Here is a 91,508-nt window from a genome sequence, read left to right as displayed (position 1 = left end):
AGAATATATGGCCGGAAATCCGTGAAAGGATAAAGGCGGATGGTATTACGGGCATGGATATCTATCTTACCGGCAACAGGCTGTTCATGATCATGGAGGTAAATGATGATTTCTCTTTTGAAAAAAAGAGTGTCTCAGATGCCGGTAATCCAAAAGTGCAGGAATGGGAAAATTTTATGTGGACCTTTCAGCAATCACTGCCCTGGGCCAAACCCGGCGAAAAATGGGTGATGATGGAAAAGATATTCGAACTACAATAACATCCATTTATAAGCAACTATATGAAACGTTTCATTGCATACTTCGCGTTTATTGCCGCTATTGTTTTTTTATCTGCTTTTACTGTTATGCAAAAAAAGAAAATCATTTTTTTTGGTGATTCCATTACCCAGGCGGGCGTTGCACCCAACGGGTATATTACCCTGCTGCAGCAGATGCTGGTGAAAAGCGGAAAGGATAAGGCTTTTGATCTTATTGGCGCGGGTATTGGCGGTAATAAAGTATATGATCTTTATTTGAGACTGGAAGAGGATGTGCTGTCTAAAAAGCCCGGCCTTGTGTTTATATATGTAGGTATCAATGACGTATGGCATAAAAGAAGTTTTGGAACCGGCACAGACCCCGATAAGTTTGAACGGTTTTATAATAAAATCATTGATAAAATTCAGGCCACCGGTGCTAAAGTGGTGATTTGTACGCCTACTGTTGTAGGAGAAAAGAAAGGGTATGTTAATGAACTGGATGGCGACCTGAATAAATATTCGGAGATTGTACGCCAGATCGCTAAAAACAAAAAGGTGGAACTGATTGACCTGCATAAAACGATCATTGATTACATCAATACGCATAACCCCGAAAATAAAAACGCAGGCATCCTTACAACGGATGGCGTACACATGAATGATGAGGGCAACAGGTTTTTGGCAGAACAGTTTTGGGGGTATATTAAATAGTGGTAAGTGGTAAGTTAGTAAGTGGAGGTGTACGTGGTGATGGCAGAACATATTTTTAACAGTGTAATGTTAACCTAAAAAATACCTGTTATGAAAGTTGTTAAATTTGAAGATCTGATAGTCTGGCAGAAGGCCCGGGATCTGGCAGTAGAAGTTTATAAAACATTTGAACAGACAAGAGATTTGGCTTTTGGAAGCCAGATTCGTTTAGCAGCGGTGTCAGTATCAAATAGCATAGCAGAAGGTTTTGATTCAAGAAGTAAAAGAGAATTTGGAAGGTTTTTGGGAATAGCCAGAAATTCCTGCAACGAAGTAAAATCTATGTGTTATTTGGCAGAGCGGCTAAAACATATTGAATTGTCCAAAAAGAATGATTTGCTGTTCATTTGTGAAGAAGTAACGAGAATTATTGTAGGCTTATCCAAATCAATACTGCAAAAAATGGAAGTAAAATAAATTTAATCAAACTTGTTTGGTAACTACTTATTACTTACCACTAACTACTTACCACTTTATGGCTTGCATAGACACACACGTACATTTTTGGAAATACGACAGGAAGCGGGATGCCTGGATGGATGATATGAAAGTACTGCAGGAGGATTATATTCCCCAAACAATCGAATCTACTTTAAGACGAAATGATGTAGACGGATGTGTTGCTGTGCAGGCCGACCAGTCGGAAGTAGAAACCCGGTTTTTATGCGAGCTGGCCAAAACGCATCCCTTCATAAAAGGCGTGGTGGGATGGGTAGATTTATGCGCGGATAATGTGGAAGAAAGGTTACAGCACTTTTCGGCATACAGCGCCATAAAGGGTTACCGGCATATTGTGCAGGGTGAGCCCAATGATTTTTTATTGCGGAAGGATTTTCAACGGGGCGTAAAAGCACTGAAGGCTTTTAATTATACCTACGATATACTGATCTATCACTACCAGCTAAAGCCTGCATTGGAATTTGTTTCACTGTTCCCCGATCAGAAAATGGTTATTGATCATTGCGCCAAACCGGATATCAAACATAAAGAAATTGATGAATGGGCCAGGCTGATGAGGGAAATTGCCCGCTATCCCAATGTATATTGCAAGCTCTCCGGCCTATTTACTGAAGCCAACTGGAAAGCATGGAGCGCTGGTGATTTTTACCCTTACCTTGATGTGGTATTTGAAGCTTTTGGTACTAACAGGCTGATGTTTGGTAGCGATTGGCCGGTAATTTTGGTTTCGGGTATGTATGTGCAATGGAAAAGTTTGCTGGAAAAGTATATGGAAAACGATGAGGAAGAAGATAGAGCGAAAGTTTTTGGGGGGAATGCCATACAGTTTTATCATCTGTGATTATCTTCACCCGCCGGCAAGGGAGTATCAGTACTGTATGCGGTACGCTTACCGGGGCAATCATGCATTATTATTCTAAACCATAAACAATGGATCTGAACCTTGCTAATAAAGTATATATCGTTACCGGCGGAGCCAAAGGCATTGGCGCCGCCATTAGTAAAACCATCGCCACGGAAGGAGGTATAGTAGTAATTGCCGGGAGAAATAAAACCGATAACCAGGCTATTGTTGACGAAATAGTAAAATCCGGTGGTAAAGCCAGTTATGTAACAGCGGAACTGGGTACCCCGGAGGCCTGTAGCAACGTGATTAATTTTACCGTTGAAAAATACGGGCAGATAGACGGGTTAATTAATAACGCGGGTATAAATGATGGGGTAGGACTTGAAAAAGGGTCACCTGAAAAATTCTTTCAGTCCCTTCAAAAAAACCTCAGTCATTATTATAACCTGGCGCATTTTGCATTGCCTTTCCTCAAAAAAACGAAAGGCAATATCGTTAATATTGGTTCTAAAGTAGCTTTTACCGGGCAGGGCAATACTTCGGGTTATGCCGCTTCCAAAGGAGCCGTTAACGCGCTTACGAGGGAGTGGGCGGTAGAACTGCTGCCTTATTCCATACGGGTAAATACCGTGCTGCCGGCAGAAGTTTGGACACCGTTATATGAAAACTGGATAAAAACGCTTCCTAACCCTGAAGAAAAATTAGCGCAAATTGTGGCTAAAATTCCGTTGGAAAAACGAATGACCACATCGGAAGAAATTGCAGACATGACCGTATTTCTGCTAAGCAGCAGGTCAAGCCATACCACCGGGCAAATTATTTTTGTTGACGGAGGTTATACGCACTTAGACCGGTCGTTATAATATGATCTGATGTTGGATGTTCGGGAATGGCTCAATAACACCCCAAACGCACGGTAATATATTTAGTAAGATAACCCAAACTACAAGTTGCATGGCATTAACATCAACCACTATTTCGGCCGCTGAACCCTCTACCAATGGAAAGGGATACCTGTTCCCGCTTATACTGGTAACCAGCTTATTTTTTTTATGGGGATTAGCCTATGGCCTGCTCGATGTGCTGAATAAGCATTTCCAGGACGCGTTGAATGTAACAAAGGCCAGGTCTACCCTGTTACAGGCGGCCTACTTTGGGGCTTATTTTTTGATTGCCCTGCCTGCCGGTATTTTTATGAGTAAATACGGGTATAAGAAAGGCATTATCCTTGGCTTATTATTATATGCAACCGGTGCTTTTCTTTTCTTCCCATCGGCGCAAATGGGCAGTTTCGATTTTTTTTTATTAGCGCTCTTTATTCTTGCTTCGGGCTTAACCTGCCTTGAAACCGCTGCCAATCCCTATGTAACAGTGCTGGGTAAACCCGAAACATCGGCGTTCAGGCTTAATTTATCGCAATGCTTTAACGGTGTAGGATCTTTTATAGGACCCATTATTGCGGCAAATGTTTTTTTTAATGAATCTTCCGGGCAGGATAGCGGCAACCTTGATTCCGTAAAGGTGGTTTACATTATTATAGCCATAGTGGTGTTATTTATAGCGGTATTATTCTGGAGAACCTATTTGCCGGAAATCAAGGAAAGTGAAATGGTTTCCGATAAAGTTCAGGATACCAAACCTTTGTTTCAGCACAGCCATTTTGTATACGGTGTTATCGCACAGTTTTTTTATGTGGCAGCGCAGGTAGGTATAGCGGCGCTGTTTATTAATTATTGTACAGAGGCAAAAAAGGAAATTGACAACTCAAAGGCAGCGTACCTGCTTTCTATCAGCTTATTGCTTTTTACAGTAGGCCGGTTTGCAGGAACAGCGCTTATGCGTAAAGTTGCCCCCAATAAATTGCTTACCTTTTTCGCGCTTGTCAATATTGCGCTTTGTGTAATTGTAATTTGGGGCAAAGACTGGATTTCGGTGTATTCGCTGATGGGCGTGTTCTTCTTTGAGTCTATTATGTTCCCTACTATTTTTGCTTTGGGCGTTAAAGACCTGGGGCATCATACTAAAAAGGGGTCGTCATTTCAGATCATGTCTATTGTAGGCGGTGCATTAATGCCCTATTTTATGGGTGTACTGGCCGAAAACGGAACGGCAAAAGCCTATATTATACCCCTGTTTTGTTTTGTGGTAGTAGCGTGGTATGGCGCAAAAGGATATAAGATCAGGAAATAGGTATCAGGTATCAGGGGAGTTGCGGCTAATGATAAACTGGATACTCCTTCTTTTTGTACTGCTTATGCATCTGATTGTTAAAAGCCTCCTTCAGATTCCAGGCTTCGGATTTTACATTTGCCCTTTGAATTTTATTTGGTTCTTGTCTTTTGGTTACAGGTACTGGTACCGGTATGGTTGATCAGGCGTTAGTTAATAGCCTACCGCTAACCGCAATCTGTTGTTAGATTTGTATTGATGCTCAGCTCAACCCGTTTAACTGGGCTTCCCCTTGTCTTTATCCTTTCTGATGGTTGGCCTGGGCTGGTTTTGTTGCGGAGAACGAGGCGCCTGCGCCTGCCTTGCATTGCTGCGGTTTCTATCCTGTTGCTCTCTTTGTTTGAACTTCCTTTTTTTGTCGTTTTTTTCTAAGCTGCGTAAACTAATTTGCCCTACCACGTCTACAAAATCCGGTTCTACTTCTTTGGGTTTACTGCTTACCAGTTCTTCTGTTTCCAATGCTTCCGGTTTTACGCCCTTTACGTTCATCTCTTTTATTTTGCGTACAGTGGCAATGGAAAGCGGATAGTGTTTGTTGCTGTCGGGCAGTATGTACCACATCAGGTTGCGGAAAATATCTTTCTTGATCAGCAAGGCGTTTCCTTTCATTGTTTCCAGCATATCCGCATTATCGGGAAAGCCCTGGAGTGCGTCTAAATAAGTATCCAGTTCATAGTTGAGACAACATTTAAGCCGTCCGCATTGCCCGCTTAATTTGGTTTGATTAATACTCAGGTTCTGGTACCGGGCTGCAATAGTAGTTACACTTTTAAAGCTGGTAAGCCAGGTGCTGCAGCAAAGCTCGCGGCCGCAACTGCCTATGCCCCCTACTTTTGCCGCTTCCTGCCTTGCACCAATTTGCTTCATTTCAACTTTTACCTTAAACTCGGAAGCATATATTTTTATCAGTTCTCTAAAATCAATCCGCCCATCGGCAGTATAAAAAAAAGTAGCTTTTCTTCCATCTGCCTGAAATTCCACCTCCGATAGTTTCATTTCTAATTTCAATTGCCTGGCAATGGAACGGGCACGCGTTAGCGCCTGTGGCTCGCGGGCCTTGTTTTGTTTCCATAACTCCAGGTCGCGGTCGCCGGCCCGGCGTAAAATTCTTTTTATTTCAGGGTTGTTCTCTTCAACGCCTTTCTTCTTTAATTGAAGGCGTACCAATTCACCCGACAGGCACACTTCTCCCGTATCAAAACCACTCACACCTTCTACCGTTACCATTTCTCCCTTTTCATACAGGTGTACCGTACTGTTGCGGTAAAAATCTTTTCTGCTGCCATTATTAAAGGAAACTTCAACAATGCGACACATGCTATCTTCATCCGACAGGGGAAGGTTAGTTAACCAGTCGTGCACATTCATACGGTTACAACCGCCCGTGCTGCATCCTCCGTTGCTTTTACATCCATTGGGTTTACCCCCGGTATTGGTACCACAGCTAGTACAGCTCATATTTCGGCATATATTAAATAGTTAATAATAATGCCTGGCTAAAGGGAATGATGTTACAGTAAATAAAATGCACACTATTATCCTGTTGAGGAAAAGCCCGGTTTTGAGCCCCTGTATAAAACGCGTTATTATACAAATAAAAGGGTATAATAACCTAAATCAGAATAACTATATTGAAATAAAATAAACGTTTTCAATACTCTCAATCCAACTCACTAATTCTGTAACATTAATATATATAGAATCCCTTTACAGGACATTTGTATCCAAAAGTAGCAAAATGTTGCCATACTTGAACGATAAAAAAATAAGGAACGCTGCGCAAACCCAATTTAAAGCAGACAGGCTGATACCCGGATCAATTTCAAACCGGTTTGCAGTGGCCGGTATCTGATAATTGTACATAGCAAATATCCCTGTGTTATGCCAGTACTTCCTGCAAAACGGGGAGCGATTTCAACACTCCGAAATCCTGTATATGCAGGGCATAAAATTGCAATATATGCTCAAGCAGTTCCCGTCTTACAGTTAGGGGTAAGTCAATATTATGCAACTCGTAAGGATGCATCACTTTTAGCAGTTGCGACACCATAGCGCTGTTCCGCTCTTCTATATAATAAGGATGCATGGGGAGCTCTTTCACAAATTCTCCTTCACGGAGGTCAAGTATTTTTTTTTGTGAAGTATATGTATCTCTTATATTGAAACCCAAAAATGAAGTGAGGTGCAGGGCAAAAAATAAAGGGTATCCCGCGGTAACTTTTGTATCCGCCTTGTCTAACTGCATATAAGCATCTTCAATAAAACTATACAGATGGGGGTTATGCTCAGGCTGCCTGATCACTTTTTGCAATAGCTCCGTCATGAAAAGCGCCACGGCACTTTTGGGTATATTAAAAAAAATATGCTGGTAAAGAAAATGCCATTTTGCACCCTTAATCCGTTGCAGGCTTTTTAGTTCATTATGGTATACTTCCATTTCGAGGATAGCGGAAGCCTGAAACAGGTTGTTTTTTACAGACGATTTTTTAGCGGTGCGCAGACCATTGACGATATAAGACTGTAACCCGAACAATTCGGTATACAACAGCGCTATCACCGAGGTTTCGCCATAAGAAACAGTACGCAGCACGATGCCCTTTGTGGTATGAACCATACAATTGAAGGATAAAGCTAAGATATAAAGTGGTAAGTTGGTCAGGTGTTAGCCTTCTGCAGCCGTCAGGAGTAAATGGTGAGAAGGGAAGTAGTGAGAAGTGAAAGAAGGAGTTATCGGCTCATTGTTAGTAAGCTTTAGCTGATAGCCCGGGAGAATTTAATAGCTGACCACTCCTTACAACCTTATACCTAACTGACCTCCTACCTTACACCTCATCGCCTCAAATCCCCGCATACGGGTTATGCTTTTTTTCAAACCCAATGGTCGTATGTTCTCCATGACCGGGGTATACAAGGGTTTCATCGGGCAAAACAAAAAGTTTTGTGTGTATACTGTTAAGCAGGGTGTTCTGGTTTCCGCCCGGTAAATCTGTTCGGCCAATACTCATCTTAAACAATACATCGCCACTAATAACAAACTGTTGCTTTTTACAATAAAAAACAATGCTGCCCGGTGAATGCCCGGGCGTGAAAAAAACCTCAAGCATATCGTCATCCAACGATACCGTATCATTTTCCCGTAAGTATATTACGTTGCCTTTGTAATTATCAAAAGGCAGGTTCCACATAAGTCCGGAAGTAGGTGCATAATCTAATACCGGCTTTTCCTTTTCATGCAGGTGAAGCTTTAATCCGTACTTTTCCGCAACCCATTTATTGCCGAAAACATGATCAAGATGACAATGCGTGTTTAACAGCAGCTTTGGCGTTAAAGCTTCATTTTTTATGAATGAGGCCAGTTCTTCCCGTTCTTCGTGATAATAACATCCGGGGTCAATAATTATACAATCTTTCTGTTCATTGTAAAGCAGGTAAGTATTCTCCTGCACCGGGCTAAATATGAAAACTTTAACAACGAGCATAATGTTTTTTTGTACCTTAAAAACGCTAATTTTATTCATTAGAATGTACGAAATTATGGGAATCTTACAGAACAGGCTACGATACTATCTTGGAAGTTTGGCATTGGTTGCACTTTCATTCTTTTTGCATCAGGAGGCCTTCACCCAGGTAAATTCGGTAGAATTTGGAAAGAACAGGGTTCAATACGAAAAATTTAAATGGCGCTACTATCAGACAAAAAATTTTAATGTATATTTTAGTCAGAATGGTTTGGCACTTGGGAAATATGCGGCGCAATTAGCAGAAAAGGAATTACCCGGACTGGAAGATTTTGTGGAATATGGTTCTCAGCGCCGCATTAATATTGTTGTATATAATAGTTTTAACGACTTACAGCAATCTAATATTGGGCTGGGTGTTGACTGGCAGAATACAGGCGGCGTTACCAAGTTTGTAAACAATAAAATGATCGTTTATTTTAACGGCGATCATGAAAGTTTAAAAAAACAGATCCGGCAGGGCGTAGCTAAAGTGCTGCTTGAAAATTTATTATTTGGCGATGATCTTGGTGAATTCGCCAGCAACCAGGCTTTATTGGACTTACCTAAATGGTTAACCGAAGGATATATCATGTACGCCGCAGAAAACTGGAGTCCTGCTTTGGATGATCAGTTAAAATCTGCCCTGCTTTCGGGTAATTACAGAACCTTTTACCAGCTTGCATTTGATAAGCCTGAACTTGCCGGGCATGCTTTCTGGCACTTTATAGCCGATAACTACCGGAAAGATAATGTTACCTATTTTCTTTACCTGGCAAGAATATACAAGAGCCTCAACTCGGCCAGTTTAAAAGTAACCAAAAAAAAGTTCAAAGAAGTATTGAACGAATTCATGGAAAAAGAGGCCGACAAGTACTATAAGGATCTGAGAGGAAGACGGAACGCTCCTAAAGGAAGCGTGGTAGCTTTGGAGGAAGTGAATAAAAACTTGGATTATTACCGTTTCCAGGCTAATCCCAACCCACGCAACAGCACGTATGCCGTGGTGCGGTTTAAAAAAGGAATTTATCGCATTGAGCTGGAAGATTTTGGCTTTAAAAGAAAGGTTTTGCTGAAATCGGGCGTGCTGGATAATCAAAATGAGATCAATCCTAACTATCCCCAACTGGCCTGGGATCCCAAGGGTTCAAAGCTGGTAGTGGTTTACAGTGAAAAGAATAAGCTTAGAATGTTTGTTTTTGACCTCACAACCCGGCTCAAAACATTTAAGCAGGAACTACCCGAAGAATTTAGCCAGGTAACCGATGTAAAGTATATGCTGGATCAGAATACCCTTTTATTCAGCGCCGTAAAAAACGGGTACTCCGATATTTTTGTTTATAAAATGAAGGAACAGACACTGGAACAAATTACGAATGACGTGTATGACGACCTTGATCCTTCTTTTGTAGCTTTTCCCAACAGAACAGGTATCATTTTTTCATCGAACCGGCCATCCGGCAATGCGGTTAACAGCGATACCGCTTTGCCATCCAACAACCCTTATAATATTTTTTTAGCTGATAACTGGAACAAAAGTGAATTCAGGCAGATTTCACAGCTCACGCATGTAAAATATGGAAATGCACGTTACCCCATGCAGTACAATACCAATCACTTTACGTTTGTGAATGATGAAATGGGCATTGCCAACCGGTATGCCGGATTTTTTACTACCCGCAAAGCGGGAGTAGACACTATATACAGGATTGGGGATGAATTATTACGCAACCCCGATAATGCTGAATTAGACTCTACGCTGCAGGTATGGAATAAAAATGAACCCGATTCAATAGGCTATATGGCGGTTACCACCGATTCGGCATACGCGTTTCCTATAACCAATTACCAGAGCAGCCTGCAGGAAACAAGAATTGCGGGCGATGGCGGGCAGGTATCTGAAGTGCGGCAGGAAGGCGATCTGAAATTATTGTATAAGCTCAAAGTAAATGACGATGCGCTGAAAAGAAGAAACATCAATGTGCGGCCTACTGAATACATGAAAAAAGTAATGGAAGAGGATAAGATAGTGAAAGGCGCGGCTACTATTTATCAACCGGCAGCAATTGATACCACCCCGAACCGGGGAGATGTTTTTCAAAGTGAATTTGAAAATGATAAGCCGGACAGTACAATAGAAGGAAGAGTGTTTGACGCCAATGACCAGCCGGTCGAAGAAACAGCGCTTTCGGAGGCCAAACTATATGATTACAGGTTGAAGTTTGCAACGGAATACGCTGTTTCGGGTTTCAATAATTCCGTATTAATGACCCGCTGGCAGCCTTATGGCGGTGGTGGCGGTCCTATTTATCTTACCAACGGGAATTCTAATTTGAATGGCATTGTACGAATCGGGGTTTCCGATCTGTTTGAAGATATTAAATTCATTGGCGGTTTTCGTTTGGGACTGAACCTGGATGATAAAGATGTATTGTTCAGCTTTTATAATATGCGCAAGCGGTTAGACTGGGGGCTTACGTACTATCGTTCTACTGTAACGAATTACCCGTTTTATAAACAAGATGATATTAGAGGCATATTGCCTAATAAACTGTATTCTAATATTTACCAGGTTAATGTTTCCTATCCATGGAATAAGGTTAGAAGTTTGCGGGCGAATGTTGCGTTGCGTACCGACAGGGTAGCTATCAAAACGCTTTTTGATTTTCCTCCGGCCCTGGCCATCGGCGATACTGTAAAAAACTCACTGCTCACCCATTTTGAATATGTGCATGATAACAGCATCAACCCTACGTTGAATATATGGAACGGGTTGCGATATAAGATATATACCGATATTAATACAGACCTCACCAAAAACAAGCAGGGCAAGTTTACTTTTAATGTGGGTACCGATATCCGGTATTACTATCCTATTTACCGCAATTTTATATGGGCGGCAAGAGGAGCAGTGGATATTTCATGGGGCAGCCAAAAAATATTATATTACCTGGGTGGCACCGACAGTTGGATATCTCCTAAGTTTAGCAATGCTGCTCAGCCGGCGCCAGATCAAACATATGCTTACCAGTCGTTAGCGGTTAACCTCAGGGGTTATCGCCAGAATGTAGCTAATGGCAATAACGCGGTTGTTATTAACAGCGAATTCAGGTTACCGGTATTTACCACTTTGCTGAGCCGGCCTATAAACAATGCTTTTTTACGAAACTTCCAGTTGGTGCAGTTTGTTGACCTGGGTACCGCCTGGAACGGGGCTTATAACAAACTAACCCGCCCCTACATTTCCTATGTGGATCAGTCGGTACAGGTAATTTTAAAAGGCAGCGGCGTTGGGCCTTTTGCCGGTGGCTATGGCTTTGGCTTACGAAGTACCTTATTGGGCTATTTCCTTCGGGTAGATGCCGGCTGGCCCATGAGCGGATTCTTTAATGGCAAACCGGTGTGGTATTTTTCCCTGGGACTGGATTTTTAAAAACCTGTAAGATATTCAGGACCTTACAGGTTTTTAAAGTGCTATTATTTTTGGCAAGAAAACAATAGCACCGGTAATTACACTGCCAATAGCAGCTAATAACACCGCCCCGGCAGCTATATCTTTTATAATTTTAATTTGGGGGTGATAGCCCGGATGAACTATGTTACACAATTTTTCTATAGCAGTGTTTATCATTTCAAGTGTTAGCACCACCGTTATGCAAAGCACAACAACCAGCCATTCCATAGCATCAATTTGAAACACCCATCCCAGGATTACCGCTATTATTGCCGCGCACAGTTGGATCTGCCCGTTTGTTTCGTTCCTGAAAAAAGTAGCGATGCCCGTTAATGCATATTGCAGAGATTGAATGAATTTCATGAGCTGTATTTACTTTAAATGTACCAGTTTATTTTTCGCGAATAGTACATCACTACGGCCAATACTATAAATAAGCCTATGCTTCCAAAAAGCAAAGCACCATCCTGGAGTTGCAGCAATATAAAAATGAATGTATACAATGTGGTAAGCATAACGCCAAACAGCATTGCAATCTTCCACTTATGAAATATGCTTTTTGTATAAAGGGTAATGAGTGCAACTGTTGCTGCAGCCGCTATGCTGTATGCTATATTAAACCGGATGTATTCAGAAATGGATAGTAATAAAGTGTAGAAAATGCTTAATGCCAGTCCCACCAGTACATATTGAATGGGATGAACCGTTCTTTTTTGCAATATTTCAAGAAAAAAATACAGTCCAAACGTAAGTGCGATGAAAAGGATGGCATATTTAACGGAGCGCATTGTCTTTGAATAAGAATCAACCGGCTGCAAAAGCGTAATGCCGAACCGTGAATCCGCTATATTATAGTTGCCGTCTTTCCAGCATTGGGGATAGTTGCGGTTTAAATGCTGCACCTTCCATTCAGCACTGAAACCCTTTTCAGTTATTTGCGGTGTAGTTACAGGCAAAAAACTGCCATCAAAAGAAGGGTTAGTCCATGCTGAAGTAAAATGTACATCAGTGGTTTTACCCACAGGGGTGAAAGACAAATTTTCGGAGCCCCGTAAATGCAACTGCAGTTTAAAGGTATTTGATTTTGCAAGATCATTATAATCTAATGCAACAGGAGTGTGTAATCCGTTTTTAATGATGTGATCATCCGGCATACCTGCATTAAAAATATGGCTGCTATCATTCCATGAAAGGCTTAACTGGTCTTCAATGCCCCTGAAATCATTCAATCCAATGCAAACAAATGCTTCCTGCATTTGTAAATCCTCCTTTGCAATTTGTAGTCCTTCAGTTTGTATGGGGCTAAAATAACCCTCTATCTGCATGTTTGCCCGGTATACAACGATGTTGTATATACTTCTGTGCCTTATCTCAGGTTCCAATACCCCATTTATCTTTAACTGGTCGGGTAAAAAGTAAGCATACTTTTTATACACTGTTGTTTTTCCAACTTCCGATTGAATGCTTTCTCTGTAAGGTATTACCAGTATGGGTCCGGTAAATGTTTGTTCCGTTGCCCACCTGGCACTTACTTCCCTGGCAACAGCTTCCTGGCGGTTTGCTCTTTCATTTACCAGGCTCATGATAAATAAAGTGGGTATCAGCATAATAAGTATCAGGCAGGCTACTATAATACCTTTAATGGTAAGCCTGTTGGCTGATAGAAACTGGGATGCGTTTGTAATATCCATAGTTCTATTTTTTAAAAGTACTTTGAATTTCAAAGTGTATTAGGAAAAAAATTACGCTATTCTATTAACCTGATCATTTGTTCCAATCCCTCTAAATGTTGTTTAAATGCTTTTTCACCGGTTTGGGTAACTGCATATGTGGTATTGGTTTTTCGGCCTATAAATCCTTTTTGCACTTTAATGTATTCATTTTCTTCCAGTGTTTTTAAATGAGATGCCAGGTTACCATCGGTAACGCCTATGATTTCTTTTAGCTGGTTAAAATTAAGGTCTTCATTCACCATAAGTGAACTCATAATGCCTAACCGTATACGGCTGTCAAATATTTTATTTAAATTTTCTATCGGATTTTTCATGCCATTTTTTTAAAAACAGGAGCAGAACAAAAATGCCCTGTATCTTTTACCTTTTCTTATCATATTTCCACCACATCACTGAACCATATACTATATGCAATATACCAAAGCCAATGGTCCAAAAAGCTAAGCCAAGGGCAGGAAACCAGCAGCTAACCAATCCTATTACAATTTGCGCATATCCTAAATACCGCACTTCGCCCAGGGTATATTTACCGGCATTTACCAGGGCCAAACCATAAAACAAAAGGCATCCCGGGGCTATCATTTCAAAATACCCCAGTTCTGTGAGGCGCAGTAAAAATACACCTCCCGCAAATAAAGGGATGCCAAAATTCAGCATCAGCCTTTTGGAAGTGGTACCCCAGAGCGGTGTATTGTTGTTTTTACTTTTTATATATGTAAACAAAAAGGCTGTTATTATGGCTGAGCATAATGTAAGCACGGCAATGGTAAAGAGCTTATATCTGAAGAGATTGCCGGATGCCAGGCTTTCGTATATATAACTTTCTTTAAATGCAGGATCATTACCCGAAATAACCTGGTGAGCAAACCAGGCGCCGGTTAAAGCGCAAATACCTGCAGCCACACCACTTAACCCGCTCAGGCTGATAAAACGGCTGCTGCGTTCCATCATTTGTTTTATATCTTTTAATGTGTTCTGCGCAGAATGTTCTTGCTCCATAAAAGTACTTTGAAATCCAAAGTAAATATTAAAAGCTGATATTTGCAAACTTTTTTTTATACTTATTCGCTATTGGGAATAGCATATTATGGTGTCACGCAACGTTCACAACGAAAAAACGATCAGGTTTGAGGTTTGATACAGCAGAAGGATATTCTTATCACAATCCCAATATTGTAAAACTATTGTACATAATACATTACAGTGTGTTTACTTTTGTGCATATGGGCTGGAAATGGCTGGTTATTAATAGCATAGTATTTTTGTCCGTTTTTACATTCAGTGCTTCGGCGCAGGTTAAAAAGCTATCCGGGCATATCCAGGATTCGCACAGTGAAGAGCGGATACCTTTTGCATCGCTTGAGTTTAAAAACACTACCATTGGCGCCCTGAGCGACTCCGCTGGCAATTTTTCTTTTACGCTCTCCCGCTGGCCTTCTGATACCCTTATGGTTACTTTTGTTGGTTTTGAAGATTATGCCTTTCCTATAGATACTACCCTGGAGGAAATACAGGTTATCATAGAGTTGGAAAGAGGGAAGAGTAATGCGGAAGTGATCATAAAAAGCAAGATCGGCAAAGGAATGATCATGTGGCGCAAAATAGTACAGCACAAGCCATTGAATGACCGGGCGCGGTTCGATAATTTTTCCTACGAATTATATAATAAGCTGGAGGCCGACCTCAATGACGCCGCCAATAACAAGCTGATCAAATTTCCTTTATTGAAACCTTTTAAATCTGTTATTTATAAAAATATTGACTCAACAAGCGAAGCCAAACCTATTTTGCCGCTTTATTTAACCGAATCGCTTTCGGATTATTACTATCAAAGAAAACCCCAAAAAACGCGGGAAGTATTTAAAGCGGTTAAAACAATGGGATTTAATAATCCAAGCATCAGCAAAATGCTGGGTGGCATGTACCAGAATATAAATGTGTATAAAAACTTTATACCGGTTTTTGATAAGGATTTTGTGAGTCCTATCAGCGATTATGGCCCCGCTTACTACTATTACAGGGTTCCGGATACACAGTATATAGGAGGAAGACGTTTTTTTCATTTTTTGTTTACACCCAAACACAAAGGCGAAAATACTTTTATTGGCGATGCATGGATAGCCGACTCATCGTATGCTGTAATGAAAATGAATCTCCGGGTTTCGGAACTGGCTAATCTGAATTTTGTTGAAAAACTCGATCTTGTCCAGGAATACCAGTTGCTGAATGATTCCGTTTGGTTTCTGGCAAAAGATAAGTTTGTGGCGGATTTCATTTTCTTAGATAAGAACCGCCTGAATTTTATTGGCCGAAAAACCACTACGTACCGTAATATTATTATCAATGATACTTCAGTTGCCGGGGCGCTGGAAAAAAACAAGCTGCGGGAGGAAGTAGTGATATCCGATTCGGCATCCAAACATTCTGATACATACTGGCTTCACGCCCGGCATGAGGAGCTAACAAGAACAGAAAAAGGTATTTACAAGATGATTGATACCCTCATGGAGATGCCCAGTTTTCAGCGTTTTACCGACCTGGTATATTTTATTGGCACGGGGTATAAAAATGTTGGTAATTACGAAATTGGTCCCTGGTATAACTGGATAACGGCAAATGCGTACGAAGGACTGAGGCTGCGTTTTGATTTGGGAACCAATACCGGGTTTAATAAAAAGATATACCTCACCGGCTACCTGGCTTATGGCTTTGCCGATCGTAAATGGAAAGGAAGATTTCAGAGCTTATACCTGTTCAATAAATCGCCCCGCTCTACATTAACGGCCGCATTCATTAATGATATTGATAACGGACAGGTATATTATGATGAGGTGGGAAGCGATAACTTATTTGCGATTGCCTTAAGAAAACCCAGTGTGCCACTCAGGTACATGAAAATAGAGCAGGAAAAGCTGGAATATTTTAAAGAGTGGAACAGCGGGTTTTCGGTTACGCTGAATGGATTGCGCAGGCGGTCTACTCCCTTATCTAATCTTCCGTTAAAGGATAGTTTTCCTGCAACTAATGGCGGCGAGTCTCTGAATAGCTTTGAAACGGGAATTAAACTGAGATTCGCTTACTTAGAGAAATTTTTAGACGGCAATTTTTACCGGATCAGTATCGGCAGTGATTACCCTATTATAGAGGCGCATTATTCAAAGGGTATATCAGGCGTATTCGGGAGCAGCTATAATTATCATAAAATTGGCGGTAGCGTATCGGATTACAAAAAAATAGCGCCCTATGGCAGCATTTATTACAATGCTTATGCCGGCAAAGTATTTGGTACGCTGCCTTACACCCTGCTTGAAATTCCACCGGGTAATAATTTGTGGTATTATAACAAGTATGCTTTTAACATGATGAGCCGTTATGAATACCTGACAGACTGGTATGCGGGCATTAATGTGGAGCACAATATTGGAAATGGGTTGTTTCGGTTTATCCCTTTAACCCGGATGCTGAAATTCAGGCAGTTTTGGGGCGCCAAAGTGTTTTGGGGCGACTTAAGCCAGGCCAATAAAGATTATAATTTTGGCGGCAATGGTAACGGGTTTAAAAGTCTTAACGGGAAGCCCTATATGGAAATAGGCACAGGGGTGGATAATATTTTTAAGATATTCCGTCTTGATTTTATCTGGAAAATATTACCCCGGCCTTTACCCGAAAAAACCTTTGAGCGTTTTGGCATATTTGGGAGTTTCCGGGTGGTTTTTTAGAAAGTTTATGGTTTATAATATCAGTTACAGCCTTGTTCAATACTTGAAATGGAAGGACCTATGCCTGCCCGCCCGGAGGACACGGTTGGACGGGGTGTTATTATTAAGCACCGTCCCTCGCCGCTCGGGGAGAGGGAAAGAGGGTGAGGTATATCTTTGATCTTTAATAAATCCTTTATGGAAATAACATTACAGCAGGCCCAGCAACAGGTTAACGACTGGATAAAAACAACCGGCGTACGCTATTTCAGCGAACTCACCAACCTGGGTATCTTAATGGAAGAAGTAGGAGAACTATCCCGGTTGATGGTGCGCTTATATGGAGAACAGTCGTTTAAAGAAAGCGATAAGGGTAAGGATTTGGGTGATGAGATGGCCGATGTATTGTGGGTGTTGCTCTGCCTGGCCAACCAAACAGGAGTAGATTTAACCGCTGCCCTGAAAAAAAATTTCGAAAAGAAAACGATCCGCGATGCGCAAAGACATCAACAAAACGACAAGCTGAAAGACATGTAATTTCCTTTTTCGACAGGATATTGTTTGTTTTTTTAACCAGCACACCAAACGTACCTTAGTTACCCGTCTGATAGCCGGACAACAATAAACCACAAATCATAAACGATAAACTCAAAATTGAAACGGATACATTCCCCTGCAACTTGTAACCTGTAACATCTCACAAACCTATTCCTGTTCTGCCTTATCCAATACCGCTGCCAGCTTTTCTCCCAGCGCATCTCCCCTTAAATTCATGGCAATGATTTTTCCTCCGGGATCTAACAGTACATTATACGGAATACCTTCAATAGCATACAAGGGTACTACCATACTTTCCCATTCCTTTAAATCGCTTACCTGCTGCCAGGTTAATCCGTCTTTATGAATAGCGTTTAACCACGCTGCCTTGTCCTTGTCTAAAGACACGCCAAGGATAGTAAAGTTTTTATCTTTATACGCATTAAATGCAGCCACAACAGATGGATTTTCCTTCCGGCATGGCCCGCACCAGCTTGCCCAAAAATCAACGAGGGTATATTTGCCCCTGAAAGATTCGAGCGTAACCATTTGACCTGCGGTATCCGGCAGACTAAATACAGGCGCCATTTTGCCAATACCTGGCATGGCCATTTGCTTGCTGAGCAACGCGCTATAGGCATCACCGATCTTTTTCACTTCATCATTGTCTTCAAAACGATTTGCCAGCCGGCTGATGAGTGGTGTCATAACCGCCGGGTCTGTATTTTTTTGCTGTAAAATACCCAGGGCATACAGGGCAACTGCCGGGCTTTTTGCCGTATCTGTATACTGTACCAAATAAGCCTTTGCTTCTTCTGTTTTTTGCTGTGCAGCGCTGCTCCATATGTTTTTTAAACTATCTGTTTCACTTTGTACACTGTTACTTTTGAGCGTATCAATAGCGGTTAAATAATTATTAAAAGTAACGAGCAGGCCTTTGAGCGAAGCGGAGGCAGGGGAAGAAGTGGAATAGGCTGAAAAATCATTCCAGTTTGCAGTAATATGGATAACGGGTATATCGTTGCTGAATAAAATATACCTGCTATCCTTTTCAAACCGCACACTGTAAATACTTTGCGCATCCATAAGTGTTTCAAAGCGGCAACTGCTGTTTCCTGCAGTAATAGTGGCTGTATCCAGCACCACGGCCGATGTGCCGTAAGCTTTACCGATCAGGGATACCACCTGTGTTTCGGGGTTGTTTTGCAGGCTGATATTTACCTGCGTAAGCTTCCTTTTTTCTTTGCAGGCTGTAAAAAAAAGAGCAGTGATTATTAATAAAGGGAATACGGAGGCTATATGTTTCATATACCATATTATTTGAGCCCGCAAAGGTATTCAACAATAACCAGTATAAAAAAGGCGGCTGCCTGTGTGCAACCGCCCGGGCAGGAATAACTGTTCATTGCTGCTACAGATCCGTGGCCTTTAATTTTTTTGGAATTTTTATATCAAGCTGCACGGTTTGATTATTGCGTAACACCGTAATGGGATAAGTTGATTTGTTTTTTAGCTCAGCTATTTTCTTTTTGGCGTCATCCGTATTTTTAATTTCCATGCCATCAATCGAGGTAATGATATCATCTTTCTTTATACCCGATTTTTCCGCAGGGGAAGCCTCGCTTACGTCTAATACCTGTACACCGGTACTTTCTTCCGTATCCTGTATACGAATGCCCAACTGCGGCTTGCTGTTAAACATATTCCAATCGCCCTGCCAGTGTTGAGGACCCTGAAGCTTAAATGATTTCACCATGTCTTCATTAAAGGAAGGCGTGTTAAAATTAAATGTGCGGGCTAATGCTTCGCGTTCTCCCAGCGTAATCTTCACCTTCTTCTTTTTGTTATCGCGGAGGTATTGTACCTGTATCTCATCGCCAGGCTTCAGGTTGCTGATGGCATCATACAGGGAAGAAGGATCTGTAATATTGTTGTCGCCGGCTTTTGTAATAATATCTCCTTTCATCAATCCTGCTTTTTGGGCAGGGCTATCATCGGCAACCTGGTTAATCTTTGCTCCTTTCTCATCTTTTTCCGTATATACGCCAAGCATGGCTTTGGGCGCTGTGGTAGTTAAAGCATCATCTCCCGGAAATGCCCAGGCCTGTGGCGGAACAGGGGGTATTGGCGGAAACGGAGGACGCGGTGCCCGAAGCGATTTGCTTCTGTCTGCCCAATCATCATCCCGGCCCAAAATTTTTCTTTTCCGGATAATAATATCATCATCATTAAACGCAGCTAAAGGCTCGCCATTAACCGTAATCTTATCGCCATCTACTACAATGGTTATTTTCTTATCCTTGCCGCTCATTTTTTTAATAATGATTTCTTCCTGCTTTTGTTTTTTATTTTCCGGGTTCTGCGCACTAACGGAAACGCTGGTTAGCATACAGGCAAATGCCAGTATAGTTAGCGCAGTACCTTTACAGCATGCTGTTTTCATATCATTTGATTTTTAATTACGAAAGTGTTAGTAGATCAAATGTAAAGCATTTCTTTGAAATACGAAACATTTCGGAAATGTTAAAAAAGCAATACACCTTACCGGTTATGTGGTAAGCAGCATAAAAATAAACGCATATAAAGTTATTTTTTATACGATTTAAAACAGGGCTTGCCGGCGCCCGGATTGTAACTGCCCGTGTGGGAAATGCAGGGAAATTCCTGCAGTTGGTCAGGATAATATATTTTCTTTCAGTGCACGAACTACCTGTGAAATGGTATCATCCAGATTAACAATCAGGGTTTTTAGTGCAGCGCCATTTTGTTTTTGTTCTGCAAACACTTCAATTTGCCTGATATCATCTTTCAGCGATACGATGTTCAGGTTGTCAATATCGGGTTTTATGCGGTGTGCAATTGAATATATTTCGCTGAAGTTGTGGTTGTTATACGCTGCTTTCAACTGGTTCACGGCTGCTGGCGCCTGCTCCACAAAAACAAGGATCATTTGCTGCAGCATTTTCCGGTTTCCCTTGCTTATATCTTCAAGAAAGGAAAGACTATAAAGCGCGGATGACACAGCAGCGGTTTCTGTTACCATCCTTTCGGCCATGCCATTTTTAAAAGGAATACAGGTAGCAATTTTATCCAGGAGTACTTTCTCAGTATAAGGCTTTGAAATAAATCCGTTCATCCCGGCTTCAATGCATTTATTCTCTTCTCCGTTAACCACATTAGCGGTTATGGCAATAATAGGAATAGCTATAGAAAGATTGTTTCTGATGTATCGGGTGGTTTCAAAGCCGTCCATTACAGGCAGGTGCAGATCCATTAATACCAGGTCAAAAGAACGGCTTCGTAAAAGCTGAATAGCATCCATGCCATTGTCTGCCTCCGTAACATTGGCGCCCGTTCCCTGTATAATGGCTGAAGCCAAAAGCGTATTCATTTCATTATCTTCTACCAGCAGGATAGCAATATTCGTAAGTGGCCTCAGGCTCATAAGTTGGTTATTTATAACATGGGGTTACATATTCATAATGCACGCCAGGCTTAACAATATTGATTTTTGTGCTAATGTAATATTTTGTTCAAAGCAAAACGGAATCAGGAACAAGCCTGTTATAAAATCCTGTAAGATGTAAACGAAAGATAAAAGGATTTAGTGTTGCCTGCAACAAGCAACCTTGTACCAAAATGGGCTCCGGGCAAAAAGAAATGTTAACATCCCAATAAAAAAACCTGCTTTGCCGGATGTTAATAGGTTTTGTACTTAAATTTACGGCCTGATTTTTGTGGAGGCGCCGCCTTTTTAATTTTCATTTACTGGTTTTTCAATTATTATATCTCTATTATGGCCCTGAGTCAGAGTTTACAGCAGAAACTGTTACAAAAGCTTTCCCCCCAGCAAATTCAGCTTATGAAATTGCTGCAGGTTCCTACGGCCAACTTAGAAGAAAGGATTAAAGAGGAAATGGAGGAGAACCCTGCGCTTGAAGCAACGGAAGATGACCAGGACGCTACCGATGGAGAACTTGTTGATGAATTTGAGGGTGACGCTGAGGATGATTTTGAAGCGGAAGGTAGTGAAGATGAATATGATAATATTGATATTAGTGAATATGTGGGTGAGGATGATGATGTGGCCGATTACAGGTTAAAGGATGAGAACTACCCGGAAATTGATGAGAAGCAAACGCTTCCTTTTAAAATTGAAAGTACTTTTCATGAATCTTTGCTGGAGCAGTTGCGCATGCTGCATTTGGATGAGAAGGAACGGAAAATTGCGGAACAGCTTGTAGGGAGCATAGATGATGATGGATACCTGCGGAGAGATTTTGGCGCAATTGCCGATGACCTGGCCTTCCGGCAAAATATTTCGGCTACGGAGGGTGAAATAGCCGCGCTGGTGAAACAGATACAAAAGTTTGATCCCGCGGGGATATGCGCCCAGGATTTAAGACAGTGCCTGCTTTTGCAGTTGGAACGTAAAAAAGAAGAAGGCCGTGAAGTGGATATTACCATCAGTATCCTGACTGACTACTTTGATGAGTTTACAAAAAAGCATTATGAAAAAATACAAAAAGGGTTAGGTCTTTCTGACGAAGATTTAAAAGCTGCTATTAACCAGATCATTCGCCTTAACCCCAAGCCCGGCGGGAATGTGGGGGAAACCAATATAGGTGAAAGTTATGTTATTCCGGACTTCTTCATTCATAACAACAGTAATAAGCTTGAGCTTACCCTTAACTCCAAAAACGCACCCGACCTTCGTATCAGCGAAGGATACAGGGATATGCTTAAAGAATACGACCGGGGAAGCAAAAAAGACAGGCGCCAGAAAGAAGCGGTTATTTTCATTAAACAAAAGATTGATGCGGCCAAGTGGTTTATTGATGCCATTAAGCAAAGGCAAAATACCCTGTATACTACCATGCACGCTATTATGGATTACCAGTATGAATTTTTCCTGACTGGAGACGAAACAACGCTGAAGCCCATGATACTGAAAGATATTGCGGAGCGCACGGCGTTAGACATTTCTACGGTAAGCCGCGTAGCCAACAGTAAATTTGTACAAACAGAATTTGGAACCTACCGCCTTAAATTCTTTTTTAGCGAATCATTGAGTACGGATAGCGGTGAAGAAGTATCTACCCGTGAAGTAAAAAAAATACTGAGTAATATGGTAGAAGGGGAAAGCAAGAAAAAGCCACTCAGCGATGAAAGGCTGACGGAGTTGCTGCAGCAAAAAGGATATAATATTGCCCGGAGAACGGTGGCTAAATACCGGGAACAACTGAATATTCCGGTAGCACGCTTAAGAAAACAATTATGAATAGTTACCCCGCGCCAGGCGCTGCTCCCGTATTGCCTGTGGTAAGAATAGCAGCCCAGTTTTTTTCATGGCTTTTTCATCCCCTGCTTGTTGGGTTATATATGGCCCTGTACCTTATTTACCTTAACCCGGAATATTTTATGGGGGTGAATGCATCGGGAAAAACACAAACTCTTTTTATTTACATTATTAATGGTATTTTTTTTCCTTTAATGGCGGTACTTTTATGCAAGGGGCTGGGTTTCGTTCAATCGGTATATCTTAAAACCCAAAAGGAAAGAATCATACTGTATGCCATCAGCATGATATTTTTCTTCTGGACTTTTTATGTTTTTAAAAACAAACCGGGTATTCCTGTAATTATGGCCCAAATGAGCCTTGGCATTTTCCTTGCCGTGATTATTGATTTTATTGCCAACATCTTTTTTAAAATAAGTATGCATGCAACGGGAGCAGGCGGGTTGGTAGGCTTGTTTACGGTACTGCTGTTTACTTCTTCCGGCTTTGTGAATATTCCCCTGGCGATCGCCATTTTTGTGGCAGGGCTGATCTGCACCTCACGCCTTCTTGTTTCGGCTCACCGGGTGCCGGATATTGTTTTGGGATTGATGGCGGGCTTTACAAGTCAGTGGATAGCGGCCTGGTATTTTGGATAAAAAAATAGCGCTCCAAACAAATTGAAGCGCCGCAGCTTTATATGGGTTGGATTGATTGCGTTTGCTGCTGTTTGCGAATAAATTTTATTGTCCACATTATTGTAAAACTGGGAATGAAATCAAGTCCGGGCAAAAGCTCTTCCATAAAATTAAAAATGCCGCCCATCGCTCCTTTCCATCCGCCAAATAATATATAAAAAATTAATCCTGATACAGGAGCCCAAACCACATCGCCAAACTCACCTAAAAAGGGCAGGGCATAACTGGCATAGCCGAATAAGTCCATTACAAGGCAAATTAATAAAGATGGTTGCTTTTGTGTGGTATGCATTGCTGTACTAAAAACGGAACATATTATTGACGATTATTACAATAAAAGGTTGCAAGTAAAAAAATTAAGCTGCCGGGGGGAGTTTTAATTTTCCCAGTATCTCTTCTAAGCGGAAAGGCTTTGAAATATAATCATCCATGCCTGCCGCCCTGCATTTTTTATAATCGGCCCTCCCTGCATCCGCTACCAGCCCAATAATAAGCGTAGCATTATGGGGGGCGGCCATTTGCCGGATGCGCCGGGTGGCGGTATAGCCGTCCATAACCGGCATTTGCACATCCATGAAAATTATTTCAGGACTATTTTTATGCAGCAAAGCCAGTGCTTTTTCGCCATTAGAGGCTTCTACTACTTTATATCCCAGGTTTCTCAGTAATACGGAAATCAACAGCATGGTATCAGGGTCATTCTCTACTACCATCACCAGCGGTGCGGCCATTTCCGGCTCGCTGTTTCTTTCCTCTCTTTTGTCCTTAAGATGTAATAACACGTTATTATCCATATTTTTTATTAATCGGGTATCGGCTAACCTGGGTGCAAAGGCTTAAGGATGCTCTTCTTTCGCAAATGTCATACCATTTACACTAACGCAGCAGGGTAGCGTTTTATTTAATTAATGAAGTATAATGCCCGAAACTTAAATGGTGAGGCTGCGGATGCAGGCCTGGCAGTAAACGTATAGTAGCTATTTATTAAATAGGGGGTTAAAATAAGAGATTTTTTCCCGAAAAAACTTTTCCCAGGTGTTCATAAGCCTTTGGCGTGGCCTCCCTGCCTCTTGAAGTGCGCATGATAAACCCCTGCTGAATTAAAAAAGGTTCATATACTTCTTCTAATGTTCCCTGCTCTTCGCCAACAGCGGTAGCGATGGTGGTAATGCCCACAGGGCCGCCTTTAAATTTTTCAATAATGGTGGAAAGTATCCGGTTGTCCATTTCATCAAGCCCGTAAGCATCAACGTTTAAGGCTTTTAGCGCATGCAGCGTTATGCCTTCGTCTATAATGCCATCATTCAGCACCTGTGCAAAATCTCTTGCCCGCCGCAATAAGCCATTGGCAATACGCGGTGTTCCCCTGCTTCGCCCGGCAATTTCTTTTGCCGCTCCGTCAGATATAGACACCTGCAATATGCCGGCTGATCTGCAGATTATTTTTTTTAATATGGCAGCATCATAATACTCAAGCCTTGATTTAATAGCGAAGCGGGAAAGCAATGGCGCGGTGAGTAAGCCGCTCCGGGTGGTGGCGCCAATTAGTGTAAAAGGATTAAGGTTGATTTGTATACTGCGGGCATTGGGGCCGGTATCTATCAGGATGTCAATGCGGTAATCTTCCATGGCAGAATACAGGTATTCTTCCACCACATTGCTCAGGCGGTGTATTTCATCTATGAATAATACGTCATTGGGCTGAAGATTGGTAAGCAAACCGGCAAGATCTGCCGGCTTTTCAATTACCGGGCCGGAAGTTTCTTTGATATGCACGCCCAACTCGTTAGCTACTATCCGGCTTAAGGTTGTTTTGCCCAGCCCCGGAGGGCCATGAAAAAGAATATGATCTAAAGCTTCTCCTCTTATTTTGGCCGCTTTAATAAAGATTTTAATATTGTCAATTACCTTATCCTGTCCGCTAAAGTCTGCAATTTCATTAGGACGAATATTATTCTCAAACTCTTTTTCAACTGTACTTAATACCGCTTTATCTGTATTTAAATTAGGATTTTGCATATTTCCGTTTCAGGTTAATCAACTGCAGGCTTTGCATAAGCCACTTACAACAACTTCTGTTTGACGCGTTTTATACCCATTGGGTAATTTTATATCCGGTACCTGCACATCTTCAAGGCAGGTAGTGGTGCCGCAGCTCATGCACATAAAATGTACATGATCATCATGGTGATGTCCTTCCTCACAGTTATCTTTACACAAAGCGTATTTAATAGAATTATCAGGCGTAGGAATGGTGTGAATGATTCCCTTTTCCATAAATGTTTGCAGGGTGCGGTATACCGTTACCCTGTCGTACCGTTCTTCTGTTTTCGATTCTATATCATGATGCGCCAGTGCACTGTCGCTTTGCAAAAAAAGTTCCAGTATTTTTCTCCTGCTGTCTGTTATACTCAACTGGTTCTTCTTTAATAAATCTACAATTTGCGGTTCCATAGCTGTTCTGCTTTATAAGAAGATCATAAAATAATGTGCAGCCGGCTTTGGCTTTAGGTGTATCTATGCGGGTTGCAGCGTCTTTTCTTTTAATAAATCTTTTATATCGGTGATCAGTTTTTCTACTTCCGCCTTTTTTAATCCATCGTAAATACCTCTTACCTGCCCGTTCTTATCAATTAATGCAAAGAATTGGGTATGTATAAACTGCTCCTCAATATTAGTGGCATTGTTCTTAGGATCATCCAAAATATAGCTTTCCCTTGCTGTTTTATATAAATTGTCTTTACTTCCTGTTAAAAACCACCAGCGCTTTGTATCCGCTCCCAACGAGTCGGCATAGGTTTTTAGCCTGGCTATATTATCGGTTTCGGGGTCAACGGTATGCGAAAGGATCAGGAAATCATTTTCGTTTTTGAACTCATCGAATACTATTTTCATATTCCTGTTCATTTTAGGACAAATGCCCTCGCAGGTTGTAAAAAAAAACGCTGCGGCATACACTTTACCGGCCACATCTTTTTCGCTGATCCATTGTCCGTCCTGTTTTTCAAACGAAAAGGGTTTTACGATATTTAAAACAGGCAAGCGCGATTTGGACGAATCTATAGTAGCATATAGAAAAGCATAGAACGCACCAAAAAGCAAAACAAAAAAAACAAGATACAGCCACGTTTTCCGCTTCATACCGTAATCATTTAATACCTGCGAAGGTACAACTGTAAGCGGTATGTTCCCGCCTCAAAATAAAGGATTCAAGCACGGGTTAACCTCCCATTTTTCAGGTTCATTATTTAAATGCAACAAAGTTGCATAATATTTATATATTTGCCGCCAATTTAATTATCTATATGTTCCGGATCAATTATGATGCCCTTGGTATTACCACTTCTTTAGCCTGCGCCATCCATTGTGCTGTCTTGCCTTTGCTGCTCACCAGTTTACCGGTTTTCGGCATTAATATCATCCACAATTACTTTTTTGAATATGGTATGATAGGGCTGGCCTTTGTGGTTGGTATGTATGCTTTATATCACGGCTATAAAAAGCATCATCATAAAACTTTACCGGTATTTTTTTTCAGTGCGGGAATATCTTTTCTCCTGCTGAAAGAACTGTTTCATGATTATCATGTCCTGTTGCTGATTCCGGCTGTTATATTGATCATTACCGCTCATTACATGAACTATACCTTATGCCGAAAAGCGAATCATTGCCATGCCGGCGATTGTAATCATGGCTGATTTTAATACCCTGGAACGATGGCTGTACGGGTTGATAGCAAATATTGTTTATTCCCTCAATCTATTTCCGACACCTGCCTAAATCAGTTAATGGTTTTATCATATTTTAACAGACTTTTGATGCTGCCATTGTTTCTTTAAACTTGTTAATTTGAATAGGAATGGTAACGCTTTGTTTTGATTTTGGCAACACCCGGCTTAAATATGCTGTATTTAACGGACGCGAACTGCAATCTGTAGAAGTATTGGATGATGCGGAGCCGGGTACAATTGATCGCCTGGTGCAGCAAATTCAACCGCAGAAAAGTATTTTATCTTCCGTAATTAACCATAATAAGGAAATGGAACGCGTTTTGGCGGAACATTCAAAGTTTCATTTACTCACCAATCTTACCAAACTGCCTTTTACCGCTCCTGTTACAAAACCGGAAACAATTGGCGCCGACAGGCTGGCCCTATCGGCAGGAGCTACTGCTTTTTTCCCGGGTAAGCATAACCTGGTAATTGGCTTAGGTACCTGCATCACCTATAATTTTATCAGTAAATACAACCAGTTTTTGGGAGGGGGCATCTCTCCGGGAATGGAAATGCGGCTTAAATCGTTAAGGGATTATACCGCCAAATTACCTTTGGTAAAGGCAGACTGGAACTTCCCATTAATGGGATATGACACAAAAACCAACATAACCAGCGGGGTAATACTGGGTATGGCAAAAGAAATTGACGGCATAATTGACGCATATTCAGAGCGATATAACAACTTTAACGTGCTTTTAACCGGGGGCGATTCACCCTATTTTGCTCAAGTGCTGAAAAATAAGATATTTGCAGACCCTCATCTAATTTATAAAGGCTTGTATGCGATCAGTGAGTATAATAACTAACTGCAGAATATTTTTTTTGTTCAGTGTGGTTTTGTTGATAAAAAATAGTGCTTCGGCGCAGGAAAATTCTCCCTATTCCCGGTATGGTTTAGGCGATATTGTGCCCGGCCAGAATATTGTAAACCGCGCTATGGGTGGGGTTTCGGCCGCATACTATGACCCGGTAACCGTAAATTTTGTTAACCCCGCATCGTACGCCCGTTTAAAATATACCACGTTTGATGTGGGGCTCGACTACACGGGCCGTACCCTGAAAGCTACCAACCCGGTCCGTACGCTGAATTCGGGCTATCTTATACCATCTTATGTACAGGTGGGCTTCCCTTTGTTAAAAAAGAATAACTGGGGCATGAACATTGGGTTGCGCCCGTTAACCCGTATCAATTACGAATTGCAGCAGGCTGCCCGTTTACCCGGCGTAGACAGCGTACTTACTTCTTTTAGCGGACAGGGAGGCTCCTACCAGGCATATATGGGAACCGGCATAGGCAGTAAACATTTTACCGTTGGCGTTAATGCAGGCTATTCATTTGGCAGTAAAAATTATGTTACCGAACGTCTTTTTATAAATGACAGTGTTTTATATGAAAAGGGCAAATGGGCCGACAGTACTTTCTTCGGTGGTTTTTTTGTACACGCGGGAGCGCAGTATTCAACCCGCATCAGCAAAAACCTTACGCTTAAGCTGGGCGCATATACCCAGTTTAAAAATGCATTGAACGCCTCCAGGAATATTACGCGGGAAACCTTTGCATATAACGCCTCTCTGGGAGAAATACAAAAAGACAGCGTATATATTTCAAAAGACAATAAAGGTAAAATTATAGTACCTGCTACCTATGGGGCGGGTATTACTATTGAAAAAGACTTTACCTGGTCTGTAAGCGCTGAATACAGTTTGTCGCAATGGGCGGATTACCGCTATTACGATCAGAAAGATGAAGTAAAAAATAGCTGGTTGTTCAGGGTGGGTGGATCGGTGATACCTAATTATAAAAGCACAAGCTACTGGGCACAGGTGCAATACCGCGCCGGGTTTTATATAGGCCCCGACTATATTACTGTTAATAAGAGCCTGCCGGCATATGCCGTTACCTTTGGCGCTTCTTTTCCGGTTCGCAAGTATGGATACAGTTTATATTCCGGTCAGTATACCAGCATTAATACCGCTTTTGAAATTGGCGCCCGCGGTAATAAAAGCAATTCACTCCGCGAAACCTTTTACAGGATTTCCGTAGGCTTATCTTTGAGCGATATATGGTTTATCAAACGCACATACCAATAATGCGTACCGGCGGGAGGAAACAATTTTTTACCTGTGCATCCTTATATGTTATCCTTTTTTGCCTGGCTGGTTGTGAAAACAGTGAGCAGGAAATAAGGGAACTTACAGAAAAAAAAATAGGGGTTGACGAGGCCCGGACAATTGAAACCTATTTTAGCCAGGCCGGTAAAATGCAGGCCAAACTTACCGCCCCGTTAATGTACCGCTACCAGGATACATTGCCAAGAGTGGAATTCCCGAATGCGCTGCACGTTGACTTTTACGATGACTCCCTGCAGGTAGAAAGCGTACTGGATGCCTTATACGGCAGGTATATTGAAGGGCAAAAAAAAATGTACCTGAGAGACAGCGTGGTGGTTATTCAGAAATTTAACCAGGATACCCTGCGCTGCCAGGAATTATGGTGGGATCAGAACAAAGAGATATTTTACACCGACAAGCCTATACGGGTTACCAAAAAGGATGGTACCGTTTTGCCCGGTCAGGGATTGGAAGCTTCGCAGGATTTCAGGAATATTAAGATCATTAACCCTTCACAGGGCATATTACCTGTTCCTGAAGGGGAATTTTCCGGCGCTCCTGTACAGGACAGCTCAGCTACTCGCGATAGTGGTTTTTCAAGGAACAGACCATTCCCTCCTATTGATTCTTCCGCAAGCATAAAGCCTGATTAAACATACCCGTTATCCATTGCCTGAAAACGCTTTGCCCATCTTATCAAAAAAAGTTTGCAGCTCCCGGAAAGTATTTTTAAATGCGGGTATAATGGTCCCTAATCCTTCTATTACGGCAGGCGCTAAACCTGCGGTAAGCGAATAAGCGCGGCTGGACGATAAGGTTTCCGGGCTGATCAACTGCATCTTTTCGGCATAGAACAATAATATGCTGCCCACCAGCACATACATCCCGGCATAAAGTAATGCGCCGCCCAAGCGGTTGACCCAGCCTAACAAAGTAAAATTGAATATATTTTCTATTGCTTTACCGGCCCACTGTACCAGCAATACTACTATAGCAAATACAAGTATAAAAGCGATCAGGGGCAGCCATTTGGCGTTAATACTGGCATGGTACTGCAGGTATACCGCTACTACTGCCGATAATTTTAACGCTGCCGCCAGGCCTATGAACCACCCGGCAAATGAAAACAATGCCATTACAATACCCTTCATGGCGCCTTTAACCAGACTTATTATCAGTATAATAAGAAATACAATATCAATCCACATGGTTATAGCATTGTAAAGGACAATATTATTTTGTCAGCAAAGCCTTCACTGCAGCACCAATGGTTTTGCCATCAGCCTGTCCTGCCAGTTGCTTGGTGGCAGCAGCCATTACTTTGCCCATATCCGCGGGCGAAGCAGCGCCTGTTTCAGCAATAATTTTAATCAGTGCTTCCTTTAATGCTTCTTCACTTAATTGTTTTGGAAGGAAGGCTTCTATCACATCAATTTCTTCCTGTTCTGTTTGGGCAAGGTCTGCACGATTTTGCTGCCGGTAGATCTCCAATGAATCTTTGCGTTGCTTTACCAGCTTTTGTAATAATTTGGTTTCATCGGCTTCCGCTAACTGCCCTCCGGCGCCTTCGGATGTTTTAGCAATAATAATAGCGGCTTTAATAGCCCTCAGTCCGCGCAGCTTATTCGCATCTTTAGCCAGCATAGCGGCTTTGATCTGATCATTTACTATTTGCTCCAATGCCATAGTGTATGTTTTATATGTTAAACAAGTGCTGTATCAAAGGTGAAACGTGAGAAGTGAAACGTGAGGGGAGTGAGGTAGTGAATGGTAAATAGTGAGGGGTTAAAATTCACTATTGCCCATTGCCTATTCGCTACTATCCGCTCACTTTTCAAGATAATATAAATACATCATTTGATTGACCTGACACTAAATAACACGCCCTTCGGGCAACCACCTAACTTTTTTCTAAAAGTTCCTGCGATTTTTTATGAAAATCGCCGGCAAATAACTTTATAGCTTCCACCAGTTCAGTTTGGCCCGTAGCCCTGCGGTAGGTATCCGCCATGGTCATCAGCGTCTGGTAAAAAAAATCACCCATCTCGTCTACCATCATTTCTTTAGTCCATAGGTCAATACGCAATGCCGATTTTTCCTGCCCGTCCCAAAAAGCCAGCATCATTGCCTTTGAATGCTGCGGCTCTTCGGCACTACTGCTACTGGCCTTCCACGAAATCTGGTGAGGAATCTTATCCTGGTCGAGTGTAACGTCAATAGTAATTGTTGATTTTTGCATGACTACTTTGTATGAAAATGATGCAAAGGTAAGCGGATTTATGCGGTAACCACCTGCTGAATATAATTCCAGAGCCTGTGCATCACGGTTGCTTCGTTGTGTAGCGAAACCTGTTCTACTCCTTTGCCGGTAAGGGTATGTCTGAACTTCTCATCCTTGTACAATTTAACCATTTCACCGGCAAGCTTTTTTATATCTGCGGGGTCGCAATACAATACAGCATCGCCGCCTGCTGCTGTAAGGGTAGCAGTGGCGGTGGTAATAACAGGCGTACCGCATTGTAACGCCTCCGCCAGCACTATGCCCGTTCCCTCATTACCGGGCAAATAAATCATGGCCATGCAGGATGCCAGTATAGCCGCATATGCTTTTTCATTCAGCTTCTCTTCCATAAGCAGTACATCGCTCCGGTACCTGTATGTTTGCAAAAGTTCCCGCGTTTTTTTATTATTGGTAAGACTTCCTGCTAAAACAAGCCGCATATTGCTTTGCTGCCATTTTTTGAATTGAGAAAAAGCTTTTAAGGTATTGATCATATGATGATGGGGTACGGCCGGCAGCGGCATCAGAAGGTATTCCCTCCCTTCTGTATGTGTATTTTTGATGGCTTCTCTTTTTTCCCAGTTGAAGGGCTGGTATATTAAACCGGGCGACTGGGGCAGTACAAAAACAGCAGCTTCGGCTATACCTTCACTAACCAGCTTTTGCTTCATCAAAAATGATGGAGTAATAATACTGCACCGCTTACCACTATCTACATACTTCACGGCAGCTTTTATTTTTTTACGATCTGTAATATCCGCTATAACCAGCATTTGATGGATAGGTGCTGATATGGGCTGCCCGTTGAGTGTGATCAATATACCGGCTCCGGTTTTTTTTATTACAGATGCTACTTTCCGGTTATACCACAGTTTACTTACCGGTTTGGCAAGAAAAGGTACCGGCAAAGCAACGGGCAAACCATTGCCGGGCAGAGAGCTGCTGTTATCACAGGATAAAAAAATAAAAGTAGCAGTGGTATGCACCTGGCAAAGCCTGCAAAAGATATGGTGAATGAAGCCCTCAAAGTTTTTCTCCTTTGGTAAAAACCGTTTACCCCCGTTTATGATCACTTTCATGATTTACAATTGTTTAAAAGAAATACAATTTTAAATGTCTTTTCCGCCGCCGGTATGCAGTACTTATTTACGGTAGCAGGCGTTATTATTGTTGTATTGTTGTAAAGGTAATCCGCTTGTTTATTTCCGGTAAAATATCATTGATGGAGATATGATACCGGCAGTACTCCAAAACGGTTTCCTTTTGTATCCAAACCTATTGTAAACTAAAATCCATACCTATGAGGCTTAGAATTCTACGCATTTGCTTCGTTATAGTATATGCTTTGCTGAACTGGAATAAGGTATCACTCGCACAATGCCCCGGTGGGGGACCCTATCAAACTATAACTTACAGCTATACTACCAACCTGGGCAGCTTAACAGATTCACTTTATTACCCGTATAAATTTAATCCGGCATTGGGCACACTTATGGGTGTTGATCTTAGCATATCCACCTTAGGTTATGCCTTACTGGAAGTGATCAATGATGTGGGAGAGCCAATATTGTATGACATCACGTACAGAAGAAAGGATTTTATCAGGGGCCCGGGATTGGGTGCAGGGATTTTACTTGATACCAGCATAACATATCCTACCGCGCTTATTGGGGCCAGCAATAACCCTGCAGTAGAAACCAGCACCCCGCCATGGACCAGTAACGGGCCTAATGCTGATTATTCCAACGGATGGGGGGAAATACAGGCTGCACCGGCATATGTAGACGGAGATGGTAATATCAGCCCCCGTAGCTTCAGCCGTGTAATTGATCCTTCAGCATTTGGTGAATTTACAGGAACCGGACCAGTAAAATTCAGATATGATGTACTGGCATCTCTGCTTGCCGAAGGATTTGGCGGAAGATATTCGCAAAGAATCGTTACGCTCAATACACAGGTTACGATCAGCACCACCTACACCTATTGTCCCATGAGCATATTGCCCGAGGGGAAGTTAACGTTTTCGGCACGCAAAACGGATAACAGTAATATCGCGTTAAGCTGGATAAAAGAAAAAGAGCAAACAGGTATTAGCTATACGCCCGAGGTAAGCACCGATGGCTACAGCTTCAGCAGTATCGGCGCTATGGAAAGTCAGCAACCCGCATCCTCCGGAACCGTAGTAAAATATGAATTTGATTATGCTGTTCCCAAGTCTGTTAGCGGCAAATTGTATTTCCGTTTAAAGCAAACAGATGCCAGGGGTAAAGTGCAGTATTCGGCTATTACTTCGGTTACTGTAGAAAACCTGCAGGCATTGGCGCTTACCGTGTTTCCCAACCCGGCAGACAAGGAAATCTACCTGCAATTCAATAGCATACAAAAACACGATCTGCAGGCAGACCTTATCAACAGTATAGGGCAAATTGTAGAAAGAAATCATATTGTTCCAAACGGCTCACAGCAGTATGCACTTGCCTTTACGAAGAAACACCAGCCCGGCATATACTTTATACGTGTAACCAATACCGCTAACAGAACACAGTATACAAGCCGGTTAATGATCAGGTGACCTGTGATACGGTGGGTACCCAACGAAGGAGGGTCAGACCGCATCACAGGGTTTCGGGCCTGATCAAACCCCAGGATCAGAGGCTGATAGCCTGGAGGCCGGTATTCAATAAACCTATATTCCTCACAAAAGAGCTGGTATACCCCAAAAGTTGCCAACTCTTTTGTACTTTTACCAACATTTGAACTTACACATGGAATATAATACCACGAGAAATCATCTCATTATGCGTGAGTATGGCCGTCATATTCAAAAGATGATTGATTACGTAATAACGATTGAGGACAGGGAGAAGCGGCAAAAAAACGCCCATGCGTTGATTGAACTGATGGGTTTTCTAAACCCGCACCTGAAGAATGTAGAAGATTTCAGGCATAAGTTATGGGATCACCTTTTTTTAGTGTCCGACTTTAGGCTGGATGTTGACAGTCCCTATCCTATTCCAACGCGGGAAACGTTAAAACCCAAGCCCAAAGTGCTGCCTTATCCCAAAAGGTACCCCAGGTATTCGCATCTTGGTAAAAATCTTGAAATAGTTATTAATAAGGCCCTGAAGGAAGAAAATCCGGATAAACGTTCGGGTTTTGCTAACTCCATCGCCTATTATATGAAACTTGCCTACAATACATGGCATAAAGAGCTGGTGCATGACGATGCCATCCGCAGTGAATTAAATGCCATTACCGATGGTCAGCTTGAATTTACCAATACGCCATTTGTGAAGGCTTACCGCGAAAGAGACACCAGGGAAGGAAACCGTTTCCAGCGTGGGGGCGGCAAAGGCGGCGGTTATCAGCAGCGGAACAATGGAGGCAACAGCGGACGTAACGACCGCAACGACCGCAATGGCAAGAGTGGTGGAAAACATTTTAAGAAAAGATTTAAGTAAACACGTAATCCAGAAAATAAAAGAACCCCGGCAGTATGATCACCATGCCGGGGTTTTATATTTGCACTCATTATATTGAATATGCATTCATTTGAAGTAACAGGCGGAAAAAAGCTTAAGGGCGAAATAACACCCCAGGGTGCTAAGAACGAGGCGCTGCAAATTATTAGCGCTGTATTGCTCACCCCGGAAAAAGTAACCATATATAACATACCCGATATAGTGGATGTGAACCTGCTGATAGAGCTCCTTGGGGAAATGAATGTAAAAATTGAGCGGCACAACCGCCATTCCTGTTCTTTTACAGCGGATGATGTAAATATTGATTACCTCCACAGTGAAACCTACCATAAAAAAAGCGGAAGGCTGCGTGGTTCCGTTATGCTGGCAGGGCCTTTACTTGCACGATTTAAGAAAGCTTTTATTCCTAAACCGGGGGGAGATAAAATTGGAAGAAGGCGGCTGGATACCCATATTATTGGCTTTGAAAAATTAGGTGTACAGTTCGATTATCACCAGGAAGACGGGTTCTTTCATCTTAAAGCGCCTTTTTTGAAAGGCACAGACATGCTGCTGGATGAGCCTTCCGTAACCGGAACGGCCAACATTGTGATGGCAGCCGTTTTGGCAAAAGGCACTACCACCATTTACAATGCCGCCTGCGAACCTTATGTGCAGCAGTTATGCAAAATGCTGAACCGGATGGGGGCACGTATAAGCGGCATAAGCTCTAATTTGCTCACAATTGAAGGGGTAGGGTATTTGGGTGGAACAACACATACCATGTTGCCGGATATGATTGAAGTAGGTTCATTTATAGGACTGGCGGCCATGACCCAAAGCGACATTACTATAAAGAACGCCGGCATAGCACATTTAGGACAAATACCTGATAAGTTCAGGCAGTTAGGCATTCAATTGGAATATAAAGGCGATGATATTCATATTCCTGAACAGGAGTTTTACGAGATACAAACATTTTTGGATGGTTCTGTAATGACTATTTACGATCATCCCTGGCCGGGCTTTACACCCGATTTGCTGAGTATTGTGCTGGTGGTGGCCACACAGGCCAAGGGGTCGGTGCTGGTACACCAGAAAATGTTTGAGAGCCGCCTTTTTTTTGTTGATAAGATCATTGATATGGGTGCGCAAATTATCCTTTGCGATCCGCACCGTGCCGCGGTAATAGGCCTGGGGCGGCAGCACCATCTGCGGGGCATTACCATGAGCAGCCCCGATATACGCGCCGGTGTTGCCCTGCTTATTGCAGCCCTCAGCGCCGAAGGCAAAAGCATTATACAGAATATTGAACAGATAGACAGGGGATATCAATATATTGATAAACGGTTGCAGCAGTTGGGAGCGCAAATACAGCGCATCTGAATGTGTTGTAGTTTTTGGAATACCGGCGTTTTCCTGCGTTAAAACCATTTTTAATAAAGCATGCGTCAAAATAAGATTATTATTATTACAGCTCCTTCGGGTGCAGGCAAAACAACTATTGTGCAATACCTGTTGCAGCAATACCCTGAACAGCTTGCATTTTCCGTATCTGCTACTACCCGCCAGCCCAGGGCAAATGAAACAGAGGGTAAGGATTATTATTTTTTGACTAAGGAAATATTCCAGCAAAAAATACAGGACGATGCATTTGTAGAATGGGAAATGGTGTATGAAGGCAAATATTACGGCACTTTACAATCGGAGCTGGAACGTATCTGGAAAACAGGAAAAACCCCGGTACTGGATATTGATGTTAAGGGCGCATTACATATACAGCGTCGTTTCCCGGAATCTTCTTTTTCTCTTTTCATTCAACCCCCTTCGGTTAAAGAATTACAAAAGAGATTGGAAAGCCGGGGAACAGAAACGAGGGAATCGCTGGAAGCAAGGGTAAATAAAGCCGCTTACGAGTTATCATTTAAAGACCAGTTTAACTATACTATTGTAAATAATCATCTGGAAGAGGCATGCCGCGATGCCGAAAGGATAATTACCGCTATTATTGCATAGGTTAAGGGTAGCCTGCCGGGCCGGTAGTTGCATACAAACGGCTGAATGACTTATTTCAACTTATCATTTTTGTATGCAACACGGCATGCGCTTATTCCGTTCTTCCTATATGCCAAAAAACATATTAAAATAACCGTAATGAATAAAGCGGTAATATTTCTATTTAGTCTTATTAAACATTATTAATCAATTTATTATATTTGAAGATATATGACTGATGTAGATGTATTAAAATTAGTCGGTATCATTTTAACCTTACTGCTGGTTGGTTTTTTTGCCGGCATTGAAGTAGCTTTTGTATCTGCCAACAAGTTTTCTTTCGAGCTCAAAAGAAAGCAGGGCTTACGCAGCGGCAGAATACTATCGCAATTGCTTGAGCAACCGGTAAAGTTTATAGGAACTACTTTGGTTGGACTTAGCCTGGCAGTGGTAATATACGGGCTGCTTGTTGGAGAATTTCTGTCGCCGTTGTGGGATTGGATTGAATTGCATCTTGCCGCATCATTTTCTGCCTACGTAAAATACCTGCGGCTTATTTTTGAAACCCTGCTTTCCACCTTAATTTTGCTCATTGTGCAGTTTTCTTTTAAAGCTGTATTCAGGGCAAAGAATGATTCTGTGTTATCTATTTTTGCCCAGTTAGGCATACTGGATTTCTTTCATAGTATTCTTTATCCTATCGCGTCTTTTTTTATCAGCATCTCCGAATGGATACTTACCTATTTGTTTAATATACGGATATCGGATCAAAAAAAAGTGGCTATCTCCCCGGTGGATCTTGAACATTTTATTCAGCAGCACAAAAACCAGTCAGACGGTGCGCAGGATATGAATGCCCGGCTTTTTGAGAACGCGCTGCAACTTCCTTCAGTTAAAATACGCCAGTGTCTTATACCACGCAAGGAGATAGAATCTATCGGGATAGGCACGTCAATAACGGATGTAAAACAAAAATTCATTGACACTAAGTTAAGCAGGCTGGTAGTGTATGAAAATAGTATTGATAATATCCGGGGATATATTCACCAGATTGAGCTTTTTAAAAATCCATCCGATATACAATCTATCCTGCTGCCTATACCGGCTGTTCCCGAAAGCATGAGCGCGATGGACCTGATCAGCAAATTCACCAAAGAACAAAAAAGCATAGCATGGGTAGTAGATGAATTTGGAGGCACTGCGGGCATTATTACCATGGAAGATTTGCTGGAAGAGATATTTGGTGAAATACGTGACGAATATGATACGGACAAATTTGTTGAAAAGCAAATAGCTGAAAATGAATTTATTTTTTCGGGCAGGCTGGAACTGGATTATTTAAACAGGAAGTACCATCTTGATTTTGGCGAAACAGAGTCGGAAACCCTTTCGGGATATATCATTCAGTACCACGAAATGATACCGAAGATCAAGGAAAGGATTATTATTGACAGTTATGAATTTGATATTATTAATGTAAGCGATACCCGTATTGAGATGGTTAAAATGAAGCGGCTGAAGTGAGGGAACGGCCCAGGGTGAATGGTGAGCGGGTAGGTGAAAGTCAAACGTCCCCCGACCCGAAACCTGCAACCCTCTCCCTCTTCATCACCATCTGTCTGCACTTGCTGCTTCCATATCCTGCTTATATTTTTCCGGTATATTGCCGTTGAGCAGGCAGCCTGGTTGCAGCGATGGAAAGATATCTTCAAACGTTCTTACTTCATTCATAAACACCCGCCGGTAAATATGCGAGCGGGTAAGTTGTTCCTGTTCGCCTACTCCCGCTGCACTGCAAAGCTCTACAAAAGACTTAACCACTTCTTCATGGTAACTGGCAACCCTGTATTTTTTATCTTTCACTACCAAACCCACAGTAAGTTGCGGATCCTGCGTGGTAACGCCGGTGGGACACCTGTTGGTATTGCATAACAATGCCTGTATGCATCCAATAGCCATCATCATGGCCCTGGCGCTATTACAGCCATCTGCGCCCAGCGCTATTGCGCGGAGTATATGAAACCCCGATAAAATTTTCCCGGAAGCGATTACTTTAATATGCTGCCTTATTCCAAAGCCTGCCAGCATATTATGCACAAAGGCCAAACCATCCATCATAGGCGCTCCTACGTAGTTGGAAAATTCCTGGGGGGCAGCGCCTGTACCTCCTTCTCCACCATCCACCGTTATAAAATCGGGGTAAATATCTAATTCCACCATTGCCTTGCATATTCCCGCAAATTCACTTTTCCTGCCTACACAAAGTTTAAAGCCAACGGGTCTTCCATCACTCCATTCTCTTAGTTGTTGTATGAATAGTATCAATCCTTTCGGAGAGCTAAATGCGCTATGAAAGGGTGGTGAAGCAACTGTTGTAAAAGGTTGCACATGCCGGATAGTTGCTATTTCAAGCGTATTTTTTTTTGCCGGTAAAATACCGCCATGTCCCGGTTTGGCGCCCTGCGAAAGTTTGAGCTCTACCATTTTAATTTGTGGCCGGCTCACATTTTTCTTAAACACTTCCGCCGAAAAATTACCCGCCTCATCCCGGCAGCCAAAATATCCTGTTCCTATCTGCCATATAAGATCACCTTCCTGCTTAAGATGATAAGCGCTTATGCCGCCTTCGCCGGTGTTGTGTGCAAAGCCGCCTATTTTGGCACCACCGTTTAAAGCTTCAATAGCATTCGCGCTTAGGGCTCCAAAGCTCATAGCCGATACATTTAAAATGCTGGACGAGTAGGGCTGTTTGCAGTCTTTATTACCAATAAGTATTCTTGGATCGTGGTTTAAGGTGCTAAAGTCTTTTGGAGCTATGGAATGGCTCAGCCACTCATACCCTTCCTCGTATACATTTAATTGCGTACCAAAAGGCATCGTATCCATTTCCCGTTTGGCCCGCTGGTATATGGTTGAGCGGTCAATACGGTTAATAGGACGTCCGTCAATATCCGACTCAATGAAATACTGGTACATTTTAGGCCGGATATCCTCCATCCAGTAGCGCATGCGCCCCACCACAGGGTAATTGCGCATAATGGAATGCCGGGTTTGAAGCATATCATAAATGCCCATAATAATGAGCAGTGCTACTATAACAAAAGTTACCAGCCACCACCAGCTTACCGCATAGGATAACAGGCCCGTTATTACCAAACTAACAAAAGCGGTAATAATAAACACTTTTCTCATGCCTTATTTCAGTTTAATTATAGCAAATGTATAGAAATAAAGAGGGCGAAAAAAGGAGGCGTGCGGAGTACAGGAAACACCCGGATAGCATGCAAAATCCAAAATTCCCACTTCAGGTTTTCCGGTTGGTGGTTTATCGTTTATAGCTGACTACTCGCTACTCGCCACTCATTTTTCCCTCAGCAATACCGTTGCATAGGCCATTAGTCCCTCTTCCCTTCCGGCAAACCCCATTTTTTCGGTAGTAGTAGCTTTAACAGAAACGTCTTTAACCGTAAGGCCTACAATACGCGCTATCGTTTGGCGCATCTCTGATACATAAGGCTGTATTTTAGGGAGTTCTAAGCAAAGCGTGGAATCAATATTTACAATAGCATATCCTTCTTGCTGAATTAATGCAAACGTTCGCTCCAGCAGAATTTTACTGTCAATATCTTTAAATTCCGCAGAAGTGTTCGGGAAGTGAAGGCCAATATCGCCTAAGCTTAAAGCACCCAGCATGGCATCACAAATAGCGTGCAGCAGCACATCGGCATCGCTATGCCCCAGGGAGCCTTTATAATGGGGTATGGCTATACCTCCTATCCATAATTTTTTCCCTTCGGTTAACTGGTGAAAATCAACCCCTAATCCTATCCGGTAAGACATGTTTTTTTTGCTAAAATAAAAAGAAAGACCCAACAGGCTGCATAAACCTTGTTGGGCCCTGAAAAGTTAAACCTGGTTTCGCACCTAATCACTGCTTCCTGTTGCCATTTCGCCGCCAAGATTAAACAGGAGGCTGAAACGGATTGTATTGGAAAGCGGGTTCCTGTTTACGCCGTTTCCTGAAGGCAGAAGATAAGAAAAATTAAGTCCGAAAATATTATAATTGACACCAACGCCCAAGGTAACATAACTTCTTTTTCCCATATTGGCGCTTTCCCCATAATAGCCTGCTCTTAAAGCAAACTGATCATTATACATATACTCCCCGCCAACAGAATAAGCAAGGGCCTTATTGCTAAAAGATTTGAACCAACCGCTTACCACGCCGTCACTGTTGTATTTGGCATAATCTGCAGAATCTGCATTATTTCCCGGGGGTGCAGGTACCAGCAATTTATTGAATTCCCCGTTCAGTGTTATTTTATGTACTTCGTTGCTAACCCAGGTATGCCCCACGCCTACTCCAAAGTTGGCGGGAATAAAATTTCTTTGGCTGGCATCGGAAGTGTATGAAATTTTGGAACCCAGGTTGGTAAAGGCGGCACCAACATTCCATCCCTGCCCTTCTTCATTGGCCGTTGTGTAATACAATCCAATGTCTCCGGCTACTGCAGTACCTGCTTTATAAGAGTACCCATTGGTAGATGCCCCGCCTGCCAGGTTAGAATAGATATAGCGAAGCGCTACGCCTAAAGACAATTGGTCAGACAATTTTCTGGAATAACCAAGATCCAGCCCAAATTCCCTGGGATTAAACTGGTTTAAGTTATTTCCTAAAGCGTCTGTAAATTGTATATTACCCAGGCTAAAATATCTTAAGGAAGCGGAAATTGCCTGTTGTTCATCAAACTTGTAATAGCCTGCCAAAGATGCCAGGAACACATCATTTAAACCAAGGTCCTTTAACCACGGGGTATAGGTAAGCCCAAGTCCGGCGCTACTTTTGGCAAAAGGGTACTTGGCAACATTATAAAATTGAGCATTAACATCCGGGGTGGTAGATATACCCATATCTCCCATACCGCCGGCGCGGGCATCGGGCGAAATACGCAAAAAGGGAACCGCGGTAGTAACAATATTGATAGGCTCAGCATTTTGCGCAAAAGTGCTGACCGGTACACCTATAAGCAGCAGGCCGGCAACAGAAAATCTCCTCAATGAATGTTTCATCAGAAATTGTGTTTGATTGAAAAAGAATAAAAAAGTAGCATTTTATTCAATATTCTAATTCCATTTAATACGTTATGAACTTGATTTGCAAAGTAAGGCAGTGTTTTTTGTTTTTCAGGGCTTTTCATCTTCAAATTGTTAACATCCCTTCAAAAACCGGCCACATTTAACAATTACCATGCCCCTTCCTGTTAAACCTTTCTTACAAACGGGGTAAAAAAATAAATATTGTTTTGTATATGATTTTCACCACTTTGGCTCAATAATAGATTGGTGTTTTGTAAGTTTAGCATTTAATAAACACAAAAGGCCGCCGGCCTTTTTGTAAAGTAATTAAATTGCAGGTTGTTAACCTTGTTTTATGCCTGTTAAAAGGAAGGGTGTGGCTTTCTTTTGATACAATATTTCAGGTGTATACCCGTTATCTTTTTTTAGTTTAAATCCAGCAAAATGCAAAGACTACTGAATTTGAAAAATTTGCTTCTCTTATCCGCAGTCGCTCTGTTCTTTAGTTCATGTAAAAATGGACTTTTAGGTAAGAAGAAACACGATAAATCGGATGTAACCGGTTGGAACTATAATGATAAAAACATGGGTGGTTTCAACGTATCCAAAGAAAAAGAGCAAAACACAGGCCCGGGACTGGTATTTGTGCAGGGTGGTACGTTTACTATGGGCGCTACGGATGAGGATGTAATGGGAGACTGGAATAATATACCCCGCCGTGTAACGGTTTCTTCCTTTTATATTGATAAAACAGAGGTTGCCAACGTTCACTACCGTGAATACCTGCACTGGCTGGAATCTGTATTTGATGATCCCCAGTATGCCGGGGTTTTAGAAGCAGCCAAACCCGATACATTGGTATGGAGAGAGGAGCTGGCATATAATGAACCGCTGGTAGAATACTATTTCCGTCATCCTTCCTATAATTATTACCCGGTAGTAGGCGTAAGCTGGAAACAGGCCAGTGATTTTTGCCTGTGGCGCAGCGACAGGGTAAATGAAAGGATTTTGGTGGAAAAAGGATATATCAATAAGAACCAGTTAAAAACCATGCAGGGGCAGGGTCAGGAAAACTTTAACACGCAGGCCTACCTGAAAGATTTATACCAGCCCCAACCCGGCAAACCCAAGAAAAATCCTTTAATGGATGCTAATGGCAGACCCCGGACAAAAGTTACTTTTGAAGATGGGTATATGTTACCGAATTACAGGCTGCCCACTGAAGCAGAATGGGAATATGCCGCTTACGGGTATATTAATCAGAACCCCAAACCAAAGAAAAAATCAAATGGTTCGGGTGAAGAACTGATCAAGGAAAAGCAGGTATACTCCTGGAGCCAGAATGTTAATGGTTTGCGTGATGGACGGCATGGAAGCTGGCAGGGTAAGTTCTTAGCCAACTTTAAACGCGGTAGTGGCGATATGATGGGTGTGGCAGGCGGTTTAAATGACAACGCTTCTATACCTGGCCCGGTTGATGCTTTTTATCCCAACGGCTTTGGATTATATAATATGTCTGGAAACGTTAATGAGTGGGTGTCCGATGTATACCGTCCGCTTTCCAGTATGGATAATGACGATTTCAATCCTTATCGTGGTAACCGTTTTGAGAAATTCAGGAAAAATCAAAATAGCGAATTTGAGAGAGATAGTCTGGGCAGAGTGGTAAAGGAATTTGTTACCGATGAAGAAAGTAAGAACCGCCGTAATTACCAGAGAGGTAATGTAATTGACTATCTTGATGGTGACTCTGCTTCACAGGTTACCTATGGTTACGGGAAAACGACTTTGATCAGCGACCATGCAAGAGTAATTAAAGGTGGTAGCTGGAATGACCGTGCTTATTGGTTAAGCCCCGGCACACGCCGTTTTCTTGATGAAACACAGGGTAGCAGTACTGTTGGTTTCCGTTGCGCCATGGACAGGGTAGGCAGCCAGGAAGGAAATGGATTTAAGCCAGGCAACAACTGGAGCAAACGCCGCCAGAATTCCCGCAAAAACTAAGCTTGATTATTTTTAATAAAGCAATACCTTCTCTCCGGAGAGGGTATTTTTTTTTGGCGAGGTATCAGATATGAAGAGAGTGAAGGTGAGAAGGGAGAGGAACGAATAGCTCATCGTTGGCATACTTTAGCTGACTGCTGCCGGCCCGGCTTATTGCTCCGACTGCTTATTACTAACAGCCTCCTTCGGATTTTAAAGAGATAGTTTACGCTAAAACAAAATTATTTAGTATTTTTTTACTAAATATGTTAGTGTTAATAAGTTTATATATATCTTTACATTCAACAGTTAATTTTGAGTACATAAAACCTCATACAACTATGTCAAGCAATGAAAAATTAAAAGCGCTCAAGCTAACCATGGACAAAATCGAAAAGGATTATGGGAAGGGAAGCGTAATGATGATGAATGAAAAAGGCGTACAGCAGATAGAAGTTATTTCTACAGGATCAATAGGACTGGACGTGGCTTTGGGCGTTGGTGGTGTGCCAAAGGGAAGGGTTATTGAAATATATGGACCTGAATCTTCGGGTAAAACCACTATTGCTATACACATCATTGCTGAGGCGCAGAAAAAGGGGGGAGTATGCGCTATTATAGATGCAGAACATGCTTTTGACAGCGGGTATGCGCAAAAACTGGGCGTGGATATAGACAACCTGCTCATCTCCCAGCCTGATTATGGCGAGCAGGGGCTTGAGATTGCGGATCGCCTGATTCTTTCCGGCGCACTGGATGTGGTAGTCATAGATTCTGTAGCCGCGCTTGTGCCTAAAAGCGAACTGGAAGGAGAAATGGGCGACAGTAAAATGGGGATGCAGGCGAGACTGATGTCGCAGGCCTTGCGTAAACTAACAGCTACCATCAGCAAAACCAATACGGTATGTATTTTTATTAACCAGTTAAGGGAAAAGATCGGCGTGATGTTTGGCAACCCCGAAACTACCACGGGTGGTAATGCATTAAAGTTTTATGCATCAGTACGGTTAGATATCAGGCGCATGGCGCAGATTAAAGACGGAGATGAGGCCGTGGGTAACCGCGTAAAAGTTAAAGTAGTAAAAAATAAAGTAGCGCCCCCTTTCCGCGCGGCTGAATTTGATATTGTGTATGGTGAAGGCATTTCAAAAGCCGGAGAAATTATTGATATGGGCGTTGAAATGAACATTATACAAAAAAGCGGAAGCTGGTACAGCTATAATACGGATAAGCTGGGACAAGGCAGGGATTCCGTAAAGCAATTGCTGATTGATAACCCGGGACTGGCAAATGAAATTGAAGCCAGGATCAGGGAAAAGATCAAGGAAGTGCAGTTGGCATCATAATATTCACCTTTTTAATAATGGACGGTTATTAAGGCTGGCCGTTGAAATTCATTTTTCAACGGCTTTTTTAATCTGTGCTTAACCCGCTATCCGGCAGTAAAAAATATGGCTTATTATTGCAGGGATATGATGAATAAATGAGTTAAGCCCTTTTTTTATCACTAATTGGGCCTTACTTTTCCATACTAAATAGCATTCATGACAACCTCCCGTATTTTAGGCGCCCGTAAACGCATAGCGTTAGTAGCACATGATCATAAAAAGAAAGACCTTATGGAATGGGCAGTGTTTAACAAGACGGTGTTGGCGCGGCATGAGCTGATAGCCACGGGCACTACAGGAAAACTGCTGGAAGAAAGTTTGGACAGGCCGGTAAAACAGGTACTGAGCGGCCCATTGGGCGGTGATCAGCAAATTGGGGCGATGATTGCCACAGGAGAAATTGATGTGCTTATCTTTTTTTGGGATCCAATGGAAGCCCAGCCGCACGACCCGGACGTGAAAGCATTGCTCCGCCTGGCGGTGGTTTGGAATATTCCTGCGGCAAGCAACAGAACCAGCTCAGACTTTTTAATGACTTCCCCGCTCATGCATGAAGTGTATGAAGCTGTAATACCCGATTACAGCGGTTATATAAAACGAAAGCTGTAAAATGGGCGCTCATGCAGGTTACCTTACGCTCCTGGCAAAAAAAAGACCGCTTTATATTAGCTGCTTTAGCTAATAATATTAAGATATGGGATAATGTAAGAGACCGGCTACCACATCCATACAAATTGCAGCATGCTGCCACATTTATAAAATATTGCAGAAGGCAGAATCCCCCGCATATTTTGGCCATAGAGGCGGCGGGGCAACTTGCCGGATGTATAGGGCTTGAATTACAGGATGATATTTCGCGGATTAGCGCAGAAATGGGTTATTGGATAGGAGAACCTTTTTGGGGAAAGGGTATTGCAACCGAAGCCGTACAGCAAATGCTGGAGTATACATTTGCAACTTTTCCCCGGCTCATTCGTATTTATGCCAGGGTGTTTGAATATAATAAAGCGTCTATGAAAGTGCTGGAAAAAAATGGCTTCCATCTGGAATCGGTACAACAAAAATCGGCCATTAAGAACGACAGGATTACAGACGAATATGTGTGGGTGAAATTCAGGTAGGCAATGGGGCGTATTTTCAGGAATATGGATCAGCTTATCTTTGCAAAAAATGTGGTGCTGATTGCCTTGCAAGACTATTTATAAGAACAAACGATATATATGCAAAAAGTAGAACTAACCAACAAGCAATACAGGCTGTTGCTCCAATTGGTATCCCTCGGAATTGACGTTATTGATAATGCGGCTTTAGGAGGAGATGAAGAGGAAGAAGAGGATGCTGAGGTGAGTGAATCTCCGCTGTTTAATGATGCTACCGAACTGGAAGGTTATCTTATGGCACAGTCGAAGCGCTTTGGTATAAAAGATATTATCCAGTACGATGCAGATGAGGACTATTTGGAATACAGCGAGCCATTTATAGAAGAACAGGAAATGATAGCCCATAGCGCTTATTTAAATAAAACTGCCGAAATTGCCTCATTCCAGTTAGGTATGCGGGACTATAAAGATGTGAATGGCCCTGAGTCGCTTGAAAGCATAACTCCCCAGGAAGGGGCAGACAAAATAATGTCCTTCTCCCTGAAATACCTGAATGAAATATTTGAAAACGGCTTTGATAACTTTCACCTGAACACCGAAGGTCCCGCAAAAATCATCAGTCTTTCTTCTGAATAAAATAATATGTCTTTCCGGTTACATTCATCCTATACGCCTGCCGGCGATCAGCCGGAAGCCATTCGCCAGTTAACGGAGGGCATTCTTGAAGGAGAAGCGCAACAGGTTTTGCTTGGCGTTACAGGCTCCGGTAAAACTTTTACCATGGCCAACGTCATACAAAATGTGCAGCGCCCCACGCTGGTACTTACGCATAATAAAACTTTAGTTGCCCAATTGTATGGTGAGTTTAAACAGTTCTTTCCTGAAAACGCCGTGGGGTACTTTGTGTCGTATTACGATTATTACCAGCCGGAAGCATACATGCCGGTTAGCGATACCTACATTGAAAAAGATCTTTCCATAAATGAGGAACTGGATAAACTGCGGCTGCAGGCTACGGCGCAGTTGTTAAGCGGAAGGCGTGATATTATTGTAGTGGCTTCGGTAAGCTGCATATATGGTATTGGTAATCCTGCGGAATTTGCGAATGGTATCATCCGCATTCACCAGGGACAAGTGATCAGCCGGCAGGGATTTTTGCATGCCCTGGTGAATTCGTTGTATAGCCGCAGCCAGGGCGATTTTAACCGGGGAAGCTTCCGGGTGAAAGGCGATACGGTTGATATTAACCTGCCTTATATGGACTACGGTTACCGCGTGAGCTTTTTTGGAGATGAAATAGAAACCATAGAAACGCTGGAGATCAGCAGTGGCAAGCGGATCAGTGCGGTAGAAAACGCCGCCATCTTTCCTGCCAATCTTTATCTGGCGCCAAAAGACCAGCTACAGCAGGTGTTGTATGAAATACAGGATGAAATGGCCAGGCAGGTGGAATATTTTAAAAGAGAGGGTAAATACATAGAAGCGCAACGCCTGAGCGAGAGAGTGAATTATGATGTGGAGATGATCCGTGAGTTAGGTTATTGTAACGGGGTTGAAAATTATTCCAGGTTTTTTGACCGGCGGGCGCCGGGTACCAGGCCATTTTGTTTAATAGATTATTTCCCCCGTGATTTTTTGTGCGTAATTGATGAAAGCCATCAAACCGTTCCGCAGATCAGCGGCATGTATGGCGGTGACAGGAGCCGGAAATTAGTACTGGTTGATTATGGATTCCGGCTTCCATCGGCAATGGATAACCGTCCGTTGAACTTTCATGAATTTGAAGCTATGCTGAACCAAACGGTATATGTATCGGCCACGCCGGGCGATTATGAACTGGAAAAAACCGGTGGTGTAGTAGTGGAGCAGGTGGTACGGCCCACGGGATTGCTTGATCCGCCTATTGAAATACGGCCAAGCGTAAACCAGATTGATGATTTGCTGGATGAAATAGATAAAAGAATAACAAAAGGCGACCGGGTGCTGGTAACTACCTTAACCAAACGTATGGCTGAAGAGATGGATAAGTACCTGCATCGTATTAATGTTAAATCCAAATATATACACAGTGAGGTAGATACCCTGGAGCGGGTGGAAATATTGCGCCAGTTGCGATTGGGAGAAATTGATGTACTGGTGGGTGTTAATCTCCTGCGTGAAGGGCTGGATCTGCCGGAAGTATCGCTGGTAGCCATATTAGATGCTGATAAGGAAGGCTTTTTGCGTAATGAAAAATCATTGACGCAAACTGCGGGACGTGCAGCAAGAAATGTAGACGGGCTGGTTATTTTTTACGCGGATAAGATGACGGAAAGTATGCAGCGCACCATTGATGAAACCAATCGCAGGCGCGAAAAGCAGGTTGCCTATAATATTGAGCATCATATAACGCCTACTACGGTAAAAAAATCAAAAGAGCAGGTATTTGCGCAAACATCGGTGCTTGACATTAAGGGATATGATGTAAATAAGCCCTATGCTATGGCGCCCGATGAAGACCTGGTAACTGTAGCGGCTGAAGACCAGGAGATCTATCATACTGTTCCGCAAATGGAGAAAGCCATAACAAAAATTAAGAAAGAAATGGAAAAGGCCGCAAGAGACCTTGACTTCATGGAAGCAGCCCGGTTGCGGGATGAAATGTTTACGATGCAGAAAAAGCTGCAGGAGATGAAGAAAGGCTCCTGATCCTCACGGCTAAGCTTTTCTTTTTTTTAATCTGGTGCAATTGGTGCAATTCAATATTTAGCATTATATCTGCTATTTATCCGCCAAATCCTCATTATATCCGCCATTGTTGCTGATTTTTTCTTTCTCCTTCACAAAGATTACAGCATTTACTTGCCGGTCATTAAGCCCAACTTTGTGAGTTGTTCCTGTCAAAACATTTTTCTTTATCGTCTTTTCATCAATGTCGTCAAACATTGCTCTTGCTTCAATTACGTCATCTTATGTTTTGGCGCAAGAATGAGGCGCAGGAAAAGAGTGATGGGTTTCTTGTGCCTGCATAAAAGAGTTGAAAATTAGGTAAGGCATCGAAGGCTGGTATCTATAAAATGGTGAAATAGCATATCCATCTGAATTTTGTATTGACAGGCTTCGTAATTAAACCGGAAGACTGGAAATTCAGTATCGCCCGTGATTTTTGCGGGCTGAAAGGATTAATTGATTTGGGATATCGTTCATAAATATGGCACAAGAAGGCCGGGACACAATGCCACATCTCGTTCTTGCGCCAGCATGAGGGGAAAATTTACTCCTCATTCGACACCCTTGTGCAGGTATTAACTCTTGCGTCAACATAATAAAGCGAATCCATTTAGTTTTCTGTCTTAATTAAAATATCTTATCGCTTGTTCACCTACCCACCGCCCCATTGGCACTGCTACTGCATTCCCTATCAATCGATATGCACTCCTTTTATTTTCAAAATTAAAATCTTCTGGAAATCCCTGCAGTCTTGCATATTCCCTGATTGAAAATGGTCTCATACCATATTTTGAAGAAGCATCTCTTACTAATCTTGTACCTAAATCTTTTGAGTAATGTGCTACGCACGTAGGTGCAATGGCGGAAATTTCATCAGGGTCAACAATAATTGGTTTATCCCGATACTTTCCGTTAATTCTACTAAGTACATATTCTGGCATTGCAACCTCTGGGTTCTTTTCTATTATTTCTTTTAATCTTGGTTTGCTGATTACACTTTTGGGAGGATTAATAGTAAAAGGTTTTCTTGTGCCAATTAGGATAAGTCTTTTTCTTCTTTGTGGTAACCAATTAGCAGCATCAATGGGACAGAATACATTTACATAATAATCGGGTAGCTTCGTCATCGCTTCCATTACCACTTTAAATTTTTTCATTCCCGGAACATTTTCTACAATATACATTTCTGGTTGTTCAATAGCAATATGTCGGAAGAAATGCAGAAATAAATCATCACCAGTTCTTGTTCCATGAATATCCGCTATTGCTGAGTATTTTGTACAAGGATATGTTCCAACTATTATTTCTGAATTAGGTTGTTCCAATACAGTCTTATCTTTTATGTCACCATTAATAACTGCGTGAGAAAAGTAGTTCCTGTTCATTTGCATACAGTCCGTTGCTTCAATATCAAGGTCAAGTGATTGAATCATATTTACTCCGGCTTGCATAATTCCTAGCTCCATTCCTCCACATCCCGAAAAATAACCTTTTGCTGTTGGCCTGTACATAAATAACTTTTTGGTTTTATCTTTTGAAAATGGTATCAAAATGAAATTCTAAAAATTCTTTTTTTGGTAAATATTTCTTCGGTACCTGAAGCGGAGAATTTGTTAGATGAGCAAAATATTTTTCGTAATAATTTTCTTTCTGTTTTTTCTTTAAGATTGGTGAAATCAAAACCTCAAACTTATGATTGATGCTTATGTAACCTTTGTCGAAAGCTCTATCATACAGAGCCGAAAGGCAAATACCGTTTTCTGGATTCAATCTTTCATCTTCATTTTTAGACCATGGAATAATATGGCTTGCAAACAGCAACTCGGGAATATCAATTCCAGTAATGGCACATTTACCTGAATAATTTACCATTACAACTTTCCGGAAAAAATTTTGATTAACCCTCGTTTTTACTTCCCGGATTTTTGTCTCTCCCTTTAAGTTTTCTGTTCCTACAAGAATATCTGCAAATTTCTGTTCGATGGTTTCATGTTGTTTCTCTGCTAATATTTTCTCACTTTCAAAAATTAATTCTTCTTTGTTATTTATAAATTCATTCCAGATTGGCTCTACTTGTTTTCTTCCGCCAGACATTCCTTTAATGCCTCTCTCCTGATGATAGGGGTCAATGTGTGCAAAGTTGGTTAGTCTTATTGCAACTGCATTTGCCGTTCTTCCAATGATGTTTGCTAAATGAATTATTTCTGGAGTGCGGCTATGCATTTTGCCAAAATCCAATTGCCAATAAAGATTAAAAGCAAGAATTAATTCTTCTCTTGTCCAGTTTATTTTAGCCATTATAATTTTTCATTTGCAGCGTAAGTAATATTTATGAACACGAAAGCTCAATAGCAGCAATGAGATGAACGGATTGCAACGCAACGATGCTAAATCAAGGCTCAGATGCTGGTATTAAATAAATATTTACGAACTACCACCTCCGGCTTTGTATTCTTTGACCGGATCTGGCTCATATTATAGCTCCTCACTTCTTTTGTATGCACATCTGCCATAGTTTCCTGCCTTACCGGTTTATCATTGCTAAGCTAAGATATTTAGCATAGATATTTCAATATACCGGGAATTTTATCCGTAAAAAAAGTAGCCGAATATAGCAGTACGGCCAATAATTTCCTTCCCGCTTTCTATCAATAGCAAAAAAATTATATATTTATTGTATGGTTACTATTGCATTGTACAATCTGAAGGGAGGCGTAGGCAAAACAGCTTCCTGTGTAAATTTTGCTTATTTGGCCGCGCAGGACGGTTATAAAACCCTGCTTTGGGATATTGATCCGCAGGGTTCCGCCAGCTTTTACTACCAGTCCAAACCCAAACATAAGGGTGGCATTAAAAAACTGATTGAAAAAGACGCTGATCTGGAAGAAGCGATCATGGCTACGGACTATGAAAACTTAGATATTATTCCGGCCGATCTTTCGGCTAAAAGCTTTGATGTGATCCTGGAAGAAATGAAAGCTTCCAAAAAACGATTGAAAAATATTCTCCAGCCCTTGAATAAAGTATATGATTTTATTTTTATAGACTGCCCGCCGGGGTTTTCTGTATTGTCGGAAAATATTTTTACTGCCACGGATATTGTACTGATGCCGGTGATACCCACTACGCTTTCCATTCGTACCTACAATATGGTAAAGGAATATTTCAAAGAAAAAAATATTGAACTGTCGAAGATGATGTGCTTTTTTACAATGGCCGACCTCAGAAAGAATATGCACAATGAAATCATGGAGACCTTGTATAAGGATAAAAAGTTTTTTGAAAACTATATCCCTTACCTTTCCGATGTAGAAAAAATGGGTATACACAAGTCCCCCATTGAAGCCTACGCGCGGTCGGGTTATGCGGCCCAGTGTTACAGGGACCTATGGACGGAAATTAAAGAAGGCGTGCTGGAATGAGCGCAGGAGAAGCAGGCATAATTTTAAAAGAATTAAGTTGCTTTCTAACACAATAATAATCGTATGAAGAGAGAACGCACTTCATGGTACAGCCACGCGCTTGGAAAAGAAATGCCTGTTGTTACATACGGTCATTATGGATTTGCTTTATTGCTGGTTCCCACTGCGGCAGCCGATTACTTGGAATATGAGCGTTTTCAGTTGATTGATGCTATCGCCCCTTTTATAAATGAAGGGAAAATAAAAGTATTTTCCATTAACAGTATCAATAATGAGAGCTGGCTGAACAGGTATATGAAAGGAGCGCATAAAGGAATACGGCACAACCAGTTTAACGAGTATGTTTTTAACGAAGTCATTCCGTTTATCAAGAACCACACTTCATGGGAAACGCCGGTAGTAATAAGCGGCGCATCATTCGGCGCCCTGCATTCCATGAACCTTTTTTTGAAGCGTCCTGATCTTATTAACGGAACCATCGCCATGAGCGGCGTGTATGATTTGACGGAATATACCAACGGGTATTATGACGAACAGGTATATTATAATTCCCCTATACATTATATACCCAATCTTACAGACGACTGGTATCTCAGCCGCATAAGGGAAGGTAAAATTATTATAGCTACGGGCAGCGGCGCCTATGAAGACCCGCAGGCCAACCGGCGGTTTTCGGGTGTGCTGCACGATAAGGGCATACCGCATGAACTGGATATATGGGGCGAAGATATTACGCACGACTGGCCCACCTGGCGCAGGATGCTGCCTCATTTTTTGGGAACAAGGTTTTAGCTATGAGCTTTCAGCTATCAGATGCAGGGTACTAACGATAAGCTGAATCCTCCTGCTTTGCACTGCTTATAGCTGATTGATCGCTGATCGCTAACAGCCGCAAACGATAAGCTCACATTAAAACGGATATTCCTGCAACCTGAAACATGTAACCTGCATAAATCTCAAATCTCAAATCCAAAACAATTACCTTAGCGGCATGAGCAAAAAATTATTTCTCTTAGATGCCATGGCGCTGGTTTTCCGCGCTTATTATGCATTGATCCGTAATCCGCGTATTACGTCAAAAGGGCGTAATACCAATGCCCAGTTCGGGTTTACCAATACGCTGGTGGAGCTCATCAATAATCAAAAACCATCTCACATGGCCGTGTGCTTTGATACGCATGCTCCTACGGAACGGCACGCGGATTTTGCAGATTATAAGGCCAACCGCCAGGAAGCACCGGAAGATCTGTTAAGCGCTTTGCCCGACATTAAACGCATTATACAGGGGTTCAATATCCCTGTAATTGAACTTGACGGGTATGAAGCGGATGATATTATAGGCACATTAAGCATACAGGCGGCCAATGCGGGATACGAAGTATTTATGGTAACGCCCGATAAAGATTACGGGCAGTTGGTTAGCGATAAAATAAAAATTTATAAGCCCGGCTACCAGGGAGGTGATGTGGAAATAATGGGACCGGAAGAAGTATGTGCAAAATGGAATATAAAAACGGTTGACCAGGTAATAGATGTATTAGGGTTAATGGGCGATGCGGTAGATAACATTCCCGGTATTGCGGGTGTGGGTGAAAAAACAGCGGCTAAATTATTGGCTGAATATGAGACCCTGGAAAATATTCTTGAAAATGCCGCTAACATAAAAGGGGCGCTGGGGGAAAAGGTAAGGAACGGGAAAGAGGCGGCTATTCTGAGTAAAAAATTAGCTACCATTATAACGGATGTGCCGGTTATTTTTCATGAAGCCGACTTTAAACTAAAAGACTGGAACCGGGAACTGCTAATGGAAGTGTTTACCGGCCTTGAGTTTCGCAGCATAGCGCAAAGAATACTGGGAGAAACATTGCCTGTTGCCGTGAGGAACGGCGCAGAAAAAGCTACTGCCGGGGTTGTACAAACCGATTTATTCGGAGATACACCTGTGCAAAAAGTAGCAGTAAACTCAGTTCCTGAAAAAAGCCAAACAGATCAGGAAACGCCACCGGCGGTTGTTTTGCCCCAGGGGAAAACTATTCATAACACACCGCACACTTATGCAGCCATTACACAGGAACAGGAACTGAAAGCCTTTGTACAAAAATTGTTATTGCAGCAGGAAATATGTTTTGATACGGAAACAACGGGGTTAGATGCAAATGATACGGAGCTGGTGGGGTTAAGCTTTTCGTGGATACCCGGTGAAGCCTGGTATATTCCGTGTTCGCCTGAAAGGGAAAAAACACTGGCAGTGCTTAACCATTTGCGGCCTTTGTTTTCCAAAAAGGATATTACCTGGGTAGGACAGAACATTAAGTTTGATATGCTGGTTTTAAAATGGTATGGGATAGAAATAGAGGGTGAGCTGTTTGATACCATGCTGGCGCATTATGTAATTGAGCCCGATGGAAAGCGGAGCATGGATTTGCTGAGCGCCCAGTACCTGGGTTATGAACCAGTGCCTATTGAAGAGCTGATTGGTAAAAAAGGTAAGCAGCAGGGCAATATGCGGGATGTAGAACTGGAAAAGATAACAGAATATGCCGCTGAAGACGCGGATATTACCCTGCAGTTGAAACGGGTACTGGAGCCTGAATTGAAAGTGAAAGCGGTGGAGAAAGTTTTTTATGAAGTAGAAAACCCGTTGGTAAAAGTGCTTGCCGCTATGGAGTTTGAAGGCGTGAGGATTGATACGGGTTTTTTAAATCAATATGCTGCCGAACTGGAAAAAGAAGCAAAGCAGGCGGAAGAAAATGTATACCGGCAGGCCGGCGTACGGTTTAACCTGGCTTCTCCCAAACAATTGGGCGAAGTGCTTTTTGAAAAGCTGGAGTTAGATCCTAAAGCCAAAAAAACAAAAACAGGACAATACGCTACGGGTGAAGATGTGCTGCTGAAACTGTCGCAAAGCAGTAAGATTGTAGAAGATATTTTGGCTTACCGCGAGCTGACCAAGCTGAAATCTACCTACGTAGATGCTTTACCGCAATTAGTAAACCGCAAAACGGGCAGGGTGCATACCACTTATGCGCAGGCAGTAGCCGTTACCGGCAGGCTGGCAAGCAATAATCCCAATTTGCAGAATATACCCGTAAGAACGGCAAGGGGCAGGGAAATCCGCAAGGCCTTTATACCGCGGGATGAACAGCATATATTACTTTCGGCCGATTACTCACAGATTGAACTGCGCATTGTGGCTGCCATTAGCGGCGACCCTGCCATGTGCGATGCGTTCCGTCATGGTAAAGATATTCATGCAGCTACAGCGGCAAAAGTATACAGTGTTGAAGAATCAGCGGTAACCAAAGAGCAACGCTATAAAGCCAAGAGTGTAAACTTCGGGATCATTTACGGGCAGGGCGCATTTGGACTGGCCGATAACCTGGGTATCAGCCGTACAGAAGCAAAGGAGATCATTGACAATTACAAAAGGGAATTTGCGGGCATCACCAGGTACATGGACGATACCATCAATTTTGCACGCGAGCACGGTTACGTGCAAACGCTGATGGGGCGTAAACGCTGGCTGCGCGATATTAATTCGGCTAACTTTACGGTGCGGGGCTTTGCCGAACGAAACGCCATTAATTCACCTATACAGGGAAGTGCGGCGGATATGATTAAACTTGCTATGCAAAAAGTGTATGCCGCAATCAAAAAAGAAAAAATGCGGAGCCGGATGATCCTGCAGGTGCATGATGAATTGATTTTTGACGCGCTGAAGGAAGAAGCCGGTGAATTAAAAACCATGATCATTAACTGTATGCAAACCGCTATGATCTTGCCCAACGATGTGCCTGTTGTAGCGGAAATAGGAGAAGGAGAGAATTGGCTGGAAGCGCATTAAAGGAATTGCGTTTAGTTTACCTTTGGCATGTGTTATGAAAGAAACGCGGTATAAAAACTCCCTGCTCTATAAGATTTCAGAAGATGGTTTACGCAAACCTTCTTATTTGTTTGGAACGATGCACATGATATGTGCCAGAGATTTTGAAATACCAGACAAGGTACGGCGGACGCTCAGTAAATGCAATACTTTCTATATGGAAGTAGATCTGGGTAGTGCAGATGAAGTAAATATGATGCAGCAACAGGAATTAGCTGCGCAGGATATTGCAGCCGGACTCTCACCCGGTGAAAAAATCATCCTGAACAATCTGCTGATTAAGCAGCTTGACCTCACATTAGAAGATGCACAGCATTTGCCAGCCGTGGAGTTGATTAATCAGATGGCAGCTAAGGCAGTAAGTTGTGATGATATTAAAATTGCCGAATTGGAATTGCTGAAAATAGCGATGGAAAAAGGATTACGATCAGCAGGACTTGAAACAGCTCTTGAGCAACTGGAAATTGCAAAACAGGTATTCAATGGGAGGGAAATACTTTTGCAACTGCAATTGTCAGAAAACGATAACGATCTTTTTGAAAAAATGGTTAATGCTTACCACCAGGAAAATCTCAAGGAACTGGCTGCCTTAATAACACACAAACGATTTATGAGTGCGGGTGCATACAATATTCTGGTAATCCGGAGGAATCAAAGATGGGCGGAGATGATTCCGGAATTAATACGGGAAAGGAGTGCTTTTATAGCCGTAGGCGCCGGGCACCTTCCGGGCGGGCAGGGATTATTGCAATTATTAACTGAGCAGGGGTTTTCGGTAAATCCGGTGTATAAGTAACCTTCTCTTAAAACTTTGTGTTCTGCGGTTAAAAACTAAACCGGCGGGCAGGCAAAAGAATACAGTGCAAAGTGCAAAACTATTGCCAAAGAGGGTGACCAATTTTTCAGACTTAATAATTCATCAGTTGCTGAACAGTATGGTGCAGGCGGGATTTGGCAAGAAAGTTTTTTTCAAGTTCAGCATTAAAAGGTATGGGTGTATCTAAAGAAGCGCAACGCATAACAGGGGCATCCAGCATGGAAAAGCAATTTTCCTGTATCCAGGCGCTGATCTCTGCCCCTATGCCACCCATTAACGTATCTTCATGTAAGATAAGTATCCTGCCGGTGCGTGAAACGGAATCGCGGATAGCATCGTAATCCAAAGGCAGCAGGGTGCGCAGATCAAGAATATCGAATGATGTGTTTGTATGCCGGGCGGCATATTCCAGTGCCCAGTGTACCCCTGCCCCGTAAGTTATGATGGAAATATCACCGCCTTCTTCAACCCACCGCGCTTTACCTATTGGTATTTCATAATTTTCTTCCGGTACAGGCCCGGTGATGCTGCGGTATAGCGCTTTATGTTCAAAAAACATCACGGGGTTAAGGTCATTCACAGCCGCTATCAATAGTCCTTTAGCATCCATAGCGCTGGAAGGATACACTACTTTTAAACCCGGTGTATGCACAAACCAGGCTTCATTGCTTTGCGAATGAAAGGGCCCCGCGCCTACACCCGCGCCTGTGGGCATGCGAATTACTACATCGGCATTTTGCCCCCAGCGGTAATGTATCTTGGCAAGATTATTTACGATCTGGTTAAACCCCGCCGTTACAAAATCGGCGAACTGCATTTCTACTATGCTTTTATATCCTTCAATGCTCAATCCTAATGCGGCGCCGATAACTGCGCTTTCACATAATGGCGTGTTACGCACCCTGTTTTTACCAAATTTATTCAGTAAGCCTTCTGTTACTTTAAAAGCGCCTCCGTATTCCGCAATGTCCTGCCCCATCAGTACCAGGTTATCATGGGTGATCATACTTTGATATATGCCCTCGGAAATGGCATCTACGAACCGCTTTTCCCGTACGTTAAAGCGGGCATTTGTAAGCGCTGCATCGTTATCTATAATAGCTGTGGTAAAACCCCCGAATGCTATTCGTTCTGCATACACATCATTCACTTCTTCCTGTGTTGACGGAACGATAGCCGTATGGGCAAATCCTTTTTCGGCTTCTGTATCAATGTACGTTTTGAATTCCGTTTTGATGCTTTCAATAACAGCAGTAGTTAAAATATCTTCCTGCAGCAACCATTGTTCAAAATTGTGTACAGGGTCTTTAGGTTCCCATGCCGCAAATAATGCTTCCGGTATATACTTCGTACCGCTTGCTTCTTCATGACCACGCATACGAAAGGTCATGCATTCTACTAAGTAGGGTTTCTGCCGTTCAATGCAATATTCTCTTACCCCTTTTATTGTATCGTACACGGTAAGGATATTGTTACCGTCAATCTGAACCCCCTCCATGCCATAGCCTTTCGCTTTATCAACAATGCTTTCGCACCTGAACTGTTCCTGCACCGGTGTGCTTAGTGCGTATCCATTGTTTTCCACTAAAAAAATAAGAGGGAGGTCCCATACGGCTGCAATGTTCAATGCTTCATGAAAATCGCCTTCGCTGGTGGCGCCTTCGCCACAAAAGGCAAGTACTGCTTTCTTTTCTTTTCTTAATTGATATGCCAGCGCCACACCATCTGCCACAGCCATCTGCGGACCAAGATGGGAGATCATTCCGCAGATATGATGTTCCCTGCTCCCAAAATGAAAACTCCTTTCCCTGCCTTTGCTGTAGCCGTTTTTTGCACCCTGCCACTGCATAATAAGTTTGCTCAGCGGCATATTGCGGGTAGTAAATACACCCAGGTTGCGATGCAAAGGCATGATCCATTCATCATTTTCCATTGCCAGCGTAGCGCCCACGGCAATGGCTTCCTGGCCTATACCGCTAAACCACTTGCTGATTTTACCCTGTCGTAATAGCAACAGCATTTTTTCCTCTATCATGCGGGGAAGCAATAATGACCTGTAGAACTGTTCTAACCGGGTTGCCGTAAAGTTATTTTGAGCAAAACGCATATATAAACCTATTGGTTTTTTGAAATATGCCGGTTTATCAAAATGTTGTTTCTGCTTTTTAATGGCTTTACGTTTAAGGATAAACGTAATTTGCATAAGCATTATGATATTACCGGCGTATGTAATTTATTGTTTTACTCATTTTTACTGCTGAGCAGCAATGAAGAAACAACAGAAAGCAGCAGGCCAAACAGTAATGCCCACCAGAACCCGTCAATCGTAATGCCATCCACTACTTTGGCCGCGAGAAGTACCATAAGGGCATTGATAACGAATAAAAAAAGTCCCAGTGTTATTATGGTTAGTGGAATAGTAAGAATAACAAGCAGCGGCCGGATAATAAGGTTAACAATGGCCAGTGCCAGCGCAAAAACCAATGCCGTCCAGTAAGAGTCAATGTGAATACCTTTCAGCAGGTAGGCCAGCCCATAGGCTACCGCCGCGGTTACTAATAGCCGGATAATAAAGTTCATGGTGCTAATTTTAGCAAAATGTACGAAAAATAAGGGAGGATAGCCCTTTTCAGTTTGGAAGTTTATGATTTGTGGCAGGATCCGGCGTAAAGCGCCGGGGAGATATCAACGCACCGGGCCTCCGGGTTTCATTATAGTTACAAACCGTAAGCGGTTGCTGATAATCAGCATTGAATATTTGTTAATATAACATATGTGCTTGCGCATTGCAAAAAAGCAGGTTTATCCATGATTGCCGGGATAATTTTTTACCTTCGCGTTGCAAATCTGTTCCAAACCATATTTAAAGTACCACACTTCAGCGTGTTGGCGTTTTGGAAATTAAATTTAGTCTTCGTCTTCTATTCAGGCGGAAATAATTAGAAACAATTGTAAACGCATCATTTCACTTGCTGTAAAAAAGCAGGTGGTTGTTCTTTACATCCTTTTTAACCGTTCTTCCGCAGTATGAAGAACAATAAATTCATTTTATGGTATTAGCAACTGATCTTGACGGAACATTTCTGGGTGGCCGGCAGGCAGACCGTTTAAAGTTATACCGTTTAATACGGGAACAGGAAAATATACGATTAATGTTCGTTACAGGGCGTGGTATCGAAAGTGTGATGCCTTTACTGGATAACCCTGTTATTCCCGATCCGGACTATATTATTTGTGATGTTGGTGCCACTATTTTAAACGGGCAAACCCTGGAACCTGTTCAACCTATACAATCAGAAATTGAAAGCCAGTGGCCGGGTACATTGGTTATACAAAGAAGCATGCGAAAAGTAAAAGGACTTCGCTTACAACCGGTATCGCAACAACGTCGCTGCTCATTTTTTTATGATGACCGTACAGACATTGATACCGTAAAAAAAATTGCTGATGAAATGGGACTGGATGTATTGCTGTCTGCCGGGAAATTTCTTGATATTCTTCCAAAAAACATCAATAAAGGATCCACGCTGAAACGGCTGGTTAAGCTCATGGATTTTTCTTCGAAAGATATATTAGTAGCAGGTGATACGCTTAATGACCGCTCCTTGTATGATACACAGTATAAAGGCGTGGTTGTGGGTGCGGCAGAGCAGGCATTAATGGATTATACCAATGGGATGCCGAATGTGTTGCAGGCAAAATCGCAGGGAGCAGGCGGCATACTGGAATCCATGAAGCATTTTCCCGAATTCAGCGGCTATGTAAATAACAAGACAAACAATATTCCCGAAGATGCGCAGGGCGATACACAATTGCTGGTAATGTATCACCGGCTTCCTTACGAAATGAAAGAAGTAAACGGAACAGAAAAGAAAGTGTCGCCCAAAAGTCCTAATGGAATTATCCCATCGTTGCTGGGCTTCTTCAGCAATGGGCGGGCGGGCGCCTGGATTGCATGGGAAGAAGTGCGGAACAAAAATATGACGCGTGCCGACAGGTATATTGATGAAAATAAATATCCTAATCTTATTGCTTCCAGTATTCCGCTTACCAAAAAAGAAATTGAAGTTTTTTATAAATTATTTTCCAAAGAAGCATTTTGGCCCGTAATATTTTCATTCGCCGATAAAGTGAGGTTCAATCATGAGCAATGGGAGCAGTATGTAAATGTAAACCGTTTATTTGCTGAAAGGGCAGCCGCGGAAGCCGATAAAAATGCTACCGTATGGATACATGAATACAACCTGTGGATGGTTCCGGGGATACTACGGCAATTACGGCCGGATGTGAAAATTGGTTTTTTCCATCATACGGCGTTTCCGCCGGCCGATATTTTTAATATTATTCCATGGCGGAGAGAAATTATTGGCAGTATGCTGCAATGTGATTATATAGGGTTTCATATTCCCCGGTATGTTGAAAATTTCGTAGACGTAGTAAAGAGCCATATCCCCGTTACAGTGCGTTCTGAACAATCCTGTGCCGACAGGTTTTTGACCTACAGTTGCGCATTGGGTGTAGATAAAATGACAAGAGAGATAGATGCCGGTGGCAGAATAATACGATTGGGCGCACATCCTGTTGGTATTAATATGAAAAATATCCGTCACATTTTTGAACAGCCGGCCACGCAGGAAAAAATAGAGGAAATGCAAAAACAAAGGGAGGGCAAACAAATTATTTTATCGGTAGAACGGCTCGATTATGTAAAAGGTCCGCTCGAAAAAATAAACGCCTTTCAAACTTTCCTGGAACGAAATCCGCACCTTCACGGCAAAGTAGAACTGATCAATATTTGTACACCGCCCGCTTCGGGTATGAAAGTGTATGATAAAATATTAGCCGAACTGGAGCAGGCTATTGGTAAGATCAATGGTAAGTACGCGCAGTTAGACTGGGTGCCTATCCATTTCTTTTTCAGATCGGTTCCTTTTGAAGAGGTGGTTACTTATTATGCCATTGCCGATGTGGCATGGATAACGCCGTTGCGGGATGGATTGAACCTGGTAGCCAAAGAATATATTGGGGTGCAGGGGCTTAAGCCTTGCGCCGATGGGGTTTTGGTGATATCTGAATTTGCAGGCGCTTCTGTTGAATTGTCTTATGCCATCCGTACCAATCCTTATGATATTAAAGACCTGGTACAGGGGCTGGAACAGGCGCTGACACTGGATCAAAACGAAAGGAAGCTACGGATGGAACGTTTGTTTGAACAGGTAACCCATTACGATATTGATAACTGGGGAAAGGCTTTTATGCATGAACTGGAAAACATACGGCGGGAAGACAGTGCGATGCCTTTGCAGTAACGCTTTGATCAGATCAATGGCTTGGCCGTTCTGAAGCAGGTGCCTTTAAACAGGGCTACCTGCTCATTGCGCTGGTTGGTGATGGTAACAAGGTATAGCCCGGTGCTTTTGCCGTTGTGTAACTCTTTGGCTTCTGCGGTTAATACATCCCACAATTTGGAAGATTTGGTAAAGGTGATCGAAGTATCCCATGCTACAGAAAGATTGTTACGGCTGTTGCATGCAAACGCGAAGGCGCTGTCGGCCAACGAAAAAGGAATGCCGCCGTGCACTATTCCCAGTCCATTCAGCATTTCATCGCGTATTTCCATTTGTATTTTGCTATACCCCTCTCTTACTTCAAGCACTTTTATGCCCAGCCACCTGCTGAAGCTGTCCCTGTTCATTATTGCTTCTACTACTGCAACAGCAGTTTTATCATTTGAATTATTCATCACTTTTATTTCAAATTATGCTGCAGAAAGATTTCCGGGAGCAAACTGTAGCTTATATTACCGTTCCATTATCGTATATCCTTTCTATAGCATCTTTATATTTTTCCATGATTACTTTACGTTTCAGGCTGAGCTTGGGCGTAACTTCTCCCGATTCCACACTCCATTCGCGCGGCAGCAACTCAAACCGTTTTACCTGCTCCACGTGGTTGAAATGCTGATTTAACCCTTCCACAATGTCTGTGTAATGCGCTATTACTACCGGGTCCTTAATGACGTTCTCATTCGATTTGAAAGGAATATTGTTTTTTGTACACCAGTCTTTTAAACTGGCAAAGGAAGGAACGATGAGCGCACCTACAAATTTTTGCCCGGCGCCCACTACAATTACCTGTTCAATAAACCGTGATTCTTTCAACTTGTTTTCAATAGCGGAAGGCGCTACGTATTTACCACCGCTGGTTTTGAACAATTCTTTTTTGCGGTCGGTGATGCGTAAAAACTTATCATCCTCAAACACGCCAATATCGCCGGTATGCAGCCAGCCATCAATAATAGTTTCCGCGGTAAGATCGGGGCGTTTATAATAGCCCGCCATCATGGACGGCCCTTTTACACAAATTTCACCGTCATCCATCAGCTTTACTTCCACTCCTTTTATAGGTGGACCAACAGTACCAAACTTCATTCCTCCCGGCTCACGCCGGTTAACAGAAATAACAGGTGAGTTTTCGGTGGGCCCATAGCCTTCATACAAAGGTATTTGAGCCGCGTTAAATATGCGGATCAGCCGCTCCTGGCAGGCCGCGCCACCGGTAATAATGTATTTAATATTTCCACCCAGCGCTTCGCGCCATTTGCTGAAAATTAATTTATTGGCAATGGATAATTTGAGGTTATATAAAAAGCCGCCATCAATAAGGTTATCATATTTTTTCCCAATTTCCACGGCCCAGAAAAAAAGCTGCCGTTTAATACCTTTTAACTCTGCTCCTTTACCCATAATGCGTTCATATACTTTTTCGAGAAGGCGGGGAACAGTGGTAAATACATCGGGCTTAACTTCCTGCAAATTGGCGCCAATGGTTTCAAGACTTTCGGCGTAATAAATGCCTATGCCGCTGAACAGGTAGATATAGCTTACCATTTTTTCAAAAATATGATTCAGGGGCAAAAAGCTCAGCGCCTTGTATTGCGGCTGGTCATCGAAAGGAAAACATACTTTGGATAGAAATACGTTTTGAACAATATTATTATGGCTCAGCATTACCCCTTTTGGTGTGCCGGTTGTGCCGGAGGTATAAATAATGGTAGCCAGGTCGTCTTTCTGAATTTTGCTTTTAATGGTTTCTATTTCGGCTAGCCCGGCATCGGTTGACTTGTTCAATACTTCCGACCAGTGTTTGGCGCCGTCAATAGGGTTGAAGGTGAAAATTTCTTTTACCGTAGGTATTTTAGCGCGAATGCCCTGTAGTTTTTGCAGCAGTTCTTCACTGCTTACAAATACATATTTTACAGCGGCATCGTTAAAGATGAATTCAATTTCGAGGGGATTGGTGGTTGGATAAACAGGAACCAGTATAGCGCCGCATTGCTGTACAGCCATATCAGTGATCAGCCATTCGGGGCGGTTGTTTGAAATGATCGCAATCTTATCCCGGCTTTCGGTGGTCATATCGTTACCGGAAACGCCCAGGGTCAGCAGTCCGGCTGCTAATTTCAACGAAGTTTGTTTTACTTCCGCAGTGCTGTAAGGTCGCCATTGCCCGTTTTCCTTTGCCGCAAGCATATCCTGCTTGGGAAATCTTTCCAACTGGTAATCTAAACAATCAAAGAGTCGCAGGGGTTGAATCATAACAATCGTTGTTTGTGCTTTGGTTCAAATTAGGCAAAAAATAATAAAGAAAAAAGAAAGCTTATTTATTTTGATAATATTCACCCTTTGGTAATTTAAAAACTCTTCCACGCTGAAAATGGTTAAAGGTATTATACGCTTCGGGATTGTTATTTATCCATGTTTGATACTGCTCCGCATTAACGGCCGAGCCAAATATCCACTGGTTGTACGCTTCATACATATTGGCTTCCAGCAGTTGCTTATGATAACTGAATAAACGGAAAGGGAATTTGGCGGCATGGGTTTCAAGCCAGTTTTTAATAAAACCAGTTCTTATAGCAATGAGCCCGGCAGGATCAATACCGGCTGCGGCTAACCGCGACTGACTATTCATTGAAGTAAGAAAGGCTTTCTCAAATTCATTTTTCCTTTTACTGTCATAGTTTTTTAAAAGATTGGGGTCGGCGAATAATTTTTTATACCCATCATACAGGATATTTTTTATTTCCGCTGTTCTGATGGTATAGCTTTCGAGGTTAATGAATATCTCTCCGTAAATCAGGCTCCATACTTTATCGGTAGTAAAATAATAATAGCGCGTGGCGTTATAGTAGTTGCCGGGATAATTGGGATCAGTTGCGATGCCTTTTTCCCACTGGGTGATGGCGGCATAATCTTTCTTCTGCCAGAGCAGTTCGCCGTATTCACTGTATAATACACCACTGTTAGGGAATTTTTTCAGTCCCTTAGTATATATTTTACTGCCTTCTTTTAGCGCTTCAATAGCGCGGTATACCGTGCCTGCGATCTGGAAACTTTGTACATCCGCCCCATCACTTTCTACCACAGGTTTTACGGTTTCCAGCGCTTTGGCAAAATCTCTTTGTAAAAAGTAAGTATAGGCAATATCGTTGAGCAGGCTGATATCGTTGGGTTTTTGCTGCAGGGCGCGGTTAAATACCATGATGGCGTTTCCCCAATCTCCTTTACGCATATAATCGCGGCCCGTTTGCTGCAGGGTATCGGCATTTTGCTGTGCAAAAACAATTACGGCAAAGAGGCTGTATACCAGTAAAAGGGTAAGTTTTTTCATGACGGTAAAGATACTGCCTGCAATAATAAAAATATTGTGAACATTTGAAAACAAGGAGCAGTGGTTTTGGAGTGAAGCAATACCTGATTATAGTATCTTTAAAACTTTATATACTGAATAACACAGTGAACAAATGCGACTGAAATCTGCCTCCGTTTTACTGGCCATGCTTGTTTTTTTCAGCGATATATTACCTGGGCAAAATAAGCCCAATATCATTTTTGTGCTGGCAGATGATATGGGCTATGCCGACCTCTCCTGTTATGGCAATCCTGTAGTCAACACCCCTTTTCTTGATAAAATGAGCAGGGACGGCATACGGGCTACCAATTATGTCGTATCCAGTCCATCGTGTACACCTTCAAGAGCTTCGTTACTAACCGGCCGCTATGCCTCCCGCATGAATCTGCCCTACCCGATAGGCCCGGGTTCTACATTAGGTTTGCCCGACCAGGAAATAACGATTGCGGAACTGTTGAAAAACATTGGATATAATACGGCTATGATTGGCAAATGGCACCTCGGTGATCATGCACCCTACCATCACCCCACAGCACAGGGTTTTGATTCGTACTATGGATTGTTGTATAGTCATGATTACAGGTATCCGTATGTAAAAACAGATACCACTTTAAAAATCTTCCGCAACCGTACTCCTGAAGTAATGAAGCCTGCGGACTCTTCTCTTACCAGTCTTTATACCAAAGAAGCCATCCGGTATATACGGCAGCAAAAAAAAGAAAAGCCGTTCTTTCTATATCTTTCTCATAACATGCCGCATTTGCCGGTAGCTTTTGCCTCATCCAAAAATAATAAAGGAAGATCTGAAGCAGGACCGCTTGGAGACGTAATTGAAGAGCTCGATGCCAGTCTTGCGCTGGTATGGGATGCTGTAAAAAAACAAGGATTAGCAGATAATACCATTTTCTTTTTTTCCAGTGATAACGTACCGTGGATAGATTTCCCTAACCGGATGGCAGACGACAATGCCACCAAGCCCTGGCATGCAGGTACTGCGGGTGTTTTTCGCGGAAAAAAAGGGGAATCGTATGAGGGCGGAGTGCGTGAACCTTTTATTGTATACTGGAAAGGCCACACGAAACCGGGAAGCACAATTACAGATATGATAAGCAACTTAGATGTATTGCCAACCATTGCCGCATGGGCACATGCCCCGCTTCCGGAAGGAAGAACACTTGATGGACAGTCGGTATCTGATGTATTGCTGGGAAAAGCAGGACCTCACCCCGGTCATAAGGAAATTTATTATGTAAATAATGGGGTATGTGAAGCAGTGCGCAAAGACGGATGGAAATACCGGCGGATAGAAGCCGCACCGGCCAATGGTATTTCCGGTAAAGCAAGAAAAGCTAAGGAGGAGTTGTTTAATCTTTCTTATGACCCGGGAGAACGAACCGATGTATTAACTGAATTCCCGGAGAAAGCTACTAAGCTAAAAGCGTTGTTTGAAAAGTTCCCGGGAAAGACGGAGAATTAGTTTATTGATTTACGGCCAAACCATAGTTCGTAATGCTTTTATACGAGCCATATGTTCGACCCCTTCAGGGTCGTAATACTTTTTATTGTGTAGTTATAAACGTTTAGACCCTTTCAGGATCAATACAGGTCCGTATATGTAAAGCGTTTGGTATACCCAACGCAGGAGGGTCGGACCACTGTTTGATAGCTCTTTCTTCCTATCCTGAAAGGATATAAGGTTTATAAGAAGAACAGAAAAGTTTTTAGCGACTCCAAAGGAGTCGAATTCAATGACGGGGAAGAATAGGAGTTGGATAGATAAAATTAAATCCGAAGCCGGGAATCCTAAATTCGAAAGGAAGCACCAAGAAGCCAAATCACAAAAAACAAATAAAATTCAAACCTGGCCGCCGTGGCTGATATTAAATTCCAAGGAAGAAACTCGAAGTCTGAAGGAGGTTCAACGATAAACAATAAATCATAAACGACAAACTCAACTACAATTACTGCGCCGTGGTCACGCTGTGCTTCAAACCTGCCTTATGAAGACCCCACTTGGACGGCAAAATCCAGATACTTCTTTTCCTGCCGGTAGGCAAGCTTCGTCAGGACGACAAGCTAAAGAGCATAACTCGCCGGTAGTACAAAAGCTGAACATCTGCCCACAACCGCTCCTTTCCCTGAAACCTGTAACCTGTAACCTGCAACGTACTCAGTCAATCAAATGCGTCAGCAATCCATCTCTCAGCTTCGGTTCAAACCAGGTGCTTTTGGGGGGCATTACATTTCCGCTGTCGGCAATATCAAACAGTTGCTGAATGCTTACGGGGTATAAGCTGAATGCTACCTGCATCTCTCCACTGTTTACTCTTTTTTCCAGTTCAGCCAATCCTCTTATACCACCTACAAAGTCAATGCGTTTATCGGTACGCTGGTCTTTAATATCCAGTACAGGGTCTAAAAGATTGTTCTGTAAAATAGTTACATCCAATACGCCGATGGGGTCTGCGGTATACGTGCCGGGCTTTGCGGTTAATTTGTACCAGCGTTTATCAATATACATTCCAAAATCATGGAGTTGCTGTGGGGCAAAGGCCGAACCGCTGGTTTCAACAGCAAAACTTTCGGCTACGCGTTGCAGAAAGGTCTCTTTACTTAACCCGTTCAGGTCTTTTACCACCCGGTTATAATCTAATATCCGTAATTGGGATGCCGGAAACAAAGTGGTTAAAAAATAATTGGCGCCTTCTGAATCGCCTGCGGCAGTAAGTCTTACTTTAGCCGCGCTTGCCGCCCGGTGGTGGCCATCGGCAATGTAGGTGCTTTCCACCTTTTCAGCGAAAGCTTGTGTAGTGGCGGCAATGGTCTTGTCATCGTTGATTACCCAAATGGTATGACTAATGCCATCTTCGGCCACAAAATCATATACCGGCTTTTTATCCGTCTGCCATTTTTCGATCAGCGCATCCAGCTCAGCTACATTTTTATACGCTAAAAACACATTACCGGTTTGGGCGCCGGTAGTGGATATATGATTGATGCGGTCCTGCTCTTTTTCCGGACGTGTAAACTCATGCTTTTTGATGATGTTGTTTTCATAATCATCAACAGAAGAGGCGCAAACCAGCCCGGTCTGGCTTATATCATTCATTACCAACTGGTATATATAATAACAGGATTTGTTTTCACGGAACAGCACTTCACGCTGAATAAAAGCATGAAGGTTATCCTTTGCCTTTTCATACACTGCTTTGTCGTGTACGTCCGTATCTTCCGGCAGGTCAATCTCTGCCTTGGTGATATGAAGAAAAGAATTGGGATTGCCCCTTGCTGCTTCCTTTGCTTCTTTGCTGTTCAGCACGTCATAAGGCTGCGATGCTACCTGTTTGGCATATTGTGCCTGCGGGCGCAACGCGGTAAACGGAACGATAGTTGCCATGATAGTGTGTTAGAATATGTTTTTGATCAGGCGTATTTTAACGCGAAATGTTGCATTACTTCTACCAGTGTCTGTACACTGCTCAGCGGCAGGGCATTGTATAAAGAAACCCTGAACCCGCCAACGCTCCGATGGCCCTTCACACCAACCATCCCTTCTTTTTTACAAAGCTCAAGAAAGGTTTTTTCCAGTTCGGGATTTTCCATTACAAATACCACATTCATTTTGCTGCGGTCTGCTTTATCAACGGTGGGTTTAAAAACGGGAATGCTGTCTAATGTATCGTAAAGCAATGCCGCTTTTTTATTATTTATTTTTTCAATAGCGGCCACGCCGCCCTGTTCCTTTAACCAGCGCAGGGTAAGCATACAAACATATATAGCAAATACCGGCGGGGTATTGAGCATGGAACCGTTTTCAATGTGTTTGCGGTAATCCATCATGGAAGGCAGTTGCCTTTTTACCCTGCCCAAAATATTTTTATTCACTACTACCATATTTACCCCTGCCGCGCCTATATTTTTTTGAGCCCCGGCGTAAATCAGGTCAAACTGGTTAAAATCCATAACACAGCTTAAAATATCGCTGCTCATATCGGCAACTAAGGGTACATTGGTTTGGGGCACAAAATGCATTTGTGTTCCCTCAATGGTATTATTGGTAGTGTAATGAAAATAAGCTGAATCAGCAGGTATGGCAAAATCCCTGGGTATATAGGTATAGCCCTTGTCTTTAGATGAAGCTACTACGTTTACATTGCCAAAAAGTTTGGCCTCTTTTATAGGCTTGGTTCCCCAAACGCCACAATCAAGATACGCGGCCGTTTCGTTATCGTTCAGCAGGTTCATGGGCACCTGGAAGAACTGGGTGGTAGCACCGCCATGTAAAAATAAAACTTCGTGATCGCTGTCTAACTGCATTAATTCCTTTACCAGTGCGATGGCTTCATCCAGCACTGCCTGGAAAAGCGGGGTACGATGTCCTATTTCAAGGATAGAAAGCCCGGTATTGTTAAAATCAATAATAGCCTGGCTGGCCTGTTCAAATACCTGCCGGGGCAAAATGCTGGGGCCGGCATTAAAGTTATGTATCATTGCGTACAATTGAAAAATTGATAAACCCAATTCATATTGGACTTTGCATTCGTTGAGGGCGCCAAATATACGTCAATTCCCGCAAGTTCTGTCCTTCGGACTGGTCGTTTTCCATATGCGGTCTAATGCTTCAAAATCCTTTTTGTCTGTTTCCGATATGCTGGTATTTGCCGGCGGCTGTAATTCCGGCTGTCCTGCGTTGATCCATGCGGTATACCAAAATGAGGCCACAGCAAAGATAGACTGGCGCATCCGGCGTTCCACCATGCCCTGCAGGCGCTGATTATAAGCAATGGTAAAGGCAGAAGCATACTGGCGGATAATAACGCCATTTCTTTCTTCAAAGGCATATTTAAGATCGGGTGCAAACTGCTGCGTGAGTATTTTTTCAACAGATAAAACGGTATCTGCCGCGGCGGCGCTTTCCAGTACCCTTTGCCACATGAATTGCTGCGGACTGGAAAGATATTGCGCCTTGCCGGTAAAATAATCGAATTCAGTTTTTGCCAGCAGTTCCGGTATGCGGCTTTCCCAGAAGCCGTGAATGCCCTGCTGCCCGGTTTGCTGGCCATTATAATTGCTGTGGGCATGTAAGGGCACATGGGCGTCTGCTATATAATGCCCTATTTCCGCGGATAGTTTAAGAATGGCGGAATAGTTTTTTTCGCTGAAGGCTTTGGTGAGCCGTTGCTGCATGATATGGATCCACCAGGGAACAATGCCATGCGCCATCAAACTATCTTCTCCGTATTTTTCCACGGCACTGTACCATGCGCGGGGCAGGTCATTAAACGGGTAAGCGCCATAACGGTTCAGGTCAATATAATGGCGGGCCCCTTCTGCGGTAACCATATACCTTCTTTTGTCCGGGTCTACGGCATGTTCCGTTATAAAATCAATATGGGGTTTGTAAAATACCATCATGGCAGGAGGAAGCAGGAATACGGCGTGATGGTTGATTTCCTTATGCGCATAAAAGCCCCAGCAAAATGCCTGCTGACAAAAGACAGCAGCAGCGCAGGTGAGCAACAATAATTTTTGGTGCATGGTGGTTAGCGGTTAGGTGGTGAAAGATGAAAAAACTGTGTATGTAAATGTACAATTAATATGTGAATGAAATTATACTGCCGCCTTCATTATGCTAGGAAGGTGTGTTATGCGCAGACGAAATTACATTCTGAAATACAGCCTTACATTTGGCATAATCAATCAAATTACATTGATTGTGCTATAATAAACCATTTTCCATTAATTAGGTTATTTGTCTCATTTACTGCCATCCATTAATGAATCATATACATTCCGGGGCAAATTTTCACCAGCTATAATGAATGAGAAAACGTATTTTATCAGGCTTGCAGAAAAGGACTGGGCTGCCAAAACAAGACTGCTACTTACTTAATGCTCCACTTTATGCTTTCTCTCCTGCTTTTTTATACGCTGCAGAAAGTTCCTTCAAAGTTGCATGCATTGATTTAAGGTTAAATTCTCTCAGCACATCAGCAATCTTTAACCCGTCATCAACACTTTCCATAATGGTCCATTCCTCCTCGCTGAAAGTAGTAAGCCTTAGCCTTGGGCCATACTTTTTTTGAATATCCGGGAACAGGCTCACTGCCGGCCATCTAGGAATAAAAGCTTTTTCAGGATTTACAGGTGCGCAGATCCAGTTTCGCTGCCATCGGCCGGTTTGAGCAATCGTTTCACCGGTGATGTCGCATATCTTACTGGTATCTTTTTGTGTGCTTGTAACGATATACACCTCGTGGCGCCAGGCCCTGCTGCTTATTTCCTGTCCTCCTGCATAAGCGGAAGGCCAGAAAATGATTTGTGCTCCTTTGTCTTTTAAAGCATTTCAGCCTTCTTCATATTTAACGTTGAAGCAGATCTGTACCCCGATTTTGCCAAAATCGGTTTCAAAAACAGGCGGGTTAGCTTTCCCCGGTGTTATACCCATTTTCAGTTCGCTTTCGGCCGGCCGCATTTTATGGTATTCCCCCGCTACTTTTCCCTGCCGGCTGATCAGAACTGCCGAAATGTATATGTTTCCATCGTGAAGGGAATAGGTAGGGCAAATTACATAACAGTTATGCGTACGCACAAAATTCAAAAACGGAGTAACAACGGCGCCGGGAACTTTTTCGGCTACGTCTTTAAGCTGGTAATGATGATTGGCTATATTGGCATAAGCAAAAATTTCCGGCAGGCAGATAATGTCTGGCTTATACGGAAACATATTTTCCATAACGTCTAAAACTTTTTGAATCATATCCGGTGGATTGGAGGCAGAGATGTCCATGATTGAAACGGTGCCAATATTTACATGTCGCGGAACATTGTCCCCAGATTTTATACCTTCAGCCTGTGAAAAATAACCGGGAAGTCCGAAGGCGCCTGCGCCAAGGGATGCATTCCCTAAAAATTTCCGGCGTGATATATTTGATGGCTTCATTATGGTTTGATTACAGGGTGATAAATGGGGAAGGGTTGGTATTATAAATGTAAAGCTAACTTTTCAGTTTAGCAGAGGTGTCGCATGAATTTCCGGCAACAGGTGCTCAATAGTTTATATACATGGCGTTAAATGTTGCACATTTAGAAAATGAAATTATAGATCAATACCTCTATGATGAAAACACAACAAGGCCCTGGATCAATTAGGTATCACTTAAAACACGCTAAAGTGAATTTCATTGTTTACTGGTTGAAAGAAGATGCAGAACAAGAATCAAAAATTATTTTACCTGAATTATATTTTGAACGCTAATGTAAAACCGTGACAATGGTATACATAATCCTTTCAGTCATTGCGATTCTTCTAATCGTAAACATCATTCTCACTCTTAAAGCAGGTAAGAAAGAAGCCGGCAATGGATTGACTGAAATCAAAACTTCCACTGGAGCACTTGCTTCTCCAAACGACATATATAATAAAATAGTGGAGCAGGAATTATTTGCTTTTAACTCAAAAAATCCTGTGAGTATAGTAAACTCAGAATTGAGAAAATCATGTCATGGTATTGATTTAAAAAAATCAAGAAGCCAAAAAATATTTCGACAGGTATCGCAGGGAATATATAGTATATAGATAAGAAATGCTCTTATCTACATTTGTCACAAGTATAAAATTTGTTTTCAGCTCCTGGTGGTATTCTAATTATCCCGGGTTCGTGCTATTCACCTGGAATAATAAAAAAGTGGGCTGTAAAAATACAAACCCGAACATTATGCGTGTACTCTATTTACCCCAAAGTTGCGATAAGCCGTAATGCTTAATAAATTAAAACCTTCTGCGAACACCTATCTTTACCCCATGCCGCAAACATCAGCCGAAATATATACCGATGGAAGTTGTCATACGCAACAAAGGATTGGTACCTGGGTTGCCATTGTATTTTTGGGAACAGCAAAGGAAGTATTGTCTGGCACAGTACAGCATACTACACATAACCGGATGGAATTAATAGCTGTTATTAAAGGCATTCAATACGTGTTGGCACATTACGATTCCGGCACCCTTATCTGCGTATATACAGACAGCCAATATGTAACAAGCTTGCCGGCACGCAAAGAAAAAATAGTACTCCAAAACTTCACCACTCAAAAGGGAAATGCCTTGCAAAATGCTGTCCTTGTAAAAATTTTCTTTGAACTCCTTTCAGCACGATCCATTGCGTTTATAAAAATCAGGGCGCATCAACAACAGGATGATACCATCAACTACAACAGGGAAGCGGATATACTATGCAGGAAATTACTGAGAAGGGCTGTAGGAAGAAGGCTGCCCGGCTATTCTTAGCAGCCGAGTTTATGCTACAATAAACAACAATGCAGCATAACAGTGCAGGTATACAACAACCTTTTACTCATATTTAAACACTCCTGTAATAGAAACACGATAATCCGGCATTCCCGGGCTCGTTATCGTTGAAGTTATGGTATGGATTTGCTTATTAGTAATCTCACAAATATTTTCCTCTATCTTATCTGTGTATGGATCGTCATTACCGATTTTTACCATGCGGATGATCTTTTGCGGATATTTTTTCATGCTGCTCAATAGCGGCAGGTTAAAGATGGGGTAATTTTCAAAAAGTCCCGTTTCAATAAAAACGAGCGGGTTGAAATGAACGGAATCTGTATAACGCTCAATAGTATGCGTAATTACTGAATTAGTAGCAACTGTTTTTACTTCCTGCAGTTCTCCGGCCGTATTGTAAATATAAGTGCTAACGGTTTGCACCTTCGCCCCGGCTTCATTGGTGGTAATGTATTTGAGCGAAGACAATCTGCCGTTATCGCCATAGCCATATTCCATTTTGCAGCTATTGGCCGGCACGATCTGTTTCGGGGAATTAATATAATGTGAAACCACGGATCCGTTATAATAATAAGTGTTTTTGTACAAAGACCTGTCATCATACATCTCCTTTATTTGTTTTTTCTCCCAGGTAAAAATCGTTGCACTCGTGGAATTGCGGAACCGGTATATAATTTGTTTAAGCGTACTGTCCTTGTTATAGTCCATAACCGCATGGGCGCCATTGTCCCAGGTAATGGATTGCAGCAAGGCGCCGTGTACCGGCGTTTCCGGTTGTTCCGGAAGGGGAGCAGTATCCTTGCTACAGCCCCCGGTAAAAAGCATGCCGGCTATTATTACAATCAAATCCCTCTTTCGCATATACAATATTTTCAGGCAATTGGTACACTTCGAAGTACCGGGCCTATTGTAAAATGTATGAACTGGTTAAACCGCAGTATAAAAAGTAATGAGCGGTAATCCGTATTCCTGATCAGCGGATTGCAGCAAACGTTGCATGAAAAGGGATGCTTTCCTGCAAATAAGGTAATTTACAGGTTGGGAATCCGGCGGCTCTGCATTTCCTGGTTTTTGTTCAGCGAAAAACCGGGGAATGGCAAAGCATATCGTTTACTCATTTCAAAAAATAGTATGAAACCTGAAAGTGCATGGCTCCTGGTATTGTTTTGTGTAGCGGTTACTGTTGCCGCGTTTGCGCAAAATTCTGTGGCTCCAGGAAAGAGCAAACCCAATATCATTTATATACTGGCAGATGATATGGGGTATGGCGATCCGGAATGTTATAACCCGGAGGGCAAAATACCTACGCCTTATATTAATCAGCTCGCGGCAGGTGGTATGCGGTTCACCGATGCGCATTCGGCTTCCGCTGTATGTACGCCTTCCCGTTATGCTATGCTTACCGGGCGTTATGCCTGGCGTACCAAATTGCAAAGTTTTGTATTGTATGGCTATTCTGCTCCCCTGATAGAGCCTGGTATTATAACTGTTCCCGCTTTCTTAAAAGAACAGGGCTACCAAACCGCCTGTATCGGCAAATGGCACCTTGGGATGGAATGGGCGTCAAAGGAGGGAAAATATGGAACTGACTTAAAAGAAGAAGAGGTGGATTTCTCCCGCCCCATCAAACGGGGACCGGTACATTACGGATTTGATTATTTTTTTGGTATCAGCGCCTCGCTCGATATGCCGCCCTACGTATATATCGAAAATGATAAGGCGGTGGAAGTGCCTGGTGAAAAAACAACAGGAAAAGAATTTAATAATTTCCGTGCAGGACTGAAAGCAAAAGATTACGACCTTACTACTACACTGGTAACGCTTAGCGGCAAATCAACTGCCTATATCCGCTCTAATAAAGACAAGCCATTCTTTTTGTACCTGGCACTACCGTCTCCGCATACACCGCTCGTAACAGGTAAAGCTTTCCGGGGTAAAAGCGGCATAAATGATTATGCCGATTATGTAATGGAAACCGATTGGGTTGTGGGTGAAATAATGCAGGCGTTACAGAAAGAAGGCATTGCGGAAAACACGATTGTGATTTTTACAAGCGATAATGGCTATGCACCCTATGCGGATTATGCCACCCTGAAAAAACACGGGCATGAACCCAGTGGTATATACCGCGGCGCCAAAGCAGATATTTATGAAGGTGGACATCGCATACCCTTTATTGTGCGTTGGCCTCCGGTGGTTAAAGCCGGAACTGTTAATAAGGAAACCCTTTGCCAGACCGATTTGATGAAAACCCTGGCTGATGTGTTGAAAGTGAAATTACCCGAAACCGCCGGGCCGGACAGTTATAGCATTTTACCTTTATTGAAAGGCGCTCACCATCCTGTACGGCAAGCCACTGTACACCATGCTATAGATGGTAATTTTGCCATACGGCAGGGCAAATGGAAACTGATATGCTGTGCAGGCTCCGGCGGCTGGAGCGCTCCAACCAATAAAGACGCATTAAAACGGGGGTTGCCCGTTGTGCAGTTGTATGATCTGTTGTCCGATCCTGCTGAAAAATATAATGTGCAGGCTGAATATCCGGCTGTGGTAAAACAGCTTACCGCTTTACTGGAATCTTATGTGCAAAAGGGCAGAAGCACAGCGGGAAAAGCTTTGCAAAATGATGTTCCGGTAGATATATGGAAGAAAGAACAGCAGGTAAAATAATATTGAAGCACGCCGCTTATCCTATATGAAAGGAATTAACGGCTATAAGCCTTTCGTTTCTGGTTTTATTGCGGCTTTTAATTTTTAAGCCGGTAATTAGCTGACCTGCTTCCTTACATATTTGGTAAGAATAACAATGGTTTGTCCTTCTATCTTTCCTTCTATCTGCTCCGTATTGTCTTCCACAACGCGAATGTTCTTTACTACTGTTCCCATCCTGGCATTCAGGGTTGAACCCTTTACGTCCAGCGACTTTATTAAAACCACGGCATCACCGCTTTGCAGCACCTGTCCGTTACAATCTTTATGCAATTCTACTGCCGCATCATTTTCATGATCGCCCAAAGCCTTGGCCCAATTCAATTTTTCATCATCCAAGTAAAGCATCTCTAAGTTATCGGCCGCCCAGCTTTCATTGCGCAGGCGGCTCAGCATACGCCATGCCACTACCTGCACACCCGGAACTTCACTCCACATGCTTTCCGACAAACAATGCCAGTGGCTGCTGTTGAGTACCGCTTTCTTTTCGACCTGTGTACGGCATGTATCGCAGATCATAATGCAGTTTTCTGCATCTCTGCCCGGTTGCGGGAGTACTTCATACAATTGTATATCCTCTTCAGCTTTACATAGTTCACATTTGTTTTCGCTTCTTGCTAACAACAATGCTTCCAGTTTCATATTTACCTTTTTGGTTAAGGCCGCGAAGGTAACCTTTTAAAACTTTTTATCTCGTACTTTGGCGCAGCCATGCAAATATGCCGCCCGATGCGGTGATAGTTGACGTGGTGAATAATAAACCGATACAGGAGTTTACTTTTAAAAATGGTCTGTTTGTCCGGCGCGTTTATTTCAGTGCAGTGTCCGGCGTATCATCATCTATATTGGTTACCCCACCCGATATAGCAAATTTCATGGCATTGGCCGAACTGATGTCGGTTAATAGTTTCACCCTTTGCCTTTTCACAAAATATAAATGCCCCGCAAAAGCATAGGATTGCGGAACATATACCGCCACAAAATCATTCAGTCCAAACTCATGTACTTCCTGCTGTGTAATAAAACCAATTTGCCACACATCTTCGGCATTAACGGCTACTAAAACCGATTTATCAAACTTTCTTTTATTGCCGGCAAATGCTTCAAAAAAATCTTTAAGCGTGCTGTAAATAATTTTTATTCCAGGTGTTTTCTCCAGTATGCTGTCGAATAGTTCCACTAATTTCCCTACTACAAAAGAGGAAGAAATATAGCCTACAACAAAAATTAAAAGCAGCGCTACAATAAACCCCATGCCCGGAAGATAATACCTGGAAAACTCCGGAATAGCATCCCCCAAAAGATCAGGTAATATCCTGTCAACAAAATTAAAAAGCGATGTTACTGCCCAAACGGTTATTACAATGGGCGCCAGGATGATAAGCCCCTGTAAAAAGATATGCAATAGTTTCTCTAACCAGTTTCTTGTAGCCATTATGTATGTTTTAGTATAGTAAAATTAGCCTAATCCCGCCATACGGGTAATATGATACGGTACCACAGGTTATCATGCATTTACCGTTCATCAAAAAGCATAAAAAAAAATGATGGAAACTTTGGTAACGATAAAAGTTTTTATAGTTTTGCCGCTGATTTTGAAGTTATGGAGATACAGGAAAGAATAGCGCAGAAGGCGCACGATTTATTTTTGAGATACGGGATCCGCAGTATCAGCATGGATGAAATTGCATCGCAGTTGGGTATCAGCAAAAAAACCATTTACCAGTTTTATGCCGATAAAGATACCCTGGTGGATAGCGCCATAGATATTGTAGTAAAACATAATGCCAATGAATGTTCCATGTACAGGGAACAAAGCGAGAACCCGGTGCATGAAATATTTGTGGCGGCAGATATGGTAAAGGAGATGTTGAAGACGATGAATCCTACTATTATGTATGATTTGCAGAAATATCACCCGGCTGCATATAAAAAAATCGCTGATCATAAAAACAAGTTCCTGTACAGGCAAATAAAAGAGAACCTTGAACAGGGTATAGCGATGCAATTGTACCGGCCGGATCTCAATACCGATCTCGTAGCCCGGTTCAGGCTGGCTTCTGTATTCATGTTATTTAATCCCGATCTCTTTCATCCGGGTAAGCTGGATTTTGGTACTATCCTTGAGGAGTTAACTGTTCTTTTTTTATATGGTATTACCAGTTTGAAGGGGCAGAAACTGGTTCAGAAATATTATCAAAAAAGGCAGGGAAATCATACATGAAAACTATATCAGCAATCATATAACAACTAAAGCATACAATTAACCGGGAGATCTGTTAACCATACTATAAATAAACAATATGAAGATAAAAGAATGGAAACTGGCAGCGTGGGGATTAATAATGCTTGTGGCAGTATGTTCAGCAAGCGTGCAGGCACAGCAAGCGCAATCACCGCAAGTGCATGCTTTTTCAATACAGCAGGCCATAGACTATGCCAAACAAAATAATGTTCAGGTAAAAAATGCGCTGCTGGATATAAAAATACAGGAGCAAACCAACAGGGAGTTTACCGGCGCGGCTTACCCGCAAATACATGGCACAATTGGAACCAGCTACAACCCCAATGTAGCGACCCAGGTCATCCCCAACTTTATTGGGCCGGCAGCCTACCAGGTGCTGGTAAATGAAGGAGTGAAAGATGGCAATGGTAATCCGATTAAGATGCCTTCGGATTTTGGTTTTATAGCAGCGCAATTTGGCACGAAATTCAGCGCTACGGCGGGCGTTTCCTTAAGTCAGATATTATTTGACGGGCAGGTGTTTGTAGGATTGCAGGCAAGAAGAACATTAATTCAATTTCAGGAAAAGGGCGCGGAACTAACGGAAGAAACCATAAGAGCCAATGTATATAAAATATATTATCAGTTGGTAGTGAGTAAAACACAAATAGAATTGCTGGATGCCAATATTGAGTTGCTGAATAAATTACAGCACGATACCAGAATAATGCATGAAAATGGCTTTGCGGAAAAGCTGGACCTCGACAAATTATCGGTTCAATTGGCTAATCTCCAAACTGAAAAAGAAAGTGCATTGAATCAGATACAAAATGGTTACCTGGGGCTTAAAGTTTTAATGGGCATGCCTGTGAAGGATTCGCTGGTACTCACAGACAGCCTGACGGATGAAAAAATAAAAAACGGGATATTACTGCTAAATGATTTTGATTATAGCCAGCGTAAAGATTATCAGTATGCGGAGTTGGGTATTAAATTAAAGGAGTATGATATACGCAGGTACAGGCTATCCAAATTGCCTACCCTTAATTTAAATGGTTATTATAATAAAAGCGCCCAGCGTAACAAGTTTGATTTTTTGGGCGATGGAAGCTGGTTTAATATTTCCGCGGTTTCATTGCAACTGAATATTCCCATTTTTACCGGTTTTTCGGCCAATGCCCGGATAGCCAAAGCAAAACTAAGCCTGCAGCAATCCCTTAACCAGCGCGAAGCCCTGAAGATTAATATTGACAATGAAGTTGAAACGGCAAGAAATAATTTCAACACGGCAGTAGCTACGCTCGACTATCAAAAGAAAAACATGCAACTGGCTGAAACGGTGTTTCAGCAAACGAAGAAGAAATTTGAGATTGGTACGGGTTCCAATACAGAAATTACCCAGGCGCAAACTGATATGAAAGCAGCGCAAACCAACTATATAAATGCTTTATATAATGCTATCATCGCAAGGATAGATTATATAAAGGCAACAGGAAGATTATAATTTTTTAATACAACTATTGAATGACTTATAAAACCAGGTATATGCAAAACGTTTTAAAAACAGCTTCAGTAATAGCAGCATTGGTATTATTGGCGGCATGTGGCGGAACAACTACTAAAGTTGAAAAAGGAAAGGACAAAATTATTGCTGAGAAAAAAGCACAGTTGGATAAAATGAAGGAAGATCAAAAAGTACTGAGCGATAAAATTGTCGCTCTGGAAGAAGAGATCATCACACTCGACCCTTCGCAGAAAAAAGAAAACGCGAAGCTTGTGGCAATTGCACCGCTTGAAACCGGCAGCTTTACACATTATATTGATCTGCAGGGACGCATAGACGCCACCAATATCGCTTATGTGGCGCCGCGCGGACAGGGCGGACTGGTAAAAGCCATATATGTTAAACAGGGCGACTATGTAAAGAAAGGTCAACTGCTCTTAAAGCTCGATGATGCTATGGCGCAAAAGCAAATTGATCAGTTGAACTCTCAACTGGCCTATGCTAAGGATATTTTAAAACGCCAGCAAAACCTGTGGGACCAGCATATAGGAACTGAAGTACAATTGCTGAGCGCAAAGAACAATGTGGAATCCATTGACAAGCAAATTGCAACTGCAAAAGAGCAATCTTCTTTTTCTAATGTATATGCCGAGCTGTCGGGTGTTGCGGAAACTGTGAATGTGAAAGTGGGTGAATTTTTCCAGGGTGGCCCTCAAATGCGTATTGTTAATACAAACGACCTTAAAATTGTGGCCCAGGTGCCTGAAAATTATTTAGACCGTGTGGGTGTTGGAAGTAAGGTGCTGGTTAATTTTCCTGATCTGGGAAACAAAATCATTACTACTAAGGTATCGGTTGCCGGTAAGTTAATTGATCCCAACAGCCGCTCCTTTTATATTGAAGCGAAAATGCCTGCTGATAAATCACTTCGGCCAAACCAGATTGCCCTGGTTAAAATTCAGGATTATACGGCTAAAGATGTGATCACCATTCCCGTGAACACCATGCAAAACGATGATAAAGGGAAGTTTGTAATGGTAGCGGTAAAAGAGAGCGACAAATGGATTGCACGCAAAAAACCTGTTGAGATAGGACAATTGTATGGCGACAAAGTAGAAGTGAAATCTGGTTTGAAAGCAGGAGAGCAGATCATAACCGATGGCTTCCAGGGATTGTATGAGGGCCAGCCGCTTACAACAAACGCGACTTAGGGAACAGGGGGTGAGAGGTGAGAATAGAGAGGCGAAAAGTGAGAGGTGAGAAGAGGGAGGGGAGAAGAGAAAAAGTATCGATCCCATCTTTAGTAGTTTTTACCTGATAGCTGACGGCTGAATGCTGACCGCTGACTGCACAGACAATCTTTTGTAGATATACAACACTAATTAATATGAGTGCTTTAGAAAATCTGACCGGTAAGTTTAAACAGTTCGGGCCTACAACCTGGAGTATAAAGAACAGGACTTCCATTTACCTGATGATGTTATTTATCAGTGCAATTGGCATATACGAGTTTGTTACTTTGCCAAAAGAACAATTTCCTGATATTGTAATTCCAACGGTATATATTCAAACCGTATATGTAGGTAATTCGCCCCGTGATATAGAGAACCTGGTTACCCAGCCTATAGAAAAAGAGATCAAGGGTATTACAGGTGTAAAAATCCAGAAAACCACCAGCACTTCCGTGCAGGACTTTTCCGCTATTGTGGTAGAGTTTAATACAGATGTAGATATAGATGTGGCGGTGCAGAAGGTAAAGGACGCGGTGGATAAGGCCAAGAAGGATTTGCCTACCGATCTTACAGAAGAGCCTACGGTTATGGAAGTCAGCCTATCTGAAATTCCTATCATGTATGTAAATATGAGCGGGAATTATGATGAAATGAAGTTAAAGAAGTACGCCGATGATTTACAGGATAAACTGGAAGAGCTTTCGCAAATAACGCGGGTTGATATTGTAGGCGCTCCTGAAAGAGAGTTCCAGATCAATGTAGATAATTACAGGATGCGCAGTGCCAATATTACTTTTGATGATATTGCCAATGCCGTGTCGCGGGAAAATATGGACATTTCCGGCGGCTTGCTGGAGGTGGGTAATATGAAGCGCACATTGCAGCTCAAAGGACAGTTCCGCTCGGCTTCCGATATTGAAAAAGTGGTGGTAAGAAGTCCAACCGGCGCCTCTATTTACCTGAAAGATATTGCGGTTATTAAAGACACTACCAAAGAAAGAGAAAGCTATGCGCGGCTGGATGGCGAAAATGTAATTACACTTAATATCGTTAAACGTTCGGGCGAAAACCTTATTGAAACAGCCGATGCGGTAAAACTGGCGGTGAAGGAAATGCAGGATGGTGAGTTTCCTAAAGACCTGAACATTACCTTAACCGGCGATCAAAGTAAAAACGCCAAACATTCTTTTGATGAGCTGGTGAATTCCATTGTTATTGGTTTCATTCTCGTATTAATCATCCTCATGTTTTTTATGGGGGTTACCAATGCGTTTTTTGTGGCGCTTTCCGTTCCGCTCAGTATGTTCGTTGCCTTTATGTTTTTGCCTGCGGCAGATCTTATCATAGGAGCAAATGTTACGCTCAATTTTATGGTATTGTTCGCGTTGCTTTTTGGGCTGGGCATTATAGTAGATGATGCCATTGTCGTCATAGAAAACACGCATCGCATATTTATGCAGGCAAAGGGTAAGCTAACGTCTGAGAAGTCGGCCATTGTAGCTGCGGGGGAGGTATTTATTCCGGTGCTGGCGGGTACACTCACTACCCTTGCGCCTTTCTTCCCGTTATTGTTTTGGCCGGGTATTATTGGTAAATTCATGATATACCTGCCGGTAATGCTCATCTTTACGCTTACGGCATCGCTCATCGTGGCCTTTATTATGAACCCGGTATTTGCGGTTGACTTCATGAATCACCCCGAAGGGGAAGGGAAGGAAAAGAAATCCGCTATATTCAAAAAGCCCTTTTTCTGGGTTGCTATTGCGGCGGGTATTGTGCTCGATCTTTCAGGCGCTCCTTTTTTAGGTAATATCCTGTTGTTTTTAGTGCTGATGGTTTTGCTGAACCGCTATGTGCTGGAGGGAGTGATCCACGCGTTTCAGAACAGGGTGTTACCCTGGATCATGTCGCATTACGAAACCTTGCTGCGCTGGGCTTTAAAAGGATGGCGGCCCGTGCATTTAATAATAGGCACTATTGGTTTGCTGATCCTGAGTTTTATGATATTTGTGTCGGCAGTAAGCAGCCAGCGGGTGCCGATTGTTTTCTTCCCCAAGGCCGATCCTAATTTTATTTATGTATACCTGAAATTGCCGGTAGGCACCGATGTAGAATATACCGATTCTATCACCCGCGACCTGGAACACCGCGTGTACAAGGTATTGGGTATGGAAAATGGCAAAAAGAATCCCATTGTTGAAAGTGTGATCTCGAACGTAGCCATTGGCGCCGGCGATCCGCAGAGCGGTGACAGGAGCGCTCGTCCGGAGCTGGGTAGGGTGCAGGTCTCTTTTGTGGAGTTTGAAAAGAGGCACGGCGCCTCTACAGCAGCGCTGCTCGATTCTATCCGCCATGTTATTAAAGGCATTCCCGGCGCCGAAATTTCGGTAGACCAGGAAGCCAGCGGCCCACCCACCGATCCTCCCATTAATATTGAAGTAGCCAGCGAAGATTTTGATAAGCTGATTAAAACGGGTGTAGCATTAAAGAATTATTTAGATTCTATACAGGTGCCTGGTGTGGAAGAGCTGAAGATGGATGTGGATTTAACCAATCCGGAGATCAGCATTTTTGTAAACAGGGAAAGGGCGCTGATAGAAGGGGTTTCTTCGGCGCAGATTGGTATGGAAATCCGTACAGCGCTGTTTGGAAGAGAAGTATCTAAAATAAAAGACGGGGAAGATGAATATAAGATTCAGTTGCGTAATAATGAAATGCAGCGTAAGAGCCTTTCCGATTTGTTGAATATGAATATTACTTTCCGGGATATGGCCAGTGGCGGCGCTATAAAAAATGTACCCATTAGTTCGCTGGTAAAAGTAGATTATACCAATACCCTGGGCAGCGTAAAGCGAAAAGACCAGAAGCGGGTTATAACGCTGCGTTCCAATGTACTTACATCGCAGGGCTACACGCCAACGGCTGTTAATCAGCAAATCAAAAATTATATCGCTGCTTTTCCCGGAAGGACCGATGGCGTTACCATTAAACAAACCGGTGAAGGAGAGCAGCAGGCAGAAACCGGCGCATTCCTTGTTAAGGCTATGGTTATTGCTTTGATGCTCATCTTGTTTATCCTGGTATTGCAGTTTAACTCGGTAAGTAAACCTGTAATTATTTTAATGGAGATTATTTTTAGCATCATTGGGGTGTTATTAGGATTTAGTTTAACCGGTATGGAGGTGTCGGTGGCGTTTACCGGGCTGGGTATTGTGGGGCTGGCCGGCATTGTGGTGAAGAACGGTATATTGGTGATTGAGTTCGCAGATGAGTTAAGAAGTCGTGGCTTAAAAACCCGGCAAGCTATGATTGAAGCAGGTAAAATACGTATCATTCCCGTATTACTCACCGCATTGGCTGCTATCTTTGGATTAATACCATTAGCTGTAGGATTCAATATTGATTTTGTGGGGTTATTCTCCAGTTTTGAACCACATATTTTCTTTGGTGGCGACAGCGCACGTTTCTGGAAACCCCTCGCATGGACTATTATCTTTGGTTTGATCTTCGCGTTCTTTATGACGCTGATTATTGTACCCAGTATGTACCTGGTTGCTGAAAGGCTCAGAAGACCTATGCGCAGGCAGTTTGGTGGCAAATGGATTTCTATGCTGGGCATACCCCCCTTCACTATTATATTTATGCTGTTAATCATATATACCATGATCCGCCAGCGGATAAATACCACCCGCAGAAGAAGAAAATTAGGCAACAGTGTTAATAAAGCATGGATTGGAAGCTGGTTTTAGCGAGTAGTCAGTAGTGAGTGGTAAGAGTCAATGGTGAATAGTCAGTGGTGAGTAGTGAATAGCTTATCGTTAGTATACCTTAGCTGATTGCTGACGGCTGAAAACTGACTGCTCAGGTAGTGAAACGTGAGTAGTAAATTACAAATAAGAAAGCGGTCAGTCTGCGTTTCATGCGCGGGCTGACCGCTTTTCCATTTTTTTCTTCCCGATGGGGCCTTCACAGTCAGGCAACTGTGTAAAGCGTGAGACCCCGGCGCGAATTAAAGGCAAACGGCACAAGCGAGAAGCTCGCGCCAGGAAAGGGGTCTTTTGCTGTACTTGCATAATGGATGAGATGAGATACATCCAAGTTCACCCTTTTAGTTTTTGTAGCTTGTGAAATCAGGGATTGACAATAGCTTCTATACCATTTGCAATTTCATCCGTATTATTATTCCAAAAGTATTATGGGGCTTTTTACGCATTCTTTTCGTCTGGTTTAATTGTTCGCTTTGTAATGATTGAAAAATAGGCATTTTACTTTCCAAACAAACTTCCTTAGATGGTCTTGTCTTTGCTTTCTTTGTTCCGGCGTCTTTTTTGAACGCTTCCTATCCTTTTTGGAAATCAGGTTGTAACTCAAGGGAGGGCGATTAACTTTTTTCTCTGTTAAAATTGAAAAACTTAAAGTATCTTCTACATTCCAATCAAGAAAAATTGCATTTCAATCCCAATTTTCTGATTGCCATCCATGTAAAGTCGTAATTATGCTGAGCGCTTTTCCAAATTCTCTCCCTCTACCATCCCCAAATTCGATATAAGTTCCTTTTGAAGTTTGTTTTACTATATTCATTCCGTCATCTACAGTTGATGATTGGTCAAATATTTCAGATGATGGCATGAAATAAACTTTTGCTCCTCCTACATTTCCATACCCACTGATATATACAGATAAAAAAGTAGTATCTCCTGTAGAGATTTCATGTTTTGAAAGCGTGCCCACAATTTCATATACACCCGGCTTCTCATGGTCTCTTTTATTTTGAAAGCTCTTCATCTTTTCAATATCAATAAGGCTCGGAGCGGAGAGATCTGACATTTGTGAATAAGCTATATTGATATATAGCAACGTCAGAAAAAATGAATATAGCTTTTTCAAGTTCACTGTTAAGGGTTGTCCGAATATAAAAAGTTTCATTGATTTCTATGCCACTTTAGTATATGCCTAAAATTCCGGTTTAAAAAATATCTGTAGCAATCTCACGGTCCCCTTTTTTGATCTTACCACTTGGCAGCATTTCAACAAAATCCAAATCGAATATCAACGCCTGGGCGCCATCAGGATCAATCACCATAGGAATGTGTTCCAGCACCGCATTCACCAGTACCTGATTCTCTTCAATGGGTGGATTGCAGACCCCGGCGAATCGTTCAGCGCCAGGATTTCATAAAAATTTGCAGGAGGATATTTGTAGTCTTCAGCATTTACTTTAAAATGAGCCAACACCCGTGGATGATCTTAGGTGTTGTTGGTGAAGCTGATGCACACGAACCTACACGCAACACCAACAACGGCGTAAATAATTGAAAATATCAATTACTTTTATTTAGAGCTGCCAACCTTCAAAAGGTTGGTAACCCTGAATCCTAAAAGTGACATTGCAACATGATATTTGAATTTACAGCATCGCTCCATTTCGACTTTATTACAGGCTTTTCGAAAAAGTACGGTATTCCGCTTCGGGATAATTACCTCACTATTCCGGCTTCGATGGGCGAAGGTTACATAAGAATGGTAGTATTTGGAAACGATTTCAGGCTGCTGATCCACCGCTATAAACTAAAGGAAGATTTGATCATTAAAAGAAATGCTGCTGTTGAACCCAATGATTTATTAAGTATTTTCTTTTATAACAATGAGCAACCTCTTGACTTAGTTTATAACAATGAACAACCGGTAAAGTTTTCCCGGAAAAATGAATCTGCTATACAGGTTACCACCAATGACCTGAGTTCTGTTATCCGGTTTCCGGCCAATACCGAAACACAATATGTAGTGGTGGGAATTACTTCATTGAAACTGGCTTCGCTATTGGGCGTTGAGAACCCCAACCAGGTTTTACAGACGATCACTACCGGAGGGGCATCTTTCTTATATTTCGAAAGCATGAATACCGAAACGCAGCAAACACTGAAAAATATTGCCGCCATCAATATGAATGATGATTTAAGCAACTTTTTGGTTCAGATAAAAGTGCAGGAATTACTGTATCATTTGTTTCATAAACTATCCAAAAGAGAAAATACTTCGCAGAAGGCTGTTAATAATGCGGATGCTGAAAAACTGCTTGAGGCCCGCAATATTATTTTAGCAGACATTAGTGATCCGCCTTCAATACCTACTCTTGCCGCTACAGTTGGCATGAGTGAAACCAAACTGAAACAGCTGTTCAAACAGACCTTTGGCGATACCATCTACAACTACTACCAAAAAATGAGGATGGAAGAAGCCGCTTTTTTATTAATGCAAGCAGGATATTCTGTTTCCGAAGTGGGCTACCAGCTTGGTTTTTCTAATCTTAGTCATTTCAGCCGCTTATTTCAAAGACATTACGGAATGGCGCCCAAAAAATATTCTGCCACCGGATAGGAGTGCATTTCAAATTGTCGCCGGTTCGTGAAGATACGAACCGGGGCGCGCGCCGTGGGCGGTGTCTTCACCGCCCACTACCAGCCCGGTCTATGGAACAATTTGAAACGCACCGGATAAGACTATTAATAGGACTTTCAGGGTTATTTAACCCCCACAGTTCAACTCAACTTTGCTGTATCAAATTATTAAATACAACAAAGATGAAAAAATTATTATCGCCTTATATAAAAGGCAACTTAGAGCTGAAAAACCATTTGGTAATGTCGCCAATGACACGCAGCCGTGCCATAGGCAACCTGCCCAATCAATTAATGGCAGACTATTATGGTCAGCGTACCGGCGCCGGACTGATTATTACAGAAGGGACCGCGCCTGCCCCCGAAGCATTGGGCTATCCCAGGATACCCGGAGTTTTTAGCCAACAGCAGATAGACGGATGGAAACCGGTTACTGATAAAGTGCATCGCGGAGGAAGCAAAATATTTTTGCAGTTGATGCACACCGGCCGTATCGGGCATAGAGATAATCTACCTGAAGGAATCACTCTGGTTGGTGCCTCAGATATTATAGCAATCGGGCAAATATTCACCGATACCAAAGGTTTGCAGGATTATTCAGAGCCGATCGCACTTTCAAGAGAAGGTATCAAAAATGTAATTGAAGGTTTTGTAGTGGCTGCAAAAAATGCGATAGAAGCCGGCTTTGATGGCGTGGAAATTCACGGCGCCAATGGGTATTTGTTAGAGCAGTTTTTAAATCCTCATGTCAACAATCGTGAAGATGAATATGGAGGCAGTATTGAGAACCGTAGCAGGTTTACCATTGAAGTAGTTCAGGCAGTAGCCAATGCTATCGGAAAAGAAAAAGTGGGGATCCGTTTTTCGCCCTTTTCAAAATTGGGTGATTTGACAGAATATGGCGAAGAAGAAACGCACAACACCTACGCTTATCTTGCTCAAGAATTAGACGATCTTCAAATCGCATATCTGCATATAGCTGTTAATGCACCTATTCCTGAAAAAACATTTCAAGCCATTAGGGACAACTTTTCAGGAACCATTATTTTAGCCAACGGACTTTCTCCTGAAACGGGTGAAGAAGCGCTTCACAAAGGCTTTGCAGACCTGGTGGCGTTTGGGCGTTCTTTTTTATCCAACCCGGATTTTGTTGAAAGAATAAAAACAAAAGCTGCACTTAATCCTGTTGATTATAATACACTCTATACGCCGGGTGCAGCAGGCTACACAGATTATCCATCAATTAATTCATCCAAACAAATAAAAATTTATCAAGATGAAATTCTATAATAAAATAGTTGCCATATATGTCCCACCTTGGTTCGTGTCTTCACGAACCATTTCTTAGCAAGTGCTAAATGACATCCTGCACATAAAACATTCATAACTTTACAGAACAGAACACTTAATTTTTCCAATGTATTATTAAAAGAATGTTTTACATTTTCCGAAAATATTTAGAAGATAAAATTACTTTAACCAACGAGGATTATGAGTTGATTGAATCGGTTTCGTTATTTAAAAAATTGCGAAAACGGCAATACCTTTTACAGGCGGGAGATATTTCCCGCTTTCATGCTTTTGTATGCAAAGGTTTTCTGCGATATTATTATGTGGACGAAAAGGGCCAGGAACACATTATGCAGTTTGCTCCCGAAAATCATTGGACCGGCGACTTCGAAAGTATGAACTATGGCTTGCCTTCAAAATATGATATTGATGCCATTGAAGAAAGCGAGATCTTATTGTTGAAGAAAGAAGATTTTGAAATGATCCGTAAAACTATTCCCGCCTTCAATGATTTTGTAAATGAAACACTTAAAAAAAATGCTGTCGTTTTGCAGAAGCGTATCCATGCCAATATAGCTCTATCCGCTGAGGAAAAATACAGCGACTTTATTTCAAAATATCCTTCCATCAGCAATCGTGTGCCGCTGCACATGATTGCATCTTACCTCGGGCTATCTGCTGAAACTTTAAGCAGGGTAAGGAGCCAATCCACAAGAAAATAATTTGATTTTTAATGATTGTTCTTGACAAATGTCAAGGGTTTTTTCCTTCAAATGTCATTGGAGAAGGGCACATTATGCCCGCATCTTTGCACCATTAAATAATCATAAAACAATAAAATAATGAAAACAACAAAATGGTTACTCGACCCTGCACACAGTGAATTGACTTTCAAAATCAAACATCTTATGATCAGCAACGTTTCCGGGGCGTTCAAAAATTTTAGCGCAAAGGCGACAACAGAAGGAACGGATTTCAGTAAGGCGAATATTAATCTCACAGCCGAAATGAATTCTATTTCTACCAATAATGAACAACGGGATGCCCACTTGCGCAATTCAGATTTTTTTGAAGTGGAAAAATTCCCTCAGCTAAAGTTTACATCTACCCGAATTGAGCAAACAGACGACGAATCGTTCAACCTGTATGGCAATTTGACCCTGAAAGGTGTTACAAAACCGGTAAAGCTCACTATGGAGTTTAATGGAATAGTGAAGGACCCTTATGGGCAAGAAAAAGCAGGGTTCCTGGTAAGCGGAAAAATTAATCGCAGCGATTGGGGAATCAAGATTAATGTCGCACTGGAAGCCGGCGGATTGATGCTTGGAGAAGACGTAAGGATCCAAAGCGAGGTACAGTTTGTAAGGCAGGAAATCAATGTGCCGGTAGAAGTATAGAAGCCGCAATTGGAAACTTGAAGGAGCTGAATTACAACTTAAAAAAATAACAACAATTAAATAAAATAAAATAAAATGAAAAAGACAATAGGAATTATCGGAGCAGGCAATATTGGTAAGACAGTTGCCGCACACCTGGTGAAAAACGGGTACTTTGTAAAAATCAGTAACAGCAAACATCCTGACTCATTAAAGGAAACCATTGTTCAGTTAGGAAACGGTGCAACGGCGGTTACTGCTACCGAAGCAGCGGAAGCAGACATCGTTTTTTTAGCATTGCCGTGGATACAGGTAAAATCGCTGACACAAATTTCAAATTGG

85 protein-coding genes are annotated in these 91,508 nt (G+C 42.3%); 44 read left to right on the top strand and 41 right to left on the bottom strand.

Annotation, left to right across the window (positions count from 1 at the left end; translation table 11 throughout):
• The 6 genes from VL121_RS03000 to fucP all read left to right on the top strand — a co-directional run.
• A partial coding sequence (locus VL121_RS03000; RefSeq protein ID WP_325402008.1) for an L-rhamnose mutarotase occupies positions 1–260 on the top strand: 260 nt, incomplete at its 5' end.
• Positions 261–281: 21 nt separating this feature from the next.
• Entirely contained in the window at positions 282–953 is a 672-nt protein-coding gene (locus VL121_RS02995) for an SGNH/GDSL hydrolase family protein (protein ID WP_325402006.1), read from the top strand.
• A 90-nt stretch (positions 954–1,043) separates the two neighbouring features.
• Positions 1,044–1,409 (top strand): four helix bundle protein, encoded by a 366-nt coding sequence (locus tag VL121_RS02990; RefSeq protein ID WP_325402004.1) that lies wholly within the window; start codon positions 1,044–1,046, stop codon positions 1,407–1,409.
• 58 nt (positions 1,410–1,467) lie between these two features.
• Positions 1,468–2,292 (top strand): amidohydrolase family protein, encoded by an 825-nt coding sequence (locus VL121_RS02985; RefSeq protein WP_325402002.1) that lies wholly within the window; start codon positions 1,468–1,470, stop codon positions 2,290–2,292.
• 89 nt (positions 2,293–2,381) lie between these two features.
• On the top strand, positions 2,382–3,161 hold the full coding sequence (locus tag VL121_RS02980) for an L-fucose dehydrogenase (RefSeq protein ID WP_325402000.1): 780 nt from the start codon (positions 2,382–2,384) through the stop codon (positions 3,159–3,161).
• Between the two features lie 91 nt (positions 3,162–3,252).
• Complete coding sequence (fucP, locus tag VL121_RS02975) at positions 3,253–4,488, top strand: L-fucose:H+ symporter permease (RefSeq protein WP_325401998.1); 1,236 nt, start codon at positions 3,253–3,255, stop codon at positions 4,486–4,488.
• Positions 4,489–4,743: 255 nt separating this feature from the next.
• Here fucP and VL121_RS02970 read toward each other — a convergent pair whose 3' ends face one another.
• From VL121_RS02970 to VL121_RS02960, 3 genes are all read right to left on the bottom strand, one after another.
• On the bottom strand, positions 4,744–5,985 hold the full coding sequence (locus VL121_RS02970; protein WP_325401996.1) for a PSP1 domain-containing protein: 1,242 nt from the start codon (positions 5,983–5,985) through the stop codon (positions 4,744–4,746).
• Between the two features lie 421 nt (positions 5,986–6,406).
• Entirely contained in the window at positions 6,407–7,141 is a 735-nt protein-coding gene (gene recO, locus VL121_RS02965; protein ID WP_325401994.1) for a DNA repair protein RecO, read from the bottom strand.
• Positions 7,142–7,364: 223 nt separating this feature from the next.
• Positions 7,365–8,006, bottom strand: a complete 642-nt coding sequence (locus VL121_RS02960; RefSeq protein WP_325401992.1) for an MBL fold metallo-hydrolase — start codon at positions 8,004–8,006, stop codon at positions 7,365–7,367.
• A gap of 55 nt (positions 8,007–8,061) precedes the next feature.
• Between VL121_RS02960 and VL121_RS02955 the strand changes: the two genes are divergently transcribed.
• On the top strand, positions 8,062–11,457 hold the full coding sequence (locus tag VL121_RS02955) for a hypothetical protein (protein WP_325401990.1): 3,396 nt from the start codon (positions 8,062–8,064) through the stop codon (positions 11,455–11,457).
• Positions 11,458–11,490: 33 nt separating this feature from the next.
• On the opposite strand, the gene VL121_RS02950 is transcribed toward VL121_RS02955, so the two are convergent.
• Genes VL121_RS02950 through VL121_RS02935 form a run of 4 tightly spaced genes read right to left on the bottom strand, consistent with a single transcriptional unit; the run spans position 11,491 to position 14,210 of the window.
• Entirely contained in the window at positions 11,491–11,841 is a 351-nt protein-coding gene (locus tag VL121_RS02950; protein WP_325401988.1) for a diacylglycerol kinase family protein, read from the bottom strand.
• Between the two features lie 14 nt (positions 11,842–11,855).
• Positions 11,856–13,169: a cell envelope integrity protein CreD gene (gene creD, locus VL121_RS02945; protein ID WP_325401986.1), complete on the bottom strand. Its 1,314-nt coding sequence runs from the start codon at positions 13,167–13,169 to the stop codon at positions 11,856–11,858.
• 56 nt (positions 13,170–13,225) lie between these two features.
• Complete coding sequence (locus VL121_RS02940; protein ID WP_325401984.1) at positions 13,226–13,525, bottom strand: winged helix-turn-helix domain-containing protein; 300 nt, start codon at positions 13,523–13,525, stop codon at positions 13,226–13,228.
• 46 nt (positions 13,526–13,571) lie between these two features.
• The gene (locus VL121_RS02935) at positions 13,572–14,210 is read right to left on the bottom strand and encodes a hypothetical protein (RefSeq protein WP_325401983.1); all 639 of its coding nucleotides are present in this window, start codon (positions 14,208–14,210) and stop codon (positions 13,572–13,574) included.
• 128 nt (positions 14,211–14,338) lie between these two features.
• Here VL121_RS02935 and VL121_RS02930 point away from each other — a divergent pair, with 128 nt between their 5' ends.
• Both VL121_RS02930 and VL121_RS02925 read left to right on the top strand, forming a co-directional pair.
• Positions 14,339–16,930, top strand: coding sequence for a DUF5686 family protein (locus VL121_RS02930; RefSeq protein ID WP_325401981.1), 2,592 nt, complete (start codon positions 14,339–14,341; stop codon positions 16,928–16,930).
• 177 nt (positions 16,931–17,107) lie between these two features.
• Positions 17,108–17,446 carry a nucleotide pyrophosphohydrolase gene (locus VL121_RS02925; protein WP_325401979.1) on the top strand — a complete coding sequence of 113 codons (339 nt, stop codon included), beginning with the start codon at positions 17,108–17,110 and terminating at the stop codon, positions 17,444–17,446.
• Positions 17,447–17,614: 168 nt separating this feature from the next.
• Here the strand turns inward: VL121_RS02925 and VL121_RS02920 are convergent, their stop codons facing one another.
• From VL121_RS02920 to VL121_RS02910, 3 genes are all read right to left on the bottom strand, one after another.
• Positions 17,615–18,754: a TlpA family protein disulfide reductase gene (locus VL121_RS02920; protein ID WP_325401977.1), complete on the bottom strand. Its 1,140-nt coding sequence runs from the start codon at positions 18,752–18,754 to the stop codon at positions 17,615–17,617.
• Between the two features lie 103 nt (positions 18,755–18,857).
• A complete protein-coding gene (locus tag VL121_RS02915; protein WP_325401975.1) occupies positions 18,858–19,889 on the bottom strand; it encodes a PDZ domain-containing protein in 1,032 nt (343 codons plus the stop codon).
• Positions 19,890–20,120: 231 nt separating this feature from the next.
• Complete coding sequence (locus tag VL121_RS02910) at positions 20,121–20,891, bottom strand: response regulator (protein ID WP_325401973.1); 771 nt, start codon at positions 20,889–20,891, stop codon at positions 20,121–20,123.
• Positions 20,892–21,242: 351 nt separating this feature from the next.
• On the opposite strand from VL121_RS02910, the gene rpoN reads away from it, so the two are divergent.
• Both rpoN and VL121_RS02900 read left to right on the top strand, forming a co-directional pair.
• A complete protein-coding gene (gene rpoN, locus VL121_RS02905) occupies positions 21,243–22,727 on the top strand; it encodes an RNA polymerase factor sigma-54 (RefSeq protein WP_325401971.1) in 1,485 nt (494 codons plus the stop codon).
• On the top strand, positions 22,724–23,383 hold the full coding sequence (locus VL121_RS02900) for a hypothetical protein (protein WP_325401970.1): 660 nt from the start codon (positions 22,724–22,726) through the stop codon (positions 23,381–23,383). Before rpoN ends, VL121_RS02900 begins: the two co-directional genes overlap by 4 nt.
• A 37-nt stretch (positions 23,384–23,420) precedes the next feature.
• On the opposite strand, the gene VL121_RS02895 is transcribed toward VL121_RS02900, so the two are convergent.
• The 5 genes from VL121_RS02895 to VL121_RS02875 all read right to left on the bottom strand — a co-directional run bounded on the left by VL121_RS02895 (position 23,421) and on the right by VL121_RS02875 (position 26,563).
• Positions 23,421–23,669 (bottom strand): hypothetical protein, encoded by a 249-nt coding sequence (locus VL121_RS02895; protein ID WP_325401968.1) that lies wholly within the window; start codon positions 23,667–23,669, stop codon positions 23,421–23,423.
• A 109-nt stretch (positions 23,670–23,778) separates the two neighbouring features.
• On the bottom strand, positions 23,779–24,216 hold the full coding sequence (locus VL121_RS02890) for a response regulator (protein ID WP_325401966.1): 438 nt from the start codon (positions 24,214–24,216) through the stop codon (positions 23,779–23,781).
• A 202-nt stretch (positions 24,217–24,418) separates the two neighbouring features.
• On the bottom strand, positions 24,419–25,441 hold the full coding sequence (gene ruvB, locus VL121_RS02885; RefSeq protein WP_325401964.1) for a Holliday junction branch migration DNA helicase RuvB: 1,023 nt from the start codon (positions 25,439–25,441) through the stop codon (positions 24,419–24,421).
• Positions 25,442–25,459: 18 nt separating this feature from the next.
• On the bottom strand, positions 25,460–25,876 hold the full coding sequence (locus tag VL121_RS02880; protein ID WP_325401962.1) for a Fur family transcriptional regulator: 417 nt from the start codon (positions 25,874–25,876) through the stop codon (positions 25,460–25,462).
• 63 nt (positions 25,877–25,939) lie between these two features.
• On the bottom strand, positions 25,940–26,563 hold the full coding sequence (locus VL121_RS02875) for an SCO family protein (protein ID WP_325401960.1): 624 nt from the start codon (positions 26,561–26,563) through the stop codon (positions 25,940–25,942).
• A gap of 164 nt (positions 26,564–26,727) precedes the next feature.
• Here VL121_RS02875 and VL121_RS02870 point away from each other — a divergent pair, with 164 nt between their 5' ends.
• The 4 genes from VL121_RS02870 to lptC all read left to right on the top strand — a co-directional run bounded on the left by VL121_RS02870 (position 26,728) and on the right by lptC (position 29,963).
• Positions 26,728–27,120 (top strand): MerC domain-containing protein, encoded by a 393-nt coding sequence (locus VL121_RS02870; RefSeq protein ID WP_325401958.1) that lies wholly within the window; start codon positions 26,728–26,730, stop codon positions 27,118–27,120.
• Between the two features lie 161 nt (positions 27,121–27,281).
• Complete coding sequence (locus tag VL121_RS02865; protein ID WP_325401956.1) at positions 27,282–28,004, top strand: type III pantothenate kinase; 723 nt, start codon at positions 27,282–27,284, stop codon at positions 28,002–28,004.
• Between the two features lie 25 nt (positions 28,005–28,029).
• A complete protein-coding gene (bamG, locus tag VL121_RS02860; RefSeq protein WP_325401954.1) occupies positions 28,030–29,289 on the top strand; it encodes a BamG family beta-barrel-assembly machinery protein in 1,260 nt (419 codons plus the stop codon).
• Positions 29,289–29,963, top strand: a complete 675-nt coding sequence (gene lptC, locus VL121_RS02855; protein ID WP_325401952.1) for an LPS export ABC transporter periplasmic protein LptC — start codon at positions 29,289–29,291, stop codon at positions 29,961–29,963. The genes bamG and lptC overlap by 1 nt, the downstream gene beginning before the upstream one ends.
• A gap of 9 nt (positions 29,964–29,972) precedes the next feature.
• Here the strand turns inward: lptC and VL121_RS02850 are convergent, their stop codons facing one another.
• From VL121_RS02850 to VL121_RS02835, 4 genes are all read right to left on the bottom strand, one after another.
• Positions 29,973–30,518: a CvpA family protein gene (locus tag VL121_RS02850; RefSeq protein ID WP_325401950.1), complete on the bottom strand. Its 546-nt coding sequence runs from the start codon at positions 30,516–30,518 to the stop codon at positions 29,973–29,975.
• 25 nt (positions 30,519–30,543) lie between these two features.
• Positions 30,544–30,996 (bottom strand): GatB/YqeY domain-containing protein, encoded by a 453-nt coding sequence (locus VL121_RS02845; protein ID WP_325401948.1) that lies wholly within the window; start codon positions 30,994–30,996, stop codon positions 30,544–30,546.
• A gap of 214 nt (positions 30,997–31,210) precedes the next feature.
• The gene (gldC, locus tag VL121_RS02840) at positions 31,211–31,549 is read right to left on the bottom strand and encodes a gliding motility protein GldC (protein WP_325401946.1); all 339 of its coding nucleotides are present in this window, start codon (positions 31,547–31,549) and stop codon (positions 31,211–31,213) included.
• A gap of 38 nt (positions 31,550–31,587) precedes the next feature.
• Positions 31,588–32,670 (bottom strand): glycosyltransferase, encoded by a 1,083-nt coding sequence (locus VL121_RS02835; RefSeq protein ID WP_325401944.1) that lies wholly within the window; start codon positions 32,668–32,670, stop codon positions 31,588–31,590.
• Positions 32,671–32,891: 221 nt separating this feature from the next.
• On the opposite strand from VL121_RS02835, the gene VL121_RS02830 reads away from it, so the two are divergent.
• From VL121_RS02830 to VL121_RS02810, 5 genes are all read left to right on the top strand, one after another.
• Positions 32,892–34,163 carry a choice-of-anchor E domain-containing protein gene (locus tag VL121_RS02830; protein WP_325401942.1) on the top strand — a complete coding sequence of 424 codons (1,272 nt, stop codon included), beginning with the start codon at positions 32,892–32,894 and terminating at the stop codon, positions 34,161–34,163.
• Between the two features lie 193 nt (positions 34,164–34,356).
• Positions 34,357–35,052: a DUF4290 domain-containing protein gene (locus VL121_RS02825; RefSeq protein WP_325401940.1), complete on the top strand. Its 696-nt coding sequence runs from the start codon at positions 34,357–34,359 to the stop codon at positions 35,050–35,052.
• A gap of 81 nt (positions 35,053–35,133) precedes the next feature.
• Positions 35,134–36,438 carry a UDP-N-acetylglucosamine 1-carboxyvinyltransferase gene (murA, locus tag VL121_RS02820; protein WP_325401938.1) on the top strand — a complete coding sequence of 435 codons (1,305 nt, stop codon included), beginning with the start codon at positions 35,134–35,136 and terminating at the stop codon, positions 36,436–36,438.
• A 60-nt stretch (positions 36,439–36,498) separates the two neighbouring features.
• Positions 36,499–37,068 carry a guanylate kinase gene (gene gmk, locus VL121_RS02815; RefSeq protein WP_325401936.1) on the top strand — a complete coding sequence of 190 codons (570 nt, stop codon included), beginning with the start codon at positions 36,499–36,501 and terminating at the stop codon, positions 37,066–37,068.
• Positions 37,069–37,278: 210 nt separating this feature from the next.
• The gene (locus tag VL121_RS02810; protein WP_325401934.1) at positions 37,279–38,571 is read left to right on the top strand and encodes a hemolysin family protein; all 1,293 of its coding nucleotides are present in this window, start codon (positions 37,279–37,281) and stop codon (positions 38,569–38,571) included.
• 84 nt (positions 38,572–38,655) lie between these two features.
• Here VL121_RS02810 and VL121_RS02805 read toward each other — a convergent pair whose 3' ends face one another.
• The 3 genes from VL121_RS02805 to porV all read right to left on the bottom strand — a co-directional run bounded on the left by VL121_RS02805 (position 38,656) and on the right by porV (position 42,117).
• On the bottom strand, positions 38,656–40,239 hold the full coding sequence (locus VL121_RS02805) for an FMN-binding glutamate synthase family protein (RefSeq protein WP_325401932.1): 1,584 nt from the start codon (positions 40,237–40,239) through the stop codon (positions 38,656–38,658).
• A gap of 168 nt (positions 40,240–40,407) precedes the next feature.
• On the bottom strand, positions 40,408–40,887 hold the full coding sequence (gene ispF, locus VL121_RS02800; protein ID WP_325401930.1) for a 2-C-methyl-D-erythritol 2,4-cyclodiphosphate synthase: 480 nt from the start codon (positions 40,885–40,887) through the stop codon (positions 40,408–40,410).
• 84 nt (positions 40,888–40,971) lie between these two features.
• A complete protein-coding gene (gene porV / locus VL121_RS02795; RefSeq protein WP_325401928.1) occupies positions 40,972–42,117 on the bottom strand; it encodes a type IX secretion system outer membrane channel protein PorV in 1,146 nt (381 codons plus the stop codon).
• Between the two features lie 450 nt (positions 42,118–42,567).
• Between porV and VL121_RS02790 the strand changes: the two genes are divergently transcribed.
• The 6 genes from VL121_RS02790 to uvrB all read left to right on the top strand — a co-directional run bounded on the left by VL121_RS02790 (position 42,568) and on the right by uvrB (position 49,282).
• On the top strand, positions 42,568–44,127 hold the full coding sequence (locus VL121_RS02790; protein WP_325401926.1) for an SUMF1/EgtB/PvdO family nonheme iron enzyme: 1,560 nt from the start codon (positions 42,568–42,570) through the stop codon (positions 44,125–44,127).
• A gap of 320 nt (positions 44,128–44,447) precedes the next feature.
• Positions 44,448–45,452, top strand: a complete 1,005-nt coding sequence (gene recA, locus VL121_RS02785; protein WP_325401924.1) for a recombinase RecA — start codon at positions 44,448–44,450, stop codon at positions 45,450–45,452.
• A 198-nt stretch (positions 45,453–45,650) separates the two neighbouring features.
• Complete coding sequence (locus VL121_RS02780; protein ID WP_325401922.1) at positions 45,651–46,103, top strand: methylglyoxal synthase; 453 nt, start codon at positions 45,651–45,653, stop codon at positions 46,101–46,103.
• An 11-nt stretch (positions 46,104–46,114) separates the two neighbouring features.
• On the top strand, positions 46,115–46,615 hold the full coding sequence (locus tag VL121_RS02775) for a GNAT family N-acetyltransferase (RefSeq protein ID WP_325401920.1): 501 nt from the start codon (positions 46,115–46,117) through the stop codon (positions 46,613–46,615).
• A 99-nt stretch (positions 46,616–46,714) separates the two neighbouring features.
• Positions 46,715–47,230: a hypothetical protein gene (locus tag VL121_RS02770; RefSeq protein WP_325401918.1), complete on the top strand. Its 516-nt coding sequence runs from the start codon at positions 46,715–46,717 to the stop codon at positions 47,228–47,230.
• Between the two features lie 6 nt (positions 47,231–47,236).
• The gene (gene uvrB, locus VL121_RS02765; protein WP_325401916.1) at positions 47,237–49,282 is read left to right on the top strand and encodes an excinuclease ABC subunit UvrB; all 2,046 of its coding nucleotides are present in this window, start codon (positions 47,237–47,239) and stop codon (positions 49,280–49,282) included.
• Between the two features lie 72 nt (positions 49,283–49,354).
• Here the strand turns inward: uvrB and VL121_RS02760 are convergent, their stop codons facing one another.
• The 4 genes from VL121_RS02760 to VL121_RS02745 all read right to left on the bottom strand — a co-directional run bounded on the left by VL121_RS02760 (position 49,355) and on the right by VL121_RS02745 (position 51,816).
• On the bottom strand, positions 49,355–49,519 hold the full coding sequence (locus VL121_RS02760) for a hypothetical protein (RefSeq protein WP_325401914.1): 165 nt from the start codon (positions 49,517–49,519) through the stop codon (positions 49,355–49,357).
• Between the two features lie 407 nt (positions 49,520–49,926).
• Positions 49,927–50,814 carry a DNA cytosine methyltransferase gene (locus tag VL121_RS02755; protein WP_325401912.1) on the bottom strand — a complete coding sequence of 296 codons (888 nt, stop codon included), beginning with the start codon at positions 50,812–50,814 and terminating at the stop codon, positions 49,927–49,929.
• Between the two features lie 16 nt (positions 50,815–50,830).
• On the bottom strand, positions 50,831–51,601 hold the full coding sequence (locus tag VL121_RS02750; RefSeq protein ID WP_325401910.1) for an HNH endonuclease: 771 nt from the start codon (positions 51,599–51,601) through the stop codon (positions 50,831–50,833).
• Positions 51,602–51,702: 101 nt separating this feature from the next.
• Entirely contained in the window at positions 51,703–51,816 is a 114-nt protein-coding gene (locus VL121_RS02745) for a hypothetical protein (protein WP_325401908.1), read from the bottom strand.
• Positions 51,817–51,981: 165 nt separating this feature from the next.
• Here VL121_RS02745 and VL121_RS02740 point away from each other — a divergent pair, with 165 nt between their 5' ends.
• The 4 genes from VL121_RS02740 (at position 51,982) to VL121_RS02725 (ending at position 57,404) form a co-directional block, all read left to right on the top strand.
• Complete coding sequence (locus tag VL121_RS02740) at positions 51,982–52,725, top strand: ParA family protein (protein WP_325401906.1); 744 nt, start codon at positions 51,982–51,984, stop codon at positions 52,723–52,725.
• Positions 52,726–52,788: 63 nt separating this feature from the next.
• Positions 52,789–53,517, top strand: coding sequence for an esterase family protein (locus VL121_RS02735; protein ID WP_325401904.1), 729 nt, complete (start codon positions 52,789–52,791; stop codon positions 53,515–53,517).
• Positions 53,518–53,716: 199 nt separating this feature from the next.
• The gene (polA, locus tag VL121_RS02730; RefSeq protein WP_325401902.1) at positions 53,717–56,569 is read left to right on the top strand and encodes a DNA polymerase I; all 2,853 of its coding nucleotides are present in this window, start codon (positions 53,717–53,719) and stop codon (positions 56,567–56,569) included.
• A 34-nt stretch (positions 56,570–56,603) separates the two neighbouring features.
• The gene (locus VL121_RS02725; RefSeq protein ID WP_325401900.1) at positions 56,604–57,404 is read left to right on the top strand and encodes a TraB/GumN family protein; all 801 of its coding nucleotides are present in this window, start codon (positions 56,604–56,606) and stop codon (positions 57,402–57,404) included.
• Positions 57,405–57,516: 112 nt separating this feature from the next.
• Here VL121_RS02725 and VL121_RS02720 read toward each other — a convergent pair whose 3' ends face one another.
• Together VL121_RS02720 and VL121_RS02715 are read right to left on the bottom strand one after the other, a co-directional pair.
• Positions 57,517–59,532, bottom strand: a complete 2,016-nt coding sequence (locus VL121_RS02720; RefSeq protein ID WP_414635397.1) for an alpha-ketoacid dehydrogenase subunit alpha/beta — start codon at positions 59,530–59,532, stop codon at positions 57,517–57,519.
• Positions 59,533–59,666: 134 nt separating this feature from the next.
• A complete protein-coding gene (locus tag VL121_RS02715; protein ID WP_325401896.1) occupies positions 59,667–60,005 on the bottom strand; it encodes a phage holin family protein in 339 nt (112 codons plus the stop codon).
• 470 nt (positions 60,006–60,475) lie between these two features.
• On the opposite strand from VL121_RS02715, the gene ggpS reads away from it, so the two are divergent.
• A complete protein-coding gene (ggpS, locus tag VL121_RS02710; protein WP_325401894.1) occupies positions 60,476–62,734 on the top strand; it encodes a glucosylglycerol-phosphate synthase in 2,259 nt (752 codons plus the stop codon).
• An 8-nt stretch (positions 62,735–62,742) separates the two neighbouring features.
• On the opposite strand, the gene paaI is transcribed toward ggpS, so the two are convergent.
• The 3 genes from paaI to VL121_RS02695 form a co-directional block, all read right to left on the bottom strand.
• The gene (gene paaI / locus VL121_RS02705) at positions 62,743–63,168 is read right to left on the bottom strand and encodes a hydroxyphenylacetyl-CoA thioesterase PaaI (RefSeq protein WP_325401892.1); all 426 of its coding nucleotides are present in this window, start codon (positions 63,166–63,168) and stop codon (positions 62,743–62,745) included.
• A 52-nt stretch (positions 63,169–63,220) separates the two neighbouring features.
• Positions 63,221–65,023 carry an AMP-dependent synthetase/ligase gene (locus VL121_RS02700; protein ID WP_325401890.1) on the bottom strand — a complete coding sequence of 601 codons (1,803 nt, stop codon included), beginning with the start codon at positions 65,021–65,023 and terminating at the stop codon, positions 63,221–63,223.
• 61 nt (positions 65,024–65,084) lie between these two features.
• Entirely contained in the window at positions 65,085–66,098 is a 1,014-nt protein-coding gene (locus tag VL121_RS02695) for a tetratricopeptide repeat protein (RefSeq protein WP_325401887.1), read from the bottom strand.
• Positions 66,099–66,231: 133 nt separating this feature from the next.
• Here VL121_RS02695 and VL121_RS02690 point away from each other — a divergent pair, with 133 nt between their 5' ends.
• The gene (locus tag VL121_RS02690; RefSeq protein ID WP_325401885.1) at positions 66,232–67,596 is read left to right on the top strand and encodes a sulfatase family protein; all 1,365 of its coding nucleotides are present in this window, start codon (positions 66,232–66,234) and stop codon (positions 67,594–67,596) included.
• A 693-nt stretch (positions 67,597–68,289) separates the two neighbouring features.
• On the opposite strand, the gene VL121_RS02685 is transcribed toward VL121_RS02690, so the two are convergent.
• The 5 genes from VL121_RS02685 to VL121_RS02665 all read right to left on the bottom strand — a co-directional run bounded on the left by VL121_RS02685 (position 68,290) and on the right by VL121_RS02665 (position 73,062).
• Entirely contained in the window at positions 68,290–69,516 is a 1,227-nt protein-coding gene (locus VL121_RS02685; protein ID WP_325401883.1) for a DUF1015 domain-containing protein, read from the bottom strand.
• 26 nt (positions 69,517–69,542) lie between these two features.
• Entirely contained in the window at positions 69,543–70,610 is a 1,068-nt protein-coding gene (gene serC / locus VL121_RS02680) for a 3-phosphoserine/phosphohydroxythreonine transaminase (protein WP_325401881.1), read from the bottom strand.
• 72 nt (positions 70,611–70,682) lie between these two features.
• Complete coding sequence (locus tag VL121_RS02675) at positions 70,683–71,657, bottom strand: zinc dependent phospholipase C family protein (RefSeq protein ID WP_325401878.1); 975 nt, start codon at positions 71,655–71,657, stop codon at positions 70,683–70,685.
• Between the two features lie 364 nt (positions 71,658–72,021).
• Positions 72,022–72,372 carry a hypothetical protein gene (locus VL121_RS02670; protein WP_325401876.1) on the bottom strand — a complete coding sequence of 117 codons (351 nt, stop codon included), beginning with the start codon at positions 72,370–72,372 and terminating at the stop codon, positions 72,022–72,024.
• A gap of 93 nt (positions 72,373–72,465) precedes the next feature.
• Positions 72,466–73,062 carry a carbon-nitrogen hydrolase family protein gene (locus VL121_RS02665; protein ID WP_325401874.1) on the bottom strand — a complete coding sequence of 199 codons (597 nt, stop codon included), beginning with the start codon at positions 73,060–73,062 and terminating at the stop codon, positions 72,466–72,468.
• A gap of 330 nt (positions 73,063–73,392) precedes the next feature.
• Between VL121_RS02665 and VL121_RS02660 the strand changes: the two genes are divergently transcribed.
• Both VL121_RS02660 and VL121_RS02655 read left to right on the top strand, forming a co-directional pair.
• Entirely contained in the window at positions 73,393–73,698 is a 306-nt protein-coding gene (locus tag VL121_RS02660) for a hypothetical protein (RefSeq protein ID WP_325401872.1), read from the top strand.
• 180 nt (positions 73,699–73,878) lie between these two features.
• Positions 73,879–74,409 (top strand): RNase H family protein, encoded by a 531-nt coding sequence (locus VL121_RS02655; protein ID WP_325401870.1) that lies wholly within the window; start codon positions 73,879–73,881, stop codon positions 74,407–74,409.
• Between the two features lie 63 nt (positions 74,410–74,472).
• Here VL121_RS02655 and VL121_RS02650 read toward each other — a convergent pair whose 3' ends face one another.
• The gene (locus VL121_RS02650; RefSeq protein ID WP_325401868.1) at positions 74,473–75,291 is read right to left on the bottom strand and encodes a hypothetical protein; all 819 of its coding nucleotides are present in this window, start codon (positions 75,289–75,291) and stop codon (positions 74,473–74,475) included.
• Between the two features lie 270 nt (positions 75,292–75,561).
• Here VL121_RS02650 and VL121_RS02645 point away from each other — a divergent pair, with 270 nt between their 5' ends.
• The gene (locus VL121_RS02645; protein ID WP_325401866.1) at positions 75,562–77,103 is read left to right on the top strand and encodes a sulfatase family protein; all 1,542 of its coding nucleotides are present in this window, start codon (positions 75,562–75,564) and stop codon (positions 77,101–77,103) included.
• Positions 77,104–77,199: 96 nt separating this feature from the next.
• Here VL121_RS02645 and VL121_RS02640 read toward each other — a convergent pair whose 3' ends face one another.
• Entirely contained in the window at positions 77,200–77,784 is a 585-nt protein-coding gene (locus tag VL121_RS02640) for a PhnA domain-containing protein (RefSeq protein ID WP_325401864.1), read from the bottom strand.
• Between the two features lie 166 nt (positions 77,785–77,950).
• Positions 77,951–78,577: a DUF502 domain-containing protein gene (locus VL121_RS02635; protein ID WP_325401862.1), complete on the bottom strand. Its 627-nt coding sequence runs from the start codon at positions 78,575–78,577 to the stop codon at positions 77,951–77,953.
• A 51-nt stretch (positions 78,578–78,628) separates the two neighbouring features.
• On the opposite strand from VL121_RS02635, the gene VL121_RS02630 reads away from it, so the two are divergent.
• From VL121_RS02630 to VL121_RS02615, 4 genes are all read left to right on the top strand, one after another.
• On the top strand, positions 78,629–79,366 hold the full coding sequence (locus VL121_RS02630; protein ID WP_325401860.1) for a TetR/AcrR family transcriptional regulator: 738 nt from the start codon (positions 78,629–78,631) through the stop codon (positions 79,364–79,366).
• A 79-nt stretch (positions 79,367–79,445) separates the two neighbouring features.
• Positions 79,446–80,870, top strand: coding sequence for a TolC family protein (locus VL121_RS02625; RefSeq protein ID WP_325401858.1), 1,425 nt, complete (start codon positions 79,446–79,448; stop codon positions 80,868–80,870).
• A gap of 41 nt (positions 80,871–80,911) precedes the next feature.
• Positions 80,912–82,081 carry an efflux RND transporter periplasmic adaptor subunit gene (locus VL121_RS02620; RefSeq protein ID WP_325401857.1) on the top strand — a complete coding sequence of 390 codons (1,170 nt, stop codon included), beginning with the start codon at positions 80,912–80,914 and terminating at the stop codon, positions 82,079–82,081.
• 176 nt (positions 82,082–82,257) lie between these two features.
• Positions 82,258–85,851: an efflux RND transporter permease subunit gene (locus VL121_RS02615; RefSeq protein ID WP_325401855.1), complete on the top strand. Its 3,594-nt coding sequence runs from the start codon at positions 82,258–82,260 to the stop codon at positions 85,849–85,851.
• A 703-nt stretch (positions 85,852–86,554) separates the two neighbouring features.
• Here the strand turns inward: VL121_RS02615 and VL121_RS02610 are convergent.
• Both VL121_RS02610 and VL121_RS02605 read right to left on the bottom strand, forming a co-directional pair.
• Complete coding sequence (locus VL121_RS02610) at positions 86,555–86,929, bottom strand: hypothetical protein (RefSeq protein WP_325401853.1); 375 nt, start codon at positions 86,927–86,929, stop codon at positions 86,555–86,557.
• 139 nt (positions 86,930–87,068) lie between these two features.
• Entirely contained in the window at positions 87,069–87,212 is a 144-nt protein-coding gene (locus VL121_RS02605) for a hypothetical protein (protein ID WP_325401851.1), read from the bottom strand.
• A gap of 284 nt (positions 87,213–87,496) precedes the next feature.
• Between VL121_RS02605 and VL121_RS02600 the strand changes: the two genes are divergently transcribed.
• The 5 genes from VL121_RS02600 to VL121_RS02580 all read left to right on the top strand — a co-directional run.
• Positions 87,497–88,480 carry a helix-turn-helix transcriptional regulator gene (locus VL121_RS02600; RefSeq protein WP_325401849.1) on the top strand — a complete coding sequence of 328 codons (984 nt, stop codon included), beginning with the start codon at positions 87,497–87,499 and terminating at the stop codon, positions 88,478–88,480.
• Positions 88,481–88,683: 203 nt separating this feature from the next.
• Positions 88,684–89,790 carry an alkene reductase gene (locus VL121_RS02595; protein ID WP_325401847.1) on the top strand — a complete coding sequence of 369 codons (1,107 nt, stop codon included), beginning with the start codon at positions 88,684–88,686 and terminating at the stop codon, positions 89,788–89,790.
• A 143-nt stretch (positions 89,791–89,933) separates the two neighbouring features.
• The gene (locus tag VL121_RS02590; RefSeq protein WP_325401845.1) at positions 89,934–90,512 is read left to right on the top strand and encodes a Crp/Fnr family transcriptional regulator; all 579 of its coding nucleotides are present in this window, start codon (positions 89,934–89,936) and stop codon (positions 90,510–90,512) included.
• A gap of 120 nt (positions 90,513–90,632) precedes the next feature.
• Positions 90,633–91,187, top strand: a complete 555-nt coding sequence (locus tag VL121_RS02585; protein WP_325401843.1) for a YceI family protein — start codon at positions 90,633–90,635, stop codon at positions 91,185–91,187.
• A 75-nt stretch (positions 91,188–91,262) separates the two neighbouring features.
• Positions 91,263–91,508: NAD(P)-binding domain-containing protein (locus tag VL121_RS02580; RefSeq protein WP_325401841.1), on the top strand; the 246-nt coding region annotated here is incomplete at its 3' end.

Source organism: Agriterribacter sp., assembly GCF_035497235.1.
Lineage (GTDB): Bacteria > Bacteroidota > Bacteroidia > Chitinophagales > Chitinophagaceae > Agriterribacter.
This window is presented reverse-complemented; position numbering and strand designations above follow the sequence as displayed.

What these genes read in the sequence shown, in the direction of transcription:
- VL121_RS02925 (WP_325401979.1), top strand. Translation starts at nt 17,108, where the DNA reads ATGGAAATAACATTACAGCAGGCCCAGCAACAGGTTAACGACTGGATA.
- VL121_RS02660 (WP_325401872.1), top strand. Translation starts at nt 73,393, where the DNA reads ATGGTATACATAATCCTTTCAGTCATTGCGATTCTTCTAATCGTAAAC.
- VL121_RS02790 (WP_325401926.1), top strand. Translation starts at nt 42,568, where the DNA reads ATGCAAAGACTACTGAATTTGAAAAATTTGCTTCTCTTATCCGCAGTC.
- VL121_RS02915 (WP_325401975.1), bottom strand. Translation starts at nt 19,889, where the DNA reads ATGAAAACAGCATGCTGTAAAGGTACTGCGCTAACTATACTGGCATTT.
- VL121_RS02980 (WP_325402000.1), top strand. Translation starts at nt 2,382, where the DNA reads ATGGATCTGAACCTTGCTAATAAAGTATATATCGTTACCGGCGGAGCC.
- VL121_RS02700 (WP_325401890.1), bottom strand. Translation starts at nt 65,023, where the DNA reads ATGATTCAACCCCTGCGACTCTTTGATTGTTTAGATTACCAGTTGGAA.
- recA (WP_325401924.1), top strand. Translation starts at nt 44,448, where the DNA reads ATGTCAAGCAATGAAAAATTAAAAGCGCTCAAGCTAACCATGGACAAA.
- porV (WP_325401928.1), bottom strand. Translation starts at nt 42,117, where the DNA reads ATGAAACATTCATTGAGGAGATTTTCTGTTGCCGGCCTGCTGCTTATA.
- VL121_RS02715 (WP_325401896.1), bottom strand. Translation starts at nt 60,005, where the DNA reads ATGAACTTTATTATCCGGCTATTAGTAACCGCGGCGGTAGCCTATGGG.
- VL121_RS02900 (WP_325401970.1), top strand. Translation starts at nt 22,724, where the DNA reads ATGAATAGTTACCCCGCGCCAGGCGCTGCTCCCGTATTGCCTGTGGTA.
- VL121_RS02850 (WP_325401950.1), bottom strand. Translation starts at nt 30,518, where the DNA reads ATGTGGATTGATATTGTATTTCTTATTATACTGATAATAAGTCTGGTT.
- gmk (WP_325401936.1), top strand. Translation starts at nt 36,499, where the DNA reads ATGCGTCAAAATAAGATTATTATTATTACAGCTCCTTCGGGTGCAGGC.
- VL121_RS02610 (WP_325401853.1), bottom strand. Translation starts at nt 86,929, where the DNA reads ATGTCAGATCTCTCCGCTCCGAGCCTTATTGATATTGAAAAGATGAAG.
- VL121_RS02600 (WP_325401849.1), top strand. Translation starts at nt 87,497, where the DNA reads ATGATATTTGAATTTACAGCATCGCTCCATTTCGACTTTATTACAGGC.
- VL121_RS02890 (WP_325401966.1), bottom strand. Translation starts at nt 24,216, where the DNA reads ATGGATAATAACGTGTTATTACATCTTAAGGACAAAAGAGAGGAAAGA.
- VL121_RS02650 (WP_325401868.1), bottom strand. Translation starts at nt 75,291, where the DNA reads ATGCGAAAGAGGGATTTGATTGTAATAATAGCCGGCATGCTTTTTACC.
- VL121_RS02665 (WP_325401874.1), bottom strand. Translation starts at nt 73,062, where the DNA reads ATGAAGCCATCAAATATATCACGCCGGAAATTTTTAGGGAATGCATCC.
- VL121_RS02935 (WP_325401983.1), bottom strand. Translation starts at nt 14,210, where the DNA reads ATGGAGCAAGAACATTCTGCGCAGAACACATTAAAAGATATAAAACAA.
- VL121_RS02690 (WP_325401885.1), top strand. Translation starts at nt 66,232, where the DNA reads ATGCGACTGAAATCTGCCTCCGTTTTACTGGCCATGCTTGTTTTTTTC.
- VL121_RS02835 (WP_325401944.1), bottom strand. Translation starts at nt 32,670, where the DNA reads ATGAAAGTGATCATAAACGGGGGTAAACGGTTTTTACCAAAGGAGAAA.
- VL121_RS02865 (WP_325401956.1), top strand. Translation starts at nt 27,282, where the DNA reads ATGGTAACGCTTTGTTTTGATTTTGGCAACACCCGGCTTAAATATGCT.
- VL121_RS02675 (WP_325401878.1), bottom strand. Translation starts at nt 71,657, where the DNA reads ATGCACCAAAAATTATTGTTGCTCACCTGCGCTGCTGCTGTCTTTTGT.
- lptC (WP_325401952.1), top strand. Translation starts at nt 29,289, where the DNA reads ATGCGTACCGGCGGGAGGAAACAATTTTTTACCTGTGCATCCTTATAT.
- recO (WP_325401994.1), bottom strand. Translation starts at nt 7,141, where the DNA reads ATGGTTCATACCACAAAGGGCATCGTGCTGCGTACTGTTTCTTATGGC.
- VL121_RS02775 (WP_325401920.1), top strand. Translation starts at nt 46,115, where the DNA reads ATGCAGGTTACCTTACGCTCCTGGCAAAAAAAAGACCGCTTTATATTA.
- VL121_RS02970 (WP_325401996.1), bottom strand. Translation starts at nt 5,985, where the DNA reads ATGAGCTGTACTAGCTGTGGTACCAATACCGGGGGTAAACCCAATGGA.
- VL121_RS02910 (WP_325401973.1), bottom strand. Translation starts at nt 20,891, where the DNA reads ATGAGCCTGAGGCCACTTACGAATATTGCTATCCTGCTGGTAGAAGAT.
- VL121_RS02760 (WP_325401914.1), bottom strand. Translation starts at nt 49,519, where the DNA reads ATGTTTGACGACATTGATGAAAAGACGATAAAGAAAAATGTTTTGACA.
- VL121_RS02990 (WP_325402004.1), top strand. Translation starts at nt 1,044, where the DNA reads ATGAAAGTTGTTAAATTTGAAGATCTGATAGTCTGGCAGAAGGCCCGG.
- VL121_RS02640 (WP_325401864.1), bottom strand. Translation starts at nt 77,784, where the DNA reads ATGAAACTGGAAGCATTGTTGTTAGCAAGAAGCGAAAACAAATGTGAA.
- VL121_RS02995 (WP_325402006.1), top strand. Translation starts at nt 282, where the DNA reads ATGAAACGTTTCATTGCATACTTCGCGTTTATTGCCGCTATTGTTTTT.
- VL121_RS02770 (WP_325401918.1), top strand. Translation starts at nt 46,715, where the DNA reads ATGCAAAAAGTAGAACTAACCAACAAGCAATACAGGCTGTTGCTCCAA.
- fucP (WP_325401998.1), top strand. Translation starts at nt 3,253, where the DNA reads ATGGCATTAACATCAACCACTATTTCGGCCGCTGAACCCTCTACCAAT.
- murA (WP_325401938.1), top strand. Translation starts at nt 35,134, where the DNA reads ATGCATTCATTTGAAGTAACAGGCGGAAAAAAGCTTAAGGGCGAAATA.
- VL121_RS02810 (WP_325401934.1), top strand. Translation starts at nt 37,279, where the DNA reads ATGACTGATGTAGATGTATTAAAATTAGTCGGTATCATTTTAACCTTA.
- VL121_RS02805 (WP_325401932.1), bottom strand. Translation starts at nt 40,239, where the DNA reads ATGAGAAAAGTGTTTATTATTACCGCTTTTGTTAGTTTGGTAATAACG.
- VL121_RS02745 (WP_325401908.1), bottom strand. Translation starts at nt 51,816, where the DNA reads ATGGCAGATGTGCATACAAAAGAAGTGAGGAGCTATAATATGAGCCAG.
- VL121_RS02755 (WP_325401912.1), bottom strand. Translation starts at nt 50,814, where the DNA reads ATGTACAGGCCAACAGCAAAAGGTTATTTTTCGGGATGTGGAGGAATG.
- rpoN (WP_325401971.1), top strand. Translation starts at nt 21,243, where the DNA reads ATGGCCCTGAGTCAGAGTTTACAGCAGAAACTGTTACAAAAGCTTTCC.
- polA (WP_325401902.1), top strand. Translation starts at nt 53,717, where the DNA reads ATGAGCAAAAAATTATTTCTCTTAGATGCCATGGCGCTGGTTTTCCGC.
- VL121_RS02985 (WP_325402002.1), top strand. Translation starts at nt 1,468, where the DNA reads ATGGCTTGCATAGACACACACGTACATTTTTGGAAATACGACAGGAAG.
- VL121_RS02920 (WP_325401977.1), bottom strand. Translation starts at nt 18,754, where the DNA reads ATGAAACATATAGCCTCCGTATTCCCTTTATTAATAATCACTGCTCTT.
- VL121_RS02615 (WP_325401855.1), top strand. Translation starts at nt 82,258, where the DNA reads ATGAGTGCTTTAGAAAATCTGACCGGTAAGTTTAAACAGTTCGGGCCT.
- serC (WP_325401881.1), bottom strand. Translation starts at nt 70,610, where the DNA reads ATGATACATAACTTTAATGCCGGCCCCAGCATTTTGCCCCGGCAGGTA.
- gldC (WP_325401946.1), bottom strand. Translation starts at nt 31,549, where the DNA reads ATGCAAAAATCAACAATTACTATTGACGTTACACTCGACCAGGATAAG.
- VL121_RS02630 (WP_325401860.1), top strand. Translation starts at nt 78,629, where the DNA reads ATGATACGGTACCACAGGTTATCATGCATTTACCGTTCATCAAAAAGC.
- VL121_RS02725 (WP_325401900.1), top strand. Translation starts at nt 56,604, where the DNA reads ATGAAAGAAACGCGGTATAAAAACTCCCTGCTCTATAAGATTTCAGAA.
- VL121_RS02735 (WP_325401904.1), top strand. Translation starts at nt 52,789, where the DNA reads ATGAAGAGAGAACGCACTTCATGGTACAGCCACGCGCTTGGAAAAGAA.
- ggpS (WP_325401894.1), top strand. Translation starts at nt 60,476, where the DNA reads ATGGTATTAGCAACTGATCTTGACGGAACATTTCTGGGTGGCCGGCAG.
- VL121_RS02960 (WP_325401992.1), bottom strand. Translation starts at nt 8,006, where the DNA reads ATGCTCGTTGTTAAAGTTTTCATATTTAGCCCGGTGCAGGAGAATACT.
- ruvB (WP_325401964.1), bottom strand. Translation starts at nt 25,441, where the DNA reads ATGCAAAATCCTAATTTAAATACAGATAAAGCGGTATTAAGTACAGTT.
- VL121_RS02645 (WP_325401866.1), top strand. Translation starts at nt 75,562, where the DNA reads ATGAAACCTGAAAGTGCATGGCTCCTGGTATTGTTTTGTGTAGCGGTT.
- VL121_RS02595 (WP_325401847.1), top strand. Translation starts at nt 88,684, where the DNA reads ATGAAAAAATTATTATCGCCTTATATAAAAGGCAACTTAGAGCTGAAA.
- VL121_RS02940 (WP_325401984.1), bottom strand. Translation starts at nt 13,525, where the DNA reads ATGAAAAATCCGATAGAAAATTTAAATAAAATATTTGACAGCCGTATA.
- VL121_RS02875 (WP_325401960.1), bottom strand. Translation starts at nt 26,563, where the DNA reads ATGAAGCGGAAAACGTGGCTGTATCTTGTTTTTTTTGTTTTGCTTTTT.
- paaI (WP_325401892.1), bottom strand. Translation starts at nt 63,168, where the DNA reads ATGAATAATTCAAATGATAAAACTGCTGTTGCAGTAGTAGAAGCAATA.
- creD (WP_325401986.1), bottom strand. Translation starts at nt 13,169, where the DNA reads ATGGATATTACAAACGCATCCCAGTTTCTATCAGCCAACAGGCTTACC.
- ispF (WP_325401930.1), bottom strand. Translation starts at nt 40,887, where the DNA reads ATGTCTTACCGGATAGGATTAGGGGTTGATTTTCACCAGTTAACCGAA.
- VL121_RS02780 (WP_325401922.1), top strand. Translation starts at nt 45,651, where the DNA reads ATGACAACCTCCCGTATTTTAGGCGCCCGTAAACGCATAGCGTTAGTA.
- VL121_RS02695 (WP_325401887.1), bottom strand. Translation starts at nt 66,098, where the DNA reads ATGAAAAAACTTACCCTTTTACTGGTATACAGCCTCTTTGCCGTAATT.
- VL121_RS02880 (WP_325401962.1), bottom strand. Translation starts at nt 25,876, where the DNA reads ATGGAACCGCAAATTGTAGATTTATTAAAGAAGAACCAGTTGAGTATA.
- VL121_RS02625 (WP_325401858.1), top strand. Translation starts at nt 79,446, where the DNA reads ATGAAGATAAAAGAATGGAAACTGGCAGCGTGGGGATTAATAATGCTT.
- VL121_RS02685 (WP_325401883.1), bottom strand. Translation starts at nt 69,516, where the DNA reads ATGGCAACTATCGTTCCGTTTACCGCGTTGCGCCCGCAGGCACAATAT.
- VL121_RS02655 (WP_325401870.1), top strand. Translation starts at nt 73,879, where the DNA reads ATGCTTAATAAATTAAAACCTTCTGCGAACACCTATCTTTACCCCATG.
- VL121_RS02750 (WP_325401910.1), bottom strand. Translation starts at nt 51,601, where the DNA reads ATGGCTAAAATAAACTGGACAAGAGAAGAATTAATTCTTGCTTTTAAT.
- VL121_RS02950 (WP_325401988.1), bottom strand. Translation starts at nt 11,841, where the DNA reads ATGAAATTCATTCAATCTCTGCAATATGCATTAACGGGCATCGCTACT.
- VL121_RS02590 (WP_325401845.1), top strand. Translation starts at nt 89,934, where the DNA reads ATGTTTTACATTTTCCGAAAATATTTAGAAGATAAAATTACTTTAACC.
- VL121_RS02845 (WP_325401948.1), bottom strand. Translation starts at nt 30,996, where the DNA reads ATGGCATTGGAGCAAATAGTAAATGATCAGATCAAAGCCGCTATGCTG.
- VL121_RS02585 (WP_325401843.1), top strand. Translation starts at nt 90,633, where the DNA reads ATGAAAACAACAAAATGGTTACTCGACCCTGCACACAGTGAATTGACT.
- VL121_RS02830 (WP_325401942.1), top strand. Translation starts at nt 32,892, where the DNA reads ATGAGGCTTAGAATTCTACGCATTTGCTTCGTTATAGTATATGCTTTG.
- VL121_RS02720 (WP_414635397.1), bottom strand. Translation starts at nt 59,532, where the DNA reads ATGCGTTTTGCTCAAAATAACTTTACGGCAACCCGGTTAGAACAGTTC.
- VL121_RS02740 (WP_325401906.1), top strand. Translation starts at nt 51,982, where the DNA reads ATGGTTACTATTGCATTGTACAATCTGAAGGGAGGCGTAGGCAAAACA.
- VL121_RS02955 (WP_325401990.1), top strand. Translation starts at nt 8,062, where the DNA reads ATGGGAATCTTACAGAACAGGCTACGATACTATCTTGGAAGTTTGGCA.
- VL121_RS02895 (WP_325401968.1), bottom strand. Translation starts at nt 23,669, where the DNA reads ATGGACTTATTCGGCTATGCCAGTTATGCCCTGCCCTTTTTAGGTGAG.
- VL121_RS02870 (WP_325401958.1), top strand. Translation starts at nt 26,728, where the DNA reads ATGTTCCGGATCAATTATGATGCCCTTGGTATTACCACTTCTTTAGCC.
- VL121_RS02620 (WP_325401857.1), top strand. Translation starts at nt 80,912, where the DNA reads ATGCAAAACGTTTTAAAAACAGCTTCAGTAATAGCAGCATTGGTATTA.
- VL121_RS02825 (WP_325401940.1), top strand. Translation starts at nt 34,357, where the DNA reads ATGGAATATAATACCACGAGAAATCATCTCATTATGCGTGAGTATGGC.
- uvrB (WP_325401916.1), top strand. Translation starts at nt 47,237, where the DNA reads ATGTCTTTCCGGTTACATTCATCCTATACGCCTGCCGGCGATCAGCCG.
- VL121_RS02635 (WP_325401862.1), bottom strand. Translation starts at nt 78,577, where the DNA reads ATGGCTACAAGAAACTGGTTAGAGAAACTATTGCATATCTTTTTACAG.